We start from the raw sequence: 115,343 nt of genomic DNA on the forward strand, positions 1-115,343 counted from the left end.
GGCCGGGCGCACCAGGAAGCCGTTGGTGTCGTAGGTTTTATCGGTTTCCTGATTACGATTGTGGACGATGCTCGCTTGTGAGGTGAAGCCGATCCACGGCCAATCCTGGCGGTACAAATTGGCGAGGTAGATCTGGTCCTTGCGCAGTCCCTTGCCGACGGCGTTCAAGCCGCTGTTGCTGTCTTTCTCGATCCGCGCAAAGGCGGCGAGGTTGTACTGCCAACGGTTGTTGTCGCGGTTACCGAACAGGCGCACGCCGAACGGCGAGTCCTGGAACAGGAAGCCACGAAAGTCATTGGTGAACGGCTGGATGCCGACACGCACGCTGTCGAAGTCGTAGCGGTCGGAGACGTTGCGCAAATGGACATCAGCGAACATCTCCTGGATGCCGACGAAATTATCGCTGCGGCGCCTGCCCCGCGATGGATCGATGCGCAGCGCGCCCGCCTCCTGCACCAAGGCGCGGTTGAAGTTGAACACCGGGACGAAACGCAGTTCGTAGTCTGGCGGGCGGAACGTGGTGTCGCCCTTGATCAGCCCCAGGTTCAGCACCAGGTTTTGCACCATGACAGTTTGCTGGCCACGGCCGAAGATGTCGTTTGCGCCGGGTGCGATGCCGATTTGGCCGGCCACCGGTGTCGGCAGGCGGCGCAGTTCCAGCAACGAGTCCGAGACCACACCCAGGTTGAAGAACAGGTCCGGCGCGTACTGCTTCAGGACCGGCAGATCGGCTTTCAGGACGTTCTGGTTATACGGGTCGTACCAGGGGAATTTGAACCCCAGGGTTTGCATCAGGCGCCAGCGGTCCGGCACGGACACGGACTCGCGCGGCAGGTTGGCTTGCGGCGGCGGTACTTGCGACGGGTCGATGGTCGGCAGGACGGTAGCTTGCGGCACGCCGGCCGCGCCGGGCCGTGCCGGCGTGATGCCGTGCTCCATATCGCTGCCAGTGGTGTCGGTGCGCGCACCAGCCGGTGCATCGAACACCTCAATCGTCATTTCGCCGTATTCCGCCGGCGCCATGTGTATCCAGCCGGCGCGCTGTGGATCCAGCGGCACCTTGTACCACTCGCCGCGCTGATCGAGGATGCCGATCACCGCACCGCGCGACATCTCCGCCAGTGCCAGCGACGCGGCCGAAGGCTCGGCGCGCACCGGTACAGTGACGGCCAATATCTGTAATTGCTGCGCGCGCACGACTGGCGACGCAGCCGGCGGCGCGACTGGCTGCGGCACGGGGGCTTGTGCCGCCGCATCGGCCATCGCCAGGGCCGCCGCGCCAAGCAGTGTCGGGACGAGGCGGAGGGAGCGTGTCATCTTATATTCCATCACACACGCTCTGCTCTGTGCTGTTGTTGAACGGCGCCTGCGGACACTGGGCGTAGCGCAGGTTGCGGCCCAGCGGCGTCAATGTATCCGCACGGCGCGATGCCGGCGCGTGGCCGATGCCGGTCTTCAGAACCGCCGCCGCGCGCGACACGCCCAGCATGCCAACCATGTCATCCTGGTCCACGCCATCGCCGGATACGCCTATCGCACCGATCAGCGTCGTGCCGCGATAAATCGGGAAGCCGCCGGGGAAGGTCTGCATGCCGTTGTCCAACCCGATGGCATTGCCGGTACAGCTGCGGTTCGCGGCGGACGGTGACAGGATCGCCCCCACCAGCGATGGATACACCAGGTCCAGCTGCAAGCCGACGTTGAACGGACTCCAGGTGGCCGTGGTCTTGGACAGCGGGCCGGCCGGATTGCCATCGATCCCGTCAGGGAAATTCGGCCGCGCGATGTTACCGATGGCCCGGGCCGAAAACGCCATGCCATCGCTGAACGCGGCCGGGTTCCCGAAAAAGCTGCGCGACGACGTCATGTAGCCATCCACGCCAAACAAGGCGCCCTGCTTCAGCGAGCCATTGAAGTAGCCCAGCTGCGGCAAGGCGGAAATCGCTGCCGATGCACCGGCCGACGAGAAGAACGCCGCCGTCCGCGCCTTCTGCAGGGAGACGTCGACGCCAAATACCGGGCCGTCGCCGCTACGCACGAGGCCGAGCACATGGCCCGCAGTATCAACCACTGATACCGTGACCTCCGCCGCCGAGCCGACCGGAATCCGGATCTGGGCACGCGCCTGCGCGGCCACGCCCAGCGCTTGCGACAGCACTTCCTGCACTTCCGCCGCGCTCATGCCTGCGCCGCCGGATGCCACCGGTAGCGGTGCAAGCGAAGCGCTGGCAGGATAGCGATTGCCTTGCGCGGCATTCACCAGGACTTGCGTGCTGCCTTGCGCGATAAAGCCGGATGCCGCCTCGCCAAACGCCGTGCCGGCCAGGATGACCGTGCCGTCGTAGTAGCCGTCCACCACCAGCAGGCTGCCGGGCATGCCACCGATGCGCGTGGCCGTTACGGCGACCGGCTGCGATGCCGTGTTCGCGTAAGTCAGCGTTACGCCGCCGGCGGTGATGCGATCCGCACGGATGCAGTCCGGCGCGGCGAAGCCGCTTTGTGCCGACAGGGCGATACGTTCATCCAGGTCCGCGCCGCTGGTGGTCGGGCTGGGGTCGAGACCATACACGCCGTCCGCGATGATACCGACGCCGCCGACTACGCGGCCATTTTTGTACAAGGGGAAGCCGCCTGGATCGGCGGCGAGACCCAGCGGCGAGCGCTTCGGGCCGATGCCGATGCCGGCGCCGCGCTGTACCAGATCGCCGCACGGCAGCTGGCTGAACTGCACGCCAAACAGCGGGCCACCGGCCGTGTTGGCAATGCCCGGTACAAAGTGATCCTGCACAATGAAGCTCGCGGTGCGCGTACTGAAGGCGTTGCCGGACGAGGACAGGTAGGCGCCGGTCAGCGCTTTCGCCACGGCGGCAAGGTCGGAGCCGATCAAGCCACTCAGGCCGTCGAGGCCTTGCGGACTATCGGCGCTGTTCTTGCCGCTGCCGCTCAAGATATCCACCGTGGCGCCGGCGCCAGTCATACGGTACACGGCCAGCACGTTGCCGACACGGTCGACCACCGCGATGGTGGCCTTGGCGCCGAGCCTGGACGCGGCTTCCGCGCCTTGTGCTAGCACTTGTTCCACTTCCGCCGCCGTCATCGACTGTGGCGTAGTGGCCGGGGTGAAGCAGCTGCCGGAGTTGGTGGGCGTTGGGCTGCTGCCGCTGCCACTGCTGCCGCTACTGCTGCCGCCACCACTGCAGGCAGCCAGCAAAGCCAGTACCGCCAGTGCGCCTGCTTTCGCCAACGGTGTGCGGGTCTGAGGGGTGCCGCGTATATTCAATCCCGCGCTCATGGCTTCATCGCTTTCACTGATTTTGCGCCGGTATGCAGATCGGGCATGTGGTAACCATGGCACATCGCACAGTCCGACTTGACCTTGCCGACGACTGGCTCGGTGCCAGCGTGACAATCACGGCATTCCTTGATAGTCGGCATCAGCACATCGCTGGCCTTGTCCGACTTGCCAGCCAGGTGACAATCAGCACAAGGCGCCTGCCGGTGTGCGGCATGGTTGAAAGTGGCCTTCGGCATCCATGCATGTTGTGGTGCCAGCGGCGCGATCTGCCACTGCGGCAGATCCGCACCCGGCGTTCCCGCCTTGCCCGGTCCCGCCACCCGGTTCACGCTATGGCAAACAATGCATGACGTTTTCTCAAACAGCTCGGTGGCCGCCGCCGCTGCGCGTGCACGCGCATCGCCCGGACCGCGCACGAAACTGGACGCAGGGTGATCCTGCATCCCCGGACGCACCGTGAACACCTTGCCACCCGCCGGCGGCGTATCGAGCGCCACTTTGCTGCCGCCAACGTAGCTGTAAAACTCGCGCAACGTGGACAGCACCTCGGGCACCGAACCATGCGGCACCTGCCGCTGCGACAACGCCGGTTCAAACGCCAACGTATGGCAGGACTGGCAATCGCGCTGCATGCTGACGCGCTCGAAGCCATCATTGCCGGCGTTCGGTCGGTGACAGCTGGCGCATTCCAGCCTGGTCTTGCCATTCGGGCCGGCGATGCCACCGGCAGCAACGTGAATATCGTGCGGGAACTTGAGTGTATTTGCCTGCGTGATCGGCACACTGCTCTGGCGCAAACGCACAAAGGTCGTCTCGGATGCAGCTACCTGCACGCGGAACTGTGGGTGCGCCTTGGCGAAGTCCTTCACGTTGGCGACCTGCGTGCCGGGCAGCTTGCTCTCCAGGTCTCCGTGGCAGGACGCGCAGCCAGCGCCGATGTAGCGGCGGTTCTGTGATACCAGTCCCTCCGCCCCCTGGTGGTCACGGTGACAGGTGGCGCAACGCGTTTCGTGCAGCGCCGGCATCGACGCAACTTTATCGGCGACGTGATTGCCTATGCCCTTGTGGCACGCGAGACAATCCTTGTCCTGTACTTGCTGGAATGGTTTCGAGTGGCATGACTTGCAATCCAGGCCGAACGGCTGGTGCGATGCCGACAGCGTACCAGGATTCCATTGTGCATCCAGTCCCAGCGCGGTGGGCGAGGCACGCGTGAAGCCACTGGCCAGCACCGGCGCGGCGTGCGGCGTCTGGCGCAGCTTGGCGGTCTTCTCCTCCACAGGGTGAAACGCGGACGGCCAGATCGACGCCATCACCGGCAGCACCAGGCAGGCCAGCAGCACCAGCACGAACGCCATCCACGACATCAAGCGACGCCCGACCAGCGGACGTTGCAGACCATCGATCTCCTGCTGGAGCTTATCGTTGTTACGAGCTTGCATAAACGATTACCAGTAGAAGAAAACCGAGACGATATGCGCGGTCAGTGCGACCAGCAGTGCAATCGAGATCGGTACATGGAACAGCAGCCAGATTTCCGTCAAGGTACGCAGGCGAACGAATGAGCGTATGCGCTTGAGCTGTTGCAGACGGCGAAACTGGATGGTGTAGATTTCGTTGGCGTTGGGGTCGGCCTGGTCGCCCACTTCGCGCAGGCGCGCCAGCACGCGCGCGGTGGCGCATTGGCGGTTACGGCCTGTCAGCCGCTGGCGGCGCTGGTTGAAAATCTGGCCGGCAGCCGACTCCTCCACCAGTGCCAGCAGCGCCGGCGGACGGCCTTGCGCCAGCATGCGGCAACGGTCATCGAGGTCGCGCAGGTCCTGCGCAATCTGATCCAGCGTGCGGCCGTCGAGCAGGTCGCCCATCAACGACGGGTGGTACAGGTACAGCACCACGCCCCAGACGCCGCTGATGATGACGGCCATGGTCAGCGCGTAGGCGAAGGTGTGGATGTTCCAGCCGAATTCAAACCCGCAGTGCAGCGTCGCCACCACCGCCAACGCCAGGCCGAGGTAGACGTGGGCCGACAGCCAGCCGCGCAGGGTGCCCATGCGCGAGGCATACGCGCGCTTGCGCACGCCGAGCAGCAGCAGGAACACGATCAGCAGCGCGCCCACCGTGCCGAGGCCGTAGCCGAGGATGGTGCCGCCGCCGGGCTTCAACGGCGGATTATCGAGAACGTACAGCGCAATGCACAGCACCAGCAGGGCGATGGCCCACTTGGCGTAGCGAAAACGCTGGAATGACATGAAATTGTCTTGCAACATAAGGTGACTTCTGGCGATGGGCTGGTGTCAGTTTATTTAAATATAATTGCAAATAGTCAACTATATGCGAGCAGTCTAACACTGACTCACATGGGCAATTTGACGATTTTTTTATTTGGGGCTTATACGCAACTGTATGCGGGTCTGGCCTGGTTTTGCGGGCTGTGGAGGCGATTCCAGATCGCCTGGGGCGGCGATAGCGTTGCCGCTTTTCGAGATGCGCGCGGTGACCACCAGCTGGTCGAACTGCGACAGCGTCACGCCGGGCATCATGCCCATGCTATCGTCGAGGGTGAATTGCAGCGGCAAATCGCGTACTTGCTTGCGCAGGACGGCGAGCGGGAAACGCGGGCCATCGGCGGCCTTGGCGACGATGAAGACGGTGTCGCCATCCGCCACCTGGGCGCGCAGGGCTGGGTCCAGTTCAACGCTGCCACTGATGGCGGTGGCAGCCGCTGGCGAGGTGGCAACCGCCGGTGCGGCGGCGGCTGGCGGCGCCGTGACAGCCGCGCCTTCCGCCGGTGCGCCGATGTGGGCCAGGTTGTCGCGCGCCATCTGGGCAAACTCCGAGTTGGGCGCGGCGTTGGCCAGCGCGGCTTGCCAATGGATCGCGGCGGCGGCGTGGTCGGCGCGTTCGAAGGCGGCGTCGCCCGACAGGATCAGGGCTTTGACATTTTTCGGATCGGCGGCGAGCGCGCGCTTCAGCAGGCGCTCAGGTTCGCCGGCCAGCTTCTGATTCTGCGTCATGGCGAGAACGTCGGCATAGTCGGACAGCACCTGGGCGTCGTCGGGGATCAGGGTGACCAGGCGCGCATAGGCGCCGCTGGCGGCGACAAAACGGCCCATGGCGCTGTACGAGCGTGCCAGCAGTGCCCAGCCGTTCGGGTCTTGCGGCTCGCGTGCCATGCGCTCGGCCAGCTTGGCGACCATGGCTTCGGCCTCGCTGCTGGTATGCGGATCAAGCGCCTGGCCGGCGGCCACAGTCGCCGCAGCGCCGCGTGCGCTCAAGGCTTGCGGCGTACCGAGGGAGGCGTACAGCATGCCAGCGCCAGCGACCAGCACCAGCGCCAGTGCGGCGGCTTGCCAGCGCGGCGCTGGCGTCGAGGCGCCGGCAGCCGATGCAGCCGGAGTTGCGGCGGGATGTACATCTTCAGCGACACGTTGTTCCAGTTCGCGGCGGGCGACCAGGTAGGCCTCGGCATCGATGCTGCCCTGCTCGCGGTCTGCCTCCAGTTCGCGCAGTTGGTCGCGCAGAACGGCCAGGTTCAGCTGATCGGCTTGCGGTGCAGCAGCCGCATCGCGACGCGACAGAAGGGGACGCAAAATCAGCCACAACACCAGCACGCACATCACGGCGGCTACAAATACAAAGCCGTTCATGGCTGCTCCTTGTGGTTATCCAGCAGCGCGCGGGCACGCTGCAATGCTTCTTCCGATGGCGGCGCCTCGGCTGCGCGCGCACGCGCCGCCCGCAAGCGGGACGCCAGCAACAGCGCCCCCGCAGCCAGCAGCAGGAACGGCCCAAACCACAGCAACCAGGTAGTCGACTTCACCGGCGGCCGATACAACACGAAATCGCCATAGCGCTGCACCATGAAGTCCAATACCTCCTGCTCCGACTTGCCCTGCGCCAGTTGCTCGCGCACCTCGCGCCGCAAGTCCGACGCCAGGCCGGCGTGCGAATCGGCGATGGTCTGGTTCTGGCAAACCAGGCAACGCAACTCTTCCTCCAGCGCTGCCGCACGCTTGTCCAGATCCGCCTCGGCATGCGCCGCCAGGGCCAGCGTCATCATCAATGCCGCAATCAGCTTAACCATGGCCGGCTTCCTTGTTCAGTTTCTCGATCAGCGGAATCAGCTTTCCTGTGACCACATCGGGCGTCAGGATGCCGATCTGCTTGTAGCGGATCACACCACGCTTGTCGATCACGAAAGTTTCCGGTACGCCGTAGACGCCGTAGTCGATGCCGACACGGCCATCCTGGTCAAATGCCGACACCATGTACGGATCACCCGCGCGCTGCAGGTTGGCGATGCCATCGTCGCGGCTATCCTTGTAATTGAGGCCAACGATAGGCGCCAGCTTGAGGCGCGCCATTTCCATCAGCACCGGGTGCTCCTGGCGGCAAGCTACGCACCACGACGCCCACACGTTCAAGATCCACACCTGCCCTGCCATGTCGCGCGTGCCGATCTGACGCTCCGGCAGATGCAACTGGGCCAGCGCAAACGCCGGCGCAGGCTTGTCGATCAACGGCGACGGCACCTCGCGCGGATTCAGGCGCAAGCCCACCCACAGGAATCCCAGCAGCGCAACGAAGACGCCCAGCGGCAGAATAAAGCGCTTCATGCTTTGCCTTTCTTCAGGCGATATCGTTTGTCCAGCGCCGCCAGCAGGCCACCGAAGGCGATCAATAAGGCACCGGCCCAGATCCAGGCGACGAACGGCTTGTGCTGGATACGCACGATCCAGTTACCCGGCTTGACCTCCTCGCCCAGCGCGAGATACAAGTCGCGCGTTGGACCACGATCAATCGCTGCTTCCGTCATCGGCATGCCGCCGGATGCGAACTGGCGTTTCTCCGGCAGCAGCGTGGTGATGTGCTTGCCGTTGCGCGTAACATCGAAGGTGCCGCGCACCGCCGAATAGTTGGGGCCTTCGACGTTCTGCAAACCGACGAAGCGGAAGTTGTAGTCGCCAACCTGGTGCATGTCGCCACTCTGCATCGGCACGTCGTGCGAAATCTCGCGGCCCTTCACCAGCGTCACGCCGATCACGAACACGCCAATGCCAGCGTGCGCAATCAGCATGCCCCAGTAGCTACTTGGCAGCGTGGACAAACGATGGCTGAAGCGCGTGCGATTATCTTCAAACACGCGCAGGCGTTGCAGCAAGTGCCACACGCTGCCCAGCAAGATCCACGCCGCCAGCGCAAGGCCCATCACCAGCAATGGCGAAGCACCCACCGCGAAGGCAGCGGCCAGCGCCAGCAGCACGGCCGCGACACCGACCACGCGCAGGCTGCGCACGTCCTTGAAACCGGCCTGTTTCCAACGCAGGAAGGGGCCGATGGCCAACAACAGCAGCATCGGCGCCATCAGCGGCACGAATACGGTTTCGAAGTACGGCGGACCAACCGAGATCTTGCCCATGTCCAGCGCATCAAGGAACAGCGGGTACAGGGTACCCAGCAGCACGGTGCCGGCGGCGGCCACCAGCAGCACGTTATTCACCAGCAGCAGCGACTCGCGCGAGAACAAGGCGAAGCGGCCGCCCAAGCCAACTTGCGGCGCGCGCCAGGCGTACAGCAGCAGCGACGAGCCGACCACCAGCGCCAGGAACACCAGAATGAACAAGCCGCGCTTGGGATCGGTGGCGAAGGCGTGCACCGAGGTCAGCACACCGGAGCGCACCAGGAAGGTGCCCAGTAACGATAGCGCGAACGCCATGATCGCCAGCAACACGGTCCAGTTTTTGAAGCTGCCGCGTTTTTCAGTGACAGATAAAGAGTGGATCAGCGCCGTGCCGACTAGCCATGGCATGAAGGAAGCGTTTTCCACCGCGTCCCAGAACCACCAGCCGCCCCAGCCCAACTCGTAGTAGGCCCAGAAGCTGCCGAGGAAAATCCCCAGCGTCATGAAGGTCCAGGCGATCAAGGTCCATGGACGCGACCAGCGCGCCCAGGCGGCATCCAGTTGGCCGCCGATCAGCGCGGCGATGGCAAATGCAAACGCCACCGAGAAGCCGACATAGCCCATGTACAGCAAGGGCGGGTGCGCGATCATGCCGATGTCTTGCAGCAGCGGGTTAAGGTCCTGGCCTTCCATGGCGCCCGGCAGCAGGCGCTCGAAGGGATTCGATGTCCACAGGATGAAGGCGAGGAAGCCGACGCTGATCAGGCCCATGACGCCCAGCACGCGGGCCACCACTTCAGCCGGCAACTGACGGCTGAACACGGCGACGGCGGCAGTCCACAGCACCAGGATCTGGATCCACAGCAGCAGCGAGCCTTCGTGCCCGCCCCACACGGCGGAGATGCGGTAGTGCAGCGGCAGCAGCGAGTTGGAGTGCGAGGCCACATACAGTACCGTGAAGTCGTTGGCGACAAAAGCTTGCACCAGGCAGGCGAAGGCGAAAGTCACCAGCAAGGCTTGCGCGTAAGCCGCTGGCCGCGCGACGGCCATCCAGCGGGCGGCAGCGGAACGCTCAACGCGCAACGAGGCAAATAACGGCATCACGCCTTGCAGCAGCGCGACGCAAAACGCCAGCATCAGCGCGAAGGAACCTATTTCTGGAATCATTGCTTGTCCTTGGCCTCTGCGGCCTCTTTCAGTGCGCGCGCGGCATCCGGCGGCATATAGTTTTCATCGTGCTTGGCCAGCACCTCGGTGGCGGTGAAGACGCCGTCCGCCCCCAGCTTGCCCTGCACCACGGCGCCCTTGCCTTCCTTGAACAGGTCCGGCAGGATGCCGCTGTAACGCACCGGCACGCGCTGCACCATGTCGGTGATGAAGAAGTCCACGGTCACGCCATCGCCTTCACGGCGCAAACTACCCTTCTCCACCAGGCCGCCCATGCGCAGGTTGCGAGCATGGTCAGGGCTGGCCAACACTTCGGTCGGGGTCACCGAGAACACCAGGTTCTTCTGGAAGGCGGACGAGATCAGCCAAGCCGCCAGCGCCAGCAGGGCCAGGCCCGCCGCCACCAGCGCCAGGCGCTTTTGTCTAGGTTTCATCGTGGTCCTGTTGATGCTTCAGTTGTTCCAGCGCGGCGCGGCGGCGCAGGCGCAGTGCCAGGTATTCGCACAGCGGCAGCAGCAGCGAGACGCCGATGGAGCCCCACACATACAAGCCGTAGCCGCCCATGTGCAGCCATTCGCTCATGCGGCCTCCTTCAGCCATGGGCTGCGCTTCTCGCGTTCGAGGATGATGCAGCGCAGGCGCGCCAGCGCGGCGGCGAAACTGTAAGCCCATGCGCCCAGCGTCACCAGCAGCATCCCGGCCAGCATCACGTGGGCCATGCTGGGCGCGGCTGTCAGGCTGATGGAGGCGCCCTGGTGCAGGGTGTTCCACCACTTGACGGAGAAATAGATGATCGGAATGTTGACCACACCGACCAGGGCCAGCACGGCGCCCGCGCGGTCGGCGCGGCGCGCGTCGGTGATCGCCGATTGCAGGGTCATGAAGCCGATGTACAGGAACAGCAGGATCAATTCGGAGGTCAGCCGCGCATCCCATACCCACCACGCGCCCCACGTCGGCTTGCCCCACAGGGCGCCGGTCCACAATGCCAGCACGGTGAACATGGCGCCGGTAGGCGCGAGGGCGCTGGCCATCATCGATGACAGACGCGTGTTCATCACCAGGCCGAGGCCGGCCCAAAAGGCCATGGCGAGGTAAATCACCATCGACATCCACGCGGCAGGCACGTGGACGTAGATGATGCGGTAGGAGTCGCCTTGCTGCCAGTCTGTCGGCGCCAGCACGAGACCCACGTACAGGCCGGCGGCCGTCAGCAAGACGGCCAGTACGGACAACCATGGGATCAATGTGCCAGCGAGGGGATAGAACTGTTGCGGTGAGGCGTAGCGATAGAGCAAGCTGTTTTTCATTGTGGACATTGTATCAACACTGTTCACTCCGAAGCAATGCGCAGGGCAGCCGCAGTGGCCCACGGGGCCAGTGCTAGTGCGGCTGCCAGTAGGCCTCCCAGTAAAAACAAGTGTGATTGTGGATCTGGCGCCACAGTTGCCCCGGCGCCGAAAATCAGGATCGGCACATAGAGTGGCAAAACTAATAACGCTATCAGCACGCCGCCGCCACGCACGCCCAGCGTGAGCGCGGCGCCGATTGCGCCGATCAGACTGAGAATCGGCGTGCCGAGCAGCAGACTGGCCAGCAGGATAAGCACTTGTTCGGCGGGCAGGCCGAATTGCAGCGCCAGCAGCGGCGACAGGATAATCAGCGGGATGCCGGTGGTAAGCCAGTGCGCGAGGATTTTCCCGGCGACCAGCAAGGTAGCAGGTTCCGGCGACAGCAGCAGTTGTTCGAGGGTACCGTCGGCGTGGTCTTGTGCGAACAGGCGGTGCAGCGCCAGCATGGAGGCCAGCAGCGCGGCGATCCACAGCATGCCGGGGCCGATGGTGCGCAACATGGCCGGCTCGGGACCGAGGCCAAGCGGCGCCAGCGCGGCCACGATGATGAAGAAGAAAACAGAGGCCAGCACGTCCGCGCGGTTGCGCAAGGCCAGCAGCAGGTCGCGGCGGATCACGCCAAGGAAGGCGCGTATCATAGCGCCGCCTTGGGTGGCGCGGCTGGCGCTGCGTTGGTTGGTGCGCCCGGCGCGGATAGCGCAGGGCGGTCGAGGTTCATCTCCAGCGCTTGCGACGGGTTCAGCGCCAGGTCGGTATGGGTGGTGTAGACCAGCATGCCGCCACGGGCGAAGTGCTGATCGAGCGCGCCGCACAGGGCCCCGACGGCGTCTTGGTCGAGCGCATTGAATGGTTCATCGAGTATCCACAACGGCGCGGCCTGGCCTTCCACGCCATGCAGGCGTGCCAGCGACAAGCGCTTGCGCTGCCCCTGCGACAGCGAACGCGCCGGCAATTGCGCGGCGCGGCCCAGGCCCAGTGCCGTCAACGACTGCTCGGCGGCAGAACGATCCAGCACGCGCCCGTTCAGGCGCGCCGCGTAGACCAGGTTTTCCCACGCCAGCAAGTCGTCCTTCACGGCGGCAGCGTGGCCGAGGTAAATCATCTGCGCGTGATACACATCGCGGCAAGCGGCAATCGCGCGTCCTTGCCAGCGCACCTCGCCCGATTCGGCCTGCGCCAGGCCAGCCAAGGTACGCAGCAAAGTGGTCTTGCCGCTGCCATTGGCGCCGCGTACGCGCAGCGCCTGGCCTGCCGTCAGCGACAACGACAAGCCCTTGAACAGGCGGCGCTCTCCGCGAACGCAGCAAAGGTCGAGGGCTTGCAGTGTCACCGCTTACTTGCGCTTGGCGGCGGAAGCGTCGCGGGCGGCGCGGAACTCGGCGTCCTTGGCCCAGTTCGGCCAGGATTTCGAGTCACCCAGATCGCGGCCCAGCGCGTACAACATGCCCAGATCATGCGACATGCCGGCGAACGTCCAACTGGCGCTCCACTCGTCGGACGGCTGGTGGTAGTTATTGGTCACGTAGGCTTCCTCGACCTTGTGGCCGGCTTCCAGGCCGCCGACCACCAGGTCGTCGCCCGAACCATACGAGATGGCCGGCACGCCGCGCTTGGCGAACGGGAAGTGGTCCGAGCGGAAGAAGTGGCCGGCTTCCGGTTTCGGATCAGGCGCATACACCAGGTTCCATTGCTTGGCCTTGGCCACCAGCAGGTCCAGCAGATCCAGCTTGGCGCTGCCGGAGATGGTGAAGTTGCGCGCCACGCCGTCCGGGCTCAGTGCATCCATATTGATGACGCCCACCGTGGTGGCCAGCGGGTACAGCGGGTTGGCCGCGTAATATTCGGAGCCCAGCAGACCCTTCTCTTCAGCGGTGACCGCCAGGAACACCACGCTGCGCGCTGGCGCCGGCGCCTTGCCATAGGCGCGCGCCAGTTCCAGCAGCGCGGCGATGCCGGTGCCGTTGTCGACCGCGCCGTTGTAGATCTTGTCGCCCTTGGCGTCCGGGAGGCCCACGCCCAGGTGGTCCCAGTGGCCGCTGTAGATGACCGTCTCGTTCGGTGCCTTGGCGCCGACCACGCGCGCCGCCACGTTCTTCGACACGATCACCTGCGCATCCACCGCGTAGTTGGCCGACAGCGTGACGCCTTTCAGTTCGGCCGGCTTGAAGTCGCGCGTTTGCGCCTGCTTCTTCAGCGCTTCGAAATCGAGGCCACCGCGCTTGAACAGGTCCACCGCCAGGTCGCGCTGTATCCACGCTTCCATCGGCGCATGCGCTTCCGACGGCTTCTTGCGCACGATGTCGTACATGACGTTGGTGTTGGAGTTCTTCACCGTGTTCCAGCCATACGAGGCCGGCGCGGTTTCGTGCACGATGATGGTGCCCAGCGCGCCACGGCGCGCCATCTCTTCATACTTGTAGGTCCAGCGGCCGTAGTAGGTCATGGCCTTGCCGCCGAATTCCCCCTGGCCGGTTTCGAAGTCCGGATCGTTGATCAGCACCACCGCCAGCTTGCCCTTCAGGTCCTGGCCCTTGAAGTCATCCCACTTGCGCTCCGGCGCGGTAACGCCATAGCCGACGAACACCAGCGGCGCGTTCTTGAAGTCGACCAGCTTCGCGCCGGTCATGGCGGCGCGCACGGCCAGGTCGTCGCCCTGCTTCAGCGGCTGCACGGTCTTGCCATCGCTGACGCTCAGCGTCACCGGGCCCTTGATTTCAAAACGGCCCAGCGGCACGTCCTGGGTCCAGCTGCGCTGGCCTTTGACGACATCGCCGGCTGGTTGCAGGCCGGCGGCCTTGAATTGTTCGATCAGAAATTTGACGGTCTTGGTTTCGCCGGCGGTGTTGGGGCCACGGCCCTCGAACTCATCGGACGACAGCACTTTGACATCGTGCGACAAACGCTTGGCGTCGAATTCAGGACCGGCCGCCGCGTGGGCTGCGAACGCCGCCATCAGCGACAGGACTAGCATGGTTTTTTTCAATCTAAGCTCCCTGGGACACGTACATGAATCGTCCATACTGCCACGAAACAATCTTGACGACAATGTCATAAATAATTACCAACTTCACAATAGTTTCCTGTAGGATATAGCCTTTCTTACAAGGAGATCTCCATGCGCCGTGTTCTGACTGCCCTGCTCTGCCTGAGCCTGGCCACCTCCCTGCCCGCTATCGCCGCCGATCCAGCACCACAGATGACCGCCCAGCAATTCCTCGAATCGCTGACCTTCCGCGAAGGCAAGATCAAGCTGCCCGGCGACATCGCCACCATGGACCTGCCGCCGAATTTCCGCTACCTCGATCCGGCTGACGCCGCCAAGCTGATTACCGAAGGCTGGGGCAATCCGCCGGGCGTACAGTCGCTGGGCATGATCGTGCCCACCGATGTCAATCCGCTCAGCCAGGCTGGCTGGGGCGTGGTGGTCACCTACGACAAGGACGGCCACGTCAAGGACGATGACGCCGACCACATCAACTATGCCGACCTGCTGAAAGACATGAAGGAAGGCATGGAAGAAAATAACAAGGCGCGCAAGGAACAGGGCTACTCGGCCATGACGCTGGTCGGCTGGGCCGAACAGCCAAGCTACGACAAGGCCCAGCACAAGCTGTACTGGGCCAAGGAACTGCATACCGAAGGCAGCAATGAAAACGGGCTCAACTACAACATCCGCGTGCTGGGCCGCGAAGGCGTGCTGGTGCTGAACGCGGTGTCGGGCATGCAGCAGATCGGCCAGGTCAAGCAGGAGATGAAGAAAGTCACCGCCTTCACCGACTTCACGCCGGGCAACCGCTATACCGACTTCAACGCCAGCACCGACAAGGTGGCCGAATACGGTATCGCCGCGCTGGTGGCCGGCGGCGTCGCGGCCAAGCTGGGCTTCTTCGGCAAGATCTTTGCCGTGCTGCTGGCCTTCAAGAAATTCATCCTGCTGGGCGTGGCCGCGCTGGGCGGCTGGTTCTGGAAGCTGCTGGGCCGCCGCAAGGAGCAAGCCGCCGCCGGCGTTGACCTCAGCAAGCCGGAATAAGCGTGGGCAAGCTGATCGTCTGGCTGCTGGCGGCCGGCAAGATGGGCAAGCTGTTGCTGACGTGCGGCACCATGCTGCTGTCCATCGTCGCCTACAGCTGGGTGTATGGATGGCGCTACGCGGTCGGTTTCGTGGCGCTGATACTGGTGCATGAGATGGGCCATTACGTGGCGGCGCGCCAGCGCGGGCTGAACGTCGGCGCACCGACCTTCATTCCCTTTGTCGGCGCGTGGATTGAATTGAAAGAGCTGCCGCACGACGTCGAAACCGAGGCCTATATCGGCTTTGCCGGGCCGCTGGCCGGCACGCTGGCGTCGCTGGCCTGTTACTACTTCGCGCGCAACAGCGACAGCAACCTGCTGCTGGCGGTGGCCTACTCCGGCTTCATGCTTAACCTGTTCAACCTGATTCCGGTATCGCCGCTGGACGGTGGCCGCATCACCGCCATCATTTCGCCCAAGGTCTGGCTGGCCGGCGTGCCGCTGCTGGCGGCGCTGTTCTTCTACCATCCGAGCCCGATGCTGATCCTGGTGGCGGTGCTGGCCTATCCGCAGATCAAGGAAGCCATCTGGGGCGATCCGGCCAAGGCCGGCGACTACTACCAGGTGGCGCGCGAAACGCGCATCAACTACGGCGTGATGTACCTGGTGCTGGTGGCATTCCTGGCGATGATGAGCTACAGCGTCCACGAGATGCTGCCGTCTCGGTGAGCTAACGCACAGTCCGGCCGGCGCGGCGTGCCCACACTGGAGGCTTGTATGCCAGTGGAGGCGCACCATGCCGGAAGGACCATCGATCGTCATCATGCGTGAGCAGGCAGCCGGTTTCGCCGGCCGTACCATCACGCACGCCAGCGGCAACAGCAAGACTGTCGACTTCGACGCGCTGGTCGACTAGCCGGTGCTGGCGGTGCGCAGCTGGGGCAAGCATTTCCTGCTACAGCTGCCGAACCTGGCGCTGCGCATCCATCTGCTGATGTTCGGCAGTTACCGCATCAATGAACGCAAGGAAGGCGCCGAGCCGCGCCTCAGACTAGGCTTCGACGATGGCCAGGAGTTCAATTTCTACACCTGCTCGGTGAAGATACTGCCAGCCGACCTGGACGCGCAGTACGACTGGCGCAGCGACCTGATGGCGGACGCCTGGGACGCCAGGCTGGCGCTGAAAAAGCTGCGTGCCCAGCCGGACACGCTGCTGTGCGACGCCACACTGGACCAGGAGATTTTTTCCGGTGCCGGCAATATCTTCAAGAACGAGGTGCTGTTCCGCATCCGCGTGCATCCGCTGTCGAAGGTGGGTGCGCTGCCGGCGGCCAAGCAGCGCGAGCTGGTCGAGCAGATGCATGTGTACGCCTTCGATTTCCTCAAGTGGAAAAAGGCCTTCGTGCTGAAGCAGCACTGGCTGGCGCACACCAAACGCATCTGCCCGCGCTGCGACATTCCGTTCCACAAAGGCCATCTGGGCAAGACCAAACGTCGCAGCTTCTTCTGCATTAAATGTCAGAAGCAGTATCCGCCAGTGCTGCCTATACCAGTCCGGTCAGATAGTAGACAGCGATCACAAAGAACACCGCCAGCGTCTTGATGACGGTGACGCCGAAGATGTCGCGGTAGGACTGGCGGTGCGTCAGCCCGGTCACGGCCAGCAGCGTGATGACAGCGCCGTTGTGCGGCAGCGTATCCATGCCGCCGCTGGCCATGGCCACCACCCGGTGCATCACTTCCAGCGGAATGTTGGCTGCTTCGGCGGCCTTGATGAACTGGTCGGACATCGCCGCCAGCGCGATGCTCATGCCGCCCGAGGCAGAGCCGGTGATGCCGGCCAGCGAGGTCACCGACACGGCCGCGTTGACCAGCGGGTCCGGCACGCTGCGCAGCGCGTTGCTGACCGAGAGGAAGCCCGGCAGCGCGGCGATAACGCCGCCGAATCCGTATTCGGAGGCGGTGTTCATCGCCGCCAGCAGCGCGCCGCCAACGGCGGCCTTGGTGCCCTCGGCAAAGGCATTCTTGATGCGGCCGAAAGCGGTAACGACGGTCAGCAGGATGCCCAGCAGTAGCGCGCCTTCCACCGCCCAGATGCCGATCACCGGCTTGATGGTCATGTTCACCGGCGCATGCAGGCCGGGCAAGGCGTCGGCGGTCAGCGCGTAGCTGTCGCCGTACCAGCCGGGTATCAGCTTGGTCAGCGCGAAGTTGGCGACACCGACCATCACCAGCGGCGCCAGCGACAACAGCGGATGCGGCAGGCCGGCGCGCGCCGGCGTGGCCGGCGTGGCTGCGGCTGCGGCTTTGGCCGTAGCTGTAGCTGTTGCCGCAGGCGCGGTCGCGGCCGGTGCAGCACCGGCCGGCGTCGCCTCATAGCCCTCGCCCTTGGCCATCACGCTGCGGCGGCGCCATTCGAGGAAGGCCAGGCCGGCAGCCAGCGTGGCGATCGAGCCGATCACGCCCAGGTACGGCGCGGCCCAACCTGTCGTCTTGAAGAACGTGGTGGGAATGATGTTCTGAATCTGCGGCGTGCCCGGCAGCGTATCCATGGTGAACGAAAACGCCCCCAGCGCAATCGCGCCCGGCATCAGCCGCTTGGGAATATTGCTCTGACGGTACAGCTCTGCCGCAAACGGATACACGGCAAACACCACCACAAACAGCGACACGCCACCATACGTCAGCAACGCGCACACCAGCACGATCACCGCGTTGGCACGCGAGCGGCCAATGTACTTGATGGCCGCCACCACAATCGCCTCGGAAAAGCCCGACAGCTCAATCAGCTTGCCGAACACGGCGCCCAGCAGGAACACCGGGAAATACAGCTTGATGAAGCCGACCATCTTGTCCATGAAGATGCCGCTGAATACCGGCGCTACGGCGCCCGGATCGGTCAGCAGCACCGCGCCCAGCGCGGCGATGGGGGCAAACAGGATCACGCTGTAGCCGCGATACGCGGCCAGCATCAGGAACACCAATGCAGCAAGAACGATCAGGAAAGACATGCAGGCTCCGGGAGTGGTTTTCTCCGGACATTGTAGAACTTATTACAACCTTGTGCAGCAGTGCCAGATCAAGCAGCAATCGCCGGCCGGCGGATCGCCAGCATGGTGCAGTCGTCATCCAGCACCGGCTGGCCGGTGAAGGTGCTGACCGACAGGCGCAGCAGGTCCAGCGCCTCCGGCAACGGCGGCGTATCCCACTGGGCCAGCAACGCCAGGCAGCGCTCCTCGGAGAATTCCACGCCGTCTTCGTTGGCCGCCTCGGTCACGCCGTCGGTGTAGCACAGCAGTGTGTCGCCAGGCGCCAGCACGGTTTCCATCGCGCCAAAAGCCAGGCCGGGGAACGCGCCGACCAGCACACCTTTCGGGATAGGCAACAGGCTGGCGACGCCGCCCGACAACAGCATCGGCGGGCAATGGCCGCCATTCGAATAGCGCAACACGCCGGTCCCGACATCGAGGAAACCGCAGAACAGTGTGACGAACAGATTGGTGTCGTTGCCGGCGCACAGGCGGTCATTCAGCGTGGCCAGCAATTGCTCCGGCTCGGTGATGCTCATCGCCAGCACGCGCAGCAGGCCGATCGCCCGTGCCATGAACAGCGCCGCCGCCACGCCGTGACCGGAAACGTCGCCGATGCAGATGAACAGCAAGTGATCGTCGATAAAAAACGCATCGAACAGGTCGCCGCCGACGTGCGACGCCGGCTCCATCAAACCGCAGGCATGCAGGTCGGTACGCTCCGGGAACAGCGGGCGCTGCAACGGCAGCATGCTGACTTGCAGCTGGCGCGCGATATCCAGTTCCTTGCGCAGATGTTGCAGCTCCAGCGACGCGCGCTGCGCCTTCAGGGCCGCCTCGTTGGAGCGGCGCATGCGCCCGGTCAGTGTGGTCATCAGGTTGCTGGCGACACCGGGCAAAGCCATCAGCTTTTGCCAGAACAGATCGCGCGACAGTTGCAGTATTTGCGACGGCTCGCGCGCCAGCACCAGCGCTGACACCGGCTCGCCGTCGATGGCCGACAGTTCGCCGATCAATTCGCCGGGCGAGACGATGATGCCGTCGGCGCCGCCCTGGCCGTCCAGATGGACTTCCAGCGCGCCGGACAGCAGGATGTAAACGCAGTGATTGATTTCTCCGGATTTCAGCAACGGCGCGCCGGCCGGCAAGTCCAGCACTTCGGCTTCGGCCAGTGCGGCATCGACCGCATCGGCGCTGGCCTGCTTGAACAGGCCGATCCAGTCCATGCCCTCGCGCCGGCGCTCGATCTGGCGCTGGTCGTGGCGGTGGCTGTCGACCATGTGATCGAGGCCGTGACGGCGTTCGCCACTCCGGCGGAACGGCCGCCGGGTAATGCCGGAGGTGCTCACGCGGCGCTCCAGCGCACGGTGATGTGCAGATGGTTGCGGCCGTCAATGTATTCGTATTCAAGCTGGTCAGCCTGGCTGCGCAGCATCAGCACGCCCAGACCGCCTGGCTCGGTGTCTTCCAGCGTCAGCGGGCGAGCCGCCACCACCGCCTGGGTCAGATCGTAAGGCGCGCCACCATCGTCCAGCGTCAGCGTGGCGCAGCCGTCACCCACTTGCAGGCGCAAGCGCACTTCGGCGTCGGCCGTCAGACCGCTGTGGTCGAGGACATTCGCCAGCGCCTCATGCAGGCACAAATCAAGCCGGGCGATTTCCTCGTCCGGCACCACGCGCGCGCCGGCTTCGGCGTGCAGCCAGGCGGTTGCGCGGCGCAACTCGGCCACTTGCGCGGCCAGCACCAGCGCAGCGGTATGGGCAAGCACGTTCAAGCCTGCGCTGCCTCTTCGGCCTTGGCCAGGTCGTTGAACATCGGGATCACGGCGTCGATGCCGGTGGTCGACAGCGTCTTCGCCACCGGACCGTTTTCACCGACGAACAGCACCATGCGCGAACCGCGCTGCTGCATCGCGCGCGCGTTGGCGACGATGGCGCGAATGCCGATCGACGCCAGGAAATCCACCGCGCTCAAGTCCACCACAGCCCGCTGCCTGGCCGATGCGGTCAGCGCGGTGAATTGCAGGGAGATAGCATCGGTGCCGGCGATGTCGAGACGGCCCGACAGGGAAACGCGGCGCAAGGTGTCATTGATGTCGGTGTACGCGATGGTCATGGATATCCTGAAAGTGACTGGAACGCGCACGCGGCGCGCAAGCGCCCCAGCATACGCCTCCATTATGACCATCTGATGACATGTCAATCGTGCGCAGCGACCCGGCACCAGAGGAAGGGACGCGGCTCCGTGCCGATCGCCGCCGGCTGCTTGCCGCCGCTGGCTTCGTCCAGAATCAGGCCATAGCGACGCATATTGCGGGGGATGGGCATAATGCTGGTGTTGGCAGGCAAAGGCGTTATTATAGTTCTAACCGCCAGACGGCTGGAGGAGACACGCGCATGACCGAACTGCAGGCATCGCTGAAAAGCGGCGGCAAGTTGTCGCTGAACTGGACTTATCTGAATGCGATTGCCAACGGCGTCTCGGCGATCGACCTGGGCGCGCTGGCACTGCGCAATCTGCACGATGCGCGGCAGTTCGCGCGCGAATACGGTTTCGACCTCGACCAGCCCGCCACGCCGGCGCTGCTGCGCCGCGCGCACCAGGAGGCGGTCGCGTTCATCCGCTGCACCTTCCTGACGCCGCAGCAGGCCGGACTGATCCCGCCCGAGGTGGCCGAGCCGGACGACTTGCTGCAATTACTGCTCTATGCGTCGCAACGCGGAAACCTGGTTGACGCCCGCCGCATGTGGGCCTGTGCAGTGCTGAAGGTGATGCACGGGATTTTCTACATCGACAACAACCTCAAGCTGCGGCATTTCCACGCGATCCGCGCCCAGGTGTTCGGCACGCTGGACGAAGTGATACGCCAGGACGGCGAACGCCATTTCCTGACCGACGGCGAAGTCTGCCTGCCGCTGCTGCATTACGACCGCAAGGACAACAAGGGCCGCAACAGCATCCTGCTCAAGCTGCTGCAAAAGGCGGCCTACCTGGCGGCCGACATCTTTGACCATCTCGGCGTGCGGCTGGTGTTTGCCACCCGCTGCGAATGTCTGCTGGCCCTGCGCACCTTGCAGCGCGCACACCTGCTGTCGGTCACCAATGTGGATGCCGAGCGTACCCGCAACACCCTGCTCGATCTGGACGCCGCCAAACAGATTTTTTGCAAGTACCGCGCGCAGCTGGAACACAGCAAGGACTATCCGCTGGACCTGCTGCGGCAGATGGACGCCGAGCTGGCCGACATCGCCCAGCCGCAGACGCGCTGCGACAATCCGCACAGTGGCAACGGCTTCAACAGCATGCAGGTGACGGTGCGCAAGATGATCCACGTGCAGCAGCTGGATGCGGCGCCTGAGCAGGACTACGATGTCGGCTTTTTCTTCGAGTACGAGATCCAGCTGATGGACGAGGCCAGCTACCAGCGCAGCCTGAGCGGGCCGGCCAGCCATGAGGCCTACAAGCAGCGCCAGGTCGATACCGCGCGCACGCGCGTGTTCGGCCGCGACCTGCTACGCTGGATCGCGCAGCAGCCGGCTGCCTGAGCCGGCCCCGCCGAACAGTGCGCCGCCGGGCTCGGCGATGCTTTACGCTTGCCCGCATGCGCACATTGATTTTCTTCACTGCGGCGCTGCTGCTGACAGCTGGCGCTGCGGCGCAGAACGCGCCCAGCGTCACGGTGGCGGCGACCCGCGATCCTGTCGATAAATCCTACCGCAAGATGCTGGCGGGCATGGATATCTTCGAGCGTCATCATGCGCTGGCGCCACACGCCAGCCTACGATTCCAGCTGTTGCCGCGCCTGCCCACTACGCAGCTGGATGGCATCACGCTGCGCGTCGCCGGCGATAGCGTTTCGCTGCCGGTAAAGGTCGCGCCCGACCACACGTTCACACTGGAACGCAACGCCCAGGCCGCCAGGGAAGACGCTGCCCTGATCGCCAGCCGCAAGACCAGCACCCTGACCTGGCGCGCGCAGGTACGCAGCCCGAACGTGCCGGAGGGCATGCGCCGGCTAGGCGATTTGCGGCTTGAATGCATGGTGGGTGTCGAAGCCGGCCTGCTGTCCAACAACGCGCAGATGTTCGCCTGGCTGGGCGAACTGTTCACCAGCCCGGCGCGCGTCTGCGGCCTGGCGGATGGCAACTACCTGTTCTTTGCCGATCGCCCTGTCTACGCGGTGACGCTGCGTGACGGCAAGCGCCGCGCCACGCTGCCCATGAGCGCGCTGTACGCCGGCGGTACGCAAACGCCCGCCACGCTGCCCTATTGCGACTGCCAGGTGCTGCTCGACCGCAGCTACTACGCGCCAATCTGGGACCGCAGCTGGTCCGACGACACCCTGCTGGCCTTCGACGATATGGACAGCCCGCCCGGCCCGGACGACAGCCCCGTCGCCGACGACTACCGCACCACGGCGCGAATGCAAGCGCGCCTCGGCCCGGCAAAAGTAGTAAGCTTCGACAGCGGCTACCAGATGTGGCGCTACACTTACCCTGCCAGCGGCGATGCGCCACCGGCCGAATTCACCATCCTGTTCGGTCCGGACGGCGTGGCGCGCAAGGCAAGACTACAGGAACCTGTGAAGACACCATGAACAACATTCCCCACTCCCTGCGGCTGGCAGCGGCCAGCCTGCTGATCCTCACCGCCTGCGCCGGCGCGCGCTCACCGGCGCCCGAAGCGGAAAGCCCGGTGGTCGCGCTGTGGCAGCAGATCAAATCCGCCAACGCCGACCTGCAATGCGACAACAGCAGCCAGTGCCACAGCATCGGCATCGGCGCCAAGGCCTGCGGCGGCCCGGAAAACTACCTCGCCTGGTCGAGCAAGAACAGCGATGGCGCACAACTCAAGGCACTGGTGGCGCAACACTCCGCCGCGCGCCGCGAGGACGACCAGCGCAAGGGCATGATGTCCACCTGCAGCGTGGTCAGCGATCCCGGCGCCAGCTGCCGCGCCGGCGTTTGCACACTGAACCCGCAGTCGGCCGTCAATCCCGGCCAGCCGACCAGCAAATAAAAAACCCGCGGCGTACTGCCCGCGGGTTCAGCACGAGATGCCAGAAATCAGAACGCCAGCGCTTCTTTCGTGCGGGCGTTCTGGAACAACGGCAGCGGATCGGTGGTGTCGACATCCACTACGGTCGTCCCCTGGCGCACGCCGCCCAGCAGGAAGTTGACCGCGCCGACGTAGCGCTTGCCTACCGGCAGGCCGGACCAGCTCAAGCCGACGCTGGCGGTGCCGCCCACGGTGGCCGAGCTAGGCAGGTTGACCTTGAAGTTGCCGCCGGTCGACGTCGGCTGCACCAGCCAGCTCGACAGCTTGTAGGTCGAGGCGCCACCCACTGGCGCATAGCCCACTACGCACACCTTGTACTCGCCGGCCGCTGGATTCAGCAGTTGCACCGACTCGTTCGACGTGGCGTTGCCGCTGCTGGCCACGATGGTGGTGCCGCGTGCGACAACCAGATCCAGGTCGTCACCGCCGTTGCCGGTGGTTTCGGCGTCATACAACGAGAAGCGCGCCGCGATGGTGCCGGCCGGAATGCTGACCGTGTGCACATTCACGCCAGCCGCACCGCCCGCCGCGCACTGCGCGTTGGCGGTCGACAGGTTGGTGCCCTGCACGACGGTGCGCGATTCCTGGCTTGCAGGGATCAGGCCGCCCTTGGCCGCGCTCATGGCGCCGGCAAAGCCGGTGCCCAGCGTGACGACCTTGCTGCCGGTGGTTGCTTCGCTATAGACGCCAGCTGGCGCCGCCAGCGCGCTGCCGCGCAGGGTCAACGGGCTGCGCACGGTGTGCACGCCATCGCTCCACACCAGCTTGCCATACACCCAGGTGTCGACCGGGGCATCAGTGCGGGTGACCTTGACCGTGAAGCTGGCCTTCTGGCCCGGCGCCAGCACCAGTTGCGACGGCGTCACCAGCACCGCGTAGCCTGGCATGGTGGCGCTGGCGTTGTAGGTCGCCGCGCTGGCGCCCACGTTGGTGACGGTGCGGGTGATCGTCGCCGAACCCAGTACGTTGCTGATGGTCAGCGACGCCAGGTTCAGGTTCTGCGCGGCAATCGCGCCGCCGTACGACACGCACTGTGCAGGCGTGTAGATCAGGCCCTGGCCGCACAGGAAGCGCGCGTACTCGACCGGTGCGATGTCATACACCAGCCCCGGATCGGCCGCCGAGGTCGGCGCGACGTGGCCGGCGCCCTGGCCCCATGGCAGCGTGCCGGTGTTTTTCGCCGTGGCGTCCCAGGCTACGCCGGTGGTCAGGCCATCGGTGAAGGTATCGAAGGCGGTGGTCATCAGCGCCGACTTGATGGCCGCCGGCGTCCAGTCCGGATGGCGCTGTTTCAGCAGCGCAGCGATGCCGGCCACATGCGGCGAGGCCATCGACGTGCCAGTCTTGAAGCCCCACTCCGCCACCGGCGATGCGCCGCTGACGGCCAGCGCATCGCGCTGCTCGCGGGTCAGGTCGGCCGTGATGGCGGCCAGGATGTCGGTGCCGGGCGCGGTCAGGTCCGGTTTCAGGATGCTGGCGTTGGCCACGTTCGGGCCGCGCGACGAGGAACCGTTCATGATCGGCGCCTTGACGGTCGGGTCGAAGGTAGCGTGCACATTGCCCAGCGCGCTGTTGGCCGAAGCCGGTGCGGCGGCGACGTAGTCCTTGACCTTCTTGCCCTCTTCCTTGGTGATGTGGACGGTCGACAGCACGTGGCCCTGGTTGATGATGGTGGCCGCGCCGCCTTCAACGTTGGCGATGATCACGCCCACCGCGCCGGCCGTCTTGGCGTTGGCGCTCTTGTTGACCAGCACGTTGTCGCCACGGTCGCAAACCAGCACCTTGCCGTTGACTTTGGCCGGGTCCAGCAACGCCGCCATGCCGTCGGTGCCACCGAAGCAACGCGCCAGCTGCACTGCATTCGCACCGGCAAGGCCGGCGTCCTTGGCCAGGATCAGCGGCGCCGCTGGCGTATTGGCGTTGCTCGACGCACCGGTGACGGTAACACCGTTGCCGAGAATGGCGTCGCCCACATAGATGCGGTCATGGGTCGAGTTGCCCACCGTGGTCAGCCAAGGGCTGATGTGCGATACCGGCGCTGGCGCGGTGGCTGTCGGTCCCGAGTTGCCTCCCGACGCCGCCACAAACACGCCAGCCGCCGCCGCGCCCAGGAAGGCTTGCTCGCCGGCTTCGCTGAAGCTGCCGCCACCGGCGTTAGGGCCGATCGAATAGTTGATGACATTGACGCCGTCCTTCACCGCCTGGTTGATGGCGGCCACGCTGCTCGCGGTCGAGCAACCATTCTTGCCGGTCGCGCCATCGGTCCAGCAGACCTTGTAGGCGGCGATGCGGGCACGCGGCGCGATGCCGGAGATCTTGCCCATATTGACGCCGTTGATGCTCACCGGCACGCCATTGTTGCCGCCGGCGGTGCTGGAGGTGTGGCTGCCATGGCCGCCCTCGCCTTCGGTGCCACCGACCGAGTCGCGCGCCGAGTTGAATTCGGTCCAGTGCAGCGCCTGGGTGGCCGGCTTGTAATAGCGTGCGCCGATCAGCTTGTTGTTGCAGTTGGCGACGCTGAAGCCTTCGCCGCTGTCGCAATTGCCTTTCCAGCTGGCCGGCGGCGCGCCATAGACCAGCTTCGAGCCGGTATGGCTTGGGTTGCCGGCGTCGTCCTCGCGGTCGGCGTAGCTGTTGTTTTCCGGCCAGATCCCGCCATCGACGATGCCGATGATGATGTCTTCACCCGAACTGCCCTTGCCGCCCAGCTGTTCCCACAGGCCGCCGGCCTTGTCCAGGCCGAGGAAGCTTGGCGTGTAGCTGGTGTCCAGTTGCAGGATGTTGTCGGCGGTGATGGCGGCGACACCGCTGTGCTTCTTCAGCGCGCGCACTTCATCGTCGGTCAGCAGCGCCGAAAATCCGTTGAACACGACATCGTATTTGTTGGTAATCTCGGCGCCGGTGACGGTGCTGATCACATCGTTCTGTTTGGTCTCAAGATAGCTGATGTAAGCCTGCACGTCGGCTGCGTCAACATTCAGGCGCTGGCCCTGTGCCGGCATGGTGGCGGCCAGGCCGGCGACCTGGCCGGTGTAGGTGGCGGCTGGCTTGTCGACCAGCTGCACGATGTAGGAACGGCGCGCTTCATCAGCGTGCACGGTGCTGGCCAGTGCCGACATCATCAGCAGCACGGCGGTGGAAATCGGGCGAAGTTTCATGTGTGTGTCCCCTGCTTAGACGTTGTTCTGTTTTTTTGCGCGACGGCGTGCGACCAGGCCGATCGCCGCCAGGCCCAGGCCCATCATGGCGTAGGTTTCCGGCTCCGGCACAGCGGCCAGCACCAGGTTGTCCAGCGTGAACTGGGCCTGGTTGCCGGCAGGGCTGATGCAAGCGGTGTCAGCAAACAGGCAGGAGCTGATGGTGACATTGCTGAACAGCGTGTTGCCGAACTGCGAATACAGGTTGGCGCTGACGAATGGCGAGCTGCCGCCAACCAGCGCAGGGAAATCGAAGGTCGCCTGCACGCTGCCGCCGCCGACGGTGGTGCCGGTCACGGTCAGCTGGCCATAGGAGTAGCCCGGCAAGCCGCCAACCGGCGCCAGGAAGGCGTAGTCCAGCGACGACAGGCGGAAGGACTGATGGTCTTCGCGCGACACTTTCAGGCCGCCGTCATTGACGCCCATGTAGAAGTAGCTGCTGTTGCCGCTTGGGCAGGATGCGATCTCGCACAGGAAAGGATCGAGGCCGTTGCCGATGCCGCCGGCAAAGCCGGTGCCGCCAGGCACGGCCGGCGTGTCGATCACTTCCAGCATGTAGCCGGCTTCGGTAAAGGTTTCAGTGCCATTGAAGGTCGTTGAGCCGATCGATTCAAAATTGATCGTGTCGGCCATGGCTGGCGCGGCGCTCATCAGCGCCAGCGCGCCAACTGCGGCGAATTGCATCAAATGTTTCATTTAGCTGCCTTGTGGTGAAGGGATGGAGCCATGGCCGGCCGGGTCGATTTGCCCGAATCAGCCTGTTTGCACTTTTTTTAAAAAGTAACAATCAATATACGCAACAACCCGTTACACAAGTAACGAAACAGTAACATTTATTATTTATTTATCTTTCATAGAAACTAAATAAAATATTGCTATCACTATGAAATTGAGGTCATCATCGTGTCACAAATTTGTGCTGCAATGAACTTATTTTCGTTGTAATCGCGCAAATTTTGTATAAAAAAAGCCAGCCGCAAGGGCTGGCTTGTCGTGCGCAAAGAAAGCGCCAATGATTATTTCGTCATTGCTTTCTTGATGGCAACGCAGCGCTCATCTTCCTGTTTTGTTACCAACAGGGAACGACGAGTGCCGGTCGACAAATTCGGCAATTTAACAATTGCCGCGTCCAGGCGCGCCACACTGGCTGGCGTGCAAGCGGCCGGGATGTGGGTAGCCGCGTAGGCGCGCATGTAGACCGGGCCGGCGGCCTGATCGACCTCACCCAGCGTCGCCAGGCGTTGCGGCGCACTTTGCTCGTTCAGCGCGCCCTGCTCCGGCGGAAATATGCTGCCCATGGCGGTGCGTACTTTCGAGAACGGCAGCGTGGTCTTCAGGTCGGCGATGGTGGCGGCCCACTCGGCCTTCACCTTGGCGTCCGGACGGCTGACGGCGGCGGCGATTGCCGCTTGCTGGCCGCTGTCCGACTTGTCGCGTTGCTGCTCGGCTGCCAGCAGCGCATCGCTGCCCGGATAGGCGTAGCGGTTCAGGCGCTTGATGATGTCCCAGCGCACATCCTGGCTGACATTCAGGCCCGGCACCACCAGCTTGCCGTCGAGGATGGCGGCCAGCTGCTTCAGCGCGGCCGGGCTGCTGGCGACGTTGATGTAGGTGGAGAACCAGCGGCGCTGGAAGTTCTTGTCGGTGGCGGCCTTGGTGGCGTTAAACGACATCTGCTCCAGTTGCGCGGTGACCTTGGTGTTGTAGGCCGACGGTCCCATCAGGTTCAGATACGCCACCGATGCCTGCAGCTTCTCGACGACATCGCCCAGCAGCGTGTAGTCCTTCTCGGCCGGCGCGTTGGCCAGTGCGGTCGTCAGGAACGCGTTGAGCGGCAGCTGGGCCGAGCGCACGCCATCCCACAAGCTCTGCCATAACATCGAGCGCAGCAGCGGATCTTCCACCTTGCTCAGGCTGGATTGCGCGGTGGCGAAGGATTTCTTGTCCAGCTGCACCTGCACAAAGCCCCAGTCCTGATAGTTCGGATAGACCAGTGCCGGGCAAGCGGCGCCCTTCAGCTCAGGCACGGCGGTCGCCGCGCCCTGATAGGTGACAGCGACGTTCTTGCTCAGCGTCAGCCCTTGCGCGCCCAGCTGGAACAGGCCTACTTGCACGCGCTGTTCGCGCAGCGTCGGCAGTTCCTTGCCTGGTGCGCTCTGGCGCAAGGTGAACGAACTGATCTTGCCGCCAGCGCAGCTGTAATCGGCGGCAATGGTGTTGACGCCTGCTTCGTACAGCCACTCTTTGGTCCAGCCGCTCAGGTCGCGGTTGGCCGCTTCGCCCAGGCTGCCGATGAAATTGTCCAGCGTGGCGTTCTGGTACTGGTACTTGACCAGGTAGTTGTGCACGCCTTTGCGGAACACTTCCTCGCCCAGCAGGTGACGCAGCTGTTTCAGCGTCGATGCGCCTTTCGAGTAGGTGATGGCGTCGATGTTGTCGAAGGCATTGGCGGTCGACGGCACCGGCGTTTCGATCGCGTGCGTGGTCACGCGCTGATCCTGCGTGTAGGCGGCCTGCTTGCCGCCCGAGTAGAAGCTCTGCCAGGCGTTGCTGAACTCGGTCGCTTCAGCGGTCGCCAGCGTGCCCATGAAGGACGCGAAGCTTTCGTTCAGCCACAGGCCGTTCCACCACTTCATCGTGACCAGGTCGCCAAACCACTGGTGCGCCATCTCGTGCATGATGACGCTGGCCAGCGATTGCTTCTGCGCAGCGGTCATTTCTTCCTTGTGCAGGAAGCGGCCTTCGGCAAAGGTGATGGCGGCGGCGTTTTCCATGGCGCCGTACAGGAAGTCCGGCACCAGCAGCTGGTCGTACTTCTCGAACTGGTAAGGGATGCCGAAGTAGTTATCGAAGAAGCCCAGGCCCTGCCTGGTGTACTTGAACCAGTCCTGCGGCGATACCTGCGCAGCCACCGACTGGCGCGCGAACAGGCGCATCGGGTACTTGCCGCTGTTGTCTTCCCAGACCTTGTACGGGCCGGCGTGCATCGAGAAGTTGTACGGGCTCAGTTTCTTCGAGCGCGGGAAGGTCCACTTCTTGCCGCCGTCGACATCCTGCACGCCGCTTTCGCGCATGGTGGACGAGACGACCCAGTCGGCCGGCGTGGTGACGGTGACCTGGTAGGTGCCCTTCAGGTCAGGCTGGTCGAACACCGGGAACATCTGGTGCGCGGCGGCTGGCTCGAAGTGCGAGTAGGTATAGACGCGGCCATCCACCGGATCGACCATGCGGTGCAGGCCTTCGCCGTTGGTGCTGTGCAGGCGGCTGTAGGCGATGGTGACGGTGTTGCGGCCGGCCTTCAGGTCCGACGCGGCCAGCGTGATAAACCACTGATTGTATTGCGGCGTGACGGTTTTGCCGTTGACGGTGAGGCTGGCAATGGTGGCCTTGTCCAGGTCGATGGTCAGCGCCTGCGAGGCGTCGTTCAGATCGAAGCTTAGCGTGGTGGTGCCGCTGAAGGTTTCCTTGCCGGTCAGGGCAAATTCCAGTGTGTAGTCGACATTGCTGACGCGCGCCGAACGGGCGGCGGCATCGGCTTGCGACAGGAAGGCGTTGTCGGCGCGCGGCGCTGGCGCTGAGTCAGCAGCGTGCGCGACGCCGCCAAAGGCCAGCGCAACCGCGCCGGCGATCAGATACTTCTTCATTGTGTAGTCCCTTTATTTTTTCTTGGTGTAGGTATCGAGCCAATCGATCACGGTGTGATGCCACAACACCGAGTTGGCCGGCTTCAGCACCCAGTGGTTCTCATCCGGGAAGAACAGGAACTTGCTCGGAATACCCTGGCGCTGCAGCGCGGTAAAGGTGCCCAATCCCTGTGCAGTCGGAATGCGGAAGTCCAGGTCGCCCTGCACCACCAGCATCGGCGTCTTCCAGTTCTTCACGGTCAGCGCCGGATTGAATTTCTCGTGCAGTTGCGGCACGTCGTAATAGGTGCCGCCGCTTTCCCACTCGGTGAACCACAGCTCCTCGGTCGAGTAAGCCATGCCGCGCGTATCGAACACGCCATCGTGATTGACGATGCACTTGAAGCCGTCGGACCAGTTACCTTGAATCCAGTTCATCATATAGCCGCCATACGACGCGCCGAGCGCGCAGCTGTTCTCACGGTCCAGCCATGGGAATTTCTGCACTGCCGCCGCCAGGCCTTTTTGCAGGTCTTCCAGCGGCTTGCCGCCCCAGTCGCCGCTGATCGAGTCGGTGAACTTCTGGCCGTAGCCGGTCGAACCGTGGAAGTCGATGAACACGGTCGCATAGCCGGCGCCCGCATAGGTCTGCGGATTCCAGCGATAGCTCCACGAATTGCCGAAGCTGCCTTGCGGGCCGCCGTGCACCAGGAAGGCCACCGGATACTTCTGGCCAGGTTGCGCGTTCCACGGCTTCATCACGTGGCCGTAGACGGTGTCGCCATTGGCGCCGGTGAAGGAAAACTGCTCGTACTCGCCGAACTTGACGTCGGCCAGCGCGGCTTCATTCAGTTTGGTCAGCTGCTCGGCCTTCTCGCCCGACGTGCCCAGCTTGAATTTGTACAGCTGCGCGCCGGACGACAGATTGGCTTGCGACATGACCACGGTGTCCTTGACCACATCGAAGCCGGCCACATAGCCTTTGCCGGTCAGCGCGGCGACCTTGCCGCTGGCGGCGTCGATCGAGAACAGGCGGTGCTGGCCGATATCGTCTGCGGTGGCCAGGATGGTTTTGCTGTCCGGCGTCCAGCGGAAGTCGGCGATCGAACGGTCCCAGCTATCGGCCACGGTGCGCTTCTTGCCGCTGGCGACATCGATCAGCACCAGGTGGAAGCGGTCGGCTTCAAAGGTCGGCTTGTCCATGGCCACGTAGGCCAGCGTCTTGCCGTCCGGCGAATAGGTCGCCTTGGTGTCCCAGGCCTTGTTGTCGGCGGTTAGGTTCTTCGGCTCGCCGCCGGTGGCTGGCACGGTGTAGACATCGAAGTTGGTCGACCAGGCTTCGGTGCGGCCGGCGATACGGATCGAGAAGGCGACGGTCTTGCCGTCCGGGCTGAAGCGGTATTCGCCATTGTCACCGAACGGCTTGGACGGCGCGTCGCCATCCAGCGAGCCGCTCAGGCTGACCGGCTGCGTGCTGACCTTGCCGCTGGCGTCGATTGGCGCCGAGTACAGCACATTGTTGCGGCCATCGGCCCAGGTGTCCCAATGACGCACGAACAGCTTGTCGTAGACCTTGCCGCTGGCTTTTTCCTTGGCCTTGTCGTCGAGGCGCTGCTTGCTGCACGCCAGGTCGGCGCAATCGCGGTACACGGCCATGCTGAACAGCAGACGGTCGCCCTGTGGCGACAGGCGGAAGCTGTCCACGTCCAGCGGCAGGTCGGTGACCTTGGCCGCTTCACCGCCGGCCAGCGGCAAGCGCCACACCTGCGACGAGCCGGAGCGGCCGGACAGGAAGTAGATCGCGTCGCCCTTCGGCGACCATTCCGGATCGGTGCTGCTGGCGGCGGCCTGGGTCAGGCGCAACGGCGCGGCTTTCGGATTGCGCAGGTCCAGCAGGTACAGCTGGGTGTTGCCACGGTTCTTGTCCAGGTCGGTGGTGCGCACCGTATAGACCACGCGGCTGGCGTCCGGCGACAGCACCGGATTACCGACACGTTCCATCTTGACCAGGTCTTCTACAGTAAAACCGCGCGGTGCGGCCGTGGCGCTGGCCGCGATAGCGGTACCCAGCAGCAGCAAGGGGAATCTCATTCGATCTCTCCGTTGTTATAAGAAAAATACCGGCTTGTGACCGGCCATCGTAGATCATACCAAGAGCGCCGGGCGCAGCGGCATATCGGCAGGAAATTGTTACTTTAAGCTACTTTGTGCAGCGCTCCAGCGTTAAAATAGTTCTTGACTTATTTAAGACGACCGGTCATATTACACGTATGGCTAAAGCAAACGTCAAAGAGCAGATCCTCACTACCAGCGCCCAGTTGCTGCACAGCAAAGGCTTCAACGCCACCAGTGTGCAAGACATCACCGACGCAGCGGGAGTGCCGAAAGGCTCGTTCTACAACCACTTCTCCAGCAAGGAAGCGCTGGGATTAGAAGTATTGCAACGTTATGTCGAAGGTGTGGGCGGATTGGCTGCCGTGCTGAAAGACCGCTCGCTGTCACCGAAACAACGCCTGCAGCAATACTATGAAGGCATGATTGCCGGCAACGCCGCCAACGAATACCACTACGGCTGCATGTTGGGCAACTTCAGCACCGAGCTGTCGAATCAGATTCCGGCGATGCGGTCGGCCATGCAAGGCGCTTTCGACGGCTCCACCACGCTGCTGGCGGCGGTCATCGCCGAAGGGCAGCAGGATGGCAGCATCAAGGCCGATGTCGCAGCCGCCGATCTGGCTGGCTTCGTCAACGACGCATGGCAAGGCGCAGTCCTGCGCGCCAAGGCAGAGCAGAGCCGCGCGCCGCTGGAACGTTTCGGCCGCGTAGCACTGGGCCGTTTGTTGCATTGAATTTTTTTTCGGCCGTTTTTAAGACGACCGGTCATATTGTAGTTTTTATTTAACCTAGAAAGGAACCATCATGAACTTCAAAGACTCCGTCGTCCTCGTTACTGGCGCCAACCGTGGCCTGGGCAAAGCACTGGCGCAAGCCGCCGTCAAAGCCGGCGCGCGCAAAGTCTATGCCGCCGCCCGCAAACCGGAAACGGTCGACATCGCCGGTGTCACGCCGATCAAGCTGGACGTGACCGAAGCCGCCGACATCGCTGCCGCCGTGCAAGCCATCCCCGACCTGACCATCCTGATCAACAACGCCGGCATCCACGTGGTGGGCGGCGTCACCAGCCCGGACGCGCTGAGTGCCGCCCGTGCCGAACTGGAAACCAACTTCTTCGCCCCCCTGGCGCTGAGCAATGCGTTTGCGCCAGCGCTGGGCCGCAACGGCGGCGGCGCCATCATCAACATCCTGTCCGCCCTGAGCTGGGCCAGCTTCCCGACCACCGGCACCTACAGCGCCTCCAAGGCCGCCGCCTGGGCGCTGACCAACGGCCTGCGCGGCGAACTGCGCGCCCAAAACACACAAGTGCTGGGCGCCCACATGGGCTATATGGACACCGACATGACGGCCGGCGTCGACGCCCCGAAATCGTCGCCAGCGGTGATCGCCCAAGCCATCGTCACCGCGCTCGAAGCGAACCAGGACGAAGTGCTGACCGACCAGGTTTCCGAGCAAGTGCGCGCCAGCTTCGCCGCCCCCCGCGCCTTCTACCTCGGCGAACCACGCGCCTGAAAAATCCGGGGTCAGTTCTGCCAAACGTACACGAGCTCATGTACCAATGGCAGACCTGACACCGATTGAAAAAATTTTCGGCCGCTGTAATAAATTGCGTATTTTCGCAGGCCGAAACAAGGCATAATCATTCCCTCAGCCAGGTGAAAAAGCGCGCGTTCCTGCCGGCTTGACGCGTGCGCAATTCGTTTTCCCCGCCGGTAATGCTTCGCTTTGTATTGCCTCACAACCAGTTGTGAACAATTGTAAATCGGCGTTGTATGAGCTCATCAGTCGCGCTAAGGTAGAAGCTTCACCTCGGCGCGCGTCGGCTCCTCTGCGACGACCTCCGCGCAGCCGAAGTCATCGAAATACGGGAAACGCTATGCTTACTGCCACCTATGTCTTGTTGACACTGTCTATCGAGCAAAAGAAAGAACGCCACTTCATCTCGCGTCTGCTGCAATACGTGCAGTCGATTGCGCGCCGCCCGCAGGAAATCGATCCTGTGTTCATTGAGTCCCAACTGAAACAACTGACCAGCTTTGCCGAAGCGCGCCACCAGCGCAAGGTGGAAGCGTGCCTGATGCCGGCCGTACACGCGGCCGAGCCGAATTGCACGCCGCTGATTAACGACCTGGAATCGCTGAGCCAGCGTGGCAGCGCCATGCTTAACGCGGTCTACCGCTGCCTGCGCCGCGCCATGCGCCGCAGCGCGTCGCAAGGCAAGTTCTTGTGCAAGACGGTCGACCTGTATTGCCAGAATTTGCTGAAGCGCCTCGACAAGGAGGAACAGGAACTGCTGCCGCTGGCGCAAAAAGTCATCTCCAGCGAGGAGTGGTTCGAGATCGGCAGCAAGTTTCTGGAGCAGGATGGCGACGATGCGGCATCCCGTCCAGAACTGCGTCCGCGCCAGGGTGCCATGGGCCAGGGCGCGGTGCCGGCACTTTAACGGAAAGCGTAGCTGGCGTTGACGTAGACGAAGCGGCCGCGCGGGTCGTAGGTGCTGACGTCATACCCATACTGGAACTGCGCCGCGATCGGCACAAAAGTCTGCGGCTGGCGATCGAACAGATTGCGCACACCGAGCGTCAGCGTGGTGTTCTTCAGGCCGCGCCACACCAGGTTGGCGTCATAGGTCGCTTCCGCGCCCATGAACACGCGATTGCCCAGCAGGTCGTGCGCGGCCTCGTAGCGCGCGCGGTAATTCTGGATCAGCGTCGAGGCCCACGCGCCCTGCGTCCACGTCGCGCTCAGCGTGTGCTTCCAGCGCAGCACCACGCCGCCGGCATCGGCGCCAATCACTGCCGTGCCCTTGCTGTCGACCAACGTGCCGACCTTGTGCGACATCACGCCGCCAGGACTCATCTGGTCGAACTTGTCCATATAAGTGCCGTTCAGCGCCGCATCCACGCGGCCCACGCCAAAGTTATGGCGGCCGGTGATGAACACATCCGCCCCCTGCACGGTGGCGTTGCCGGTATTGGCCAGCACGGTCTTCACCAGATCGATATCGTTACCATTGAGGAGTACCAGGTTGGCATACGCCGGATCACCGGCACGGAAGCGCGACACCACTTCCTGCGCCGACGGCGCTGCCAGGATATCGCTGACCTTGATGCGGAACAGATCAACGCCCGCGTTCAGCCAACTGGCCGGCGACCACACCACGCCCACCGATGCCTGGCGCGATTCTTCCGGTTTCAGATTCGGATTGCCGCCAGTGAGACCGTTAACCTGCAATGAACTCTGGCCGGTCTTCGGATCGCTGAAGGCGACCGTCGTGCCCAGCACCTGCGGACGCCACAAGTCGGTCAGCGTCGGCGCGCGGAAGCCGCTGCCGGTGGATGCGCGCAGCAGCAGACTGCGCACCGGCTGCCAGCGCAGGCTGGCCTTGTAGTTGGTCGTGCCGCCAACATCGTTGTAATGGTCGTTGCGCAGCGCCAGATTGGCCTCCACCCCCCCCGGCAGCGGCGCGTTGATTTCGCCGAACGCCGAACGGATGGTGCGGCTGCGGTCCACCGGCGCCGAAGCGCCGCCCGCGCCACCGATATCGCCACTCAGCAGCGCGGCGCTCGGCGCGGTCTTGTAGCTCTCGTGGCGCGCCTGCAAGCCAGCCGCGTACTGCACCGCACGGCCGTCGATGGTGAACAAGTCGCCGGCGATTTTGCTGTCCGCCAGATCGCTCTGCGACCAGCCATCAATGGTCTTGCCAGTGTACTGCGCGGCCTTCAGCTTATCGGCCAGCGCACCAGTCTGCACGCCGCCAGGCGCCCATGGGTTCCAGTTGTTGGCCGGGTCATTGATGATCTTCGCGTACTCCACCTGCAGGAAGTAGCCCGACGGCAGCGAGCCGGAAACCTTGCTGCGATTCGAGGTGAAGGCCACCTCGTAATCCTGTCCCCATACCGTGCCGCGCGCGCCGCCGACAAAGCGCGATTGCGTGGCAACATCGCGCGACTGGCGCGGGCCGAAATCAAACACGCGGCTGGTGATCGCCAGCGGCTGGCCGATGATGGAAGTGAAACCCTGCCTGGTCAGGTAAGGCACCACGATAGACTGGTACACCGGATTGCTCGGATAAAGGATCAGCGACGGATCAACCTTCTGCTGCGTGAACGCGCTGTCCACCACCAGGAAGCTGCGGCGCACGGGGCTGGTCTGGATGGTCTGCGTCACCACGCTGCGCGACAGCAGCACGTCGGCGAACAACTGGTGCTCATCATTGATCTTGAACGTGACGTTGCCGGTGACATTGGCCAGTTCGCGTGCCGGTATCAGATTGGTGTCCGAGGCACTGTCGTAAGCGCAGTATGGTGCGCCCTTGGTGCTGGGCGTCGGGTTCTGGAACATCTGGATGTCCGCGCACTTGCCGCTGGCCGCCATCGGATTGCCGTAGCCGGTGGCCGGCGAGGCGCCAAAGCCGGCGCCACGGTCGTTCGGATAAGCGCCCGGTATCACCACGCCTTCGATATTGCCTTGGCCCGTCGCGCCGGAAACGTAATACGGCATGTTGTTGCCCGACTTTGCGTAATCGCGGTCGCGGCCAAACAGCGCCTTCTCCTTTTCCCACGATGCCGACAGCACTGCGCTGTACCCGTCCGGGTCCAGCTTGCCGAAGCCGCCAACGATGGAAGCTTTCTGATTCTGTGCGCCGCCATCGGTGGTCGGCGAACCGGCGCCGGCGCTAACGTCCACACCTTCAAAGCTCTTCGACAGGATGAAGTTGACCACGCCCGCCACCGCGTCGCTGCCGTACACGCCGGAAGCGCCGTCCTTCAGTATCTCGATGCGCTCAATCGCCGCCAGCGGGATCACGTTGACATTGACCGTGGCACCGCCCGCGCCCGCAAATGCCGCCAGCCGGCGGCCATTGACCAGCACCAGTGTGCGGTCCGCGCCCAGGCCTCGCAGCGAGATCGACGACAGGCCACTGGTGCCGCTCGATGCACCGGCGGCGTTCGAGGTCGCGCCGGCCGAAGACAGCGAAGCGATTGACGCCAGCAAGCTTTCCGTACTGGTGGCGCCGATGCGCTGGATGTCCTGCTTGCTGATCATCTGCACCGGCAAGGCGGTTTCCGAATCGGCGCGCTTGACCGAGGAGCCGGTGACCTCCACACGCTGCATCTTCTCGCCCTCTTGCGCCGACGCGGCCTGCGCGACCACGGCCACGGCGCCTAAGACAAACATCATGCGCAAGGACTGCGCCAGTACGGTTTCCTTCATAGTGCTCTACTCCCTTTGGTTGACGTTTTTAATTTTTCTGCGCGCAGCAGTCCCCGCCGGGCGGCTCGGGAGAGCCGTCCGGTGCGCACGATGCTGCGGTGGTGAGGCTTACTTCGAGGCGCCGGCTTCCTGCATCATGCGGCTGAGCAGATACAGCCGCGGCACGACGGTATCAACGGTGATGTATTCGTCGCGGCCATGAACGCCGTCGCCGCCGAGGCCAAAGGACTCCAGCACCACAGCCTTGCCGGAACGGCTGGCGTAGCCGGCGTCGGTGCCACCGCCGGTGCCTGGATACAGCGCCAGCTTGCGGCCGATTTCGCCGTAGATCGCTTGCGCCTTTGCCGCCCAGGCGCGGCCGGCATCGGTGGCGAGATATGGCGGACGGCCTGCCGCGATCTCCACCTTGGTCACCGTTTCCGGCACCAGCGGCGTGGCGATCTTTTCGTTGAGCGCTTGCTGCAGGCGCTGGATGCCGTCGGTAGCGCTCAGGCGTACATCGCCCATCGCCGTGGCGCTGGCGGGTATCTGGTTGGTCACCAGGCCTGCGTTGGCGCGTGTCCAGTTCAGCTGCGCGCCCGGCACTTCCAGATCCTTGGTCTGCAACAGCTGGTGCGATAGCTCGATCAGCGAGTTGCGGCCGGTCTGCGGGGCCACGCCGGCGTGCGAGGCGCGTCCCTGCACCGTCATGGTGGCGGTGGCGATGCCGCTGGCGCTCATCAGGATGCCGTCCAGCTTGGCCCCGTGTGGTTCGCACGAGAAGACGAAATCATGCTCCGCCGCCTGCGTGGCGATCCAGTCGCCGGACAGGCGCGAGCCAACTTCCTCGTCCGGATTAAAGATCACCGTCAGCTGGGCGTAATCGCGCCAGCCGCGCTTATGCACCATCTCCAGCGTGTGCAGGATCAGCGCGATGCCGCTCTTGTCGTCAGCGATGCCTGGACCGTAGACGCGGTTGCCGTCTTCGCGGTACGGCTGCGTGGCAAGGATGCCGGGCTGGTAGACCGTGTCCATGTGGGCGATCAGCATCAGCTTCTTCTTGCCCTTGCCCTGGAAACGCGCGGTGACGATGCCGTCCTTGCGTTCCACCACCGCGCCCAGTTCTTTCAGGCGACGCTCGGTGTAGTCAGCCATGCGCGCCAGGCCGGCGGCGTCGCTGCTGCCCGATTCAATCAGCACCAGTTCTTTAAGCGTCGCCAGCAACGGCGCCTGCTGCGCCTGCGACGCTTCCAGCAGGCCCTGATCCGCCGCGATGGCGCCATCCAGCGCCGCTGCCAATGCTATTGCGAGTACGAGTTTCTTCATTTCCCATTCCTGGCCAGTTGTACATAGAAGCTCACCGCTTCCAGATAATTATTGATGCCGATGCGTTCATTGGTGCCATGGAAGCGCGACAAGTCTTCCGGCCCCGCGCGCACTGGCGAAAAACGGTACACATGGTCGCTCACATCCTTGTAGTGGCGCGCATCGGTGGCGCCGATGACGATGCCCGGCGCCACCGCCGCGTCGCTGAACACTTCGCGGATGGTGCGGTTAATCAGCGTGTACTGCGCCGAATCGACTGGCGACACACGCGAAGGATCGGACGAACCGGCATCCAGTTCAGCATGCACGGCGTCGTTGTTGACGGTCTGCTTCACATGCTCCATGACGCCGCCCACCGTATCGCCGGGCCGTACGCGGAAGTTCACCACGGCGTCGGCGCGGCCGGGCAGCACGTTGTCCTTGTTACCGGCGTGGATCACCGTCAACGCCGTCGTGGTCCGCAATACAGCGTTGGTGCCAGCCGATTGCTCCAGCTGTTTCTTGACCACCGGTGCGAACAGCCACAGGTTGGACAGGACCACGCGGTTCATGCCTTGCATTTCCGGCGCGATGCTGTCGAACATCTCGCGCGCCACGCCGGTCAGCTCGACCGGCATCTGCTTGCGCTCCAGGTCCGTCAGCGCGGCGCTCATCATGCCGATCGCGGTTTTCTGCGGTGGCATTGATGAGTGACCTGGCGCTGTCTCCACTGACAGGTTGACGCTGGCGTAGCCCTTTTCCGCCACGCCGATCAGCGCCACAGGCTTGCTGACACCACTCATGATGCCTTGCGTGACCAGCATGCCTTCATCCAGGATGTAATCCATCTTGATGCCGCGCGACTTGAGCAGCCGCGCGATTTCCACCGCACCACGACGACCACCGACCTCCTCATCCGCGCCGAAGCCCAGGTATAGCGTGGCACGCGGCTGGTAGCCTGAGGCCAGCAGCGTTTCCACCGCCTCCATCTGCGCCACCAGGCTACCCTTGTCATCCCACGAGCCTCGCCCCCAGACAAAACCGTCCTTCACCACGCCGTCGAAAGGCGGCTGCTGCCAGCTGCTTTCGGTGCCGGGCGCCACCGGCACCACATCCTGATGCGCCAGCCACATCACCGGCCTGGCCTGCGGATCACTGCCCTGCCAGGTGAACAGCATGCTATGGCCGACCATCTCGCGCTTCAGCGTGGCGTGCAGGCGTGGAAAGGCTTGCTGCAAGTAAGCCTGCATGCGCGTGAATTCCTCTGCGTTGGTATCGCCGGAAGCCGCGTCCGAGATGGTGCGGAACTTCAGCGCACCAGCGAGCCGCGCCGCCACCGCATCGCGATCCAGCGCCAGCGGCGGCGCCGGTTTCACCTCGATCTGGCGCGACGTCAAGCGCAAGGTGTTCCACGCCACCGCTGCGATGATGATGGCGATAGCCAGCAGTGCGGCATACAAAATTCGCTTCAACATACAATGAAAATCCCTGTAGAAAAGTGCGCCAGAATGGTGCGCCGGAGCCTGCTGCGCGATCCATGATGGACACTGTTGTTTTGAGTTCTTGCGGACGATTCTAAAGCTTGCTTATGCAATATCGTGCAGCTAATATCGCCAATATGCAGACCAATCCCGCCACCGCCCCTGCGCCTCTCGATGTGCAACTGCTATGGCTACCGGAAGCCATGCCGGGTAATCTATTTGCCGCCGTTGATGTGCTGACCGCTGCGGCAGGCATTCTGCATCTGCGCAAGCCGAATTGCGCGCCGCCGCTGACGTGGCGCATCATCACGCCGCCCGGCATTGAATCACCGCTGAGTGCCAGCGCCATGAGCAGCAGCCAGCGGCCCGTCGCGCAGGCGCTGTCCGCCGGCCGCACGCTGATTATCGTTCCCGGATTCGCCGCCCGCAATGCGCCACATCTCGGCGAAATCGTTGCGCGCTATCCCGAGGTGCTGGCCATGCTGCACGACCACGCCATGCGCGGCGGCCTGCTGGCCGCCTGCTTCACCGGCATGGCCTTCCCGGCGCGGCTTGGCTTACTGAATGGCTTGCGCTGCGCCCCACCGTGGGCCTATCAATCCTGGATGAAGCTGCACTTCCCAGACGGCGACTTTTCCACCGACGAGCCGATGTCGTTCCACGATACGCTCTTCACCTGCGTGGCGCCGTCGCTGCAAACGGAATTTATCGCTGCCTTGCTGGGGCGCCTGCTCGATCCGGACCTGATGCAAGCCTGCCTGCAGGTGCTGGACTACCAGCAGCGCCGCCAGCAGATCACCGCCGAACTGGCGGGCGCCTGGCTGACGCCAACCTCGGACAGCCCGGTCTATCGCGCCACGCAATGGCTGCAAACGAATCTCGAACAGCCTTACAACCTGCAAGCGCTGGCCGAAGCCGCCGCCACCAGCGAACGCACGCTGCTGCGCCACTTCCGCCAGACGGTTGGCATGACGCCGCTGGACTATCTGCACAAGCTGCGCGTCGAACGCGCCAAGGTGATGATGGAAGTCTCGCTGCATAACTTCCATACGATCGCCTCCGCCTGTGGCTACAACGACGCCAGCTCGTTCCGTCGCCTGTTTCATCAGGCCACCGGCATGAATCCCAGCGTCTATCGCGAGCGCTTCACTTTGCGCGCGCGGCGGCCGCACTGGAAAATGGAACATCAATCGCCAAGGAGCAGCGCATCATGAACCACGGCGCCAGGATACTGCACCTGCGCGGCGCCGCCGGCATGGATGCCATTTATCGCAAGATCAGCTGGCGTCTGCTGCCGCTGCTGATGCTGTGCTACGCCGTCGCCTACCTGGACCGCGTCAACGTCAGCTACGCCAAGCTGCAAATGGGCGCCGACCTCGATTTCAGCAACCAGGTCTATGCCTGGGGCGCAGGCATCTTCTTCATTGGCTACTGCCTGTTTGAAGTGCCAAGCAACCTGCTGCTGGAGAAAATTGGCGCACGCAAGACGCTGTTGCGCATCATGCTGTGCTGGGGCTTTACTGCCGCTGCCGGCGCTTTCGTGCGCGAGGCGGTCGAGTTCTACGTGATCCGCTTTTTGCTCGGCGTGTTTGAAGCCGGCTTCTTCCCCGGCGTGATTCTCTACCTGACCTACTGGTTCCCGTCAGCGCGGCGCGCCCGTGTGATCGCCATCTTCGCGTCAGCCGCACTGATGGCCGGCGTGGTGGCAGGCCCGCTGTGCGGCGCCACGCTGCAATACATGAACCAGTACAGCGGCCTGAGTGGCTGGCAATGGCTGCTGGTGCTGCAAGGGCTGCCGGCGGTGGTGCTCGGCATCGTCGCCTATTTTTACCTGGACGACAAGCCGCAGGACGCACGCTGGCTATCGTCCTTCGAACAGCAGATGATTGAGCAGGACCTTGAACGCGACGAGCAAGCGCTGAACGGCGATGCCAGCGAAGAGGAAGAAGATCCATCCGCCTTCGCCACCATCTGGTCGCTGCTGCGCGAGCCGTCGATCGCACTGCTGGCGCTGTCCAATCTGCTGCTGATGGGCGCCAGCTACGCGCTGGTGTTCTGGTCGCCGACGCTGATGCAGCGCTGGGGCGCGGGCGACCCTATGCAGCTTGGTCTGCTGGCCGCCATCCCCAATTTGGCCGGCGTGATCGGCATGGTCGTCATCGGCTGGGATTCCGACCGCCGGCGCGAACGGCGCGGCCACTTCATCGCCTGCATGGTGCTGGCGGTGGGTGGCCTAGGTCTGGCCATCGCCGCCGACCATCAGCTGCTACTGTCGGTGGCTGGGTTGTCGCTGGCGGCCACCGGCATCGCTGCCTCTTCGCCGCTGCTGGTGTCCATCCTGACCACGCTGCTGAACCGCCGCCGCGCCGCCACCGGCATCGCGCTGGTCGGCAGCTTCGGCCTGCTGGGCGGCGCTTTCGGTCCGCCACTCAGCGAGCGCATGCTGGCCTGGGGCGACAGCGCCGCCATGCTGGCGGCGATGATCGTGTTGTACCTCGCCGCCGGCGCCATCCTGCTGTGGGCGTTGCGCCTGGCGCCACGTCGTGGTGGTCCCAGCGCCGGGCATGGCCAAACCGACAAGATGGCACGAAGCTAGTGGTTCATTCCGGCTTGGGCTAGAATCTGGGACGTGCCGCGATCCGGCGCTCCTGTTCACCCAACCTACAAGCGAAACTACCGATGCGTTTTGTATTGCCACTCATGGCGACCGCGATTGCGGCAGCCGCCAGCGCCAGCACCACAGCAGCGCCAACGCCCATCACCCTCGATCAGACCATGGCCAATCCAGACTGGATCGGCAATCCCGTGGAATCCGCATGGTGGGGCTGGGACAGCCGCCAGGTCTACTTCAAGCAAAAACGCACCGGCTCCATCGTGCGCGACACCTACTCGGTCAACAGCGGCAACGCCAAGCTGGTCGAGGACAAGCAACTGGCCAACCTGGACACCGAAAGCCCGGTGTACAACCGCGAACGCACGCGCGCCATCCTGACGCGCAACGGCGACCTGTTTGAGCGCGACCTGAAAACCGGCGCGCTGACGCAGATCACCAAGGGCAGCGCGCCAGCCATCGACGTGCAATACGCCGCCGACGGCAACCACGTGCAGTTCCGCGTCGGCAGCGACTGGTTCAGCTGGAGCCGCGCCGAGCGCCTGGTCTCGCCGGTCACCTTGCTGCGCGCCGCCAAAGATCCTGACGCCGCACCGGACGCCGACTACCGCCGCGACATGCAGCTGCGCCTGATGTCCACGCTGGCGCGCCTGAAACATGAAAAGGACGAAGGCCGCGACCAGCGCAACGCCGAACGCGCCGCCGATCCGACGCGCGCACCGCTGCCGGTCTACCTGGGCGAGAAAGTCACCATCGAAACCAGCTCGCTGTCGCCGGATGGCCGCTACCTGCTGGTGGTCACCGCGCAGAAGGATGGCGACAAGCGCCGCGTCGGCAAGATGCCGAAGTACGTCACCGAATCCGGTTACGAAGAGACTGACGATGAGCGTAAGCGCGTCAGCGAAGCCGGCCCGCTGAAGCATGAACTGAAACTGGTAGAAGTAGCGACCCGCAAGGTCACCGACCTGTCGCTGGACGACCTGCCAGGCATCAAGGAAGATCCGCTGGCCGCCATGCGCGCCGCGCAGAAGCTGGATGCGCTGAAAGGTAATCGCGGCGTGCGCTTCGAAGCCCGTGGCGATTCGATCCGCTGGAGCGCCAACGGCGCCAAGGTCGCCGTCATGGCACAAGCGATCGACAACAAGGACCGCTGGATCGCCGGCGTCGACCTGACCGCCGCCAAACTGAAACCGCTGCACCGCCTGAGCGATACCGCCTGGGTCAACAACCGCGGCAACGACTTCGGCTGGCAGCCGGACAACAGCACGCTGTGGTACGAATCGGAAGAAAGCGGCTACGCGCACCTGTACCTGCAAACACCGGACGGCAAGGCGCGCGCCATCACCTCGGGCAAGTGGGAAGAGTCGAACGTGAGCTGGTCGGCAGACGGCCAGACAGCCTACTTCATGTGCAACCCTAAACTGCCGGGCACTTATGAAGTCTGCTCAACCACTGCCAAGGACGGCACGGTCAAGGAACTGACCTCGCTGGGTGGCGTTGAGAGTTTCACGCTGTCGCCGGATGGCCGCAAGCTGCTGGTGCGCTACTCCAGCGCCTACATGCCGGCGCAGATCGGCACCGTCAGCAGCAACGGCGGCGCCATCACCCAGCTGACCGATACCCGCAGCGCTGAATTCAAGGCGCGTGAATGGGTACAACCTGAAATCGTCGCCGTGCCATCGACCCATGGCGCCGATCCGGTCTGGGCCAAGCTGTATCGTCCGGCCAAGCTGGAAGCCGGCAAAAAATATCCGGTCGTGATGTTCGTGCACGGCGCCGGCTATTTGCAGAACGTGACCAAGCGCTACCCGGTCTACTTCCGCGAGCAGATGTTCCACAACCTGCTGGTGGAAAAAGGCTACATCGTGCTGGATATGGACTATCGCGCCTCGCTGGGCTACGGCCGCAACTGGCGCACCGCGATCTATCGCCAGATGGGCCATCCGGAACTGGAAGACTACGTTGATGGCCTGAACTGGATGGTGGCAAACCAGCAGGGCGACGCCAAGAACGTCGGCATCTACGGCGGCAGCTACGGCGGCTTCATGACCTTCATGGCGCTGCTGCGCGCACCGGACCAGTTCAAGGCTGGCGCAGCGCTGCGTCCGGTCACTGACTGGACCACCTACAACCACGAGTACACCGCCAACATCCTCAACTCGCCGGAGCTGGACCCGGAAGCGTACAAGGTGTCGTCGCCGATCGAATATGCGGACAAGCTGAAAGGCCACATCCTGATCGCCCACGGCATGATCGACGACAACGTGTTCTACCAGGATTCGGTGCGCATGGCGCAGCGTTTCATCGAGCTGAAAAAGGACAACTGGGAACTGGCCTCGTATCCGCTGGAGCGCCACGGCTTCGTGCATCCGGAAGCGTGGTACGACGAATACCGCCGCATCTACCAGCTGTTTGAGCGCACCCTGAAACAATAAACGGGAGATCTATGAAGAAGCTTGCCGCCTCGCTGATACTGGCGACGTTGTTCACCGCAGCCGCCCACGCCGAACCGAAACATCCGGCATGGACGCGCAGCGCGAATGTGTATGAAGTCAATGTGCGCCAGTACAGCAAGGAAGGCACGCTGAACGCGGTCACCGCTGATTTGCCACGCCTGAAGCAGCTGGGCGTGGACATCATCTGGCTGATGCCCTTGCACCCGATCGGCGAGAAAAACCGCAAGGGCGCGCTGGGCAGCTATTACGCGGTGAAAGACTACACCGCCGTGAATCCGGAATTCGGCAGCATCGACGATGTGCGCAAGCTGGTGAAACAGGCGCGCGTGCTGGGCATGCGCGTGATCCTCGACTGGGTGGGAAACCACACGGCCTGGGATCATCCATGGGCGACGCAGTACCCGGACTGGTACAAGAAGAATGAGCAGGGCGAGATCGCCGCAGTCAGCTTCAAGAACGGCGCCGGCGAGAGCGAGGAATGGGCCGACGTCATCGGCCTCGATTACAGCAACAAGGAACTGTGGGCCGCCATGACGGCGGCAATGGCGTTCTGGGTCAAGGACGTGGGCGTGGACGGCTTCCGCGCCGACGCCGCCAGCATGGTGCCGACCGAATTCTGGGAACAGGCGCGCGCGCAGCTGGACAAGATCAAGCCGGTGTTCATGCTGGCCGAGGCGGACGAACCGGCGCTGCACGCCAAAGCCTTCGACGCCAGCTACGACTGGTCGCTGAACGGCATCCTGAAAAAGATCGCCAAGGGCCAGGCCGGCGCGGCGGAGCTGCGCGCTTACGTCAGCAATCCACCAAAGGCGTATGGGCGTGATGCGTATCGCCTGCAGTTCACCAGCAACCACGATATCAATTCGTGGGAAGGCACGGACCAGGAGTTGTATGGCCCGGCGTGGGGCGCGATGCAGGTACTGAGCTACACGCTGCCAGGCATGCCGCTGGTGTACAACGGCCAGGAGGCGAAGCTGGACAAGAAGCTGGCGTTCTTCGAGAAGGACGCCATCGACTGGAAGAACTATCAGCTGGAAGGCTTTATCGCCGGCCTGAACGCGCTGAAGAAGCAGAACGCGGCGCTGGCGAATGGCTCGGCGGGCGGCGCGGTGCAGTTGCTGGATGTCGGCAACGAGCAAGTGTTCGGCTTCAAGCGCCAGTCGGGTGCCAACCATGTGCGGGTGATCGTCAACACCACCGGCCAGGCGCAGAAGTACAAGCTGGCCGGCGATCCCGGCCCTACGGTGATCAAGCCGTGGCGCTGGCGCATCATCGTTCCGGACTAAACACAAAGCCGCCCTCGGGCGGCTTTTCTTATGGTTCGGTGGCGAGACGCTTGCCGAGGCGGTACAGGTACTCCTGTCCATCGTACAGCGACTTCACGCGGATATGCTCATTCAAGCCATGTGCGCCGCTGCCTTCCGGTCCATGGAACATGCCGCTGATACCGTAGGTCCAGATGCCAGCGTTATTGAGGAAACGGCCATCGGTGCCGCCGGTCGACATGGTCGGGATCACCGGCACGCCTGGCCACATGTCGTTGCTGATCTCTTCTACTGCCTTCATCAGCGTTGGCGTCATCGGCGGCATCGGGCCGTCCACACCATCGCCAATGCGGCTGATCTTGATCTTCTCGTCGGCCACCACGCGCTGCAGCGTCGCCTGCACCTCGGCGATCGGCTCGCCCGGCAGGATGCGGCAGTTGACTGTGGCGCGGGCACGCTGCGGCAGCGCGTTGTCGGCGTGGCCGGCATCGACCTTGGTGGCGACGCAGGTAGTGCGCACGGTGGAATTGTGCGTCGGGCTGACGGCGTACAAACGCTCCAGCGCGGCCTGGTCTGGCGGGTCTTGCAGGATCGCCTTCATGTCGGTCGCCACCTGGCCTTTTTCAATCTGCGACATGCGCTCGTAGAAGGCGCGCGTTACCGGCGACAGCTTGAACGGGAACGAAAACTGGCCAAGACGCGCCAGGCCTTCGCTGAGGCGATAGATCGCGTTCTCCTTCGGCGGCGCCGAGCTATGGCCACCCGGATTGGTCACCTCCAGCTGGAAGCTCTGATAAATTTTCTCACCGGCCTGGATGCCGTGGCGCACCGGCTTGCCGTCCTTGTCCAGCAAGCCGCCGCCGCCTTCGTTCAGCGCGATTTCCGCATCGATCAGCGCGCGGTGATGGTTGACCAGGTATTCGGCGCCGTCAAAGTCGGAGGGCACCAGTTCCTCGTCGCAGGTCAGCGCCATGATGATGTCGCGCTTCAGCGGCAGCTTTTCTTTTTTATACAGGATCATATTGTTGACGAAAGCCGAGGCCATGGCCTTGTCGTCGGACGCGCCGCGCGCGTAGAACATGCCGTCTTCCTCCACCAGCTTGAACGGATCGCGCTCCCAGTCTTCGCGCTTGGCTTCGACCACGTCGATGTGGGCCAGCAGAAGCAGCGGCTTCTTGCTGCCATCGCCTTTCAGGCGCGCCACCAGGTTGCCCTTTTTCGGGCCGCCGGGCGGAATGATGATTTGCAGTTCGCTGTCCTTGAAGCCGCCGGCCTTGAGGCGCTTGGCCATTTTCTGCGCGGCCAGAGTGCAGGAGCCGACCGAATTGGTCGTGTTGGTTTCCACCAGCTCCTGATAAATCGAGCGCATCTGCTTCTGCACCGGCGTCAACTCCGCCCCATGCGCCGCGCCAGCCATCGCCAACCCTGCCACCAACCAAGCTGCTTTCTTCATATTTTCCCTGTCAGATGAGATTGCCTAATCGTCAAATTTATACCCGGCTCATTGGGCTGTCAATAAAAGTGGATTCAGGCACTTGCCAAACCCGGCAGGTGGTCGCTATAATTGCGGCCCTTGGCCTGGTAGCTCAGTTGGTAGAGCAGAGGATTGAAAATCCTTGTGTCGGTGGTTCGATTCCGCCCCGGGCCACCAAGAATGCTTCAGAGAGAACGCCAACCCATGCAGGTTGGCGTTTTTTTTCTGGAACCTACAGTTCTTGTGCCCGGTCCGTCTCCGGTACTGTCACTAATCAGAACCGCCGTTGGCGGGGCCAATTATGCGAAGTAAGCGGTAAACTCTTCTTGGTGCCCGGTTTAGCTCGCGGATCTCTCTAGTTTGAATGTCAATTCTCATTGGTCGCGTGGAAATTTGGCGCGAGTCTATTGAAACGCCATCAATATCCTGCTGTCCGGCTATTTGGGCCGCTGCCTCAGGCGACACCGATCCACCAAAGGTAATGCGTCCAGCAACGCTCCTGGTTTCAAACTCGAAACGACGGACAGTGGGTAAAACGAATAGGGTTCCTACTAACTCTTCACCCTTTTCTTCAATCTGAATTGCCTGCACTCGAGTACGCGCCAACGACACAGTTTGCCGATCCAGTAGAAAGTCTCGGTTGCCATTGACGATGCGCAGCGTGGCATGTTGCTCATCGAGCAGTTTGAAAAAATCCTTCAAACTTCCCAAGACGCGCTGGTCCAGCGCGGCAGCAGCCTCATCAAAAATAGCCTCGTCGGCGGCCCCAACACGAGAAAGGATATCAGCCACCTCCTCCACCACCGCACGAAGCGGTGTATCAACCATTTGCGCAGTCTCGCCTGATTCTTCCAGTACAAATCCGACCGAACCTCGCACCAAACCGGTCACCAACATCTTGGATTGACTAGTCAGCGGAAGCCGCCCATTGTGCTTAAGAACACCCTCTTGCTCAGAATAGCGCTTGGTAATCATTGCCTGCAATTCTTCCAATGCTTTACCGGCAAAATCGGCATTGATGCCACGAGACCCCTGCACCGGTCCGCCACCGAAGAAAACCCCTAACTCAGCGTGGCGATCAATACGGCCTTCTAATAATTGCAGTTTCTCTTGAAGGTCTTGTTTTCTCAACTCAAATTGCAAATGCCCGATAGGATCGTCATCTTCGGTATGGTTTGCCAAAAGCGTTTCGACAGCGCCCAGATCGGCGGCCAATGCGTCGTGTTCAAGTTTCTTGAGCATTTTGCCCTCCTCCCAATCCCTGTTCTAACATGCTCAGCAAATCGCCGGCCGCAACATCATCCGACAATAAAGGAACCTGCAACATGCCCTTCCACAAATTGGTTACTCTTTGATGCGAAAACAATCCAAACCAATAGCGCGTCCAATCCACTACAAGCAGTGGTTTAATCGATAAATCTACAAAAAAGGCATCGCAATGATAAGTTTTCCGGGCAATTCTTGAATCAAAAATCGCCAGATTCGCCTGTACTAATGCCCGCTTTTCAGGAACAGTGCCGGGGATCGACGTAAATGTAACAATATCAATGTCCTGAGGGGGGCGTTTCCGCACGCTTTCCACATCCTCGACAAAACTGCCATCCAACCATTGGTGACCTTCGGTGAACCCGAGAGCACGGACTGCATCTCTGTATGATAGCAGCCCACGTAGGATTGCCACGCGCTCGAGAGAAGTCGCAAATCTAGCCACCACATCAGACATGCTGACGACGTAGGGAGACATGTCAGCTTTGGCACCGGGCTCTGGTCCGACGTAAGGGGGCAGCACCGATGAAGCGTTCATATGTGGAATCATTCGGCGTCGAGAATTTAAAATTAGATTATTGCCATTATGGGAGGTTTCGACCTCTTGGCATAAAGAAATTCCTTATATCAACATCGGCCGACTGCCCAGGCCTGGGCTACCGTGTCATTGATTTCTTCCAGGGTCGCTACTTTCGTTGTTCGTCCCGCGAGCAAACCGACGAACGAATCTATCGTGCCGTCCAGAGGCGCGGCTTTAAATAAGCCCGTGGCGTCTGGCAGCACCTCTTTTCTTAACGTGACTTGTCCACGTCCAGTTACCGTCCAAATCGTCATGATTACTCACCTCTCTGGCCATGATGAATCAAGTTTAACTCCGCCGATCAGAATGAAGTAGAAATAATTTTCTACTTCGTTCATTGTTTGCTATCATCCCTCGACCTTATTTGTCGGCGGAGCGATCTATGCGTGTTGCCTTATTCTTGTTTTTCCTTAGCGTCGCCATGTCGGCGCAGGCGGCGGAGAGTTGGTTGTTGCAGCTTGATCGCTGGGGCAATCCTTCGTTTATGACGCTGCATTTGCAGGATGAGGGCGGCAAGCTCTCCGGCACACTGGATGGCGATTCGCTGACCGGCATGCGCAAGGACGGCAAGCTGCGGCTCGATGTCATCGACAAGGACGGCAAGCACTATCTGTACAAGAGCAGCGCCAGCGCCACGCGCTTGCAGGGCAGCGCGGATTTTCCGGATACGAATGACGCCACGGCGCGCGCCAGCCACACGTTCAGCGCGCGCCGCTTGCCGGAGCGGTCGCCCACCGCGCCGCAGCGACATGAATACATCCCCAAGGATTATTCGAACGAATTCAGCGCGACGCGTCCGCCGGTGCTGACGGTGTGGCCGGGCGATACGGTGCACACCACCACCATCGATTCCGGCGGCGTCGATGAGCGCGGCGTGACGCGGGCGCTGTATGGCAATCCGCAGACCGGGCCGTTCTTCGTCATGGACGCGGAGGCAGGCGATACGCTGGTCATCCACCTGCTGAAGCTGAAGCTGAACCGCGACTATGCCGATAGCCTGGACGCCATCGTCGGCCGCGCACAGAGCACGTCCCTGGCGGCGCGAGCCAGCACGCTGGGCAAGCCAGTGCGCTGGAAGCTGGATCACGCGCGCGGCCTGGCCAGTCCCGAGCAGGCCGGCGCCGCCTTGCGCGGCTTCGCCGTGCCGCTGCGGCCAATGCTGGGCGGGCTGGCGGTGGCGCCGCCCGATGGCCCGGCCGTCTCCACCGGCGATACCGGCCGCTTCGGCGGCAATATGGATTTCAACGAGGTGGTCGAAGGTAACAAGGTCTATCTGCCGGTACAGCAGCCCGGCGCCCTGCTCTATCTCGGCGATGCGCACGCGCTGCAAGGCGACGGCGAAACGTCACAGTACGCGCTGGAGACGTCGATGGAGGTGGCGTTCCGCGTGGAGCTGATCAAGGGCAAGGCGATCGGCATGCCGCGCGTGGAGTCGCCAACCCACATCATGACGCTGGGCCAGGCCGGCTCGCTGGATGACGCGCTGCGCCAGGCCACCGCCGGCATGACGCAGTGGCTGCAGCAGGATTACGGTCTCAGCCTGTCCGACAGCGCGGTGGTGCTGGGCGGCGCGGTCGAATACACTGTCGCCAATCTGGCTGGCCGCAGTGTCGGTGTCGCCGCAAAAATCAAGAAAGCCCTGCTCCATGAAAATAACACTCACGGCGACGCTGCTGCTGCCACTACTGGCCAGCGCCAATGACGGCATCGGCGGCGTCAGCGCCGGCGGCATTGTGTTCGGCAAGACCGACGCCATCGCCATGAAGAAGGAAGTGCTGACGGTCAGTCACCGGCTGATCAGCGTTGACTATGAGTTCGTCAACGAGTCGGCGCAGGATGTGGTGGAGAGTATTGTCTTTCCGCTGCCGGAATACGCGGCCACCAACCTGCCCAGCGATACCTACTACGGCCAGCCCGGCAATTTTTCGATCAGCGTCGATGGCAAGCCGGTCGGCTTCCGCACCGTGGTGCGCGCCATGCTGGATGAGGTGGACGTGACGGCGCAGCTGCATGGCGTTGGCATCAGCGATGCGCAGATTGCCCACCATGAGCGCTTCGCACCGGACACCAAAGTGCAAGCACTGACCGCCAGCCAGCGCCAGCAACTGATCTCGCTGAAGCTGATCGGCCCCGGGCCAAGCGATGACCTGGAACCGCTGTGGAACATCCAGGTCAACTATGTGTGGCAGCAGAAGTTCCCGCCGAATAAGCTGGTACGCGTGCATCATGCCTACCGCCCGTTCGTCTCGGCCGGCCCCGCTCATTCGGGCATGGATGACGAGACCGCCAGGCACTACTGCGCCGATGCCGGCTTCATCAAGGGATGGCAGCGGCTGGCGGCGCGCAACAGTCCGGCCGGCAGCGGCTACCTGAGCCTGAACGCGGCCAAGGTGTCCTACATCCTCAAGACCGGCAACACGTGGAAGAATGGCATTGAGGATTTCACGCTGAACATCGTCAAGCAGTCACCGGACGAGCTGGTCAGCCTGTGCTTTCCCGGCAACTTCAAAAAGATCAACGCCAGCACCTTTCAGGTCCGCCTGCGCAACTTCCGCCCCAGCGCAGACCTGGAGGTCTACTTCGGCAATATCGATCCAAACGGCGAACCGAACGATGGCCAGATGCCGCGCATGAATTAGGCGGCCAGCAGCGGCACCGGTTTGCGTGCGGCCGGCCGCGCATCCAGCTTGAATACCGACACCGCGCCGGACAGCGCCTCGGCCTGCTCCTGCATCGCAGCCGCAGCCGCCGAGGCTTGCTCGACCAGTGCGGCGTTCTGCTGCGTGACGCTGTCCATCTCCGATACCGCGTGGTTGATCTGCTCGATGCCGGCGCTCTGCTCGCGCGAGGCGGCGCTGATCTCGCCCATGATGTCGGTGACGTGGCGGATGCTTTGCACGATGTCCTGCATGGTGGCGCCGGCCTGATCGACCAGCTGCGTGCCGCTGTCGACCTGCGCCACCGAGCCGTCGATCAGCACCTTGATTTCCTTGGCGGCTGCCGCGCTGCGATGGGCCAGCGTGCGCACTTCCTGCGCCACCACGGCGAAGCCACGGCCATGCTCGCCGGCGCGCGCCGCTTCCACCGCCGCGTTCAAGGCCAGCAGATTGGTCTGGAAGGCAATACCATCGATGACACCGATGATGTCGGCGATTTTTTTCGACGAGGCATTGATCGAGTCCATGGTCTGCACCACCTGCGCCACCACGTCGCCGCCCTTGCTGGCGACGGCCGAGGCGGTCGCGGCGAGGTTGTTGGCGCGGTGGGCGTTGTCGGCGTTCTGGCGCACGGTGGAGGTCAGTTCTTCCATCGAGGCGGCGGTCTGCTGCAGCGCGCTGGCCTGCTGCTCGGTGCGCGCCGACAGGTCGAGGTTGCCGGCGGCGATCTGCGACGAAGCGCTGCCGATCGATACCGTGCCTTCGCGCACATCGCCGACGATGCGTACCAGGCTGTCGTTCATGTGGCGCAGCGCGTCCAGCAACTGGCCGGTTTCATCAGTGCTGGTGATGTCGATGCGGCTGCTCAGGTCGCCGGCAGCAACGGTATGCGCTACCGCGACCGCCTGGTGCAGCGGACCGGTGATCGAGCGCACGATCCACCAGCCCAGGCCCATGGCCATCAGCAGCGCGCCGGCGCCCAGCGCCAGCATCAGCACGCGGCTGTCGGCATAGGTCTGGGCGGCGTTGTCGCTGTAGTTGTTCATGCGCTTTACCTGAAAGGCGACCATCTCGTCCATCGCTGCCTGGTAGGTGCGAAAAATCGGACGCACGGTGCCGTTCAGATAAGCGCGCTGCTCGGTTTCGCTGGACTGGTCGATCAGCGTCAGCATGTGCGCCACCGATGCCTTGTACTGCGCGTTGGCGTCCAGCGCGCGCGCCAGGATGGCCTTACCCTGCGGCAGATAGATGTTTTGCTGCAGCCAGTCCAGCTTGGCCTGCAATTGCTGTTGCGATTGCCCGATCAGTGCGCGCTGCTGGCGGCGGTCGTCGTCGTTATCGCTGAGCATGGTGTTGCGCAGCGCCAGTGCGATGCTGTTGGCGTCGGTCAGCGACTGGGTGGCCTGAAAGGACTTCGGCAGCGCATCCTTGACGATGGCGGTGGTATTGTCGTTGACCTTGCCCAGCACGCTGATGCCGAGGGCGATACAGGCCAGCAGGATCAGGATCATGGCGCCGGAATTGGCAGCCAGGCGGGTGCTGATTTTGAAATTCGAGAGACTCATTTGATTCACCTTTTCACACGTTTCGCCTGAAAGCATAACGTTAGGGGATGAATCCCATCCTTGATCTAGATCAAATAATTATTTCCACAGTGAAATTTTCATTACTTACGCAATACTACCTGGTTATTACCTGGTGCGGCCAGGATGCAGCCACAGCTCGCGCCGCGCCAGCGGCGTGGCTGGCGACAACAGGTTGTTACGCAGTTCAAACACACGCCGCTTGTCGAGCGCCGAGCGCGCCACCATGTCGCCATAGTATTCATTGAACAGGCGGGCGTAGCTGCCGTCGGCCAGCAGTTGTTCCAGCCCCTGTTGCAGGGACGCCGCCAGCGCGGTGTTGTCCTTGTTGACGAAAAAATAAAATGCGCTCGGGTAGTGCAGCGCCAGGCCGGGCGCCACCACCAGTCCCTGGTCGGCAAACGCCGCCGCTTCGTTCCACACTTCAAACACGGCGCGCGGGAAGTAGTCGACGCGGCCCGATTGCAGCATCTTGAACATGCCGGCGTAGTCAGAAGCGGTCTGCACCCGGTAATGGTTGGCGCGCAGGATGTCGGTGTCGGGCCAGTCGTGGCCTTGCAGTGCGTCCAGCGCCTGCAGTTCGCCGGGCTGGCGGATGGCGGCGTAGCGGGCCGCGTCCCTGGCGCGTATCAGCAACAGGCGCCAGCCGATCAGGCCCATGTCCAGCGGGATGCGGATGGGCAGCAGGTCGCGCTCGCGCTGCTGCGAGGCCATGGTCCAGGCGATGTCGATCACGCGGCCGGCGCGCAGCTCGGCCAGCGCGCGGTTCTGCCGCATCATGACGTTGGATGGTTGCAGCTGGTGGTCCTGGCCGGAGCGCGCCAGCGCCATGCGCAGCAGACGCACCGGGTAGTGTTCGGCGTTCTGGCCCTGGCCTTCGGCTTCCGATTGCGGGTAGCGCACCAGCGGCGCGGCGGCCCACGCCGGCGTGGTGGCGGCGCTAGCCAAAGCCAGCGTGCCCTGCAACAGGAAGCGGCGGCGGCCCGGCATATTGGCGGCTTAGCCCTGGCGCGCGGCCAGCCGGGCGCGCAATTCCTTGATTTCGGCGGCGTAGTTGTCGCGCGCGGTCACGGCGCCCACCAGCTCCATCTCGGCCGTCAGGCGGGCGTCGGACAGCGTTGCCTGGGCGGCCACGTTGCGCTCGATCTGCGCGCGCAGGTCGGCCAGCTGGGCGTCCTTGCCTTCGATCGCCAACTGGTCCTTGGCCTTGCCGACCAGCGCGTCGGTGGCGATGCTGCGGGCGTTGCGCAGCTCGGCCATCAGTTGTTCGATTTCTTCGTCGCGCGCTGTGGCCTGGGCCTTGGCGGCGTCGCGCGCGGCGCTGACGTCGGCCAGTTCGCCGCGCGCCGCTTCCAGCTCGCCCTCGGTGCGCGCCAGCGCCTCGCGCGGACCGGCGCCAGCTTCCTCCGCCGCCCGCTGCACCCAGTCGCCCAGCGCGGTGACGATCGCTTCAGGAATTTCCAGTTTGGCGCCGCTCATGACTCACTCCCATAAAAATAGTGCTGATACGATACCGCACACATTGCTGAGAGGCAAGAAGGTCAGGCGACCTGGCCGGAACCTCAAGCGATCATCATGGCCGGCATACTATGCGATCACCTTGCCGGCTGTGACGCCAAATCCACAGTTTGTCGCATCCACGCGCAATCCGTCGCGCCGGTGCTGCGCGGCGATGCAAAGTTGCTATGCTTGCCCTACCACTACTACTGAAGAGGGAATGATGATCCGCTACGCCTTGCCTGCCCTGCTGCTTGCCAGCGCCCTGCCCGCCTACGCCCAAGCGCCTGCCGATGTGCCGCTGATCGAGCGCGCCAAGATCTTCGGCAATCCAAGCAAGACCGGCGCCAAGCTCAGCCCGGACGGCAGATGGCTGTCGTGGATCGCGCCGCGCGATGGTGTGCTGAATGTGTGGGTGGCGCCAGCCAACGACCTGGCCAAGGCCAAGCCGCTGACCGACGAGAAGAAGCGCCCGATCCGCAACAGCTTCTGGGCGCCGGATTCCAGCGTGGTGCTGTTCATCCAGGACAAGGGCGGCGACGAGAATTTCCTGCTGTATGGCGTGAATGTGGTCAGCGGCAAGCAGACCAATTACACGCCGTTCGAGAAGACCCGCGCGGCGGTGCTGCACATCAGCAGCAAGATCAAGGACCGCATCCTGGTCGGCGTCAACAACCGCGATCCGAAATGGCATGACGTCTACAGCCTGGATCTGGCCAGCGGCAAGCTGACGCTGGTGCAGCAAAACGAGGGCTACGGCGGCTTCCTGGCCGACGACCAGTTGAAGCTGCGCCTCGCCGAGAAGCCGCGCGCCGACGGCGGCACCACCTATTTCCGCATCACCGACGGCAAGATCGAGAGCACGCCGCTAACCGAGGTGGGGCTGGACGATTCGCAGACCACCAGCCCGCTGGCCTTCACCGCCGACGGCAATACCTTGTACTGGACCGACGCGCGCAACCGCAACACGGCGGCGCTGATCGCGCAGGATGTCGCCAGCGGCAAGACCACCGTGGTGGCGGAAGATGCGCGTGCCGATATCGGCAATGCGCTGACCGACAAGCGCACCGGCCGCATCCAGGCCTACAGCGTCGATTACCTGAAGCAGGAATATGTGCCGGTCAATAACGACCTGAAGGCCGACCTGGCTTTCCTGAAGCAGAATACCAAGGGCCAGTTCACCGTCACCTCGCGCACCGAGGCGGATGACAAGTGGCTGGTGGCGGTCGATCCGGTCACCGCGCCGGCCTCGACCTGGCTGTATGACCGCAAGGCCAAGAAACTGACCCAGCTGTACGTCAGCCGTCCGGAACTGGAAGGCGCACCGCTGGCGGCCATGCATCCGCAGGAAATCAAGGCGCGTGATGGCCTGACGCTGGTGTCCTACCTGACCTTGCCGAAGGCAGTCGATCCGGCCGGCAGCGGCAAGGCCAGCAAGCCGGTGCCGTTGGTGCTGTTTGTCCACGGCGGACCGTGGGCGCGCGACAACTATGGCTATCACAGCTACCACCAGTGGCTGGCGAATCGCGGCTATGCGGTGCTGTCGGTGAACTATCGCGGTTCGACCGGCTTCGGCAAGAACTTCATCTCGGCGGCCGATCTGCAATGGGGCCGCAAGATGCATGACGATCTGCTCGATGCGGTGCAGTGGGCGGTCAAGAACGGCGTCACCACCGAGGACAAGGTGGCCATCATGGGCGGTTCCTACGGCGGCTATGCGACGCTGGCCGGGCTGACTTTCACGCCGACGACGTTTGCCTGCGGCGTCGACATCGTCGGCCCGTCCAACCTGTTCACGCTGCTGCAAACCATTCCGCCGTACTGGGAAGCCGGCAAGCAGCAGTTCTACAAGCGCATGGGCGATCCAACCACCGAGGCCGGCCGTGAACTGCTGAAGGAGCGTTCGCCGCTGAACTATGCGGCCAACATCCAGCGGCCGCTGCTGATCGGCCAGGGCGCCAACGATCCACGCGTCAATGTCAAAGAGTCGGAGCAGATCGTTGCAGCGATGGCGGCCAAGAATATCCCGGTCACCTACGTCGAGTTCCCGGATGAAGGCCACGGCTTTGCACGCCCGGTCAACAACATCGCCTTTGCGGCGGTGACCGAGAACTTCCTGGCCAAATGCCTCAACGGCCGAGCCGAGCCAATTGGCGGCGCCGTCAAAGCCTCGACCGCCCAGGTCAAACACGGCGCCGAGTTCGCCCCCGGTCTGGCGGAGGCGATCAAATAGAACCACACCGGCGTCGGCTGGGTCAGCTTCTTGCCGCTCAGGGCACCAGCAGCAGCTTGCCGGTGCTCTTGCGGCTTTCCATGGCGGCATGGGCCAGCGCTGCATCGGCCAGCGGATAGACGCCGCCAATGGTGACCTTCAGCTGGCCAGCGATGACCCAGTCGAACAACTGCGCGGCGCGCGCGCGCAGCAGTTGCGGCGTGTGGATGTGGTCGAAGAACACGGCGTAGCCGAGCTTGATGCTCCTCGGCAGACTCATGATATCGAGCGGGCCTGGCCCGCCCAGCACCGGGCCAAACCAGCAGAACGTGCCGGCGCGGCGCAATACGTCCAGCGAGCCCTGGAAGGTCGATGGGCCGGAGCCGTCATACACCACATGCACGCCGTCGCCGCCCGACAGCCGGCGCACCTCGTCGACAAACCGGCCATCCGCATCGACGATCACATGGTCGGCGCCAGCCGCCTTGGCGACTGCTACCTTGTCGGCTGACGACACGCGTCCGATTACGCTGCCGCCACGCAGCTTGGTGATCTGCGTCAGCAGCAAGCCCACGCCGCCAGCCGCCGCATGCACGAAGGCGATATCGCCCGGCTGCGTCGGATAAAAGTCAGTGGCAAAGTGGCTGGCGGTCAGCCCCTGCATCATGACGGCGGCAGCGGTCTGGTCGTCGATGGCGTCAGGCACCGGCACCAGTGCATCGGCCGCGATGGCGATGCGCTGGGCATAGCTGCCCGGCGCATACACCCACGCGACCCGCTGGCCGATGCGCAAACCTTGCACGCCTTCACCCAGCGCCACCACCCGGCCGGCGCCTTCCACGCCCAGCACGCGCGGCAGCGGCATCTCGTTCCAGGCCATGCCCTGGCGCACGCCGATGTCCATGAAGTTGACGCCGGCCAGCGCAATCTCGACCAGCACCTGTCCCGCCGCCGGCGCCGGATCAGCCCAGTCGACCTGGGCCAGCACTCCGGCGTCGCCGGTCTGTTGCATGACTATGGCTTTCACGATAAGTTCTCCAGAGGCTGTTTTGGCGTAATTTCCAGTATCGTGCGACGCAGTTCCAGGCGCGCCAGACGCCACAGGCCGTCCTCCAGCACCCAGCGCTCGTGATAGTGGCCATAGCCATGGTGGCGCGCCGGGCGCGGATCGTCCGCCACGTCCGGGAAGATCACGCAGTCCTCCATCGACCAGATGGCGTGGACTTCGGTGGCTGATACCTGGGTCAGCTCCTCGTTATGGATCTGGTGGATGGATTGCGTGCCTTCCAGATAGTCGCGCGCGGCGCCGCTGAACGCTTCGCGCGTGTCGAACGAAATCAGCAACTGGTCGGCGGCGTCGTAGATCAGGATCTCGGGCCGGGCAATGAACACCGCCGTGAAAGCCTGCCACTGCTTGGTGTCGGCAAAACGGCAGTAGCGCGCCTTGGCTGCGCGGATTTGGTCAAAGCTTGTGCTAGGGAACATCGAATACTCCAGAATAATGAATGGTGTGATCTATAATAGGCATGAAATTTGGGATTACCAATAACGAAAAGTCCAATTCTGTTGCTCACTCGTCCAAATAAAACGATCTTATGGATCCTTTAACTGATATTCTTGCAGGACTGCGCATCCGCACCGCGAGCTACACCCGGCTGGACGCGACCGCGCCGTGGGGCATCAAATCGCCCGGTGAGCGTGGCATCAACTTCGTGCTGGTGTTGCGCGGCTCGGCACTGCTGTCGGTGGATGATGCCGCGCAGCCGGTCGCGCTCTGCGGCGGCGATGTGTTCATCATGCTGGAGGCCCTTCCCTACCGCCTGATCGACCGTGAAGACTCGGCCCTGATCGATTGCGTCGAGGTGGAAAAACTGCGGGTCGACAATGCCATCAAGATCGGCGGCGGTGGCGCGCTGACCACCTTTGTCAGCGGCGCCTTCGAGCTCGATGCACTGGAAGCCAGGCCACTGCTGAAAGCGCTGCCCTCGCTGCTGTGCCTGAAGCTGGATGCCCACCGCAGCCTGGCCTTCCAGTCGGTACTGGAAATGCTGGCGCTGGAAACCGAGTCGCCGGGCATGGGGTCGCAGGCGGTGGTGAGCCGGCTGTTCGAACTGCTGTTCGTGCACGCGGTGCGCGCGTATGCACTGCAGGCGGACGGGCCGGGCCAGGGCTGGCTGGCGGCGCTGGCCGACCGCCATCTGGCGCGGGCGCTGCAAGCCATGCATGCGGAGCCGGCCGAGGACTGGACGGTGGAATCGCTGGCGCGCTCGGCGGGCATGTCGCGCTCCGGCTTTGCGGCGCGCTTCAAAAGTGTGGTGGGGCAAACGCCGCTCGATTATCTGACGCAATGGCGCATGTATTGCGCAGTGCGGCTGTTGCAGCAGCAGGATATCGCGCTGGCCGACGTCTCACGCCAGGTCGGCTACGAATCGGTGGCGGCGTTTAACCGCGTGTTCCGGCGTGAAACCGCGATGACGCCAGGCGCCTTCCGCAAGTCCGGCGCCGCCAGACGCCACAGCGAAGCTTGACGCTAGCTGGCGCGGGCCAGCGAGGCGCGCAGTGTCATCGTCACCGGGTAGTTGCGGGTGACGGAACGCTGCAGGTCGTAACAGCGGTTCAGCAGCTCGCTGACGCCGTTCTGTGTCATCTCGCGCCAGGGCATGTGCACCGTGCTCAGGCGCGGGGCGGCGAATTCGGCGGTCGGCGTGTCGTCGTAGCCGATGACTGAAATCTCGTGCGGCACGCGGATGCCGGCTTCCTGGAAATACGATAGCGCGCCAGCTGCCATCTCGTCATTGGCGCAAAACATGGCGCTACAGCGCCGGCCTGACTCCACCAGCTCCTTGGCGGCCGACCAGCCGCCGGCCGGCGAGAAATCCTTTTCCACCATCCATAGCTGCGCCGGGTCGACCCCGGCCGCCGCCAGTTCACCCTTGAAGGCCGCCACCCGCACTACATTGTCCGGCAGGCTGGCCGGACCGCAGACCAGCGCGATGTCGCGGTGGCCATGATCCAGCAGCGTGCGCGCGGCCAGCTTGCCGCCCAGTTGATGGTCGACCGTGAAGCACTGGGCGGCGATGCTGGCAAAGCTGTGATTCAGCACCACGATCGGCTTGGGACGCGGCCCCAGCACCACCAGGTCTTCTTCCTTCAGCACATTGGTCATCAGGATCAGCCCATCGCAGCCACGCTCGACCAGGAAGGCCAAGCCTTCAAGCGCCTGCTGGCGCGCACCGCCCAGCCCGGCGCCGAACGCCACCACCATGTGCAGGCCGGCGGCGCGCAGCTCGTTGTCGATGATCTGCAGGATCGGCGTGTAGAAAGTACCACTCAGCACAGGGATGTAGACGCCGATCATCTTGCTGTTCCCCGACAGCAGCGTGCGCGCCGCGTGCGAGGGACGGAAGCCCAGTTCGTCAATCGCGGCGCGTACCTTGGCCAGCGTGGCCGGCGATACCGATCCCTTGCCGCTGACCACACGCGATGCGGTGCCCAGCCCAACGCCCGCCAGGCGGGCTACGTCTTTAATGGTCGCCACGTTGTGTCTTCACGTAAGTCATGATGTTTAAAAAGGTGTCGGTCCAGTACAGCTGGCGGTTGGCTGCCAGATAGCTTACCAGTTCTTCGTGCGCGGCCGCGCTGGTGCTCAGGTAGTCGCCGCCGACGCCGTGGAAAGTGAAGTTGACCATCGTGCCCTGCGCGGCAGCCTGCTGCACCAGCGCGATCAGCTGCTGGCCGCTCAGCCCTTCCGGCGCGTAGACGCCCACCGCGTGCGGATTCAGCGCCGCCATCGACGGCGTTACCGCCTGCCCGGCCACCTTGATCGCGACAAACGACGGCGCCACCGCCGGCAGGTAATCGGCGCCGGCCGCCAGCGTGTCGCCGCAGGGCACGGTGTAGGTGCGCTCACGCTTGCCATCGATGGCGTACAGCATGGTGTTGGCCAGCGCCAGCTGGTCCTGCATCTGCGCCACGCTGGTGGTGTCGAGGTTGCGCTGCGGCTGCACCCAGTCGTGCGTGCGCAACGAGCATTGGTGGAACAGGCTGTGGTTGCCCAGCTCGTGACCGTGGGTGGCCGCTGCGCGCCACCCGGCCAGCCGGCGGTCCACCGCCGGGTTGGACAGTTGCAGGTAAAAGCTGCCCTTCAGGCCGTATTTATCCAGCGTCGGCAGCGCCACGTCCAGTTGTGAGTCGAGCGCGTCGTCATAGGCCAGGCTGACCGCCGCCCGCTGCCCCTGCGGCCAGTGGAAACGTATTCCATTTTCAGCGTTGGCAAGCGCTGGTGCGGCGCTCAAAAAGGTAGCGATCAGTAGCTGAACAATGCGGTTTTTCATCAAAAGTGTCTCATTTTGGAAACGATCCCAAGCCATGTTGCACCGGCTATTCTCCTATGTCAACCGATTGTGCTGCACAATTTCAAGGCACGCCAAATTGACTTCAAATTTCGATCGGTGCTATATTGGCCACATTGTTTGGAAACCTTTCCAAGAAAAGGTGGGCGTCGCGGCAAAGCAGGCTGTTTATAAAAACCACAGGAGATACCATGCATTATCCAAAAACACGACAAAAATTGATGAGTTTGGCTGTTGCCGGCGCCTGCACGGCGGCGGTCATGCCGGTGCTGGCGCAGGAAGCGCCGGCACAAGCACGCGCTGGTGAAGATACGCCGGTGCAAAGCGTGGTCGTTACCGGCCTGCGCGCTTCGCTGTTCTCGTCGATGAACCTGAAGCGCAATTCCGACGGTATCGTCGACGGCATCGTCGCCGAGGACATCGGCAAATTCCCGGACACCAACCTGGCCGAATCGCTGCAGCGGATTTCCGGCGTGTCGATCGACCGTTCGATCGGCGAAGGCTCGAAGATCACCGTGCGCGGCGTCGGCCCCGACTTCAACATGGTGCTGCTGAACGGCCGCCAGATGCCGACCTCCAACCTGGGCGACCTGAACGGCCGCGCCTTCGACTTCGCCAACCTGGCGTCGGAAGCCATCTCGCAGCTGCAGGTGTACAAGACCAGCCGTGCCGAGACCGCCACCGGCGGCATCGGCGCCACCGTCAACGTCATGACCGCGCGTCCGTTCGACCGTCCGGGCATGCATGCCAGCGTCGGCGTCAAGGGCGTGTACGACACCTCCAATGACAACCTGCCGGGCGACGTCAAGTCCAGCAATTCGATGACGCCGGAAATCTCGGGCCTGTACAGCAACACCTTCGCCAACAACACCTTCGGCGTGGCGCTGACCGGTAGCTACCAGGAACGCAACCTGGGCTATAACACCGCCGCCGTGTCGAACGGCTGGAAAGGCCCTTACCTCGGTTCCAGCACCGCCGGCCCGCTGCCGCAGCCAGGCGCGCCGGGTGCGGACCGCATCACCAACCGTCCCGGCCCGAACGACCTGTACTCGCTGCCGCAAAATCTGAACTACAACTTCAACGGCGTGCAGCGCCAGCGTACCAACGCCCAGCTGACCTTGCAGTACAAGCCGGTCGACACGCTGACCACCACGCTGGACTACACCTACTCCGAAAACAAGATCCAGACCAAGCGCAACGATATCTCGGCCTGGTTCAACTTCGGCGATTCGACCAGCTCGTGGACCGGCGGCTCGCCGCGCAGCCCGCTGAGCTACACCGAGATCCTTCCAGCCGGCACCAGCGACATCGCCATGGGCGCCGCCAACTTTGCCACCAAAACGCAGAACAAATCGCTGGGCTTCAACGCCGTGTGGAAGCCGTCCAGCAACCTGCGCTTCGAGCTCGACACCCACCATTCGACCGCCACCTCCGGCGCCGACAGCCCGTTCGGCTCCAGCAACACGCTGGCCACCGCCAGCTTCAGCCGCGGCAACACCACGGTCGACTTCAGCAACGATTTCCCGGTGCTGAGCATCCAGGGCGCCGACTTCGTCACCGATGCCAAGCGCCAGCAGGTGACCGGCTCTGTGTTCACCAATCAATACATGCGCGGCGAAGTCGACCAGCACCAGTTGAAGGGTGCATGGAAAGTGTTCGATGCCTCCGAGCTGAAGTTCGGCGTCAATTACACCAAGGTCGACAACCGCTCGGCGTTCTCCAACAACCAGCGCGACACCTGGGGCGGCGCCACCAAGCCGTCGGACTATCCAAGCAGCGTGTGGCACCAGCAGAGCATCCGCCAGTACTTCGACAAGATCGACGGCAGCAACAACCCGGCCATGTTCAACCAGTTCTACACCTTCAACTTTGACGAGGTGCGCAAACTGGCGGCTGCGGCCTCGGGCCTGCCGGCCATGTACCTGCCGAAGACCACCTTCGACAACGATGCCCGCACCGGCGAGAAATCGAAGGCCGCCTTCGTGCAGTTCAATACCGACTGGGATACCGCGCTGCCGATCCGCACCGCGATCGGCGTACGCTACGAGAAGACCGATGTGGTGTCGACCGCACTGGTGCCATCCGCCACCGGCATCGACTGGGGTTCGCAGAACGAGCTGCCGATCATCTTCGGCACGCCGACCTTCACCACGCTGGCCGGTTCCTACCACCACCTGCTGCCAAGCTTCGACTCCGACATCGAGCTGACGCCGAACCAGAAGGTGCGCTTCAGCCTGGGCGAAACCATCGGCAGGCCGCGCTACGACCAGATCCAGGGCGGCCAGACGCTGGACCGCCTGGTGCGGGTCGACGGCGGTACCGGCTCGCAGGGCAATCCGGCGCTGAAACCGGTCAAGTCGAAAAACCTGGACCTGTCGTATGAGTGGTACTACGGCAAGCAGAACTTCTTCTCGGTCGGCTATTTCCGCAAGAACCTGGAAAATTACGCCGGCCAGACGCAGATCAACGCCACCCCGTTCAACCTGCACACGCCGGTCGGCGGCGCGTTCTGGAACGAAGCGTTGTCCAACGGCTGCGGCAAGGCTGACACCACCTGCATCCGCAACTTCATCCTGCGCAAGTACAGCGGCGGCAATGGCGTCACCATGACCGGCACCGACGCCAGCGGCAACGCCACCGGCTCCATCGTTGGCCAGCCAGGCGATCCAGTGGCGCAATTCCGCATCAATTCCTTCTCCAACCAGAAGAAGGCCAGCCTGGATGGCGTCGAGCTGAACCTGCAACATATGTTCGGCGAGAGCGGCTTCGGCGTGTCGACCAACTACACCTACGTGAATTCGGGCCTGAAGTATGACGACAACAAAGTCGGCGAGCAGTTCGCGCTGGTCGGGCTGTCGGATTCGGCCAACGTGGTCGGCATCTACGAGGACAAGAAGTTCAACGCACGCCTGGCCTACAACTGGCGCGGCAAGTTCCTGTCGTCGACCTTCGACGGTTCGGGGCCGAACCCGCAGTACGTGGAATCCTACGGCCAGTTCGACATCAGCCTGGGCTACCAGTTCAACGAGCGCCTGAGCTTCCAGCTGGAGGCGATCAATGTCACCAACGAGATCCAGCGCGTGCATAGCCGCACCAAGCAGCAGCTGGAGTCGGTGACGCAAGCCGGTCCACGTTACATGATAGGCGCGCGCTACAAGTTCTAAGCAAGCTGTAGCAATACCGCCACAGCCCACGGAAAGCCGCTGATTCTCAGCGGCTTTCCGCATTTTCTGGGTTAAACTTTGTGCAACTCATTACGTAATATAAAAGAGGAGACTATGCTGCGACGCATCGTAATCGTCGGCGGCGGATCGGCAGGCTGGCTGACGGCCGGACTGATGGCGGCAGACCATCGGGACTTGCAGATCACCCTGATTGAATCACCGGACGTGGCGCCCATCGGCGTCGGCGAAGGCACCTGGCCGAGCATGCGCGACACCTTGCGCCGCATCGGCGTCAGCGAAGCGGATTTCTTCCGCGAGTGCGACGCGTCGTTCAAGCAGGGCTCGCGCTTCAACCGCTGGGTGGACGGCGGCGACAGCGACTGCTACTTCCACCCTTTCATGCTGCCGCAGGGCTATGGCGAGGTTGACGTGCCGCAGCACTGGCAGGCGCAGCACCCGGACGTGCCGTTCGCCGACCTGGCCAGCGTGCAGCCGCACCTGTGCGTCCACGGCCGTGCGCCGAAACAGGCTGCCACGCCGGAGTATGCGTCGGTGGCCAACTATGGCTATCACCTGGACGCCGGCAAATTCGGCGTGTTCCTGCGCAAGCATTGCCTGGAAAAACTCGGCGTGCACTATGTGCCGGATCACGTTAGCGCTATCAACTCCCATCCGGACGGTGATATCGCCTCGCTGCAAACCAACAAGCATGGCGCGCTGGAAGGCGACCTGTTCATCGATTGCACCGGCATGCAGTCGCTGCTGCTGGGCCAGCACTTTGGCGTGCCGCTGATTTCGCAGCGCCATGTGCTGTACAACGACTCAGCGCTGGCGGTGCAGATTCCCTATGCCAGCGACGACGCGCCGATCGCCTCGCAAACCTCCTCCACCGCGCAGAGCGCCGGCTGGATCTGGGATATCGGTCTGCCGACCCGGCGCGGCGTCGGCCACGTCTACGCCAGCAGCTATATCAGCGATGACCAGGCCGAAGCCGAACTGCGCGCGTATATCGCACAGACCGGCGGCCCTGGAGAGATCCCGCAGCCGCGCAAGCTGAGCTTCAATCCCGGCTACCGCGAGCGCTTCTGGCAGCGCAACTGCGTGGCGATCGGCCTGTCGGCCGGCTTCATCGAACCGCTGGAGGCATCGGCGCTGGCCATCGTCGAGATGTCGGCCGCCATGCTCAGCGACGACCTGCCGGCCACGCGCGAGGCGATGGACATCGTCGCCCGCCGCTTCAACGATGCCTTCCGCTACCGCTGGGAACGGGTGATCGATTTCCTCAAGCTGCACTACGTGCTGAGCAAGCGGCGCGACACCGCCTACTGGCGCGACAACACCTCGGCGGTGCCGGAGCGGCTGGCCGAGCTGCTAACCTTGTGGCAGCACCGGGCGCCGTCGCGCAGCGATTTTTACCGGCTGGAGGAAGTGTTCCCGCCAGCCAGCTATCAGTACATTTTGTACGGCATGGGCTTCCGCAGCGATTTCAGCCGCGCGGCCCGGCCACAGGAGTCCGCCAGGGCCGACGCTTATTTCCAGCAAGCGGCGGCGCTGGCGCGCAAAATGCTGGGCGCGCTGCCTGACAACCGCGCGCTCATCCACCACATCAAGCTGCATGGCTTGCAAAAAATTTAGAGAGAAGAGAGAGACACATGCCTAGCCCGGTTTTACTGAACAACGTGCAACACCACGATATGCGCATCATCACCCGCCACAGCGCGCAGCTGGGCGACAACGTGATGGCGGCCGCCACCTTCCCGTCCGAGTTCCGCGACATCCAGGCCTGCTATCCGATCGTGTTCCGCAAGACCACCGACGGCCACGGCTTCGAGCCCCTGGCACTGTTCGGCTTCGAGGAAGGCCACAACCTGTTCCTCAACGGCGACCGCTGGGAAGCGCCGTATATCCCGATGATGGTCGAGCGCCAGCCTTTCCTGATCGGCATCAACGGCGAGGAGCTGATGGTCAACGTCGATCTCGACCACCCGCGTGTCAACCACACCGAGGGCGAGCAAGTGTTCAAGCCGCACGGCGGCCACACCGAGTATCTGGAGCGCGTCAATTCGCTGCTGTTCACCATCCACCAGGGCATGCAAGAGTTGCCGGGCTTCCTGGCGGCGCTGCTGGAAAACGAATTGCTGGAAAGCTTCACGCTGGACGTGGAACTGAACGACGGTTCGCAGAACCGCATGATCGGTTTCTACACCATCAATGAAGACCGCCTGCAGGCGCTCAGCGGCGAAGCCATCGCCAAGCTGCACCAGGCCGGCTACCTGAAGCCGATCTACCTGGTGATCGCCTCGCTGTCCAACTTCCGCCTGCTGATCGACCGCAAGAATGCCAGCCTCGCCTGAAGCCATCCGCGAAATCAGCGGCCTTGGCCCGGCGGATCTCAGCGATGCGATCCTCACGGCCACGCAGCCCCTGGTGCTGCGCGGCCTGGCGGCCAGCTGGCCGATGGTGCAGGCGGCGCTGGCATCGGACCGCGCCGGCTGCGACTACCTGCGCCGCCATTACCAGGGCGCGACGGTGGGCGCCATGCTGGGCGGCGCCGACGCCGGCGGCCGCTTCTTCTACAACGAACAGATGGACGGCTTCAACTTCCAGCCGGTGCACGTCAAGCTGAGCGGCGTGCTGGACGAGATCGAAGCCAAGCGCGAGATGGACCCGGCGCCCACCATCTACGTCGGCTCGACCACCATCGACACCTGCCTGCCGGGCTTTCGCGCCGAGAACGATCTGATGCTGGGCGGACGCGACGCGCTGGCCAGCATCTGGATCGGCAACCGCACCCGCATCGCCGCCCATTACGACGTGCCGGACAATGTGGCGGTGGTGGCCGCCGGGCGACGGCGCTTCACGCTGTTCCCGCCGGAGCAGCTGCAAAACCTGTACATCGGCCCGCTGGATTTCAATCCGGCCGGCCAGGCCATCAGCCTGGTGGATTTCCAGCAGCCGGATTTCGACAAATTTCCGCGCTTTGCCGAAGCGCTGCGCCATGCGCAGGTCGCCGAGCTGGCGCCGGGCGACGCCATCTTCATCCCCAGCATGTGGTGGCATCACATTGAGGCGCTGTCGCCGTTCAATGTACTGGTGAATTACTGGTGGCGTTCCACCCCGGACTATGTCGACACGCCCACCGGTACGCTGATGGCGGCCTTCCTGACGCTGCGCGAGCTGCCCCCGGCACAGCGCAAGGCGTGGCAGGAAATCTTCCGCCATTACGTGTTTGAAGCCGACGCAGAAACGGCTGCCCATATCCCGCCGCATGCGCGCGGCGTGCTGTCGCCGCTGACGGCGGATGGCGCGCGCGCGCTGCGCGGGCAATTGCTGAAAAAATTGAATCGCTAAGGAGACTGCACCATGCGTGACCCAAATAATCGTCAACCCGTGCGCCGCGTCGTCATCGTCGGCGGCGGCACCGCCGGCTGGATGGCTGCCGCCGGCATTGCCAAGGTGCTCGGCAAGCGGCTCGACATCAAGCTGATCGAGTCGGAGGAAATCGGCACCGTCGGCGTCGGCGAAGCCACCATTCCGACGCTGATCAACTTCCACAATGTGCTGGAGATTAACGAGCAGGAATTCATGGCCGAAACGCAGGCCACCTTCAAGCTGGGCATCAGCTTTGAAAGCTGGCGCAACGTCAAGGAAGACTATATCCACTCGTTCGGCACCACCGGCGTCGATCACTGGACGGCCGGCTTCCAGCACTTCTGGCACAAGGGCGTCGAGCGCGGCCTGGCCGGCGACTATGGCGACTACTGCCTGGAGCTGAAGGCATCGCTGGAGCACCGCTTCGCCCACCTGCCGAATAACGGCATGAACTACGCCTACCACCTGGACGCGGGCCGTTATGCCAAGTACCTGCGCAAGCTGAGCGAGCCGCGCGGCGTGCAGCGCATCGAGGGCAAGATCGTCAGCTACAACAAGCATGACAACGGCGACGTGCGTTCGGTGGTACTTGCGTCCGGCCAGGAAATCGAGGGTGATCTGTTTATCGATTGCAGCGGCTTCCGTGGGCTGCTGATCGGCGAGGCGATGGACGAGCCACTGACCGACTGGTCGCAATGGCTGTTCTGCGACCGCGCGATCGCCGTGCAGACCGAGGCGGTGGCCGACGCCGTACCGCTGACGCGCTCGATGGCGCACCAGGCCGGCTGGCAATGGCGCATACCGTTGCAACACCGGGTCGGCAATGGCATCGTCTACTCCAGCCGCTATCTGGACGACGACGCGGCGCGCAAGCAGCTGCTGGCGAATGTGCAGGGACGCACGCTGATCGAGCCGCGCGTGATCAAGTTCAAGCCTTGCCAGCGCCATCTGACGTGGAAAGGCAATGTGGTGGCGATCGGCTTGTCGAGCGGCTTCCTGGAGCCGATCGAGTCGACCAGCATCCACCTGATCCAGCGCAGCGTGATCCGGCTGATGCAGATGTTCCCGTCGGACGGTATCCAGCAGGCCGATATCGACGAGTACAACGCCCAGTGCAATAGCGAGATCGAGCACATCCGCGATTTCATCATCCTGCACTATCACGCCAACAACCGCACCGACTCGCAGTTCTGGATCGACGCGCGCGAGATGAGCATTCCAGCCTCGCTGCAGCACCGCATCGACCTGTTCCGCGAAACCGGCCGCGTGTTCCGCGTGCCAAACGAACTGTTTGCCGAAAACTCGTGGATACAGGTGATGCTGGGCCAGGGCATCATGCCGAAGTCGCACCACCAGACCGCCGACCTGATGGGCGACGAGGAACTGAAAGCCTTCCTCGGCAACATCAAAGGCCGCATCGACCGCACCGTGGTGCAACTGCCGACCCACCAGGCCTACGTGCAACGCTACTGCGGCCGCCCGGACGAGGGCATCAAGGCAGCTTAACCCAGCGGGCGTGGCCATGTAACCGGGCCACGCCTAAGTGAGCATGTCTGATCGCCACGCGGCTGGAGTAGCACCGATCATTTTGCGGAAGGTCCTGCCAAAATGCACCGCGTCTGCGAAGCCGGTGGCTTCGGCAATATCTTCCAGGCCGCCATTGGTGTTCAATAGCAGATCCTTGGCCCGCTCGACGCGGGCCTGCAACTGCCACTGATACGGAGCCAGCCCGGTCGACGCCTTGAAAGCGCGGCAGTAGTGCGACTGCGACAAACCAGCCAGTTCCGCGAGCGCCACAAGCTCCACCCGCGCCGGCAACTTCGCTTCAAGATAGCTCATCGCATCCTTCAGCTGAATCGGCGACAGCCCACACTTGCTGCCTTTCTCCTCTTTGGGGCGCTCGAAGAGCAGTGATGCAATCGCTGCCGTCAACGAGTCGCCATACAGCTGCGCGGTGGGATCGGCACAGTGAATCGCGTCTGCCAGCAACCGGATCAACGTCCACAACCGGTCATCCGCGAAGCGCAACCGTGGCACGTCAATCAATCCGAGCGATTCAGACATTCCCAGACGCTCTTGAAGCAGGTGCCCGTTGAAGCTGATCGTCGCACACTTGAGATAACTGGGTTCTGCCGCATGCCCCCACAGCTCCATCTGGGCCGGCACGAACCACATGGGCCGCGGCTTATAGGCATGAGGATTGGGAATATGGGGCGCCGAACGCGGCTCGGCGTGATCCCGTCCCACCTCTTCAAGCTGGGCGCCAAGCCGGGTGGACATCTGGTTGCGCTCCAGTCGTACCAACACCCGTCCGGTGCAGCTGTATTCCACCAGATCGACATTCACACCATTCCAGCCCCGAGTGGAGGTCTTCAGCGTGGCCACATTCTCGGGAAGTTCGTTTGTGTGCACCTGAGATCCTCTTTTCATTATGATAATGGATCGTATCACCGCAAGAATCGCTCCGGTAGTTGCATCGCCCGACTAACTGTGTGACAGCAATCGGAACGATCTCGCCCGCACTGTTCCACTTCGCGTAACATGGCTGGACATAAATAGCACTAGCTGATCTGCGTCATGCGACGTTATCATTTTCTCTCGAAGACTCAGGCGAAACAGGGAGCGCTGTATTGGACATCGAAGAATTGCGGACATTCGTGGAAGTGGCTGATGCCGGCGGCATCTCGGCTGCCGCGCTCCGGCTCGGTGTCGCCAAGTCGATCGTCAGTCGCCGGCTAACCCGGCTGGAACAGGACCTGGGTGTCCAGCTGCTTTCGCGCACCACGCGCGGCGCGGCGCTGACGGAAGCCGGCGCTACATTCCGCGACCATGCGGCCAGGGCCTGCGCCGAGGTCGACCAGGCAAGAGAAACCATCGCGCCTGCAGGCGAGCTGCGCGGCCGCCTGCGCATTGCCGCGCCGCTGACCTTCGGCCCGACGCACTTCGCTCCTGTGCTCGCCGAGATGGCGCGCCGCCACCCGCAGCTGCAAATCCACACCTGCTATAGCGACCATGTCATCAATCTTGTGACGGAAGGTTTTGATTGCGCGATACGCGTTGGCTATCTCCAGGACTCCAACCTGGTTGCCAGATACGTGGGACCGGTTTACGCATCCACCGTTGCGAGTCCGGAATATATCAAGGCACACGGGGCGCCCACGACACCAGAAGAACTCCTCGCCCACCAGGCGCTTATGCAGGGCACGGAATCCTGGTACTTCCTGGATGGCGATGACACAATATCGGTACGCCCTCAAGGCCGCTTCAAGGCCGATAACGGCGCGGCACTGGTGGCCGCAGCAGTCGCCGGCCTTGGCGTCGGCCACCTTCCCGACATCATCATCCGGGAACATTTAAGCTCTGGCGCTCTCATCCCTGTCATGACGCGTTATCCGGTAGCGCCGGCCGCCGCATACGTTGTCCGACCACCCGGCCAGCATCCCGCAAAGAAGGTGCGCATCCTGGCCGAATTGCTGATCGAGTATTTCGATACCATGCCTTCCATTGCAAGACATCCATAGCGCTCGCATGAGCGAATCGTACTGTCGCCAGCAAGAACGATCAGTGACTGTCCCTGCCCCGATAGGTAGCATTCCCCACGCACTCATGTGCTCTTTTAACTCCATCAAAAAGGGGAATGGCATTGAAGTTGATATTACTGATCGGACTCATGGTGATGAATGGCTTGAGCAACGCTCAGGCACAGGCCAGTCAAGAAGTGGCAGGCGCCGACCTGATTGTTCACAACGCCAAAATCTATACCGGCAATTCCGCGCAACCGTCGGCGTCCGCGCTGGCTGTCAAGAACGGCCGCATCTACTCGGTGGGTACAGATGCCGAGGTGCTGGGCTTGAAGAATGCCAAGACCAGAGTCATCGACTCCGGTGGCCGGCGGTTGATCCCTGGCATCATTGACGCACACACCCACGTACTCAACGAGGGCGGCTACAACTACACGCTGCGATGGGACGGCGTGCCAACGCTGCGCCGGGCGCTGGCCATGCTGAGCGAACAAGCCAAACGCACGCCGGAAGGACAGTGGGTGAAGGTGGTCGGCGGCTGGTCCCCATACCAGTTCGAGGAAAACCGCTTCCCGACCATGGACGAACTCCGCAAAGCCGTTCCCAATCGCCCGCTATTCGTGCAGTATGCCTACAACCGTGCCTTCATGAACCAGCAGGCGATGGATGCCCTCGGCGTCGGCACCGACAAGTTTCCCAAGCTGCCGGGCACCGAGCTGGAGAAGGACGCGCAAGGCAAATACACCGGCGTGGTCCATGGCTACACGTTCATGTTCATCGCCATCGAGACCATGGTGCCGCAGCTCTCCTTCGACGAAGAGGTAAGCTCGCTGGTGCAGACGGTCCACACGCTCAATCGTGTCGGCGTCACCTCCATCGTTGATGCGGGCACCGGCTTCCGTGGCTACCCCAAGGCCCAGCGCACCGTCGATGTCCTCGCGCGCGACAACCGGCTCAACATACGCATGCCTTTCGTGGATATCCAGTTTGGTGAAGGTGCGGGCTTCAACATGGTGGACGCGCAGATTACGGCGGTCACCAGGACAGCGCCGATCAGCCCAGGCCACAACCTGCACCCGCAGCTGGCGCACGGTCATGTCTACCGTGGCGCCGGTGAACTGCTGGCGGCCGAAGTCCACGATCACGAGAACTTCGACCGCCCAGCCATCATCATCGAGCCGGACAAGATGCGGGAACTGGTGGAGCGCGATATCTCCAAGCTGGTCCAGCGGCGCATTCCTTTCCGCGAACACATCAGCTACAACGAGAACATCACGCCTTTCCTCGATGCGCTTGAGAAGCTGAACCAGAAGACGCCGCTCGACGGCCTGCGCTGGAGCCTCGAACACGCCGAAACCATCAGTCCCGCGAACATCGCCAGGGTCAAGGCGCTGGGTGGCGGCATCGCGCTGGACACCAAGATGGCGCTGCACGGCGATGGCTTCATCAAGACCCACGGCCGCGACCAGGCTTTGCTGACCCCGCGCCTGCGCGAACTGGTCGACAGCGGCATCCCGCTGGCCATGACCACCGACGCTTTCCGGGCGGCCTCGTTCAACCCATGGGTCGGCATCAGCTGGATGGTGACTGGCCAGTCGATCGCCGGCACCGAAGTGCTGGCCAAAGACAATCGACTGACACGCGCCGAAGCACTGGGACTGTTCACCCGCACACCAGCGTGGTTCATGCAGGCGGAATCGGAGCTGGGCATGATCGCCCCTGGCTACCTGGCCGACTTCGTGCTGCTGGACCGGGATTACTTCGCGGTGCCCGAGTCCGAGATCAAATCCATGGCGTCGGTGCTGAGCGTCATGGATGGCCGGGTGGTGTACGGCGCGCAGCAGTACCAGGCGCTGTCGCCGGTATTGCCTGAGATCCTGCCTGCCTGGTCGCCGATCAAACATTTCGGCGGCTATTACCAAGCCCGGTGAACAGCAATACAGAAGTGCTGGTTCACCGTATTGTGCTCGCCACCTCGCTGTTGCTGGCGAGCGATGTCGCGCTGGCGCAGTTTCGTCCCTTGCGATTCGACGACGACTTCAGCGCCCAGCGCGACCTCGGCGCATGCTGGAAGGACTGTCCGATCGCCGAACAAGTTCGTCTGAGTATCGGCGGCGACCTGCGCCTGCGCTATGAGCATGCCGGCAATCCACGCTACGGCCTGGAGCGCCAGGACCGTTGGGGTGTATTGATGCAGCGCGCTTCCGTCTTTGCGGACCTGCGCCTGGGCGAGCACTGGCGCGGCTTCGCCCAGCTGGCCAGCTCATTCACCAATGGCCGCGCTGCGGGGCCATCACCGGTGGATGAAAACCGGCTTGATCCCAGCAACCTGTTTGTCGAATGGCGATCGGCGCGCGATGGTGACGGCAGCATGGGCGTGCGGGTCGGCATCCAGGAACTGCAATTCGGATCGGGACGCAGCATTGACGCCCGCGAGGGCCCGAACGTGCGGCGCAGCTTCGACGCCGTCCGCCTCTATCTGACCCAAGGCGCCTGGCGTGTCGATGCCTTCGCTGCGGCGCCGCGACAGAACCGTCCGGGTAGCGTGGATGATGCCCGCTCGCAAACGCAGCGGTTACAGGGCATTTACGCGACCCGCTCCGGCGACATCACTTCGTTGGACGTCTACGCGCTGTATTACGACGATACCGTTGGCCGCTACGCTCAGGGCTCGGCGCACGAACGCCGCTGGTCGCTTGGTACCCGCGTGTTCGGCAACCGCAAAGCCTGGGACTGGAACTGGGAATTCGCCGTGCAGGGCGGACACTTCGGCGATGCCGGTATCCGCGCCTGGTCGCTCGCCACGGAGACCGGCTACACGTTTGATCACGTGCCCGGCCAGCCGAGGGCGGCACTGCTGCTTGCCATTGCCAGCGGTGACAAGGACCCGGAAGACCATCGCCTCGGCACCCTCAATCCGCTCTACCCGCGCGGTAACTATTTTGGTGACGAGGCGACGCTCGGTCCACGCAACTTCGCCAATATCCACCCTGCGATGAGCATGCAGCTCGCGCCTCGGGTCCAGCTGAACGCCAGCCTCGATTTTTTCTGGCGTCACAGCACACGCGACGGCGTGTATGCCCCCAACGGCACGCTGATCCGGGCCGCTGGTAATAGTCGCGCCCGCTACGTGGCGACCATCGCATCGCTCGGCACCACCTGGACATTGACGCCGGGCTGGTCGTCGACCGCAGTGATCGCCTACGGACAGCCTGGCGCGTTCCTGCGCGAGACCGGCGCCAACGATGCGCTGAGCTTCGTCAGCCTGAGTGCGCAGTACCGCTTCTGATAACCATATAAAGGAAAACCGAATGAGGGACAGCAGCAGCGTCATGAGCCAGCAAAAAACACATATCAACGTACTGATTGCCCATGCTGACGCAATTGTCAGCGCCGGTCTGGCCGCGCTGCTTGCCGCGCAAGCCGACTTGCGCATCAGCATCGCCACCGGTGACAACGCAGCCATCCACGCTGACACCGACATCATCCTCCTCGATCACGGCAGCGCCATGCAGCACACGCGTCGCAATTGGCCGCGCAGGCTGATTGTCACCCACCTGGATCGCGAATGGGATGTCTACACCGCCATGACAGCAGGCGTGCACGGCTACTTGCTACAGAACGCCGACGCCAGGGAACTACTGACGGCAGTGCGCACGCTCGGCCGAGGCATGCACTACCTCAGCGCAGAATTGCACGACCGTGTAGTCGACAGCGCCACCCGCATCGACCTCACCAGCCGCGAAACGGACGTGCTGCAACTGCTGGCACAAGGCCTGTGCAACAAGTTGATCGCGCGTGAGCTGGGCATCGGCGTCGGTACGGTGAAAACGCACGTCAGGGGCCTGTTTGACAAGCTTGGGGCGACCGCACGTACCCATGCTGTCGTGCTGGCCATGCGACGCGGCTTGTTAGCCAGGGCATAAGCAATGCATTGACATATCGAGAAACTTCGATATAATGCGTGCATGGACCTGCTCGAAATATTCAAAGCCCTTTCAAACCGTACCCGCCTGGATATCCTGAAAGGTTTGAAGGACCCCGTGAACAGCTTTCCTCCTCAGGATGAAGGCGATGTGCACACGGTCGGCGTTTGTGTGAGCAGTATCCAGGAAGGTGTCGGCTTGTCGCAGTCCACCGTGTCCAGCTATCTCGCCACGCTGCAGCGGGCAGGTTTGGTCGAAGTAACGCGCATCGGCCAGTGGACTTATTACAAGCGCAACGAAGCAACCATCAATGCCCTCGCCGACATCCTGGGCAAAGAGCTGTAATTTTTTTACCCAAATATATCGATAATTCTCGATATCTATTTTTAACGAAATGAGGAATGACCATGAAAGCGATGTTACTGAAATCATTTGGCGGCCCGGAAGTGTTTGAACTGTGCGACGTGCCCAAGCCCGTGCCGCAGGCGGGACAAGTGCTGGTGCGCGTGCACGCCACTTCCATCAATCCGCTGGATTACCAGGTGCGGCGCGGCGACTATCCCGACATGGTGCCCTTGCCAGCCATCACCGGGCACGACGTCTCTGGCGTTGTTGAAGCAGTCGGGCCGGGTGTGACGGCCTTCGTTCCCGGAGACGAAGTCTGGTACACCCCGCAAATTTTCGATGGCCCGGGCAGCTATGCCGAGTACCACGTGGCTGCGGCCAGCATCGTCGGCCTGAAGCCGCCGTCGCTAAGCCATCTTGAGGCGGCAAGCCTGACCCTGGTTGGCGGGACGGCATGGGAAGCCTTGTCCGTGCGCGCCGGGCTCAAGGCAGGCGAAAGCATCCTGGTGCATGGCGGTGCGGGCGGCGTCGGCCACGTGGCAATCCAGCTGGCCAAGGCGCTCCGCGCAAAGGTGTTCACGACCGTACGCGAAACGCACTTCGAGTTTGCGCACAGCATGGGCGCCGATGTGGTCATCGATTACGAGAAGGAGGATTACGCCGACGCCATCATGCGGGAAACCGGCGGCCGTGGCGTTGACGTGGTGCTCGACACCATCGGCGGCAACACCCTGTCGCGCAGCGCCGATGTGCTCGCACAACTCGGCCGCGTGGTCAGCATCGTCGACATCGCCCAGCCACAAAACCTGATCCAGGCCTGGGGCAAAAACGCCAGTTATCACTTCGTGTTCACCAGACAAAACCGTGGCAAGCTGGATGAGTTAAGCGCATTGATAGCGCGCGGCCAGATGCGGCCGCACGTCGGCGCAGTCTATTCGCTGGCCGACATACCACTGGCCCATGCACGGCTGGAGAGCCCCAACCACGGTATCCAGGGAAAGATCGCGATCGCGGTGAAAGGCAAGCCATGATTTACGAGATCGCCCTGTTTCCGGTTTACCCTGACCGTATGGACGCCTTCAGGCACGCCTTTGCCGCAGTCACGCCCCTGCTTCGCCGCGCCAAGGGTTACGGCGGCCACGTGCTGGCGCAAGGCGTCGAAACACCCCAGCTATTCAATCTGATCGTGCGCTGGCAATCGCTTGAAGATCATACGCCGGGTTTCGAGGCGAGTGATGATCATCGGATGTTCATGCTGGGCATACAGGAATACCTGTCGGCAGAACCCAGCGTCTATCATGTTGAGGGAGGCGATTTCTAGCCTCATGCCGCCTCGCCCAAGGTCCGCACCAGCGTATCGAACACCAGCCGGATGCGGACCGGGACGGGGCCGCGTTGCGGGCGGTAGATGTAAATGTCCCAGGGGGCCGGCTGCAGCTTTTGCAGCACTGCCACCAGCCGGCCGCTGGCGATGTGTTCGTCGGCCATGAAACCGGGGAGCTGGCCGAAGCCGAGGCCGGCCAGGATGGCGTCGAATTCCGCCTCGGAATCGCTGCTGAGGAAGCGCGGATTGACCGGCGAGATATGCTGGCCATCGGCGAAATACCAGGGCCACGCCTTGCCGGTGCTGAGGTCGCGCAGCGAGGTGGTCGGCAACGCGTGCAGGTCCTCGATCTGGCGCGGCTTGCCGTGGCGCGCGATCAGCGCCGGCGTGCCCACCGTGCGGAACGGCGGCGACGACACCGGCCGCGCGATATAGCGGCTGTCGCGCATCGAACCATAGCGCACGCCGATGTCGATGCGCTCGTCCACCACATCCGCATGGGTATCGCTGAACTGCACCTCGAAGCGCAGCGAGGGATATTCCTGTCCCAGCGCGGTCAACACCGGCAGCATCAGGCGGCGGCCCAGCGCCACCGGCGCAGTCAGCCGCACCAGCCCTTCCACCTGCGCCTGTGCGTCCACAGCGGCGGCTGGTGGCTGGAACAGGGCATCGATGCGCTGCACGCTATCGCGCGCCTGTGTCGCCAGGTGCTCGCCGTAAGTCGTGATCTGCACGCCGCGCGTGTTGCGGTGAAACAGCAGTTCGCCCTGCGCCGCCTCCAGGTCCTGCACCGCGCGCGTTACCGCCTGCGGCGAAATCCCCAGCCGGGTGGCGGCTTCCTTGAAGTTGCGCGCTTCCGCCGCCGCCACGAAGATGCGCAGCATTTCCAGTCGATTGAGCATCATAAGAATTCCAGAAACAGGAATTCTCAAATCATATCATTTCCATTTATTCCCATAGTCGGTCTCTCTATACTTGTTTCATCAACCAACCACAAGGAGTCCTGACATGAGCAACAACATCGAAAACAAAGTCGTTGTGATCACCGGCGCCAGCAGCGGCCTGGGCGAATCCACCGCCCGCTATCTGGCCGCACGCGGCGCCGCCGTGGTGCTGGGCGCGCGCCGCACCGACAAGCTGGAACAGATCGCCGCCGAAATCCGCGCGGCCGGCGGCAAGGCGGAAGTGCTGTCCACCGACGTCACCGACAAGGCGCAGGTGCAGGCGCTGATCGACACCGGCGTGCGCATCTTCGGCCGCGTCGATGTGCTGATCAACAACGCCGGCCTGATGGCCATCGCGCCGCTGGACGAAGTCAACACCGACGAGTGGGACCGCATGATCGACATCAACGTCAAGGGCCTGCTGTACGGCATCGCCGCCGCGCTGCCGCAGTTCCGCAAGCAGAACAGCGGCCACTTCATCAACATCGCCTCGGTGGCTGGGCTCAAGGTGTTCAGCCCTGGCGGTACCGTGTACAGCGGCACCAAGTTCGCGGTGCGGGCGATTTCGGAAGGTTTGCGGCATGAGGTGGGCGGCAGCATCCGCACCACCACCATCGAGCCGGGCGCGGTCGATTCGGAACTGAAGCTGGGCAGCTCGCACGCGCAAAGCGCGCAGTTCGTGCAGGAGTTCTACAAGAGCGCGATTCCGACCGAATCGGTGGCGCGCGCCATTGCCTACGCCATCGAGCAGCCGGCCGATGTCGACATCAACGAAATCGTGCTGCGCCCAACGGTGCAGGAGTTCTAATCGCCCTGCCACAGGTAGCGGCGCAGGTCGACCGTGGCGGCATCGCTGCGGTCGATCACGCCTTCTTCGTGCAGCCTGGCGCCCTGCTGTGGAATAAACGGCAGCAGCTCGCCGCGTGCGTTGACGATGCGGTGCAAAGGCAGGCCCAGCACCAGGCTGCGCTTGATATAGCCGGGCAACGCACGCACCGAAGTGTCGGCCGCGCCTATCGCGGTGGTGATGTCGATGTAGCGCACCACGCACCCAGCCGGCACGCCCGGCATGAAATCCAGGAAGCGCTGATAGGCCGATTGCGCCAGTGGGCGGGCACGGCCGGCAATCAATTCCATCACCTCGCCGATGCGCAGTTCGCCGCCGGTTTCGACCACGCCCAGCACGCCACGCCGCTGTAGCAGGCGCGACAGCCGATGCCCAAGATGCGCAATCCGGTAGCACGGCTCGCAAAACATGGTCAGACGCAGCTCGACGCCGGTGGCGCTGACCAGCGCCGCACCGGGCCGGAACAGGTCCGGATGATCGCAGGCGATGACGATGTTCTCGCCCAGCGCGCCGGGCGCGATGTCCAGCGCTTGCAGTTCGCTGGCCAGCGTCACCAGCACCTGGCGCGGGCTCAGGCGGTGCGCATGGGCATCGCCATCGATGCCCATGCCAGCCTCGCAACGCAGCGTCTCGCCCGGCGACAGCGCAATGCGCGGTGCGTCGGGCGCAGGCTGGCGATACAGGCTGACGATGCGCGCCGGCGCCTGCAAAACGCTTACTTGCCGGCCACCACCACGCCGCACGCCAGGCGCTTGCCAGCGTTGCCAGTCGGCTGGGTGACCAGGTCGTCCGGATCGGCGTGGACGATCATGCCGCGGCCGATGATGTTGTTGGCGGCGCCGTCGTCCAGCGAGATCTGGCTGGTCGGCACGCTCAGGCTCAGCCTGGCCTTGCCGCTGGCGTCGGCGGTGATGTTGCCGAAGTCGCCGCCATGGTGGGCCGCATGCTCGGGGCCACCGTGCTGCTGGCTGGCCGGGTTGAAGTGGCCGCCGGCGCTGGTGCCGTCCGGCGCGCTGCAATCGCCCTTCTCGTGCAGGTGGAAGCCGTGCACGCCCGGCGCCAGGCCGGCGATGTCGGCGTCGATCTGCAAACGGCCGTCCTGCTGCTTGAAGCGCACCGTGCCCTTGGTGCTGCTGCCGACGGTTGGCTTCAGTTCCACTTCGGCGGTGGTGGCGGCATGGGCAGCGCCCACGGTGGCCAGCGCCAGCAGGCTGGCGGTCAGGCAATGACGCATCATGTAAATCTCCTGAAAAGTTAGCTAGATGTCCATTGTTACACCGCTTTGTGCCGCTGTGCCACACGCTATACAAATATTTATCATTTGGATATAGTCATTCCGAGGCCAGCACTCCGCCGCGCCCCTATCCTGCGAGGACTTCCATGAAAAAACTGTTCGTAGCCAGCCTGATCCTGTCACTGAGCGGCGCCGTGTGGGCGGCCGAGCCGACGGCGCAACAGAACAAGATGAAAACCTGTAATGCGGACGCCGCCGGTAAAAAGGGCGACGAGCGCAAGGCCTTCATGAAGGAATGCCTGAGCGCCAAGCCGGCCGCCAAGCCCAGCCAGCAGGACAAGATGAAAACCTGTAATGCAGACGCCGCCGGCAAGAAAGGCGATGAGCGCAAAGCCTTCATGAAGGAATGTCTCAGCAACAAATAAGCCGCAACCCGGTCCGCGTTTGTCATTGGCATTACATATTTCCTTGGCACATTATTTGCTTCCAAAGCATCTTTTGGCAATGAAACTAGCGTAATGACCACTTACCAGACTGCCAACGCGGACATATTCCTACCCCATATGCCCGACGTTGCCCGCTGCGAACTCTCGCTGCGGGAATTGAACCAGATGTGGCGACTGATCGAGTCGTCCGCCAAAATGAACTGCCCGGCCGAAGCACGCCTGCTGCTCCCGGCGATGGTGGCCACGCGCACCGGTTTCGCGCACCTGGAACAGGCGCTGGTCGCCAACCTGGTGCAGGAAAAGGTGCGCCACGTGCTGGCCGAACTGGGCACCCAGGCGCGCTATGCGATCGACATCCTGGTGCGCAACCTGTTTGAGCGCACCGCCGATGTCGGCTTCCTCGCCACCGACGCCGACCTGTGCAACTTTGTCGCCGGCCTTGACGACGACCGCGACGCAGCGCGCCAGCGCCTGCACGACTACCGCAACAAATACACGGTGTACGACGAGATCCTGCTGCTGGACCTGGAAGGCCGCGTGCTGGTGCAGGCCGATCCGGCCACGCCGGTGAGCCACAGCCGCGACCCGCTGCTGGCGCGCTCGCTGGAGCAGGACGGCTATGTCGAAACCTTCCGCGCCACCGACCTGCGCCCCGGCAAATCGCGCGCACTGGTGTATTCGCAGCGCATGCTGCATCCGGACAGCGGCGCCCCGGCCGGCGTGCTGTGCCTGTGCTTCAACTTCGAGCAGGAGATGGACGCCATCTTCGCCGCCTACCGCGATCCGTCGCAGCGCGCCAACATGCTGCTGCTGGATGCCCAGGACCAGGTCATCAGCAGCGCCGACCCGCTGTGGATACCGGCCGGCGTGCGCGTGCCGACCAACGCCGACGGCCGCCCGCAACTGCTGATGTTCGGCGGCCGCGAATACCTGGTGCGCACCTTCAGTTCGGACGGCTACCAGGGCTATCCCGGCCCGGCCGGCTGGAAGGCGCAGCTGATGATACCGGTCGACCTGGCCTTCCGCAGCGGCAGCAACGGCCAGGCGCTGGCCGACGTCGAACCGGCGCTGATGCAGGGCCTGCTGTCGCATGCGCAGACGTTCAGCCCGTCGCTGCACGAGCTGATGAGCTCCGTCACGCGCACCACCCGCACCATCGAGCGCATTGTCTGGAACGGCAAGGTGACCAGCGCCGCCAACGACCACGGCCAGCCCGACGGCAGCCACAGCGGCGGCATCAACAAGCTCAACACGGTGCTGGACCAGATCACCGAAACCGGCGAACGCAGCGACGCGCTGTTCTCGCACTCGATCCAGGACCTGTACCAGACGGTGCTGGCGTCCAGCATCAGCGAGGCCGAGCTGACTTCGCAGCTGCTGGTCGACATGCTGGACCGCAACCTGTACGAGCGCGCCAACGACTGCCGCTGGTGGGCGCTGTCGGCGCAGCTGCGGCGCGGCCTGGCGGCGCCGTCGGACCAGCAGGCCGCCGCCATCGGCCAGGTGCTGGCGCACATCAACAGCCTGTACACCGTCTACGCGCGGCTGTTCGTCTACGACCGTGGCGGCCGCATCGTCGCCAGCAGCGGCGGCGACGAGATCGTCGGCCAATACATCAGCGGCGACACGCTGAGCCGGGTAGTGGCGCTGCGCAGCGAACAGGATCACTACGCTGAAAGCTTCGGCCCGTCCGCCTTCTACGGCGGCGAGGCCACTTATATTTATCACGCCGCCATCCGTCACCCGGAACACAGCGGCAATGTGGTGGGCGGCATCGGCATCGTGTTCGACGCCAGGCCGGAACTGCTCAACATGCTGCACAGCGGCGTCGCCGGCCGCGCCCATATGCGCGCCTACTTCGTCACGGCGGACGGCCGCGTGCTGTCCAGCAGCGAAGCCGACTGCGTGCCGGGCGACCTGCTGCGCCTGGATGGCGAGCTGCTGGCGCGCGCCGGCGAGGACGGCCACAGCGTCTCGCGCATCATGCAGCACGACGGCCAGTATGTGATCGCGGCCTGCACGCGCGCTGCCGGCTACCGCGAATTCCGCGCCGCCGACGGCGTCGAGCAGCCGGTGATCGCGGTACTGCTGCAAGCCTTCGGCCCGGTGCGCGCTGGCGGCGAACTGCCGGCGCAGGCGGCGGTGCGCATCGAGCGGCTGCGCGATAGCGGCCCCGACTTCGCCATCTTCTACGCCGGCCGCACGCTGATGGCGCTGCGCGCGGCGCAGGTGCAGGAGGCGGTACCGTTTGCCAAGGTGCAGCGCACCGCCAGCACTGGCCACCCGGCGCGCATCGGCATGCTGGATGTGCCGCTGTCTGGCGGGCGCCAGCACTTCGTCTGGGTGTTCGACCTGGCGCTGCTGGTCAGCGGCAAGCCGGGCGCGCTCAGCGACAACAGCCAGGTGATGCTGGTGCACAGCGGCGCCACGGTGATCGGCCTGCTGGTGGACGACCTGCACTCGGTGCAGCAGTTCGACGCTGCCGACATGACCGAGTCGCCGCTGGTGGCTGGCGACGCCGCGCTGGCGCCACGGCTGATCAAGGCCAACCAGGGCAAGCTGCTGATCCAGGAACTCGACCTTGGGCGGCTGCTGGCGCGGCTGCGGACGTAGCCAGCGCGCAACACAGCCCCTGATTTTTGCAGTTCGTCGCAAAATGGTCGGCGCATGCGGGCAAGTTCAGTAGAATCAATCTGTTGATTTTACCAATCTTACCGAGGAATTATCATGCGCCGTACCGTTGCCGCCGTCCTGATCCCCTGCTTTTGCCTGTTTGCCGCCGGCGCCGTGCAGGCGGCCGATTCCACCCGCCAGCTGCCGTCGTTCATCGCCATCAACGCCAAGGGCGCGTTTGCGATGACGGTGGAAGTGGGCAAGGCGCAGTCGGTGCGGATCAGCGGCGAGGACAAATTCGTCGCCAGCCTGAAGACCGAGGTCATCGACAACGAGCTGCAAATCACGCTGCCGGACAAGACCTACAAGGGCACGCAAAACGATCCGCGCATCATCATCACGGTGCCGTCGCTGAGCCGGGTCAAGGTCGAAGGCGCCGGCGAAACGCTGCTGAACAAGATCAACACCGACCGCATCGACATCAGCTACCTGGGCGCCGGCCACCTGGCCGCCAACGGCAAGGTCAAGTACCTGCGCCTGAACGCCAAGGGCGTCGGCGAAGTCGACACCAGCAAGCTGCAGGCCGAGCGGGTCGACGTCAACTTCGAGGGCGTCGGCAATGTGAGCGTGTATGCCACAGACCTGCTGAACGCGGTGGCCAAGGGCATCGGCGGCCTGACCTACTACGGCCATCCGAAGACGGTCAACAAGTCGGTGGCCGGCATCGGCAACGTCAGGGCCGGGGACTAAGCGCCACGACAAATTGCCCCAGTGACACAAAGGGCGAATGCGGGTACTATCAATTGCCTAACAACCGCATCCTTGTGGAGGCCGCCGCCGTGGCTGTAGCAAACGACATCGCGCACTGGCGCGCGCAAATCTTTGCAAAGCTGTTGCTGGTGGTGTTTGTGCTGGGCCTGCTCACGGCCGTGCCCAGCGCGCTGCTGGCGGCCAGCGAAGGCATGTGGTCGATCGCCGTGGTCGACATCGTGGCGCTGCTGTGGATCGGCCTGATCTGGCGCTGGCGCAGCCTGTCGTACACGGCGCGCGTGGTCAACTTCCTGACGGTGGCCTTCATGGTCGGCCTGGCGCTGCTGCTGAAGGTCGGCCCGGTCAGCCAGATCTATTTGCTGGCAGTGCCGGTGCTGGCGGCGCTGTTGCTGGGCCTGCGGCCGGCGCTGTGGACGCTGGTGCTGGCCGGCCTGGCGGTGATGCTGCTGGGCTTCCAGGACAACGCCGCCATGCACCTGGAGGGTCTGCCCGACTACGCCTTCCTGCGCGCCGCCATCCTGTCGATCAACTTCATGTTCATGACCGCCGTGCTGACGCTGTCCTGCGCGGTGCTGCTGCAACACCTGGAGCGCTCGTTCGACAAGATGTCCGAACTGAACGCCGAGCTGCGCCTGACCTCGGCTGCGGTGGCGCGCCTCAACGACATGGTGCTGATCGCCGAAGTCGACCGGCGCGCCGGCGCCGGCCAGCACATCATCTTTGTCAACGACGCCTTCGAGCGCCGCAGCGGCTACCGCCGCGACGAGGTGCTGGGGCGCGACCTGCGCCTGCTGCGCGGCCCGGACACCGAACAGAGCGTGATCGACGACATCGAGCGCGCCATGGCGCGCAGCGAGACGGTGCGCGCCGAGCTGCTCAACTACACCAAGCACGGCGAGCCCTACTGGGTGGAGACCGAGCTGGTGCCGCTGGCCGACGAGGGCGGCGTCAACACCCACTGGGTGGCGGTCGAGCGCGACATCACCGAGCGCAAGAAATCGCAGGACGACATCCACCAGCTGGCCTTCTTCGACACACTGACCGGCCTGCCCAACCGCCGCCTGCTGATGGACCGCATCGACAAGCTGCTGGCCAGCTCGGAGCGCGGCGCCACCTACAGCGCGGTGATGTTCATCGACCTCGACCGCTTCAAGACCATCAACGACGCGCGCGGCCACGCCACCGGCGATGCGCTGCTGTGCAACGCCGCCGACCGCCTGAGCCGGCTGATGCGCAAGGCCGACACGGTGGCGCGCATCGGCGGCGACGAATTCGTGGTGCTGCTCGGCCACCTGTCGCACGAGCTGGCCGGCGCCACGCACGCGGCGCTGACGGTAGCCGAAAAAATCCGCAGCGCCATCGGCCAGGAGGTCGACATCGGCGGCCAGACCTACAACTCCACCGCCAGCATCGGCGTCACCATGCTGCCCAAGGCACAGGCGCCGGGGCAAAGCGCGCAAGACCTGCTGCGCGAGGCCGACACCGCCATGTACCGCGCCAAGTCGCAGGGCCGCAACGGCATCGCCTTCTTTGAAACGGCGATGCAGGCCGAGGTCGAGCAGCGCCTGACGCTGGAGCGCGACCTGGCCGCCGCGCTGGCCAACGGCGAATTGCAGATGCATGTGCAGGCGCAGGTCGACCGTGATGGCCGCGCGGTCGGCGGCGAACTGCTGATGCGCTGGCCGCTGGAAGATGGCGGCTGGGTGCCGCCGCAGGTGTTCATCCCGGTGGCCGAGGAATCCGGGCTGATCATCGAACTGGGGGCGTGGGCGTTGCGCCAGGCCTGCAGCGCCGTGCTGCGGCTACAGGCGGCCGGGCTGGAAATGCCGCTGTCGGTCAATGTCAGCCCGACGCAGTTCCGCCAGGCCGACTTTGTCGCCCAGGTGAAGCAGGCGCTGGACGACAGCGCCGCGCCGGCGCGGCTGCTGGTGCTGGAAGTCACCGAAGGACTGCTGATCGACAAGATGGACGACACCATCGCCCGCATGCACCAGCTGACCGCGCTGGGCCTGCGCTTCTCGATCGACGATTTCGGCACCGGTTATTCCAGCATGGCCTACCTGAAAAAGATGCCGCTGTATGAGCTGAAGATCGACCGCAGCTTCATCATCGACACGCCGCAGGACGCCAGCAGCAAGGCGCTGGTGCAATCGATCCTGGCAATGGCCGGCCACCTCGGCTTGCGGGTGGTGGCCGAAGGCGTCGAGACGCAGGCGCAGGCCGATTTCCTGGTGGCCCACGACTGCGCCTGCATGCAAGGCTATCTGTATGCGCGGCCGATGCCGCTGGACGCGCTGATCGACCAGCTGCGGGCCTAGTTCATCACCGTCACGCGCTTGCCGCTGACGCTGCGCTGGGCCGGATTGCCGTACACGGTAACGCCGCCCGAACCGTTGGCATACGCCACCAGCGACTGCGTCACGGTGGCCGAGATGCCGCCCGAACCATTGCTGCTCAGGTCAGCGCTCTGGCTGGTCAGGGCGGACAGGTCGGCGCTGCCGGAGCCGTTCAGGCGCACCGTCATGCTGCGCACATTGCCGCTGGCATGGGCGCCACCTGAGCCGCGCAGGTCCAGGTTCAGCGCTTCGCCATTGACGCGGCCCAGGTCCAGCCGCCCGGAGCCATTCAGCCGTGCAGTGGTCGAACCGCTGTCCAGGCCGGAGGCATTCAGGCCGCCGGAGCCGTTCAGGCGCGCATCCAGCCGCTCGACGCGGCCCGCCAGGCGCACACCACGCGAACCGTTCAGCGACAGTTCCAGCGGCGCGCCGTTCAGGCCGCTGACCGCCAGCGAGCCGGAACCATTGGCCGCCAGCTGGCGCAGCACCGGCGTGGTATACGTCACCCTCAGCGGCTGGCTGGTGCGGATGCTGCCGTCGACCCACACGCGCAGCGTGCCGCCGCTGGCGTCGGTGCGCACCAGCGGCACAATATTGCTGTCACCCTCCACCTGCAGCGAGGTCTGCTGGCCGACGCGCACCTCGACCTGCATCGGGCCGTTGACCTCCAGCCCATCCAGCGTGGCGACCTGGCGGTTTTCCACCAGGTTGCGGCCGTCGCCCTGCACCGCATTGCTGCTGAAGGCCGACTTGTAAGAGACGTCGCCGCTGTCCGGCACGACGATGACGGCGCAGCCGGCCAGGATGGAAAGGGCGGCGAGAGCGATGAGGGTGCGGCGCATGATGGCAAGTCCTTGAAGTTATCGTGTTGCCACTATAGCCAGCCGGCGCGCAGGCCGCCCGGCCGATGCGACAAACGGTCGAAAACGGGGGCTGAAACGCCTGAAAAGCGGTGCTACCATAGCGCCCATGAATACCTCCAAGCTACCCGACCTGCTCGATCTGCGCGAGCGCACCCGCCAATTCGCCCGCGAGCGCGACTGGGCGCCCTTCCACACGCCGAAGAACCTGGCCATGGCGCTGTCGGTTGAAGTGGCCGAAGTGGCCGAGCACTTCCAGTGGCTGCCGACCGGCGCCGAGCTGGACGACGCCGGCCGCGCCGCCGTGCGCCACGAGCTGGCCGACGTGCTGCTCTACCTGGTGCAGCTGGCCGACCGGCTGGACGTCGACCTGCACGCCGCCGCTGTCGAAAAGATGGACCTTAACGCCGTCAAGTACCCGGCTGGTCAGTGTCCTCCGCTGGCGCGCTGAGGTCGGGCTGCTGATCGGCAGGCGCCATCTTTTCATGGCTGAAGGCGCGGCGGCGTGCCAGTTCGCGCGCCAGCGCGCGGTCGGCGCGATCCGCCGCGCGGTCGATCGCCACATACAGGTCTTCCTCGGTATTCGCGATCACCACCGTACGGCCATGATCGAGGCTGATCTGGATCTTGCAGCGCTTGTCGCGGCCGCCGCGCGGGCCGTTGATATCAGACAGCCAGACCGCCAGCCGGCGCGTCAGCGCCCAGCCGACCGACGTGCGCAGGCGGCGGTGAACATAAGCGCGCAAGTCTTCGGTCAGGACCAGACCGTTGGATTGAATGGCAATGTGCATGACCAAGTCTCCTCTCGTGGTGTTTGACAACACCCAGATAGGGACGGAGCCGCAGACAAACAATTCGAATAAGTCTGATGAATACCTCGGATAAATCGATGTATTAAATTCGGGGTCAGTGCCGACATTCGGACATTTCGCGAGCGAAATGTCCGAATGTCGGCACTGACCCCGAAGGCTGCTGCTAACGCAGGCCGAGGGCCTTGCGTACCTGGGCCTCGATGAGCGGCCATGACGGCGAGCTGGCAGCCACTTCGTCGTAGTGGCTGCCGCCGGGCAGCACCAGCACCTCGGCGCTGTCGCCGGCGGCCTGCGCGCGGCGCGCGTAGTCCTGGCCCACATGCAGCGGCGCGATGTTGTCATGCTCGCCATGGATCAGCACCGTGCGCACGCCAGCCGGCAGCATCTCGGCCGGCGAGGTATCGCTGAAGATGTCCGGGCGCGCGGCGCTGGCCACACCGGCCAGCTGCGCCATGTCGCGGTCGCAGCTACGCTTGATCAGCGCCTGCTGGTTGCGCAGGTCGGCCAGGCCACCGAGGCTGATCACCACCGGCACCGGCAGCGGATCGGCCACATACAGCGGACTGCTGCGCGGCAGCTGCGCGCGCGCGCCGGCCCACTGCGCCAGATGGCCACCGGCCGAATGCCCCATCAGCACAATGCGCGACAAATCCAGCTTGTGCTCCGGCGCCAGCACGCGCAGGCGGTCCATGGCGTTCGCCACATCGTGATACATGCCGGGATAGCCGCCGCCTTCCTCGTCATAGCGGCGGTACTCCACATTCCACACCGCGATGCCCTGCGCCGCCAGATTGCCAGCCATATTGCGCATCTGCGTGATGCCGCCAAACTCCCTGGTCCAGCAGCCGCCGTGGATGATCACCGCGACCGGGAACGGCCCGGCGCCGTACGGCTGGAACAATTCGGCAAACTGCGACGGCGCCGCGCCATACGCCTCATGGCGCGTTGGCGCCGGCCCGCTCAAGGCCAGGTAGTCCTGCAAGGTCATCGGCGCTGCTGCCGCGCCGCCCACCGCGCTGGCGGTGGCTGCCGCCATCAGCACCCGGCTCATTCTGTTCAACATAGGCATGCTCCTCCACTGGAGCCGCCATGCTACACGAAAAAAAAGGCCGCCCCGAAGGGCGGCCAAAAAGAACCAAGCCCCCGCTTAGAACTTGTAGTTGGCGCGCGCGTAGTAATAGCCGCCGTTGATGCCGAACGGCGAGAACGTCGGCAACACGTGCACCGCCGCGTTGTCGCCGGCGGCGCGCTGGTCCGCCAGCAAGGCCGGATTGACGCCATTCGGATAGACGTTGAACAGATTGTTGGCACCCACCGCCACCGACCAGGCATTACTGATCTTGTAGCCCACTTCCAGGTCGGTGATGGCCTTGGCCTTGATCTCGGTCAGGTGGTACACCGAGCCATCCTCGCTGCCCCACTCCGACGCCTTGCCGTAAATCGCCTCGCGCAGGTTGACGGTCCAGTTACCCACCTTCCACAGCGCGCCCAGATTGACGCGCATTTTCGGCGACGCGGTTTCCAGGTCCGAGATGGCGGTCTTGTCCAGCAGCGTCTGCGGCAGCAGCTGGGCCGGTGCCTGGTTGACCTTGATCACTTCCACCTTGTTGTAGTTGGCGGCGATCGACCAGTCCACCTTGCCGGCGGCGCCGTAATTGGTGTTAATCGTCGTCACAAACTCCAGGCCCCGGCTACGGGTGTTGACCGCGTTGGAGAAAATGTTGATGCCGGTCTGGCTGACCGTGCTGTCCAGCACATTGCCGTTGGCCTTGATCGCCGCGATCACTGCCGGCGAATTGGTGCCGCCACCCGAACCATACAGCGCGCCCGAACCGACGATGCGGTCGCGGATCTTGATCTGGTAAAGGTCCAGCGTCATCTGCACATTGGTGGCGGGATTCAGCACCACGCCCAGGCTCAGGTTGTTCGAGCGTTCAGGCTTCAGGCCATCCACCCCGACCAGCCGGGCGCCAGCCGAATTCGGCGCCAGCTGCACAAAGGCCGAGGTCGGGCCGACGTTGGTGGCAGAATAGTAGGACTCGGCCAGCGTCGGCGCGCGGAAGCCGTTCGACACCGTGCCGCGCAACGCAAACGCCGGCGAGAAGTCGTAGCGGCTGGTGACCTTGCCGACCTTGGCGTTGCCGAAATCGCTGAAGTGCTCATAGCGGCCGGCCAGGTCGACCACCCAGTCCTGCAGCGGGCTGCCGGCGAAGTCGACGTAGGCCGCCCGGTTGGTGCGGCGATGGCTGCCGGCATCGGTCAGCGAGAAGCCAGGATACGACTGCGAACCTTCCTTGTAGCGCGATGCAGCATCGCCGGCCTGGATCTCATACTTGTCGATGCGGTGCTCGACGCCGCCGGCGATGTTCAGCGGCTTGGCCCAGCCGATGTCGAACTCCTTGCTGGCCTCCAGCGTGGTGGTCAGCTGGCTGGCGATGAAGGTGCCGGCCTGGAACACGGTTGGCGTGTAACCGGTGTCGTTGAACAGCGAAACGTTGCCCGAGTCCTCGACGCCGATGCGCGACTTGTCGCGGCCATAGGTGGAGCTGAGGTCGACGTTCCAGCCGGCCAGCTTGTTCTTGACGCCGACCGTCAGCGCCATGTCTTCCTCGCGCATGGTTTCCTTCGGCGAGAAGCCGGTAGGATAGATCAACGGCAGGCGGCTAGGCAGTCGGTAGTTCTCGAACGCGCGGGCCTCCTTGCGGCCGGCGGTGCCGATCACGTACAACTGGCCGTCCGGCGAGAAGTCCCAGCCAAAGTTGGCCGCCATCACATTCAGGTGGTACTGCGCATCACCGGAAATATGGTTGACGTGCGGGTAGCCCGGCTCGCGGAACATGCCAGGATAAGCCGCCATATTTGCCGGATTGATCACGCGCGGGTCAATGCCGCCACGGTCGCTATAGCCGTGGTATTTGGATTCCACGGTCAGGCTCAGGTAAGCGTCGGCAAACGGCTCGACGCCGACATTCGCCGAGCCGTCCACTGTGCGGCCACCGCCGTCAACATAGCCGCCGCCGCTGACGGTGGCGCTGCCGCCGCTGTTGTTGGACTTGAGGATGATGTTGACCACACCGGCAATCGCATCCGAACCGTATTGCGCTGCCGCGCCATCTTGCAGCACCTCGATATGGTCGATGGCTGACACTGGAATGAAGTTCAGGTCGGCCGCCGCGCCACCCTGGTACGGTCCGCCCAGCACCGCCAGGTTGGAAGTGCCGTGACGGCGCTTGCCGTTGATCAGCACCAGCGTGTTGTTCGGGCTGAGGCCGCGCAGGCGCGCCGATAGCGTCAGGTTGGCGGTGTCGCCGCCGAAGGCCTGGGCATTAAACGACGGCAGGTTCTGCGCCAGCGCCTGGATCAGGTCCGGCTGGCCGGTGCGCTGCAGCGACGCCGAATCCAGCACCTGGATAGGCGAAGCGCTGTTTTCAACTTTCAGGCCGCTGGTGCGCGTGCCCGTCACGATCACCGCTCCCGCGTTGGGCGTAACGGCTGCATCGGCTGCTGCGTCGACCTCTTCAGCGTAAACGCCGAATGCCAGCGTGGACAACACGGCAGCAACGCCGATCTTGAGTGTGGCCTTATGCATATTTTAAATCCCCATTTTGAAATGAAAAAACAAAGTAAGACCTCAACTGACTACATTACTTTTTGGCCGCGACCACCTCGATCTCCACCAGCCAGCCCGGATTGCTCAGCGCCGCCACTTGCACCACCGCGCGTGCCGGCAGATTCGGCTGGCTGCCGCCGAAATACTGTGTGTACGCCTCCATGAAGCCCTTGGTGTCGGCCTTGCCACCCTTGGCCGGATCGCCGACCAGGAACACCTGCATCTTCACCACGTCCGACATCTCCAGCTTCATGCCCTGCAGGATTTCCTTGATCTTCTTCAGCACCGTTTCCGACTGCGTTTTGGTGTCGCCGAAAGCTTCGAGCGAATCGGCGGGCGCTTCCTTGTTGACCACCGCCGGCACCTGGCCGCTGATGAAATGGATGGTGGCGGTCGGCGGAATGGTCACCGCCAGCGCGATCGGGAAGTCCGAATTGGGAATCTTGTGGCGTACGATGTCGGCTTTCGGCGCGGCGGACGCACCACCGAAGGCGGCGCACATCAACAGGGCTGCGACTGTTTTTTTCATTGCTATCTCTCTCAGTGTTTGTTGGACATCACGGTGTTACCAAACGCTTCCACGCCCAGTGCGGTGCGCAGCGTGCCGACATCGGCCTCGCTCAGGCCATCGGCTTTATTGCCCCAGCTGCTGCGCACAAAAGTCAGCACGGTGGCGATCTCGCGGTCGCTGAGCGACTCGCTGAAATCCGGCATGCCGCCGCGCCCCTTCAGCAGTACGGCCGCCACTTCGCTGCCCTGGCCCTGGACGAATTTGCTGTTGGCCAGCGCCGGGAAAGCGCCTGGAATCCCCTTGCCGCTCTGCTGATGGCAGGCCGCGCAGTTCTTCAGGAACAGCGACTTGCCGTCGCCGCCGGCAGCATCCTGCGCGTGCAGCGGCGCGCTGGCCGCCGCCAGCAGCAGCGTCAACGCACCAACGCGTGCTGCCTGGCGCCACGCGCGGCCTGTGCGGCGTGCGCGGCTGAAGGCCTTGATCGTCGCATCGCTCATGCACTGGCCCTTTCATGGATCCTGGCGATCTGCTGCCAGGCCGATTCAATGGCGCCGGCCTGCCAGCCGGTCAGGTAGCTCAAGTGTTCGCCGGCCAGCAGGATGCGGCCCTCGCCCTCCACCAGCGTCGGATAGGCGGCGGCGCGGGTCTTCTCGGTCCACTCGGCCCAGCCGCCCAGGTTGTACTGCACGCGGTGCCAGGCCACCGAGAACGCCGACTCGAAGCTCTCGGTGTATTGCGGGAAGATCTTCTGGCCTGCCGCCAGCGCAAACTCGGCGCGCTCCCTGGGCGACAAGGCGCTGATCTCGATCGCCTGCGTCTGGTACTGGTAATAGCCGAGCAGCACACCCTTCTTTTTCTGGAAGCCGTAGGACGGCATGGAGATGGTGTTGATGGCTTTCAGGTCAGTCATGTTATGACCGCCGTAGATGTGGTCATCCTCTTCCCAGAAGCGGCGCTTCATCTGCAGGCCGATCTTGCCGACCGGCGCATACGCGACGGTGGCGACAGCCTTCTTGAACTTGTCCGAGAAATCGGTATCGATCTGCCGCAGCACCGACAGCGGGATGGTGCACAGGCAGAAGTCGGCGCTGATCGAGCCGCCCTTGCCAGTGCCGGTGTCCTTGAAGGTGACAGTGACGCCCTTGTCGTTCTGGCGCAGCGTCTGCACCTCTGCCTTGTAGCGGATATGCCTGCCGACGCGCTTCTCAAACGCCTTGGGGATGGCGTCCATGCCGCCGACCGGCTGGAACATGGTGGCCTGCATCGGGAAGTCATGCACGGCGCTGTAGACATTCGCCAGCTTCGACGCCAGCAAGTCCTTGAAGCCCAGCGGATCGGACGGCGTGCCGGGATTCAGGCCGGCGCCAGGGTTGACCGCCCAGCCACGTCCGCTGCGGCCCTTGTATTGCAGGTCGCCGGCCGACAGCGCGCCTTCATGCTGCAGGTAGTCCAGCAGCAGGCGCTGGTCGTCCGCAGTCAGTTCCTGGTCCAGCGCATGGTTCTTGATGGACTTGGCCAGCAGCTCGGACACATTGCCGCGCATGTCGGCCTTCAGCTCCTTGATGCGCACGCGCTTGCCGGCCAGCGGCCCGGCGTTTTCGGAATAGGCGTAGGCGTGATCGTTCTCGTTGATCATCACCTCCAGCGGCACCTCGAACAGTTTAGTGTAGTGCAGCGTCGACTGGTGATGCAGCGGAATGCGCCACGGGCCGTGATTGATGTAGTGGCCTTCGTCGAAGCCGCAGGTCTGCTTCTCGCCACCCAGCTCGGTCAGGCTGAAACCCTTGCGCGCCGTCTGGCAGCGGCCGCCGGCAAAGGCGCGCGCTTCCAGGATCTGCACCTTGTAGCCCAGCTTCTCCAGTTCATAGGCGGCGGTCAGGCCGGCCAGGCCGGCGCCCAGTATCAGCACCTTCTTGCCCTTGCCGCTGCCGCTCAGCACCGGCGGTGCCGAGGCGGTCGAGGCAATGCCCATGCCCCAGGCACTCATGGTATTCAACAGCAAGCCGGTGCCGCCAACAGCAGCGGCACGATACAGGAAATCCCTCCTTGTAAATGAGCTAAACGATTTAAATGGTTTTACCGTTTTACTATCCATCTGCTTTCCTCACCAGTCTGCCGAATAACTCCTGTTTAGCAAGCGGCGTGCCACAAATAGACAAAAAATAAACACTTTTCGTCACGCACGTGATTTACGTAGAAATGGAATAAACGATATAAAACAATGTTTGTTCGAACAGGGGAAAAAGCTTGTCTATACACGTCGCCACACGGCGGCGCCGACAAACTTTATTAATTGACCTGGCGCGGACAAAAAAAATGCGCCGCACCGTAACGATGCAGCGCACAAAGGTGGAACGTGGGTTTACGCGACGAAGCTGGCGTAGCTCTGCGTAGTACCACGCAGCGGCGCCATGGATGGCGCCACCAGCTGGCAGGGATGGAATTGCGTCGGTGCGGCCGGATCCAGCAAATATACGGTTTCCATGCAAGCCGGGTCATAGGCCAGCTTGACGTTCCAGCCGCCGCGCAGGCGCGCCCGTTCATACCAGCGCTCATTGATGGCGCGCGCACAGGTATACACGCTGTCGTGCAGTAGGATGCCGTCGGCGGTGACGCTGGCTTGCGCCACCGGCATCAGGGTGCAGCGGATCAGGTGCTCCGGATAGATCTTCAGGCCGCCGCCGCGATGCTGCACACCCCAGTCCCACAGGCGGCGCGGCGTGGCGCCGTCCGCCCGCGCCAGCGCCTGGCGGTTGTTGTAGTACAGGATGCAGTCGATGACGATGCGGGTGAACTGGTCAACATCCATCACGCCGTCCAGCCGGCACGGCGCGCCCGGCGCGGCAGGCGGCAGCAGGCGGAAGCGCTTCTCCAGTACCGCGCGCCAGTCTGACGGTCCTTCGTCCACCGCCAGGCAGCGCAGGTTGAAGTTGTTCAGCAGCGCGTCGCCGCTCCAGCCCAGCGTCAGCGCGGTGTTGGCAAACAGCGTCTCCGGCAGATGGCGGCACGGCCACTGTTCCGCTTCGATGTCACGGCCGAACTGGTGGCTGTAGCGCACCTTGTCGGCGCAGCAGTGCGCCAGCGCCAGCATGGCGTGCGGCCATTGCGGCTCGCCCATGGCGATATACACGCCGCACACCATGCGGCTGAAGCTGTCCGTGACCAGATACACCAATGGCCTGCCGACGCTCTGACTGCGGTCGGAACGCGACACCAGCTGCACCTCGGCGCGCACCGCATCCAGGTAGAAGCCGGCGCCGGGCCGGCCCGGCGGCAGCGCCATCAGGTTCAACGCCGGCTGCATGGCCTGCGGCGCGGCGTTGTCGGCGAATGTGGCCGACAGCTGGCGGCGTGCTACCTCCGGCGGCCGGTCGTCGTCATGGTCAAGCCAATAGTTGAACTGGCCGAAGCTTGGCACCTCCCTGGCCGCGCCGTCCGGCGCAACGTGCACGCGGCCGGCGTCGTCAATGTGGCGCCCGACAAAGAAGTCGTCCAGCATCGCCTGATAGGCGCCCAGCCGCGAGAAGCGGTCATGGGCGGCAGCGTAGCGCGCGGTCGCCACGCGGAAGGTGCGGCGGATTTCCTCGTCCGCGTTCAGGCCGGGGCCGGCGTCGGCATTGTTCTTGCGCGGCCGGCCGCGCTTGACGCCCACCGATGACTGCCGCACCTTGCCACGTCCACCCGAGTTGCCATAGTCCGGCAGCAGCGCGTTGGGCGTCTGCCCGCGCTGCCAGTAGCGGCGCAGGTAGCGGTAGATGGTGGGATGCGACACGCCATGTTCAGCGATGGCCTGGGCGATCAGCTGGCCACGCTGGCGCGCCTCGTAGATGGCCGGCTCGTGCGCCACCAGCGGCGCGATGATCTGCCAGGCGCGCGCGCGCAGTTGCAGGTGCTTGGGCGGCAGCAGCTCCTGGCTGACCACCATCAGATAAGGATCGGCCGGCAGCACGCTGGCGTGGCCGGCCAGGATATCGGCGTGCAGCGCCGATAGCTGGATCATCTCGACTTCCGCCGACAGCGCCGCCACGTCGAAGACATAGGCGTGGCTTTGCCCGGGGGCGATCCACAGGATGCGGACGGTGCGCGGCGACGGATGCGTATAGTGCAGCAGGTCGTTCCGCAGCAGCATCAGCGCTCCCGGTGATGCATGCGGAAAGGCCGCGTATCGACATAGATCGAATGCAGCCCACCATAATTCGACTCGCGCAGCAGTTGCGGCTTGAGCGAATCGACAAAACTTCCCCACAGCTTCCTGAATGATGTCATGGCCATGCTCCCACGCAAAACGTCTCCAGGTTGAGGCGCTGTGCTCAGCGCCTTTTATCACGATTGTGCTATCACATATGCAATAAGCGGGCCAGCCGCCCCCTCCTATGAAAAAGCCGCCGACTGGCAATTGGCAAGCCTTCTTTTGGTGCAGCGCAGCACCGACCAGCACCAGCGTGGGGATAAAAAAAGGAGCCTTGCGGCCCCTTGGTGATCAATACTTCTTGCCCTTCGGCTTGGCGCCCGGCGCCGGTTTCTTCGGCGGCGTGTGCTTGGCCGATTCCGGCGGCATGCGGTCGACCTGGCTGATCTTCAGCTGCGCGCCGCCGACCCAGACCTTGCCCAGGCTCTTGAACATATCGTCCGGCATGCCGTCCGGCAGTTCCAGCATCGAGTGGTTGTCAAAGATCTCGATACGGCCGATGTACTTGGCTTCCAGCCCGGTTTCGTTGGCGATGGCGCCGACGATATTGGCAGGCGTGATCTCGTTGGCGCGGCCCACCTCGACGCGGAAGGCGCTCATCGGCACCGACTGCTTGCCGACTTTCTCCTTTTTCTTCTTGGCTGGCGCCTCTTCCACCTCGTCGGCGGCGGCACGTACGGTGCGGTCCAACGGCGAGCCGGCTGGCTTCTCGGCACGCACAGGCTTGTCGGCGCGCGCCGGCTTGGCGGCGGTTGGCACCGGCGCAGCCGCCGGAGCACCGTCGCCGTCAACGCTGATGCGCAGCGCCTGGCCGGCAACGCGGATGCCGCCCATCAGTTCCAGCGCTTCGCGGCTCAGCGTGTCCGGCATGTCCAGCACGGTGAAGTCGTCGAAGATTTCGATGCGGCCGATGTTTTTCGAATCGATGCCACCCTCGTTGGCGATGGCGCCAACAATATTGCCCGGCTTGACGCCGTGCTGGTAGCCGACTTCGATGCGGTAGGTGCGCATACCCGGCTCGGATTCGCGCGGAATGCGCTCCTTCTTGCCGAAACGCTCGCTGCGGTCCGGACGTTCGCTACGCTCAAAGCGGTCGCCGCGTTCCGGGCGGTCGAAGCTCTGGCGCGCGGCCGGGCGCTCTTCCCACTGCGTTTGCTGCTTCTTGTCCAGCAGCAGCGGCACGTCACCGCGCGCCAGCTTGGCCAGCGCGGCGGCGATTTCCACCGCCGGCACATTGTGCTCCTGCTCAAAGGCCTCGATCAGCGACTGGAACTGTTCCAGGCCGCCTTCGGCCAGCGTGTCGGTGATCTGCTGCTTGAACTTGGCGATGCGGACGTCGTTGACCGCCTGGATGGTTGGCAGCTCCAGCTGGCCGATCGGCTGGCGCGTGGCGCGCTCGATCATCTTCAGCAAGCCCTTTTCACGTGGCGTGATGAACAGGATCGCCTCGCCGCTGCGGCCGGCGCGGCCGGTGCGGCCGATACGGTGGGTGTAGCTTTCCGGATCATGCGGCACGTCGTAATTGACCACGTGCGAGATGCGCTCGACGTCCAGGCCACGGGCGGCAACGTCGGTCGCCACCAGGATGTCGATCTTGCCGTCCTTGAGCATCTGCACGGTGCGCTCGCGCTGCGCCTGCTGGATGTCGCCGTTGATGGCAGCGGCCGAGAAGCCGCGCGCCTGCAGCTTCTGCGCCAGTTCCTCGGTGCCCAGCTTGGTGCGCGAGAAGACGATCATGCCGTCGAAGTTCTCGGCTTCCAGGATGCGGGTCAGCGCGTCCAGTTTGTGCATGCCGGACACCAGCCAGTAGCGCTGGCGGATGTTCTCGTTGGTGCCGGTCTTGGCGGCAACGGTGACTTCCTTCGGATTATTCAGGTAAGTGTTGGCGATGCGGCGGATGGCCGACGGCATGGTGGCCGAGAACAGCGCGGTCTGGCGCGATTCCGGCGTCTCTTGCAGGATGCGTTCGACATCGTCGATGAAGCCCATGCGCAGCATTTCGTCGGCTTCGTCCAGCACCAGGGTTTTCAGCTTCGACAGGTCGAGCGAGCCCTTGTCCAGGTGATCGATGACACGGCCCGGCGTGCCCACCACGACGTGCACGCCGCGGCGCAACGCCGACAGCTGCGGGCCGTAGCTTTGGCCGCCGTAAATCGGCAGCACGTGGAAGCCGGGAATATGCTTGGCGTAGGTCTGGAACGCCTCGGCGACCTGGATCGCCAGTTCGCGCGTCGGCGCCAGCACCAGCGCCTGCGGCGTGGTCTGTTTGATATCGATGCGCGCCAGCACCGGCAGCGCAAAGGCGGCGGTCTTGCCGGTGCCGGTCTGGGCCTGGCCCAGCACGTCGCGGTTATCCAGCAGCAGAGGGATGGTCGCCGCCTGGATAGGCGATGGCGACTCGTAACCGACGTCATTCAGCGCTTGCAACAGCGGCGCGCCGAGATTGAGGTCAGAAAACAGGGCAATAGGGGATGTTGGGTCAGACATGGCGTCACTCACAGAATAATTGTTCGAATCGCCTAATTGCGAAAGAAATTTGTGCGTAGTTTACTCTGTCTGGACCAAACGAGCGCTTTTTTACGCGAAATCGCGCAAAACTGCATTCTTTTCCCGGAACGCTTATAGTAAGTGTTTTACTTACCCGGAGCTCCATTCATGCGCATTCTGTTTGCCGCCGCCCTGCTGGCCGGCCCGGTTTCCGCCACCACCTACGGCCCCCAGCTGGAGGGCTTCAGCTACCCGCATCCACTGCAGAAATACAGTTTCGCCTCGCAGGGCCGCAACCTGGAGATGGCGTATATGGACGTCAAGCCGGCCGGCGCGGCCAACGGCAAGACGGCGGTGCTGCTGCACGGTAAAAACTTCTGCGGCGCCACCTGGGAACAGACCATCAGCGAACTGACCAAGGCCGGCTACCGCGTGGTGGCGCCGGACCAGATCGGCTTTTGCGCGTCGTCCAAGCCGGAGCACTACCAGTACACCTTCCAGCAGCTGGCCGCCAACACCAACGGCCTGCTGAAGCACATCGGCGTCACCCAGGCGATCCTGATCGGCCACTCGACCGGCGGCATGCTGGCCACGCGCTATGCGCTGATGTATCCGGACGCGGTGGCCAGGCTGGTGATGGTCAACCCGATCGGGCTGGAAGACTGGAAGGCGCTCGGCGTGCCGTCGCAAAGCGTGGACCAGTGGTACGCGCGCGAGCTGAAACTGTCGGCCGACAGCGTGCGCGCCTACGAGCGTGCCACCTATTACGGCGGCAACTGGAAACCGGACTACGAGAAATGGGTCGACATGCTGGCCGGCCTGAATAACGGTCCGGGCAAGAAAGTGGTGGCGTGGAACTCGGCGCTGATCTACGACATGATCTTCACCCAGCCGGTGGTGTACGAATTCCCGCTGCTGAAGGTGCCGACCACGCTGCTGATCGGCGATGCCGACACCACCGCCATCGGCAAGGACGTGGCGCCGCCGGAAGTGAAGGCGAAGATCGGCAAGTACGCGGTGCTGGGCAAGCAGGCCGCCAGGCAGATACCGAATGCGCGGCTGGTGGAATTCAAGGGCATGGGGCACGCGCCGCAGATGGAAGACCCGGCGGCCTTCCATCGCGCGCTGCTGGAGGAACTGAATCGTTGATGCGTTAAACGCCAGGCAGGGAAGACGGCGTTGGAATCCGTCTTCCCTCTTGCGCAGCCCAAGCCCGGAGGGTCCGGGGCGACACGTCAAGCACGAGGCTTAATTACTTGCTGGCGGCAGGCGCCGAAGCGGCTGGTGCTGCTGCTGGAGTCGAGGCATCTGCGGAAGCCGATGCGCTGGCGGCGTGCTTTTTATGCGTGGCTTTTTTCTCGGCCTTTTTCACTGCAGGCGTCGAAGCGGCTGGCGCAGCAGCGGCAGCAGGCGTGGAAGCGGACGCGGAGGCCGAAGCAGCAGGAGCCTGGGCGAAAGCAGCGGAAGCGAACAGGCCGGCGATCAGGGTGGCGATTACTTTTTTCATGATTCAGTCCTCAAATGATTTATATGGTTTATACGGTTCTGGATGATTCCTGTGCCGCATGAGCAAAAAACGCGGCCCTGCAAACCTCAGTTGACGGACATTACAATTTCTTACAATCACCGGTATGCAGTAAGATTACCGCCTTCTGTACCCACTATGGAGTAAACATGCGTCTTCCAGTTCTCGCCCTTGCCGTCGGCATGGCCATGCAGGCCCACGCCCAACAACCCGTGGTCGCCGAAGCGCCGCTGCGCGCCCACCTGTCGCTGCTGGCCGACGACCTGTTTGAAGGCCGCGGCACCGGCCAGCGCGGCGGCGACCTGACCGTGCGCTATCTGGAAACGCAGGCCGCCGTGCTCGGCCTCAAGCCGCTGGCCGACGGCACCTACCGCCAGCTGGTGAAAGCCGAAGGCACCAAGCTGCTGCCTGGCAGCTTCGCCCGCTTCAGCACCGACAGCGGCAAGGTCCTGACGCCTTCCACCGGCGCCGACATCCTGTTCGGCACCATGAGCGGCAAGGAAAACATCACGCTCGACGCGCCGCTGGTGTTTGTCGGCTACGGCGCCGTCGCGCCGGAAGAAAAATGGGATGACTACAAGGGCGTCGACGTCAAGGGCAAGATCCTGGTCATGATGGTCAACGATCCGCAGCCGACCGCCGAGGAACCCAACCGCTTCGGCGGCAAGGCCTACACCTACTACGGCCGCTGGATGTACAAGTATGAGGAAGCGCTGCGCCAGGGCGCCGCCGGCGCGTTGCTGATCCACACCACGCCATCCGCCTCCTACGGCTGGAGCGTGCCCGCCACCAGCTTCTCGCACGAGCGCTTCCACCTGGCCGGCAGCGGCAACCAGCTGGAAGGCTGGCTGCAGGAAGAGACCGCGCGCGCGCTGTTTGCCGCCAGCGGCTTCGATCTGGACAAGCTGCGCGCCGACGCCGAGCGCAAGGACTTCCGCCCGGTCGACCTGAAACTGACAATGCACGCCGAAGTGAAAAGCAAGATCCGCCAGATCGAGCAATACAATGTGGTTGGCATCATTCCCGGCACCGATGCGAAACTGAAATCAGAAGCGGTGGTGTATTCGGCGCACTGGGACCACCTCGGCATCGACGAGAGCAAACAGGGCGACAACATCTGGAACGGCGCCATCGACAACGGTTCCGGCGTGGCCGCACTGCTGGCCATGGCGCAGGCGGCGGTCCAGCATCCGGCCAAGCGCACGCAGGTCTTCCTGTGGCCGGCCGGCGAGGAAACCGGCTTCCTCGGCAGCATCGCCTACATGCAGAATCCGGCCTGGCCGCTGAACAAGACCAGCGCCGACCTGAACCTGGACTCGATGAACTTTGTCGGCGCCACGCGCGACATCGGCGTCGCCGGCGCCGAGCGCAGCAGCCTGTACGACGCGGCTGCCGTGGTGGCCAAGAAAATGGGACTGAAGCTGGCGCCGGCCATCCCTGACCTGTCCGGCTCCTACTTCCGCGCCGACCATTTCCAGTTTGCCAAGGCAGGCATCCCGGCGTTCAACGTCGGCTCGGCGGTGTTCTCCGGCGACGGCCACTTCGACTTCGTCAAGGACCAGGAAAAGAACGGCGCACGCCTGGTGGCCTTCAAGCAGGACTACCACCAGCTGAGCGACGAATACCACGCCGACTGGGACCTGTCGGGCATGGTGCAACAGGCGCAGTTCACGCTGAACCTGGGCTATGAAGTGGCAAATACGCCAAAAATGCAGACCTGGAAAGCCGGCGACGCCTTCTCCAAAGTCAAACGTTAAAATCCTGCCACACGGAAACGGAGCTTAACCGCCTATAATTCAGGCAGTGATCTCCGAGGATACTTCCGTGTGGCTTAATCTTTTTACCATGTTGCGGCGAGGTAGTTTTGCCGCCCTCCTGTTGCTGGGCGCCGCCGCGCAGGCAGCGACGCTGAACTTCAACGGCGGCGCGGCCGGCGGCTGCACGCTCAGCGGCAACACGTATACCTGCTCCTCGCTCAGCCTGGCCGACACCGACGTGGTGTCGATCGCCAGCAATTACAAAGTGGTGGTCAATAGCGCGCTGACCTTCAGCTACAACCAGAGCCTGAAGATGAGCGGCAGCGCCCAGTTGCAAACCAGCGGCAATCTCAGCATTGCCGACATCAACCCGGCCAACCTCGCCGTCAGCGGCGGCACGCTGACCACCAGCGGCAATTTCAAGATTGGCAGCCAGGCGCAAACCATCGTTGCCGATGTCAACGCCGCCACCATGACGATCGGCTCCGGTTCCACCACCAAGATCACCGGCACCGTCACCGCCACCAGCAGGATCGATATCGCCTCGCACGTCACCATCGTCGGCCCGATTACCGCGCCGGTGCTGACCACCAACTCGGGCGTGACGCTGAACGGCAACATCAACTCCACCACCTCGTTCCAGCTGGCCTCCGGCAGCTCGGTGACCGGCAACATCAGCTCGCCCAGCATCAAGTTCGACTCAAGCAGTTCGACCGTCAAGGGTGACGTCAGCACCTCCGGCACGCTGGATGTCGGCAGCCAGGTGAGCGTCACCGGCTCGGTCACCGCCGCCGGGCTGGTGCTGCGCGCATCCAGTGCGGTCATCAACGGCACCACCAAGATCAGCGGTGATGTCGTCATGGAGTCCGGCACCACCATCAACGGTGATCTGAGCGCGCGCAACGTCACCACCAATTCCGGCAGCGCCGTCATCAACGGCAACGCCAGCGTCAACGCCATCTACATCGACTGGAACAACAGCGTCAACGGCGTCATCACCTGCACCGGCGCGCTGAATGGCACCGAGCCGTGCAGCTGCGTCAGCAAGCCGCAGTATTACAACTACACGCCGCGCTGCGCCGCTGCGCCCAGCAGCAATGTCCACCACTTCCAGATCAGCCACCCCGGCAGCGCCCTGACCTGCCAGGCACAGTCGATCGAGATCAAGGCCTGCGCCAATGCAGACTGCACCAGCACTGTCACCGGCAGCACCAGCATGACGCTGTTGCCGTCGAATACGCCGCTGACCTTCACCGGCACGACCACCCAGTCGATCCGCCAGCCGACAGCGGCAACCATCACGCTGGGCGCTTCCGGCGGAGGGGCCACCAACGCCACTGTCTGCCCCAACGCCGCCACCAAGAGCGATAATTGCGCACTGAAGTTCGAAGATAAAGGCCTGATACTGAGCGTCAGCCAGCCGGCCCACCTGGCCTGGGCCAGCGGCATCAAGCTCAACATCCAGGCCTTGCAGAATTCGGCCGGTACGTGCGTGCCGCTGGTGAAGGGCACGACGCCAATCGCGTTCAGCTGCGATTACGTCAATCCGGTCAGCGGCGCCAACGCTGTGCCTGTGCTCATCGGCGGCAAGAATGTCCAATGCAGCGGCAACACCAGTGTCGACCTGACCTTCGACGACAATGGCTCGGCAAGCGCATCGCTGCAATACGCCGAAGTGGGCCAGACCAGGATTAATGCCTCGTATGTCAAGGATAGCCTGGGTGCCAGCGGTGCGGTGGAGTTCACCACGGCGCCGGCCAGCTTCAAGGCCGAGGCGGTCCGCGTCAGCAGCGCCAGCCAGTTATCGCCCACCGCGTTTGCCAAGGCCAGCGAGCCATTCAACGTCCGCCTGACCGCGCTCAACGCCAAAGGTGATCCCACCAAGAACTTCGGCCGCGAGACACCGCCGCAGAATTTTTACATCGACACGCCCGCCATGGTGGAGCCGGCCAACGGCGTCAACGCCATTACCATCGGCCCGTACAAGAGCGTAGTAGACGGCGCCGCCGTGCCCGAAGACGGCCAGAAAGGCTACTGGAGATTTGATGAAACCGGCACCATCCAGATCAAGGTGCGGCAGAAGGACAGCAGCACCTACTATCTCGGCAACAAGACCACCGGCTTCAACACGAATACGCAACTCAACCTGACGTTCGCGCCGGACCACTTCGACGTTCTGCTGCCGCCCGTCGGCGCGCCGATGAGCTGTGCCGGACTGGGCGCGCTCAAGACGCCGTGCGACGGCAGTAATCCAGATGGCAAGTTCCTCTATTTCGGCCAGCCGTTCGCGCTGCAGGTCAATGCCTACATCGGCCTCAAAGATGCGCAAGGAAAATACCTGCCGGCACAAAACTACGTGGCGGGCGCGGCACGCACCGTCGACATCAGCCTGCTGGGCGTCGGCGGCAGCAGTCCTACCGTGAGCGCCGTGAAGTGGAGCAACGGGGATACTACGCCGCGCTTCATCTTCAGCTATGACGAACACAACAAGGTCACCAGCGGCACGCTCGCTCCCGCCAATATGCTGATCCTGGACTTCGCCAATACGATTGCAGCGAATGCAGCACTGACGACGCCGGTAGCGCCAACCACCTTCGCGCTGCGCGCAACCAACGCGGATACCTCCAGCTCGGCCAGCTTTGCCGAACCGCTGCTGACCATGGTGACAGGGCGCATGGAAATCGGCAATATCAGCGGCCCGCTGAAAGGCAATGTGCCGGTCAAGGCGCGCGCGCAGTACTGGAATGGCAAAGCCTACGTCTTCAACTCGCTGTATGCGTCCGACACCCTGTCCCTGTCCCGGACCGTGGGTACCGGCAAAAGCTACTACATCAGCTTCAGCAACTGCCGCAACGGCCTGTACGGTGGCAATGCCAACGCCCCCTGCGCCGGCGCACCGGCACTTGGGCTGGCGCAGGGGCAGGACAGCATGAAGTTTGCCAACGGCGAGGCCACTTTTTATCTGGCCCAGCCGACCGGCCTGACCCGCAACGGCTCGGTCAACGTCGCGCTGCGCGACGCCTCGCTGGAGAATAACAACGACAAGCGGCTCCCCGAGCTGATCCGATACCTGCCCAGCGGCAGCGGCACCGTGGTGTTCGGCGTCTACCGTTCCGGCCCGGTGATCTATACGCGCGAGGTGTACAACTAAGTGACCACCAAGCCGCGCTGCAAGCGCCGGCAAAACAGGTTACGATGGCCGCTTTCTGAAACACCGCACAAGGACTAGCATGGAAACCAATTCCCAGTGGATCGATATTGACACGGCCGACGGCAAGTTCGGCGCCTACCTGTCGCTGCCGCGCGGCGGCAAGGGACCGGGCATTGTGCTGATACAGGAAATCTTCGGCGTCAACCAGCACATCCGCAACGTCGCCGACCAGTACGCGGCCGACGGCTATGTGGTGCTGGCGCCGGACCTGTTCTGGCGCGAGGGTGCCCGCATCGAACTGGGTTACGACGAAGCCAACTGGAAGCGCGCCGTTGAACTGAAACAGGCGACCGACACCACCAGGGCGGTGCAGGACATCGCCGCCACGCTGAAAGTGCTGCGCGGCCTGGACGGCGTCAGCGGCAACAAGGTGGCCTCGCTCGGCTACTGCTTCGGCGGTCTGCTGTCGTATCACGCCGCCGCCAGCGGTCTGGTCGATGCGGCTGTCGCCTACTATGGCGGCGGCATCCAGAACGCGCTGGAGCGCGCGGCGGAAGTCAAGGTGCCGGTACTGATGCACTTCGGCGCCAGGGACGACCATATCCCTGGCGACGCAGTGAAAAGCATCGCCGAAGCGTTCGACGACAACGAACAGGTGGAAATCCACGTCTACGACAACGCCGAGCACGGCTTCAACTGCAATCACCGCTCATCCTATAACCAGCGCGCCGCCGCCGAGGCGCACGGCAACTCGCTGGTGTTCCTCAGCGAACAGCTCTAAGCCTGCACCAGGTTGGGACCGGCTGCGGCGCCCTTCTTCAGGCGCCGCAGCTGCAAGGCCACGCCCACCACCAACAACAGGAACATCACGCCGGTAATCGTCTTCAGTTCCGGCGCCTCATGGCTGGGCAGCCACGGATTGCCATATGGCAGCCGGGTGGTAGTTTCAGTCACCGCCGGGATCATGTGGAAGAAAAACGTCAGCGAGTAGCTGACCGTCGACACCGCCGCCGATTTCGCGCCGAACTTGCGCTGATCGGCCAGCCATGCCAGCCCCAATACCAGCAGCGTGACGATGCCCAGCACATGCGGCTTGCCGAAGCCGCCATGCTGGAAGATGCCGAAACCGCTTACGCAGGTCAGCACCGTGGTCCAGATATATAGCTTGCCCAGCGTATTGCCCGGCACAATGCCTTTGTGGCGCCCGAACGACAGCAGCGCGGCAAACACTGCCACCAGGCTGACCAGCGTATGGATGACACCGAGATAGGTTAAACCGTAGATCATGGCGCGTCCTTTCATGGAAGGTAGGCCGATGCTACGCTTGCTTGCTGTTTTAACCATACCCCTTATAGGGTATTGAAGCTGCGCTAAAATAACCGGATCATCACCAAGGAAGCATGCCATGGCCCGCCTCAAGCTGGATTTTCCAGACGACCTGTTTATTTACTCCACCCAGCTGACCGTGCGGGTCACCGACATCAACGGCGGTAACCACCTTGGCAACGACTCGATGATCTCGATGATTTCGGAAGCCCGCGCACGCTTCCTGTTCGAGTACGGCCTGCAGGAAAACGGCGCGGATGGGCTGGGCATCATCGTCACCGACCTGGCCACCACCTACAAGGCCGAGGCGCATGCGCGCGACCAGCTGGTGTTCGAGGTCGGCGTGATGGACTTCAACCAGTACGGCGGCGACATCGTGTTCCGCATCACCCGCCCGCGCGACGGCAAGCTGGTGGCGCTGGCCAAGTACGGTTTTGTGTTCTTCAACTACCAGAGCAGCCAAGTCACGCCGATGCCGCCGGAGTTCCTGGCCAAGTTCCCGCGCGTGAATCGCCTCGACTGAGATTAAGGCCTGAGACTTACTTCTGTGCCATCTTGGGCACGATGGTCTTCTTGAACCAGTCGTCCAGCATCTGCTTCTCGTAGCGCATCGCGTCGCTGTCGGAATAGCTGGTGCGGCTCCACTGGTAGTTCATATTCGAAATCTCATCATCGCCGCTGCGCAGCACCTGGCCGTCTTGCTCCAGCGTGTAGCGCAGGTGCACGCGCGGCCAGTCGGCACCACCGGTCATGACGCGGATATCGTCGCCGGCGCGGCGCGGATACAGGCGGCCGGCCAGGTCGATGTCCAGCACCTCGATCTTCAGCGTCTGCCCTTGCGGCAGCTTCTTGTCGAGCGTGGCGAAATAGTCGCTGAATTCCTTCAGCGTGCGCTCGCGCTCGATCGGGCTGAACGGCAGGTCGACGTAGTCGTCCGGCTTGACGTAGGTAACAGTCACCTCCGCCAGCGCGGCGCTGGAGGCCAGCAGCGCCACCAGGCCTGCCAGCACGGTTTGGGTCATCGGGCGCATCTTGCGTCTCCTCGCGTGGATTCTAGATGGACAATATAGCCCTTTTCCCCGGCCCGCGCCCGCGCTGAATAAGTTTGTTACCAATCGCCCGCTAGCGGCCATGTCACATTGCGGTCATACCTTATCGCTAAGATTGCCGCCGTCGAAGCCCAGCCACTGCTTCGCATGATGCCAGCCAGGCACATGGAACGGCCAAAAACCACCACAGGGTATCCCCACCATGACCGAGCAACTTGATCCATCCCGCCGCAGCCTCCTCAAATTCCTGTCCAGCGCGCCGTTGCTGCCGCTGGCCGGCGGCAGTGCCACCGCCGCCCTGCTGTCCGCCTGCGGCGGCGGCGACACCGCGCTGCCCGCCGCACAACTGATGTCCGTGAGCTTCTCCGGCATGGCCGCGCCATCGCTGGCCGACGCGCCGAAAATGGCCACCACCACGGTCGCCTCGGCGATGCAGGCGCTGTACTCGGACGGCAAGACCGTGCCGTACAACCTGGCTTACCAGACCTTCTTCATCACCGGCGCGCAAGTATCGAACGGCAACGGCGGCACCATCCTGGCCGGCGGCTACTGGGACATCAACAACAAGCCCATCCTCGACAAGACCGACGCCAACTCGCGCCAGTTCTTCTCCGACGCGCCGGACGGCACCTCGCTGCTGAAGCTCGCTTCGACTACCGTGCCCAACATCAAGGGCAACGCCGTGTTTGCCGTGGTGCAGTTTGAATACACCACCCGCAACGTCAAGGGTGATTCGGTGTACGGCATGCTGCCGTCGCCGATCGCCGTGCTGACGCTGGACCAGGACAAGACCACCGGCGCGCTGACGCTGGTGAAGTACCACAACGTCGACACCAGCGCCGCCAACGGCCTGTGGATCACCTGCGGCGCCAGCCGTTCGCCATGGAACACCCACCTGTCGAGCGAAGAGTACGAGCCGGACGCCAGCACCATCGACAAGAACACCCAGTTCGCCAACTTCAGCCTCAACCTGTACGGCGACGCCACCAAGGCCAATCCCTACCACTACGGCCACCTGCCGGAAATCACCGTCAACCCGGACGGCACGGGCAGCTGCAAGAAGCACTACTGCCTGGGCCGCATCTCGCACGAACTGGTGCAGGTGATGCCGGACGAGCGCACCACGCTGATGGGCGATGACGCCACCAACGGCGGCCTGTTCATGTTCATCGCCGACAAGGCCAAAGACCTGTCCAGCGGCACGCTGTACGTCGCCAAGTGGAACCAGAAAACCACCGACAACGGCGGCTCGGCGACGCTGACCTGGATCAAGCTGGGCAGCGCCACCTCGGCTGAAATCAAGGCCCTGGCCGACCAGCTGAAAAACGCCGACATCATGGATGTGAAAACCGCCGACCCGGCGGACGCCAGCTACACCAAGATCCCGTTCAACGGCACCTTCAACTGGATCAAGATCAAACCGGGCATGGAGAAGGCTGCCGCCTTCCTGGAAACCCACCGCTACGCCGCGCTGAAAGGCGGCAGCATGGGCTTCACCAAGATGGAAGGCACGACCGTCAACGCCAAGGACAAGATCGCCTACTCGGCGATCGCATCGATCGGCTCGGCGATGACCAACGGTTCGGGCGGCATTGCCATCAAGGGCCCTTCGGCCGGCGCGGTGTACGCGCTGAACATGAAGGCCGCCCAGACCGATACCGCCGGCGGCGCCATCAACAGCGAATGGGTGCCGGTCGACATGGCTGCCGTGCCGGCGCTGGTCAGCGAAGACCTGGCTACGCCTGACTCGCTGGGCAACAAGGCCAACGCCGACAAGGTCGCCAACCCGGACAACATCAAGTTCTCCGAGAAGCTGCGCACGCTGTTCATCGGCGAGGACAGCAGCACCCACGTCAACAACTTCCTGTGGGCCTATAACGTCGACACCAAGGCGCTGACGCGCATCCTGTCGACGCCGTCGGGCGCCGAATCGACCGGCCTGCACGCGGTGGACGACATCAACGGCTTCGCCTACATCATGAGCAATTTCCAGCATCCGGGCGACTGGGAGTCGGTGCACAGCAAGGTGCAGGCAACGCTGGATCCGCTGATCCGTGCCAACTACCGCGACCGCTACGGCGCGGCGGTCGGCTACATCACCGGCTTCCCGGCGCTGACTTTCTAAGCACGCTCCGCCTTAAAGCCCGCTTGCAGCACCCGCTGCCTGCGGGCTTTTTTGCGTCATCGCCGACCAGGCCACCAGGGCCAACGCCAGCAAGGTCAGAACGGCGCCGGCATACATGACGGCGGCGTAGCCGAGATTGGCGTTCAGCACCATCGCACCGGCCGCCGCACCAATCGCATTGCCCAGGTTGAAGGCGCCGATGTTGACCGACGACGCCAGGCCCGGCGCTTCGGTGGCGGCGCGCATCACCCGCATCTGCACCGGCGGCACCAGCGCGAAGGCGGCGATGCCCCACACCAGCAGCCCGGCCGCCGCGCCGATCTGCGTCTGCGCCAGCCATGGGAAGGCCACCATCGTCACCGCTTCCAGCAGCAGGAAACCAATCAGCGTCTTGTCGATCGACTTGTCCGCCAGCTTGCCACCGAGCGAATTGCCGATCGTGAAGCCGATGCCGATCAGCGCCAGCATGGCGGTGATAAAGCCCGGCGAAGCCTGCGTGAAGGTTTTCAGCGACGGGTTGATATAGGTGTACAGCGCAAACGTCGCACCCGAGGCCAGCACCGTGGTCATCAAGCCTTGCAACACCACCGGACGCAGCAGCACCTTCAACTCCTTGCGTACATCCGGCGCCTCGCCAGCACTGCCTTGCGGCAGGAACAGCAGCAGCGCCGCCATCGCCAGCACGCCCAGCGCACTGATCGCACCGAACGATTCGCGCCAGCCGAGGCTGTCACTGAGCCAGGTCGCCGCCGGCACGCCGCCGATGTTGGCGATGGTCAGGCCGAGGAACATGGTGGCCACGGCGCTGGCCTGCTTGTCGCGCGGCACAAGGCTGGCCGCCACCACCGAGCCGATGCCGAAAAAGGCGCCGTGCGTCAGGCTGGTGATCACGCGCGCCACCATCAGGCTGGCATAGCCCGGCGCCAGCGCCGACAGAATATTGCCAATGGTGAAAATCGCCATCAAGGCGATCAGCGCCTTGCGGCGTGGCCAGCGCGCCAGCAGCAAGGTCATGAACGGCGCGCCGATGGTGACGCCGATTGCGTAGGCCGACACCAGCAGGCCTGCGGTGGGAATCGACACGTTGACGCCTTGCGCGATGGTCAACAACATGCCCATCGGCCCGAATTCCGTGGTGCCGATACCGAATGCGCCAATGGCCAGTGCAAGCAGTGGCAGCGCGGAGGAGTGAGTGGATTTATTCATAGTTGAAGCATTATGCGCCCATCATTTTCCCAAATAAAGCGCATAATCCTCAAAATACTTTTGCGCAAACTAGAAAAATGAAACTCGCACTGGACGAATTGACGGTATTCCTGGCGGTGGTGGACAGCGGCTCGCTGACGGCCGCCGCCGACCACCTGGGCCAGCCGGTCTCCAGCATCAGCCGTCTGCTGGCGCGGCTGGAGGACAAGCTGCAAACCACGCTGCTGCGCCGGACCACGCGCCGCATGGACCTGACCGACGAAGGCCACGATTTCGTCAGGGACGCGCGCAATGTACTGGATGCGGTGCGCATCGCCGAAGACCGCCAGATGGAGCGGCGCGGCCAGCTATCCGGCCCGTTGCGCGTGGACGCGGTCACGCCCTTCATGCTGCACGTGCTGGTGCCGCTGATGCCCGGCTACCGCCTGCTGCATCCCAAGGTGGAACTGAGCCTGGGCAGCAATGAGGGCTTTATCGATTTGCTGGAACGGCGCGTCGACCTCGCCATCCGCATCGGCGAGCTCAAGGACTCCACGCTGTATAGCCGGCTGCTGGGCCGCAGCCGCCTTCGCCTGCTGGCCAGCCCGGAATACCTAGCCAGGCGCGGCGTGCCGCACGAGGCCGCCAGCCTGGCGGAGCACGAACTGCTGGGCTTTAGCGAGCCGGACATCCTGAACCAGTGGCCGCTGCTGCACGCTAATGGCAAACCGGTGCAGATCACGCCGACGCTGTCCGCCGCCAGCGGCGAAACACTGCGCCAGCTCGCGCTGCAAGGCATGGGCATCATCTGCATGTCCGATTTCATGACCGCCATCGACGTGGCGCAGGGCCGTCTGTTGGAAGTGCTGCCGCACGTGGTCCAGCAAAAGTTCAAGCCGATCCATGCGGTCTATTACCAGCACTCGACCGTTTCGGCCCGCATCGCCTCGATGGTCAACTACCTGGCTGAGGCCATGCGCGCGCCGGAGGCGGTGTGGCCCACGCTGGACACGCGCTGACCAGCGCTACCGTGCGGCACATCGCCCCGATGCGGCCGATAATGCGCCTGTCTAGCCCACAGGGAGAACGATCATGTTGAAAGAAGTATGCGCCGCCATGGCGGCTTTCAGCATCGCCGGCTGCGGCGGCAGTTCAGGCAGCGGCAGCGCCACCACGCCGCTGCCGCCAACCACGCCAACCACGCCCATCGGCGGCCCGATATCGCTGGCCACCGGCCTGCAAATTCCCTGGTCCATCGCCTTTTACGGCAGCACGCCGCTGGTCAGCGAGCGCGGCACCGCGCGTATCCAGGCAGTCGGCGCCAACGGCGCGCTGACCACTGTCGCCACCATTGCCGGCGTCAGCGGCAGCGGCGAAGGCGGCCTGCTCGGCATCGCCGTGCGCGACAACTTCCTGTACGCCTACTTCACCGCTGGCGCCGAGAACCGCATCGAACGTTATCCGCTGACCGGCACCGGCACGGCCGTGCGGCTGGGCACCGCACAGACGCTGCTCGGCGGCATCCCGTCCGGCAGCAACCACAACGGCGGCCGCATCGCCTTCGGCCCGGACGGCATGCTGTACGCGGCCACCGGCGATGCCGGCACGTCAAGCCGCTCGCAAAACCTGAGTTCGCTCTCCGGCAAAATCCTGCGCATGACGGCGGAAGGCCGCGTGCCGGCCGACAATCCATTCAGCGGTTCGTATGTCTACAGCTATGGCCACCGCAACGTGCAGGGCCTGGCCTGGGCCAGCGATGGCAGCATGTACGCCTCAGAGTTCGGCCAGAACACCTGGGATGAACTGAACCAGATCAAGGCTGGCGGCAACTACGGCTGGCCGGATGTCGAAGGCAAGGCCGGCAACAGCAAGTACACCGATCCGCTACAGCAATGGGCCACCGCCGACGCCAGCCCGAGCGGCATCGCCATCAGCGGCGGCAACATCTATATCGCCAACCTGCGCGGCGAGCGCTTGCGCAAGGTGCCGCTAGCGGCCACCAGCACCGCCACCGAGTTCTACGTCAAGGAATACGGCCGCCTGCGCGACGTGGTGGTGGCGCCCGATGGCCGCTTATACGTGTTGACCAACAACACCGACGGCCGTGGCACGCCGAAGGCGGGAGACGACCGCGTGCTGAGCGTGCCGGTGCTGTAGGCAAGTATCAGCCGTCCTGTGGCTGCAGCGGCGTTTCCAGGTTCAGCTGGTAAAACGCCGCATCCAGCCAGCGCCCGAACTTGAAGCCGACTTGCGGCAGCGTGCCGGAATGTTTGAAGCCCAGGCGCTCGTGGATGCCGATGCTGGCCGTGTTGGCGGCGTCGATGCAGCCCACCAGCACGTGTACCTGTGCTTTGCGCGCGCGCCGGATCAGCTCATTAATCAGCAGCACACCCAGTCCGCGCCCACGCTGCTCGGGATGGACATAGACGCTATGCTCCACCGTGTACTTGAACGCGGGGAAGGCGCGGAACGTGCCCCAACTGGCGAAGCCCAGCAACTTTCCGGACGCATCCACCGCGCCCACCACCGGGAAACCATTGGCCCGCTTGGTGGCAAACCAGGCCACCATCGCTTCCGGCGGACGCGGCTTGTAGTCATACAGCGCGGTCGAGTTGATGATCGCTTCATTGAGGATTTCCAGGATGGCCGCGGCGTGTTCGGCTTCGCTGCAATCGATCAGGCGCACATCGTCGCGCGGCGTGGGGGAAGTCATGGAAGTCCTTTGCGTTGTCCACTATAGTGGATTGATTTTCCTCCATCCCTGCGGCGACGTCAAATAACGACGGGCGTTGCCGCCCATCCGCTCGTCCGCTATAGTGACAGCATGACGACCCAAGATCTTGATCAACGAATAGGCGCACGGATCCGGGCGGAACGCGAAAACCGTGGCTGGTCACTATCCGAACTGGCAACGCGCGCCGCCGTCTCGCGGGCGATGATCCACAAGGTCGAGCGCGGCGAAAGCAGCCCGACGGCCAACCTGCTGGGCAAACTGTCCGGCGCGTTCGGACTGAGCATGTCGGCCTTGCTGGCGCGGGTGGAGAACGGCCACGGACGCCTGCTGAAAAAGGCCGACCAGTCGCTGTGGACCGATCCGGCCACCGGCTACCTGCGCCGCCACGTGTCGCCACAATCCGATCTGCCGCTGGACGTGGTGCACATCACGCTACCGGCCGGCAAAGAAGTAGCAATGCCCGCCTCGGCCTACCTCTTCCTGCGGCAACTGATCTGGGTGCTGGAAGGCGAACTGGTCTTCATCGAAGGCCAGCTGCGCCATGCAATCCATGCCGGCGACTGCCTCGAACTCGGCCCGCCGATGGATTGTGTCTTCAAAAACGAAACCGCCCAGCCGTGCACCTACGCAGTGGTGTTGCTCAACATAAGTCATTAAGCACACCGCGCGACACATTTTACAAAAATCTTTGTTTTACGATAGCAATATTGCTAAAAACGAAGTATTGTTGGGTGCACATAAAGCGTTACAGAAGCCTAACGCCGCGCCGCCATAAAACAACGCGGCGTAGAATAAATCCAGCCAGGTGTTGTGCAAGGCAGCAGGAATTTTTATTGCCTGTTGTTAATGGCTGTGGGTAAGACTACAATCGGATGTCATTCAGCTGAAATAATTTGCGGAACTTGTTCATATGTCTTTTTTGTCTTCTGCCTCGCCCAAGTTAGCGCCGTGGAAAGTCCTGTTGGTCGATGACGAACCGGATATTCATGACATCAC

The 115,343-nt window shown here is 63.6% G+C and carries 100 protein-coding genes and 1 tRNA gene (2 of these 101 cut by a window edge); 46 read left to right on the forward strand and 55 right to left on the reverse strand.

The genetic code is table 11. From position 1 onward, the window contains the following. The 14 genes from BLS51_RS23305 to BLS51_RS23370 all read right to left on the reverse strand — a co-directional run. A protein-coding gene (locus BLS51_RS23305) for an SH3 domain-containing protein (RefSeq protein ID WP_090189947.1) crosses the window boundary here: on the reverse strand, positions 1-1,317 show its 5' portion. The gene continues 747 nt to the left of window position 1, outside the view; only the first 1,317 of its 2,064 coding nucleotides appear in the window; its start codon is at positions 1,315-1,317; its stop codon lies beyond the left edge, outside the window. 1 nt (position 1,318) lies between these two features. Further along, positions 1,319-3,292, reverse strand: a complete 1,974-nt coding sequence (locus BLS51_RS23310) for a heme-binding protein (protein ID WP_090189949.1) — start codon at positions 3,290-3,292, stop codon at positions 1,319-1,321. Further along, the gene (locus tag BLS51_RS23315; RefSeq protein WP_090189951.1) at positions 3,289-4,737 is read right to left on the reverse strand and encodes a cytochrome c3 family protein; all 1,449 of its coding nucleotides are present in this window, start codon (positions 4,735-4,737) and stop codon (positions 3,289-3,291) included. Before BLS51_RS23315 ends, BLS51_RS23310 begins: the two co-directional genes overlap by 4 nt. A 6-nt stretch (positions 4,738-4,743) precedes the next feature. Then, on the reverse strand, positions 4,744-5,562 hold the full coding sequence (locus BLS51_RS23320) for a hypothetical protein (protein WP_090189952.1): 819 nt from the start codon (positions 5,560-5,562) through the stop codon (positions 4,744-4,746). A gap of 111 nt (positions 5,563-5,673) precedes the next feature. After that, positions 5,674-6,942: a c-type cytochrome biogenesis protein CcmI gene (ccmI, locus tag BLS51_RS23325; RefSeq protein ID WP_090189954.1), complete on the reverse strand. Its 1,269-nt coding sequence runs from the start codon at positions 6,940-6,942 to the stop codon at positions 5,674-5,676. Continuing rightward, positions 6,939-7,379, reverse strand: coding sequence for a cytochrome c-type biogenesis protein (locus BLS51_RS23330; RefSeq protein WP_090189956.1), 441 nt, complete (start codon positions 7,377-7,379; stop codon positions 6,939-6,941). The genes ccmI and BLS51_RS23330 overlap by 4 nt, the downstream gene beginning before the upstream one ends. Then, positions 7,372-7,911 (reverse strand): DsbE family thiol:disulfide interchange protein, encoded by a 540-nt coding sequence (locus BLS51_RS23335; protein WP_090189958.1) that lies wholly within the window; start codon positions 7,909-7,911, stop codon positions 7,372-7,374. Before BLS51_RS23335 ends, BLS51_RS23330 begins: the two co-directional genes overlap by 8 nt. Further along, positions 7,908-9,863 carry a heme lyase CcmF/NrfE family subunit gene (locus tag BLS51_RS23340; RefSeq protein WP_090189960.1) on the reverse strand — a complete coding sequence of 652 codons (1,956 nt, stop codon included), beginning with the start codon at positions 9,861-9,863 and terminating at the stop codon, positions 7,908-7,910. The genes BLS51_RS23335 and BLS51_RS23340 overlap by 4 nt, the downstream gene beginning before the upstream one ends. Beyond that, complete coding sequence (ccmE, locus tag BLS51_RS23345) at positions 9,860-10,297, reverse strand: cytochrome c maturation protein CcmE (protein WP_090189962.1); 438 nt, start codon at positions 10,295-10,297, stop codon at positions 9,860-9,862. The genes BLS51_RS23340 and ccmE overlap by 4 nt, the downstream gene beginning before the upstream one ends. Next, a complete protein-coding gene (ccmD, locus tag BLS51_RS23350; RefSeq protein ID WP_090189965.1) occupies positions 10,287-10,445 on the reverse strand; it encodes a heme exporter protein CcmD in 159 nt (52 codons plus the stop codon). Before ccmD ends, ccmE begins: the two co-directional genes overlap by 11 nt. Next, positions 10,442-11,182 carry a heme ABC transporter permease CcmC gene (gene ccmC / locus BLS51_RS23355; RefSeq protein WP_373994356.1) on the reverse strand — a complete coding sequence of 247 codons (741 nt, stop codon included), beginning with the start codon at positions 11,180-11,182 and terminating at the stop codon, positions 10,442-10,444. The genes ccmD and ccmC overlap by 4 nt, the downstream gene beginning before the upstream one ends. A 14-nt stretch (positions 11,183-11,196) precedes the next feature. Beyond that, positions 11,197-11,853: a heme exporter protein CcmB gene (gene ccmB, locus BLS51_RS23360; RefSeq protein ID WP_090189970.1), complete on the reverse strand. Its 657-nt coding sequence runs from the start codon at positions 11,851-11,853 to the stop codon at positions 11,197-11,199. Then, positions 11,850-12,545, reverse strand: coding sequence for a cytochrome c biogenesis heme-transporting ATPase CcmA (gene ccmA, locus BLS51_RS23365; protein WP_090189972.1), 696 nt, complete (start codon positions 12,543-12,545; stop codon positions 11,850-11,852). The genes ccmB and ccmA overlap by 4 nt, the downstream gene beginning before the upstream one ends. A 3-nt stretch (positions 12,546-12,548) precedes the next feature. Continuing rightward, positions 12,549-14,186, reverse strand: coding sequence for a M28 family metallopeptidase (locus BLS51_RS23370; RefSeq protein WP_229207729.1), 1,638 nt, complete (start codon positions 14,184-14,186; stop codon positions 12,549-12,551). A gap of 144 nt (positions 14,187-14,330) precedes the next feature. On the opposite strand from BLS51_RS23370, the gene BLS51_RS23375 reads away from it, so the two are divergent. The 3 genes from BLS51_RS23375 to BLS51_RS23385 all read left to right on the forward strand — a co-directional run bounded on the left by BLS51_RS23375 (position 14,331) and on the right by BLS51_RS23385 (position 16,829). Beyond that, positions 14,331-15,245, forward strand: coding sequence for a DUF2167 domain-containing protein (locus BLS51_RS23375; RefSeq protein WP_090189977.1), 915 nt, complete (start codon positions 14,331-14,333; stop codon positions 15,243-15,245). Between the two features lie 2 nt (positions 15,246-15,247). Continuing rightward, entirely contained in the window at positions 15,248-15,955 is a 708-nt protein-coding gene (locus BLS51_RS23380) for a site-2 protease family protein (protein ID WP_090189979.1), read from the forward strand. A 190-nt stretch (positions 15,956-16,145) separates the two neighbouring features. Further along, positions 16,146-16,829 carry an endonuclease gene (locus BLS51_RS23385; protein WP_307188166.1) on the forward strand — a complete coding sequence of 228 codons (684 nt, stop codon included), beginning with the start codon at positions 16,146-16,148 and terminating at the stop codon, positions 16,827-16,829. Here BLS51_RS23385 and BLS51_RS23390 read toward each other — a convergent pair. The 5 genes from BLS51_RS23390 to BLS51_RS30475 form a co-directional block, all read right to left on the reverse strand. Then, positions 16,771-18,237, reverse strand: a complete 1,467-nt coding sequence (locus BLS51_RS23390; protein WP_090189981.1) for a GntP family permease — start codon at positions 18,235-18,237, stop codon at positions 16,771-16,773. The genes BLS51_RS23385 and BLS51_RS23390 overlap by 59 nt on opposite strands. 68 nt (positions 18,238-18,305) lie before the next feature. After that, positions 18,306-19,604 carry a PP2C family protein-serine/threonine phosphatase gene (locus BLS51_RS23395; RefSeq protein ID WP_090189983.1) on the reverse strand — a complete coding sequence of 433 codons (1,299 nt, stop codon included), beginning with the start codon at positions 19,602-19,604 and terminating at the stop codon, positions 18,306-18,308. Beyond that, the gene (locus BLS51_RS23400) at positions 19,601-20,023 is read right to left on the reverse strand and encodes an ATP-binding protein (protein ID WP_175472667.1); all 423 of its coding nucleotides are present in this window, start codon (positions 20,021-20,023) and stop codon (positions 19,601-19,603) included. Before BLS51_RS23400 ends, BLS51_RS23395 begins: the two co-directional genes overlap by 4 nt. A 2-nt stretch (positions 20,024-20,025) precedes the next feature. Continuing rightward, on the reverse strand, positions 20,026-20,370 hold the full coding sequence (locus BLS51_RS23405) for an STAS domain-containing protein (RefSeq protein ID WP_090189988.1): 345 nt from the start codon (positions 20,368-20,370) through the stop codon (positions 20,026-20,028). Positions 20,371-20,453: 83 nt separating this feature from the next. Continuing rightward, on the reverse strand, positions 20,454-20,582 hold the full coding sequence (locus tag BLS51_RS30475; RefSeq protein WP_255369074.1) for a hypothetical protein: 129 nt from the start codon (positions 20,580-20,582) through the stop codon (positions 20,454-20,456). A 69-nt stretch (positions 20,583-20,651) separates the two neighbouring features. Between BLS51_RS30475 and BLS51_RS23410 the strand changes: the two genes are divergently transcribed. Genes BLS51_RS23410 through BLS51_RS23420 form a run of 3 tightly spaced genes read left to right on the forward strand, consistent with a single transcriptional unit; the run spans position 20,652 to position 23,274 of the window. Beyond that, entirely contained in the window at positions 20,652-21,800 is a 1,149-nt protein-coding gene (locus BLS51_RS23410; protein ID WP_090189990.1) for a TIGR04552 family protein, read from the forward strand. A gap of 56 nt (positions 21,801-21,856) precedes the next feature. Beyond that, positions 21,857-22,852, forward strand: coding sequence for a hypothetical protein (locus tag BLS51_RS23415; RefSeq protein ID WP_090189991.1), 996 nt, complete (start codon positions 21,857-21,859; stop codon positions 22,850-22,852). Then, positions 22,849-23,274 (forward strand): hypothetical protein, encoded by a 426-nt coding sequence (locus tag BLS51_RS23420; protein WP_090189993.1) that lies wholly within the window; start codon positions 22,849-22,851, stop codon positions 23,272-23,274. The genes BLS51_RS23415 and BLS51_RS23420 overlap by 4 nt, the downstream gene beginning before the upstream one ends. Before the next feature lie 47 nt (positions 23,275-23,321). Here BLS51_RS23420 and BLS51_RS23425 read toward each other — a convergent pair whose 3' ends face one another. The 4 genes from BLS51_RS23425 to BLS51_RS23440 form a co-directional block, all read right to left on the reverse strand. Beyond that, a complete protein-coding gene (locus BLS51_RS23425) occupies positions 23,322-26,471 on the reverse strand; it encodes a S8 family serine peptidase (protein WP_090189994.1) in 3,150 nt (1,049 codons plus the stop codon). Between the two features lie 15 nt (positions 26,472-26,486). Then, entirely contained in the window at positions 26,487-27,194 is a 708-nt protein-coding gene (locus BLS51_RS23430) for an NF038120 family PEP-CTERM protein (RefSeq protein ID WP_217636487.1), read from the reverse strand. Between the two features lie 332 nt (positions 27,195-27,526). Then, on the reverse strand, positions 27,527-30,154 hold the full coding sequence (gene pepN, locus BLS51_RS23435) for an aminopeptidase N (RefSeq protein WP_090189996.1): 2,628 nt from the start codon (positions 30,152-30,154) through the stop codon (positions 27,527-27,529). Between the two features lie 12 nt (positions 30,155-30,166). Next, positions 30,167-32,224: a S9 family peptidase gene (locus tag BLS51_RS23440; protein ID WP_090190000.1), complete on the reverse strand. Its 2,058-nt coding sequence runs from the start codon at positions 32,222-32,224 to the stop codon at positions 30,167-30,169. Between the two features lie 179 nt (positions 32,225-32,403). Here BLS51_RS23440 and BLS51_RS23445 point away from each other — a divergent pair, with 179 nt between their 5' ends. The 3 genes from BLS51_RS23445 to BLS51_RS23455 all read left to right on the forward strand — a co-directional run bounded on the left by BLS51_RS23445 (position 32,404) and on the right by BLS51_RS23455 (position 34,691). Beyond that, complete coding sequence (locus tag BLS51_RS23445; protein ID WP_090190002.1) at positions 32,404-32,982, forward strand: TetR/AcrR family transcriptional regulator; 579 nt, start codon at positions 32,404-32,406, stop codon at positions 32,980-32,982. 70 nt (positions 32,983-33,052) lie between these two features. Further along, positions 33,053-33,760, forward strand: coding sequence for an SDR family oxidoreductase (locus BLS51_RS23450; protein WP_090190004.1), 708 nt, complete (start codon positions 33,053-33,055; stop codon positions 33,758-33,760). A 364-nt stretch (positions 33,761-34,124) separates the two neighbouring features. Next, a complete protein-coding gene (locus BLS51_RS23455; protein ID WP_090190006.1) occupies positions 34,125-34,691 on the forward strand; it encodes a hypothetical protein in 567 nt (188 codons plus the stop codon). Here the strand turns inward: BLS51_RS23455 and BLS51_RS23460 are convergent. From BLS51_RS23460 to BLS51_RS23470, 3 genes are all read right to left on the reverse strand, one after another. After that, positions 34,688-37,465: a TonB-dependent receptor gene (locus BLS51_RS23460; protein ID WP_090190009.1), complete on the reverse strand. Its 2,778-nt coding sequence runs from the start codon at positions 37,463-37,465 to the stop codon at positions 34,688-34,690. The genes BLS51_RS23455 and BLS51_RS23460 overlap by 4 nt on opposite strands. 108 nt (positions 37,466-37,573) lie before the next feature. Then, positions 37,574-38,770, reverse strand: a complete 1,197-nt coding sequence (locus BLS51_RS23465; protein ID WP_090190011.1) for a glutamate carboxypeptidase — start codon at positions 38,768-38,770, stop codon at positions 37,574-37,576. Then, positions 38,767-40,224 carry a M20 family peptidase gene (locus BLS51_RS23470; protein ID WP_090190013.1) on the reverse strand — a complete coding sequence of 486 codons (1,458 nt, stop codon included), beginning with the start codon at positions 40,222-40,224 and terminating at the stop codon, positions 38,767-38,769. The genes BLS51_RS23465 and BLS51_RS23470 overlap by 4 nt, the downstream gene beginning before the upstream one ends. Before the next feature lie 113 nt (positions 40,225-40,337). On the opposite strand from BLS51_RS23470, the gene BLS51_RS23475 reads away from it, so the two are divergent. The 4 genes from BLS51_RS23475 (at position 40,338) to BLS51_RS23490 (ending at position 46,583) form a co-directional block, all read left to right on the forward strand. Continuing rightward, complete coding sequence (locus BLS51_RS23475; RefSeq protein ID WP_229207730.1) at positions 40,338-41,444, forward strand: GlxA family transcriptional regulator; 1,107 nt, start codon at positions 40,338-40,340, stop codon at positions 41,442-41,444. Continuing rightward, positions 41,441-42,826 (forward strand): MFS transporter, encoded by a 1,386-nt coding sequence (locus BLS51_RS23480; RefSeq protein ID WP_090190036.1) that lies wholly within the window; start codon positions 41,441-41,443, stop codon positions 42,824-42,826. Before BLS51_RS23475 ends, BLS51_RS23480 begins: the two co-directional genes overlap by 4 nt. A 104-nt stretch (positions 42,827-42,930) precedes the next feature. Next, entirely contained in the window at positions 42,931-45,276 is a 2,346-nt protein-coding gene (locus BLS51_RS23485) for a S9 family peptidase (protein WP_090190039.1), read from the forward strand. Between the two features lie 11 nt (positions 45,277-45,287). Then, positions 45,288-46,583, forward strand: coding sequence for an alpha-amylase family glycosyl hydrolase (locus tag BLS51_RS23490; protein WP_090190041.1), 1,296 nt, complete (start codon positions 45,288-45,290; stop codon positions 46,581-46,583). Positions 46,584-46,611: 28 nt separating this feature from the next. Here BLS51_RS23490 and BLS51_RS23495 read toward each other — a convergent pair whose 3' ends face one another. Beyond that, the gene (locus BLS51_RS23495; protein ID WP_090190044.1) at positions 46,612-48,015 is read right to left on the reverse strand and encodes a M20/M25/M40 family metallo-hydrolase; all 1,404 of its coding nucleotides are present in this window, start codon (positions 48,013-48,015) and stop codon (positions 46,612-46,614) included. A gap of 122 nt (positions 48,016-48,137) precedes the next feature. Here BLS51_RS23495 and BLS51_RS23500 point away from each other — a divergent pair. Beyond that, positions 48,138-48,213, forward strand: a tRNA-Phe gene (locus BLS51_RS23500). Positions 48,214-48,306: 93 nt separating this feature from the next. Here the strand turns inward: BLS51_RS23500 and BLS51_RS23505 are convergent. Beyond that, positions 48,307-49,278 (reverse strand): hypothetical protein, encoded by a 972-nt coding sequence (locus BLS51_RS23505; RefSeq protein ID WP_090190045.1) that lies wholly within the window; start codon positions 49,276-49,278, stop codon positions 48,307-48,309. After that, on the reverse strand, positions 49,262-49,840 hold the full coding sequence (locus BLS51_RS23510) for a DUF6932 family protein (protein ID WP_175472668.1): 579 nt from the start codon (positions 49,838-49,840) through the stop codon (positions 49,262-49,264). Before BLS51_RS23510 ends, BLS51_RS23505 begins: the two co-directional genes overlap by 17 nt. A 424-nt stretch (positions 49,841-50,264) precedes the next feature. Between BLS51_RS23510 and BLS51_RS23520 the strand changes: the two genes are divergently transcribed. Beyond that, complete coding sequence (locus BLS51_RS23520) at positions 50,265-51,584, forward strand: acetamidase/formamidase family protein (protein WP_090190049.1); 1,320 nt, start codon at positions 50,265-50,267, stop codon at positions 51,582-51,584. Next, positions 51,529-52,521, forward strand: coding sequence for a DUF4424 family protein (locus BLS51_RS23525; RefSeq protein WP_090190051.1), 993 nt, complete (start codon positions 51,529-51,531; stop codon positions 52,519-52,521). Before BLS51_RS23520 ends, BLS51_RS23525 begins: the two co-directional genes overlap by 56 nt. Here BLS51_RS23525 and BLS51_RS30545 read toward each other — a convergent pair. The 3 genes from BLS51_RS30545 to BLS51_RS23540 all read right to left on the reverse strand — a co-directional run bounded on the left by BLS51_RS30545 (position 52,518) and on the right by BLS51_RS23540 (position 55,601). Then, positions 52,518-54,104 (reverse strand): methyl-accepting chemotaxis protein, encoded by a 1,587-nt coding sequence (locus BLS51_RS30545; RefSeq protein ID WP_090190053.1) that lies wholly within the window; start codon positions 54,102-54,104, stop codon positions 52,518-52,520. The genes BLS51_RS23525 and BLS51_RS30545 overlap by 4 nt on opposite strands. Before the next feature lie 126 nt (positions 54,105-54,230). Continuing rightward, positions 54,231-55,112, reverse strand: coding sequence for a substrate-binding periplasmic protein (locus BLS51_RS23535; protein ID WP_090190055.1), 882 nt, complete (start codon positions 55,110-55,112; stop codon positions 54,231-54,233). Positions 55,113-55,121: 9 nt separating this feature from the next. Further along, positions 55,122-55,601: a hypothetical protein gene (locus BLS51_RS23540; RefSeq protein ID WP_090190057.1), complete on the reverse strand. Its 480-nt coding sequence runs from the start codon at positions 55,599-55,601 to the stop codon at positions 55,122-55,124. Between the two features lie 238 nt (positions 55,602-55,839). Between BLS51_RS23540 and BLS51_RS23545 the strand changes: the two genes are divergently transcribed. Further along, complete coding sequence (locus BLS51_RS23545; protein WP_229207731.1) at positions 55,840-57,852, forward strand: S9 family peptidase; 2,013 nt, start codon at positions 55,840-55,842, stop codon at positions 57,850-57,852. 37 nt (positions 57,853-57,889) lie between these two features. On the opposite strand, the gene BLS51_RS23550 is transcribed toward BLS51_RS23545, so the two are convergent. Both BLS51_RS23550 and BLS51_RS23555 read right to left on the reverse strand, forming a co-directional pair. After that, positions 57,890-58,858, reverse strand: coding sequence for a quinone oxidoreductase family protein (locus BLS51_RS23550; protein ID WP_175472669.1), 969 nt, complete (start codon positions 58,856-58,858; stop codon positions 57,890-57,892). Further along, a complete protein-coding gene (locus tag BLS51_RS23555; protein WP_090190061.1) occupies positions 58,855-59,316 on the reverse strand; it encodes a nuclear transport factor 2 family protein in 462 nt (153 codons plus the stop codon). The genes BLS51_RS23550 and BLS51_RS23555 overlap by 4 nt, the downstream gene beginning before the upstream one ends. 110 nt (positions 59,317-59,426) lie before the next feature. On the opposite strand from BLS51_RS23555, the gene BLS51_RS23560 reads away from it, so the two are divergent. After that, on the forward strand, positions 59,427-60,359 hold the full coding sequence (locus tag BLS51_RS23560; protein WP_090190063.1) for an AraC family transcriptional regulator: 933 nt from the start codon (positions 59,427-59,429) through the stop codon (positions 60,357-60,359). A 2-nt stretch (positions 60,360-60,361) separates the two neighbouring features. On the opposite strand, the gene BLS51_RS23565 is transcribed toward BLS51_RS23560, so the two are convergent. Continuing rightward, positions 60,362-61,369, reverse strand: coding sequence for a LacI family DNA-binding transcriptional regulator (locus tag BLS51_RS23565; RefSeq protein ID WP_090190065.1), 1,008 nt, complete (start codon positions 61,367-61,369; stop codon positions 60,362-60,364). Beyond that, positions 61,356-62,165 (reverse strand): polysaccharide deacetylase family protein, encoded by an 810-nt coding sequence (locus tag BLS51_RS23570; RefSeq protein WP_090190067.1) that lies wholly within the window; start codon positions 62,163-62,165, stop codon positions 61,356-61,358. The genes BLS51_RS23565 and BLS51_RS23570 overlap by 14 nt, the downstream gene beginning before the upstream one ends. Positions 62,166-62,404: 239 nt before the next feature. On the opposite strand from BLS51_RS23570, the gene BLS51_RS23575 reads away from it, so the two are divergent. The 5 genes from BLS51_RS23575 (at position 62,405) to BLS51_RS23595 (ending at position 70,225) form a co-directional block, all read left to right on the forward strand. Continuing rightward, the gene (locus tag BLS51_RS23575) at positions 62,405-65,347 is read left to right on the forward strand and encodes a TonB-dependent receptor (protein WP_229207732.1); all 2,943 of its coding nucleotides are present in this window, start codon (positions 62,405-62,407) and stop codon (positions 65,345-65,347) included. Positions 65,348-65,461: 114 nt separating this feature from the next. Continuing rightward, positions 65,462-66,982 (forward strand): tryptophan halogenase family protein, encoded by a 1,521-nt coding sequence (locus tag BLS51_RS23580; RefSeq protein WP_090190071.1) that lies wholly within the window; start codon positions 65,462-65,464, stop codon positions 66,980-66,982. Positions 66,983-66,999: 17 nt separating this feature from the next. Beyond that, positions 67,000-67,701 carry a SapC family protein gene (locus tag BLS51_RS23585; RefSeq protein ID WP_090190073.1) on the forward strand — a complete coding sequence of 234 codons (702 nt, stop codon included), beginning with the start codon at positions 67,000-67,002 and terminating at the stop codon, positions 67,699-67,701. Further along, on the forward strand, positions 67,685-68,698 hold the full coding sequence (locus BLS51_RS23590; RefSeq protein WP_090190075.1) for a cupin-like domain-containing protein: 1,014 nt from the start codon (positions 67,685-67,687) through the stop codon (positions 68,696-68,698). Before BLS51_RS23585 ends, BLS51_RS23590 begins: the two co-directional genes overlap by 17 nt. A 12-nt stretch (positions 68,699-68,710) precedes the next feature. Next, positions 68,711-70,225: a tryptophan halogenase family protein gene (locus tag BLS51_RS23595; protein ID WP_090190077.1), complete on the forward strand. Its 1,515-nt coding sequence runs from the start codon at positions 68,711-68,713 to the stop codon at positions 70,223-70,225. 33 nt (positions 70,226-70,258) lie between these two features. Here the strand turns inward: BLS51_RS23595 and BLS51_RS23600 are convergent, their stop codons facing one another. Continuing rightward, positions 70,259-71,131: an AraC family transcriptional regulator gene (locus BLS51_RS23600; RefSeq protein WP_217636488.1), complete on the reverse strand. Its 873-nt coding sequence runs from the start codon at positions 71,129-71,131 to the stop codon at positions 70,259-70,261. Positions 71,132-71,349: 218 nt separating this feature from the next. Here BLS51_RS23600 and BLS51_RS23605 point away from each other — a divergent pair, with 218 nt between their 5' ends. From BLS51_RS23605 to BLS51_RS23635, 7 genes are all read left to right on the forward strand, one after another. Further along, positions 71,350-72,240, forward strand: a complete 891-nt coding sequence (locus BLS51_RS23605; RefSeq protein ID WP_090190081.1) for a LysR family transcriptional regulator — start codon at positions 71,350-71,352, stop codon at positions 72,238-72,240. Positions 72,241-72,356: 116 nt separating this feature from the next. Next, positions 72,357-74,171, forward strand: a complete 1,815-nt coding sequence (locus tag BLS51_RS23610) for an amidohydrolase (protein WP_229207733.1) — start codon at positions 72,357-72,359, stop codon at positions 74,169-74,171. Further along, positions 74,168-75,529, forward strand: coding sequence for an alginate export family protein (locus BLS51_RS23615; RefSeq protein WP_175472670.1), 1,362 nt, complete (start codon positions 74,168-74,170; stop codon positions 75,527-75,529). Before BLS51_RS23610 ends, BLS51_RS23615 begins: the two co-directional genes overlap by 4 nt. A 43-nt stretch (positions 75,530-75,572) precedes the next feature. Next, positions 75,573-76,166, forward strand: a complete 594-nt coding sequence (locus BLS51_RS23620; protein ID WP_229207734.1) for a LuxR C-terminal-related transcriptional regulator — start codon at positions 75,573-75,575, stop codon at positions 76,164-76,166. 42 nt (positions 76,167-76,208) lie between these two features. Then, positions 76,209-76,511 (forward strand): ArsR/SmtB family transcription factor, encoded by a 303-nt coding sequence (locus BLS51_RS23625; protein WP_090190087.1) that lies wholly within the window; start codon positions 76,209-76,211, stop codon positions 76,509-76,511. A gap of 62 nt (positions 76,512-76,573) precedes the next feature. Next, positions 76,574-77,542: a zinc-dependent alcohol dehydrogenase family protein gene (locus BLS51_RS23630; protein WP_090190089.1), complete on the forward strand. Its 969-nt coding sequence runs from the start codon at positions 76,574-76,576 to the stop codon at positions 77,540-77,542. Then, positions 77,539-77,832, forward strand: coding sequence for an antibiotic biosynthesis monooxygenase family protein (locus BLS51_RS23635; RefSeq protein WP_090190090.1), 294 nt, complete (start codon positions 77,539-77,541; stop codon positions 77,830-77,832). Before BLS51_RS23630 ends, BLS51_RS23635 begins: the two co-directional genes overlap by 4 nt. A gap of 2 nt (positions 77,833-77,834) precedes the next feature. On the opposite strand, the gene BLS51_RS23640 is transcribed toward BLS51_RS23635, so the two are convergent. Continuing rightward, the gene (locus BLS51_RS23640; RefSeq protein WP_307188167.1) at positions 77,835-78,740 is read right to left on the reverse strand and encodes a LysR family transcriptional regulator; all 906 of its coding nucleotides are present in this window, start codon (positions 78,738-78,740) and stop codon (positions 77,835-77,837) included. Between the two features lie 103 nt (positions 78,741-78,843). Here BLS51_RS23640 and BLS51_RS23645 point away from each other — a divergent pair, with 103 nt between their 5' ends. Beyond that, complete coding sequence (locus tag BLS51_RS23645; RefSeq protein WP_090190092.1) at positions 78,844-79,587, forward strand: SDR family oxidoreductase; 744 nt, start codon at positions 78,844-78,846, stop codon at positions 79,585-79,587. Here the strand turns inward: BLS51_RS23645 and BLS51_RS23650 are convergent. After that, positions 79,584-80,336: an MGMT family protein gene (locus BLS51_RS23650; protein ID WP_090190094.1), complete on the reverse strand. Its 753-nt coding sequence runs from the start codon at positions 80,334-80,336 to the stop codon at positions 79,584-79,586. The two genes, BLS51_RS23645 and BLS51_RS23650, sit on opposite strands and share 4 nt — an antisense overlap. 5 nt (positions 80,337-80,341) lie before the next feature. Beyond that, entirely contained in the window at positions 80,342-80,863 is a 522-nt protein-coding gene (locus BLS51_RS23655; protein WP_229207735.1) for a superoxide dismutase family protein, read from the reverse strand. Positions 80,864-81,006: 143 nt separating this feature from the next. Between BLS51_RS23655 and BLS51_RS23660 the strand changes: the two genes are divergently transcribed. The 4 genes from BLS51_RS23660 (at position 81,007) to BLS51_RS23675 (ending at position 87,008) form a co-directional block, all read left to right on the forward strand. Continuing rightward, complete coding sequence (locus tag BLS51_RS23660; RefSeq protein ID WP_090190096.1) at positions 81,007-81,285, forward strand: PsiF family protein; 279 nt, start codon at positions 81,007-81,009, stop codon at positions 81,283-81,285. Positions 81,286-81,423: 138 nt separating this feature from the next. Beyond that, positions 81,424-83,919 carry a chemotaxis protein CheW gene (locus BLS51_RS23665; RefSeq protein WP_229208073.1) on the forward strand — a complete coding sequence of 832 codons (2,496 nt, stop codon included), beginning with the start codon at positions 81,424-81,426 and terminating at the stop codon, positions 83,917-83,919. A 114-nt stretch (positions 83,920-84,033) separates the two neighbouring features. Continuing rightward, positions 84,034-84,669, forward strand: coding sequence for a GIN domain-containing protein (locus BLS51_RS23670; RefSeq protein ID WP_090190098.1), 636 nt, complete (start codon positions 84,034-84,036; stop codon positions 84,667-84,669). Positions 84,670-84,758: 89 nt separating this feature from the next. Then, positions 84,759-87,008: a putative bifunctional diguanylate cyclase/phosphodiesterase gene (locus tag BLS51_RS23675; RefSeq protein ID WP_090190384.1), complete on the forward strand. Its 2,250-nt coding sequence runs from the start codon at positions 84,759-84,761 to the stop codon at positions 87,006-87,008. On the opposite strand, the gene BLS51_RS23680 is transcribed toward BLS51_RS23675, so the two are convergent. After that, positions 87,005-87,868 carry a head GIN domain-containing protein gene (locus BLS51_RS23680; RefSeq protein WP_090190100.1) on the reverse strand — a complete coding sequence of 288 codons (864 nt, stop codon included), beginning with the start codon at positions 87,866-87,868 and terminating at the stop codon, positions 87,005-87,007. The genes BLS51_RS23675 and BLS51_RS23680 overlap by 4 nt on opposite strands. 127 nt (positions 87,869-87,995) lie before the next feature. Here BLS51_RS23680 and BLS51_RS23685 point away from each other — a divergent pair, with 127 nt between their 5' ends. Beyond that, on the forward strand, positions 87,996-88,337 hold the full coding sequence (locus tag BLS51_RS23685; protein ID WP_090190102.1) for a nucleotide pyrophosphohydrolase: 342 nt from the start codon (positions 87,996-87,998) through the stop codon (positions 88,335-88,337). Here the strand turns inward: BLS51_RS23685 and BLS51_RS23690 are convergent. The 9 genes from BLS51_RS23690 to BLS51_RS23725 form a co-directional block, all read right to left on the reverse strand. Next, positions 88,297-88,677, reverse strand: coding sequence for an HPF/RaiA family ribosome-associated protein (locus BLS51_RS23690; protein ID WP_090190104.1), 381 nt, complete (start codon positions 88,675-88,677; stop codon positions 88,297-88,299). The genes BLS51_RS23685 and BLS51_RS23690 overlap by 41 nt on opposite strands. A 184-nt stretch (positions 88,678-88,861) precedes the next feature. After that, positions 88,862-89,761: an alpha/beta hydrolase gene (locus BLS51_RS23695; RefSeq protein ID WP_090190106.1), complete on the reverse strand. Its 900-nt coding sequence runs from the start codon at positions 89,759-89,761 to the stop codon at positions 88,862-88,864. Between the two features lie 84 nt (positions 89,762-89,845). Further along, positions 89,846-92,287, reverse strand: a complete 2,442-nt coding sequence (locus BLS51_RS23700; protein ID WP_090190109.1) for a TonB-dependent receptor plug domain-containing protein — start codon at positions 92,285-92,287, stop codon at positions 89,846-89,848. A 55-nt stretch (positions 92,288-92,342) separates the two neighbouring features. Beyond that, positions 92,343-92,837 carry a RidA family protein gene (locus BLS51_RS23705; RefSeq protein ID WP_090190111.1) on the reverse strand — a complete coding sequence of 165 codons (495 nt, stop codon included), beginning with the start codon at positions 92,835-92,837 and terminating at the stop codon, positions 92,343-92,345. A gap of 11 nt (positions 92,838-92,848) precedes the next feature. Beyond that, positions 92,849-93,316 (reverse strand): c-type cytochrome, encoded by a 468-nt coding sequence (locus BLS51_RS23710; RefSeq protein WP_090190112.1) that lies wholly within the window; start codon positions 93,314-93,316, stop codon positions 92,849-92,851. Then, positions 93,313-94,806, reverse strand: a complete 1,494-nt coding sequence (locus BLS51_RS23715; protein WP_229207742.1) for a flavin monoamine oxidase family protein — start codon at positions 94,804-94,806, stop codon at positions 93,313-93,315. Before BLS51_RS23715 ends, BLS51_RS23710 begins: the two co-directional genes overlap by 4 nt. A gap of 375 nt (positions 94,807-95,181) precedes the next feature. Next, a complete protein-coding gene (locus BLS51_RS23720; protein WP_175472671.1) occupies positions 95,182-96,948 on the reverse strand; it encodes a helix-turn-helix domain-containing protein in 1,767 nt (588 codons plus the stop codon). Beyond that, a complete protein-coding gene (locus tag BLS51_RS29815) occupies positions 96,948-97,085 on the reverse strand; it encodes a hypothetical protein (RefSeq protein ID WP_175472672.1) in 138 nt (45 codons plus the stop codon). The genes BLS51_RS23720 and BLS51_RS29815 overlap by 1 nt, the downstream gene beginning before the upstream one ends. A 214-nt stretch (positions 97,086-97,299) precedes the next feature. Next, positions 97,300-99,495: a DEAD/DEAH box helicase gene (locus BLS51_RS23725; protein WP_090190115.1), complete on the reverse strand. Its 2,196-nt coding sequence runs from the start codon at positions 99,493-99,495 to the stop codon at positions 97,300-97,302. 168 nt (positions 99,496-99,663) lie between these two features. On the opposite strand from BLS51_RS23725, the gene BLS51_RS23730 reads away from it, so the two are divergent. Then, the gene (locus BLS51_RS23730) at positions 99,664-100,644 is read left to right on the forward strand and encodes an alpha/beta fold hydrolase (RefSeq protein WP_090190116.1); all 981 of its coding nucleotides are present in this window, start codon (positions 99,664-99,666) and stop codon (positions 100,642-100,644) included. 103 nt (positions 100,645-100,747) lie between these two features. Here BLS51_RS23730 and BLS51_RS23735 read toward each other — a convergent pair whose 3' ends face one another. After that, positions 100,748-101,002 (reverse strand): hypothetical protein, encoded by a 255-nt coding sequence (locus BLS51_RS23735; protein WP_090190118.1) that lies wholly within the window; start codon positions 101,000-101,002, stop codon positions 100,748-100,750. Between the two features lie 167 nt (positions 101,003-101,169). Between BLS51_RS23735 and BLS51_RS23740 the strand changes: the two genes are divergently transcribed. From BLS51_RS23740 to BLS51_RS23750, 3 genes are all read left to right on the forward strand, one after another. After that, positions 101,170-102,777, forward strand: coding sequence for a M28 family peptidase (locus tag BLS51_RS23740; protein WP_090190121.1), 1,608 nt, complete (start codon positions 101,170-101,172; stop codon positions 102,775-102,777). 67 nt (positions 102,778-102,844) lie between these two features. Beyond that, a complete protein-coding gene (locus BLS51_RS23745; RefSeq protein ID WP_139168776.1) occupies positions 102,845-105,928 on the forward strand; it encodes a DUF6701 domain-containing protein in 3,084 nt (1,027 codons plus the stop codon). A 79-nt stretch (positions 105,929-106,007) separates the two neighbouring features. Further along, positions 106,008-106,709, forward strand: coding sequence for a dienelactone hydrolase family protein (locus tag BLS51_RS23750; RefSeq protein WP_090190125.1), 702 nt, complete (start codon positions 106,008-106,010; stop codon positions 106,707-106,709). On the opposite strand, the gene BLS51_RS23755 is transcribed toward BLS51_RS23750, so the two are convergent. After that, positions 106,706-107,215, reverse strand: coding sequence for a hypothetical protein (locus BLS51_RS23755; protein WP_090190127.1), 510 nt, complete (start codon positions 107,213-107,215; stop codon positions 106,706-106,708). The genes BLS51_RS23750 and BLS51_RS23755 overlap by 4 nt on opposite strands. A gap of 118 nt (positions 107,216-107,333) precedes the next feature. Between BLS51_RS23755 and BLS51_RS23760 the strand changes: the two genes are divergently transcribed. Next, positions 107,334-107,777 carry a thioesterase family protein gene (locus tag BLS51_RS23760; protein WP_090190129.1) on the forward strand — a complete coding sequence of 148 codons (444 nt, stop codon included), beginning with the start codon at positions 107,334-107,336 and terminating at the stop codon, positions 107,775-107,777. Positions 107,778-107,793: 16 nt separating this feature from the next. Here the strand turns inward: BLS51_RS23760 and BLS51_RS23765 are convergent, their stop codons facing one another. Beyond that, positions 107,794-108,285 (reverse strand): DUF3016 domain-containing protein, encoded by a 492-nt coding sequence (locus tag BLS51_RS23765; RefSeq protein ID WP_090190131.1) that lies wholly within the window; start codon positions 108,283-108,285, stop codon positions 107,794-107,796. Between the two features lie 220 nt (positions 108,286-108,505). Between BLS51_RS23765 and BLS51_RS23770 the strand changes: the two genes are divergently transcribed. Further along, positions 108,506-110,428, forward strand: coding sequence for a PhoX family protein (locus BLS51_RS23770; protein WP_090190133.1), 1,923 nt, complete (start codon positions 108,506-108,508; stop codon positions 110,426-110,428). 12 nt (positions 110,429-110,440) lie between these two features. Here BLS51_RS23770 and BLS51_RS23775 read toward each other — a convergent pair whose 3' ends face one another. Then, positions 110,441-111,634, reverse strand: coding sequence for an MFS transporter (locus BLS51_RS23775; protein WP_090190135.1), 1,194 nt, complete (start codon positions 111,632-111,634; stop codon positions 110,441-110,443). Between the two features lie 77 nt (positions 111,635-111,711). Between BLS51_RS23775 and BLS51_RS23780 the strand changes: the two genes are divergently transcribed. After that, on the forward strand, positions 111,712-112,632 hold the full coding sequence (locus tag BLS51_RS23780; protein WP_090190137.1) for a LysR family transcriptional regulator: 921 nt from the start codon (positions 111,712-111,714) through the stop codon (positions 112,630-112,632). 73 nt (positions 112,633-112,705) lie between these two features. Next, the gene (locus BLS51_RS23785; protein ID WP_090190139.1) at positions 112,706-113,770 is read left to right on the forward strand and encodes a PQQ-dependent sugar dehydrogenase; all 1,065 of its coding nucleotides are present in this window, start codon (positions 112,706-112,708) and stop codon (positions 113,768-113,770) included. Positions 113,771-113,777: 7 nt separating this feature from the next. Here BLS51_RS23785 and BLS51_RS23790 read toward each other — a convergent pair whose 3' ends face one another. Continuing rightward, a complete protein-coding gene (locus BLS51_RS23790; RefSeq protein ID WP_090190141.1) occupies positions 113,778-114,326 on the reverse strand; it encodes a GNAT family N-acetyltransferase in 549 nt (182 codons plus the stop codon). A gap of 111 nt (positions 114,327-114,437) precedes the next feature. Here BLS51_RS23790 and BLS51_RS23795 point away from each other — a divergent pair, with 111 nt between their 5' ends. Together BLS51_RS23795 and BLS51_RS23800 are read left to right on the forward strand one after the other, a co-directional pair. After that, positions 114,438-115,004, forward strand: coding sequence for a helix-turn-helix domain-containing protein (locus BLS51_RS23795; protein ID WP_090190143.1), 567 nt, complete (start codon positions 114,438-114,440; stop codon positions 115,002-115,004). Between the two features lie 253 nt (positions 115,005-115,257). Further along, on the forward strand, positions 115,258-115,343 hold the 5' portion of the coding sequence (locus BLS51_RS23800; RefSeq protein ID WP_090190145.1) for a response regulator. 1,420 nt of this gene lie beyond the right edge of the window; only the first 86 of its 1,506 coding nucleotides appear in the window; its start codon is at positions 115,258-115,260; its stop codon lies off the right edge, out of view.

It is taken from the genome of Duganella sp. OV510 (genome assembly GCF_900100205.1).
GTDB lineage: Bacteria > Pseudomonadota > Gammaproteobacteria > Burkholderiales > Burkholderiaceae_D > Rugamonas.

Excerpts from the sequence above, each read along its gene's own strand:
- BLS51_RS23460 (WP_090190009.1), bottom strand. The coding sequence starts at position 37,465 with ATGAAGGAAACCGTACTGGCGCAGTCCTTGCGCATGATGTTTGTCTTA.
- BLS51_RS23720 (WP_175472671.1), bottom strand. The coding sequence starts at position 96,948 with ATGCTGCTGCGGAACGACCTGCTGCACTATACGCATCCGTCGCCGCGC.
- BLS51_RS23330 (WP_090189956.1), bottom strand. The coding sequence starts at position 7,379 with ATGGTTAAGCTGATTGCGGCATTGATGATGACGCTGGCCCTGGCGGCG.
- BLS51_RS23560 (WP_090190063.1), top strand. The coding sequence starts at position 59,427 with ATGGATCCTTTAACTGATATTCTTGCAGGACTGCGCATCCGCACCGCG.
- ccmI (WP_090189954.1), bottom strand. The coding sequence starts at position 6,942 with ATGAACGGCTTTGTATTTGTAGCCGCCGTGATGTGCGTGCTGGTGTTG.
- BLS51_RS30475 (WP_255369074.1), bottom strand. The coding sequence starts at position 20,582 with ATGCCCATCCCCCGCAATATGCGTCGCTATGGCCTGATTCTGGACGAA.
- BLS51_RS23450 (WP_090190004.1), top strand. The coding sequence starts at position 33,053 with ATGAACTTCAAAGACTCCGTCGTCCTCGTTACTGGCGCCAACCGTGGC.
- pepN (WP_090189996.1), bottom strand. The coding sequence starts at position 30,154 with ATGAAGAAGTATCTGATCGCCGGCGCGGTTGCGCTGGCCTTTGGCGGC.
- BLS51_RS23580 (WP_090190071.1), top strand. The coding sequence starts at position 65,462 with ATGCTGCGACGCATCGTAATCGTCGGCGGCGGATCGGCAGGCTGGCTG.
- BLS51_RS23425 (WP_090189994.1), bottom strand. The coding sequence starts at position 26,471 with ATGAAACTTCGCCCGATTTCCACCGCCGTGCTGCTGATGATGTCGGCA.
- BLS51_RS23390 (WP_090189981.1), bottom strand. The coding sequence starts at position 18,237 with ATGTCTTTCCTGATCGTTCTTGCTGCATTGGTGTTCCTGATGCTGGCC.
- BLS51_RS23670 (WP_090190098.1), top strand. The coding sequence starts at position 84,034 with ATGCGCCGTACCGTTGCCGCCGTCCTGATCCCCTGCTTTTGCCTGTTT.
- ccmD (WP_090189965.1), bottom strand. The coding sequence starts at position 10,445 with ATGAGCGAATGGCTGCACATGGGCGGCTACGGCTTGTATGTGTGGGGC.
- BLS51_RS23505 (WP_090190045.1), bottom strand. The coding sequence starts at position 49,278 with ATGCTCAAGAAACTTGAACACGACGCATTGGCCGCCGATCTGGGCGCT.
- BLS51_RS23375 (WP_090189977.1), top strand. The coding sequence starts at position 14,331 with ATGCGCCGTGTTCTGACTGCCCTGCTCTGCCTGAGCCTGGCCACCTCC.
- BLS51_RS23660 (WP_090190096.1), top strand. The coding sequence starts at position 81,007 with ATGAAAAAACTGTTCGTAGCCAGCCTGATCCTGTCACTGAGCGGCGCC.
- BLS51_RS23370 (WP_229207729.1), bottom strand. The coding sequence starts at position 14,186 with ATGCTAGTCCTGTCGCTGATGGCGGCGTTCGCAGCCCACGCGGCGGCC.
- BLS51_RS23525 (WP_090190051.1), top strand. The coding sequence starts at position 51,529 with ATGAAAATAACACTCACGGCGACGCTGCTGCTGCCACTACTGGCCAGC.
- BLS51_RS23335 (WP_090189958.1), bottom strand. The coding sequence starts at position 7,911 with ATGAAGCGCTTTATTCTGCCGCTGGGCGTCTTCGTTGCGCTGCTGGGA.
- BLS51_RS23610 (WP_229207733.1), top strand. The coding sequence starts at position 72,357 with ATGGCATTGAAGTTGATATTACTGATCGGACTCATGGTGATGAATGGC.
- BLS51_RS23710 (WP_090190112.1), bottom strand. The coding sequence starts at position 93,316 with ATGAGCGATGCGACGATCAAGGCCTTCAGCCGCGCACGCCGCACAGGC.
- BLS51_RS23655 (WP_229207735.1), bottom strand. The coding sequence starts at position 80,863 with ATGATGCGTCATTGCCTGACCGCCAGCCTGCTGGCGCTGGCCACCGTG.
- BLS51_RS23440 (WP_090190000.1), bottom strand. The coding sequence starts at position 32,224 with ATGAGATTCCCCTTGCTGCTGCTGGGTACCGCTATCGCGGCCAGCGCC.
- BLS51_RS23755 (WP_090190127.1), bottom strand. The coding sequence starts at position 107,215 with ATGATCTACGGTTTAACCTATCTCGGTGTCATCCATACGCTGGTCAGC.
- BLS51_RS23775 (WP_090190135.1), bottom strand. The coding sequence starts at position 111,634 with ATGAATAAATCCACTCACTCCTCCGCGCTGCCACTGCTTGCACTGGCC.
- BLS51_RS23415 (WP_090189991.1), top strand. The coding sequence starts at position 21,857 with ATGCGCACATTGATTTTCTTCACTGCGGCGCTGCTGCTGACAGCTGGC.
- BLS51_RS23735 (WP_090190118.1), bottom strand. The coding sequence starts at position 101,002 with ATGAAAAAAGTAATCGCCACCCTGATCGCCGGCCTGTTCGCTTCCGCT.
- BLS51_RS23485 (WP_090190039.1), top strand. The coding sequence starts at position 42,931 with ATGGCGACCGCGATTGCGGCAGCCGCCAGCGCCAGCACCACAGCAGCG.
- ccmC (WP_373994356.1), bottom strand. The coding sequence starts at position 11,182 with ATGTCCACAATGAAAAACAGCTTGCTCTATCGCTACGCCTCACCGCAA.
- BLS51_RS23445 (WP_090190002.1), top strand. The coding sequence starts at position 32,404 with ATGGCTAAAGCAAACGTCAAAGAGCAGATCCTCACTACCAGCGCCCAG.
- BLS51_RS23635 (WP_090190090.1), top strand. The coding sequence starts at position 77,539 with ATGATTTACGAGATCGCCCTGTTTCCGGTTTACCCTGACCGTATGGAC.
- BLS51_RS23465 (WP_090190011.1), bottom strand. The coding sequence starts at position 38,770 with ATGAAGAAACTCGTACTCGCAATAGCATTGGCAGCGGCGCTGGATGGC.
- BLS51_RS23540 (WP_090190057.1), bottom strand. The coding sequence starts at position 55,601 with ATGAGCGGCGCCAAACTGGAAATTCCTGAAGCGATCGTCACCGCGCTG.
- BLS51_RS23585 (WP_090190073.1), top strand. The coding sequence starts at position 67,000 with ATGCCTAGCCCGGTTTTACTGAACAACGTGCAACACCACGATATGCGC.
- BLS51_RS23430 (WP_217636487.1), bottom strand. The coding sequence starts at position 27,194 with ATGCAATTCGCCGCAGTTGGCGCGCTGGCGCTGATGAGCGCCGCGCCA.
- BLS51_RS23520 (WP_090190049.1), top strand. The coding sequence starts at position 50,265 with ATGCGTGTTGCCTTATTCTTGTTTTTCCTTAGCGTCGCCATGTCGGCG.
- BLS51_RS23575 (WP_229207732.1), top strand. The coding sequence starts at position 62,405 with ATGAGTTTGGCTGTTGCCGGCGCCTGCACGGCGGCGGTCATGCCGGTG.
- BLS51_RS23730 (WP_090190116.1), top strand. The coding sequence starts at position 99,664 with ATGCGCATTCTGTTTGCCGCCGCCCTGCTGGCCGGCCCGGTTTCCGCC.
- BLS51_RS23680 (WP_090190100.1), bottom strand. The coding sequence starts at position 87,868 with ATGCGCCGCACCCTCATCGCTCTCGCCGCCCTTTCCATCCTGGCCGGC.
- BLS51_RS23545 (WP_229207731.1), top strand. The coding sequence starts at position 55,840 with ATGATGATCCGCTACGCCTTGCCTGCCCTGCTGCTTGCCAGCGCCCTG.
- BLS51_RS23315 (WP_090189951.1), bottom strand. The coding sequence starts at position 4,737 with ATGCAAGCTCGTAACAACGATAAGCTCCAGCAGGAGATCGATGGTCTG.
- BLS51_RS29815 (WP_175472672.1), bottom strand. The coding sequence starts at position 97,085 with ATGACATCATTCAGGAAGCTGTGGGGAAGTTTTGTCGATTCGCTCAAG.
- BLS51_RS23700 (WP_090190109.1), bottom strand. The coding sequence starts at position 92,287 with ATGCATAAGGCCACACTCAAGATCGGCGTTGCTGCCGTGTTGTCCACG.
- BLS51_RS23320 (WP_090189952.1), bottom strand. The coding sequence starts at position 5,562 with ATGTTGCAAGACAATTTCATGTCATTCCAGCGTTTTCGCTACGCCAAG.
- BLS51_RS23640 (WP_307188167.1), bottom strand. The coding sequence starts at position 78,740 with ATGATGCTCAATCGACTGGAAATGCTGCGCATCTTCGTGGCGGCGGCG.
- BLS51_RS23590 (WP_090190075.1), top strand. The coding sequence starts at position 67,685 with ATGCCAGCCTCGCCTGAAGCCATCCGCGAAATCAGCGGCCTTGGCCCG.
- BLS51_RS23795 (WP_090190143.1), top strand. The coding sequence starts at position 114,438 with ATGACGACCCAAGATCTTGATCAACGAATAGGCGCACGGATCCGGGCG.
- BLS51_RS23405 (WP_090189988.1), bottom strand. The coding sequence starts at position 20,370 with ATGACCATCGCGTACACCGACATCAATGACACCTTGCGCCGCGTTTCC.
- ccmE (WP_090189962.1), bottom strand. The coding sequence starts at position 10,297 with ATGAAACCTAGACAAAAGCGCCTGGCGCTGGTGGCGGCGGGCCTGGCC.
- BLS51_RS23535 (WP_090190055.1), bottom strand. The coding sequence starts at position 55,112 with ATGCCGGGCCGCCGCCGCTTCCTGTTGCAGGGCACGCTGGCTTTGGCT.
- BLS51_RS23630 (WP_090190089.1), top strand. The coding sequence starts at position 76,574 with ATGAAAGCGATGTTACTGAAATCATTTGGCGGCCCGGAAGTGTTTGAA.
- BLS51_RS23790 (WP_090190141.1), bottom strand. The coding sequence starts at position 114,326 with ATGACTTCCCCCACGCCGCGCGACGATGTGCGCCTGATCGATTGCAGC.
- BLS51_RS23470 (WP_090190013.1), bottom strand. The coding sequence starts at position 40,224 with ATGTTGAAGCGAATTTTGTATGCCGCACTGCTGGCTATCGCCATCATC.
- BLS51_RS23765 (WP_090190131.1), bottom strand. The coding sequence starts at position 108,285 with ATGCGCCCGATGACCCAAACCGTGCTGGCAGGCCTGGTGGCGCTGCTG.
- BLS51_RS23740 (WP_090190121.1), top strand. The coding sequence starts at position 101,170 with ATGCGTCTTCCAGTTCTCGCCCTTGCCGTCGGCATGGCCATGCAGGCC.
- BLS51_RS23785 (WP_090190139.1), top strand. The coding sequence starts at position 112,706 with ATGTTGAAAGAAGTATGCGCCGCCATGGCGGCTTTCAGCATCGCCGGC.
- BLS51_RS23480 (WP_090190036.1), top strand. The coding sequence starts at position 41,441 with ATGAACCACGGCGCCAGGATACTGCACCTGCGCGGCGCCGCCGGCATG.
- BLS51_RS23455 (WP_090190006.1), top strand. The coding sequence starts at position 34,125 with ATGCTTACTGCCACCTATGTCTTGTTGACACTGTCTATCGAGCAAAAG.
- BLS51_RS23420 (WP_090189993.1), top strand. The coding sequence starts at position 22,849 with ATGAACAACATTCCCCACTCCCTGCGGCTGGCAGCGGCCAGCCTGCTG.
- BLS51_RS23475 (WP_229207730.1), top strand. The coding sequence starts at position 40,338 with ATGCAATATCGTGCAGCTAATATCGCCAATATGCAGACCAATCCCGCC.
- BLS51_RS23595 (WP_090190077.1), top strand. The coding sequence starts at position 68,711 with ATGCGTGACCCAAATAATCGTCAACCCGTGCGCCGCGTCGTCATCGTC.
- BLS51_RS23570 (WP_090190067.1), bottom strand. The coding sequence starts at position 62,165 with ATGAAAAACCGCATTGTTCAGCTACTGATCGCTACCTTTTTGAGCGCC.
- BLS51_RS23665 (WP_229208073.1), top strand. The coding sequence starts at position 81,424 with ATGCCCGACGTTGCCCGCTGCGAACTCTCGCTGCGGGAATTGAACCAG.
- BLS51_RS23495 (WP_090190044.1), bottom strand. The coding sequence starts at position 48,015 with ATGAAGAAAGCAGCTTGGTTGGTGGCAGGGTTGGCGATGGCTGGCGCG.
- BLS51_RS30545 (WP_090190053.1), bottom strand. The coding sequence starts at position 54,104 with ATGAGTCTCTCGAATTTCAAAATCAGCACCCGCCTGGCTGCCAATTCC.
- BLS51_RS23685 (WP_090190102.1), top strand. The coding sequence starts at position 87,996 with ATGAATACCTCCAAGCTACCCGACCTGCTCGATCTGCGCGAGCGCACC.
- BLS51_RS23780 (WP_090190137.1), top strand. The coding sequence starts at position 111,712 with ATGAAACTCGCACTGGACGAATTGACGGTATTCCTGGCGGTGGTGGAC.
- BLS51_RS23410 (WP_090189990.1), top strand. The coding sequence starts at position 20,652 with ATGACCGAACTGCAGGCATCGCTGAAAAGCGGCGGCAAGTTGTCGCTG.
- BLS51_RS23510 (WP_175472668.1), bottom strand. The coding sequence starts at position 49,840 with ATGAACGCTTCATCGGTGCTGCCCCCTTACGTCGGACCAGAGCCCGGT.
- BLS51_RS23695 (WP_090190106.1), bottom strand. The coding sequence starts at position 89,761 with ATGTTGAACAGAATGAGCCGGGTGCTGATGGCGGCAGCCACCGCCAGC.
- BLS51_RS23620 (WP_229207734.1), top strand. The coding sequence starts at position 75,573 with ATGAGCCAGCAAAAAACACATATCAACGTACTGATTGCCCATGCTGAC.
- BLS51_RS23490 (WP_090190041.1), top strand. The coding sequence starts at position 45,288 with ATGAAGAAGCTTGCCGCCTCGCTGATACTGGCGACGTTGTTCACCGCA.
- BLS51_RS23340 (WP_090189960.1), bottom strand. The coding sequence starts at position 9,863 with ATGATTCCAGAAATAGGTTCCTTCGCGCTGATGCTGGCGTTTTGCGTC.
- BLS51_RS23625 (WP_090190087.1), top strand. The coding sequence starts at position 76,209 with ATGGACCTGCTCGAAATATTCAAAGCCCTTTCAAACCGTACCCGCCTG.
- BLS51_RS23310 (WP_090189949.1), bottom strand. The coding sequence starts at position 3,292 with ATGAGCGCGGGATTGAATATACGCGGCACCCCTCAGACCCGCACACCG.
- BLS51_RS23750 (WP_090190125.1), top strand. The coding sequence starts at position 106,008 with ATGGAAACCAATTCCCAGTGGATCGATATTGACACGGCCGACGGCAAG.
- BLS51_RS23760 (WP_090190129.1), top strand. The coding sequence starts at position 107,334 with ATGGCCCGCCTCAAGCTGGATTTTCCAGACGACCTGTTTATTTACTCC.
- BLS51_RS23770 (WP_090190133.1), top strand. The coding sequence starts at position 108,506 with ATGACCGAGCAACTTGATCCATCCCGCCGCAGCCTCCTCAAATTCCTG.
- BLS51_RS23555 (WP_090190061.1), bottom strand. The coding sequence starts at position 59,316 with ATGTTCCCTAGCACAAGCTTTGACCAAATCCGCGCAGCCAAGGCGCGC.
- BLS51_RS23715 (WP_229207742.1), bottom strand. The coding sequence starts at position 94,806 with ATGAGTGCCTGGGGCATGGGCATTGCCTCGACCGCCTCGGCACCGCCG.
- BLS51_RS23645 (WP_090190092.1), top strand. The coding sequence starts at position 78,844 with ATGAGCAACAACATCGAAAACAAAGTCGTTGTGATCACCGGCGCCAGC.
- BLS51_RS23705 (WP_090190111.1), bottom strand. The coding sequence starts at position 92,837 with ATGAAAAAAACAGTCGCAGCCCTGTTGATGTGCGCCGCCTTCGGTGGT.
- BLS51_RS23725 (WP_090190115.1), bottom strand. The coding sequence starts at position 99,495 with ATGTCTGACCCAACATCCCCTATTGCCCTGTTTTCTGACCTCAATCTC.
- ccmB (WP_090189970.1), bottom strand. The coding sequence starts at position 11,853 with ATGATACGCGCCTTCCTTGGCGTGATCCGCCGCGACCTGCTGCTGGCC.
- BLS51_RS23690 (WP_090190104.1), bottom strand. The coding sequence starts at position 88,677 with ATGCACATTGCCATTCAATCCAACGGTCTGGTCCTGACCGAAGACTTG.